Raw genomic sequence first — 115,343 nt, forward strand, 5'->3', positions numbered from 1 at the left:
ACCACGGTCAGTCCGGAGTTTGGCACCCCGCTGGAAGTTGAGCTGTCGGGCGTATCGGCCAGCGACGCCGAGCCGCCGTGCCTGGGTTTTGTCATTCGCCAGCTGCGCAGCGCCAGCCGCGGCGAAACGGAAGAGAAGTTTGTCAAACAGCCGCTCGGCAAGTCGCTAGAGCAGATGACCGAACTGGTGGGTCGGGTCCCGCTGAAAGATCTTGTACGGGAAACCACAGACCTGATCGAGCGCCTGTGTATCCAGGCAGCGCTCGAGCTGACTACCAACAATCGGGCCTCCGCGGCCGACATGCTGGGGCTGTCCCGGCAAAGCCTCTACGTGAAGCTGCGCCGCTACGGCATCGCTGACGGCAACGGCTCCGACAAGTAACGAGCCGATGTGCCGGCCTGACTGTCAATACTCCGTGACTGTCACGTTTCGTTGACACTTACCCCTAGTCGCGCTACCGTCTCCTTTACTATGCAGGCCACCGCAGTCCAAACCGCCGCTCCCGGGCTGAAGCCCCTGGCCCTGCTTGAACTCCTAAAACCGATCACCTGGTTCCCACCCATGTGGGCCTTCGGCTGCGGCCTGGTTTCGTCACGCGCGACGTTTGAAGGCCGCTGGTGGTTTGTGGTCGGTGGGATTGCACTCGCTGGCCCGCTGCTGTGCGGCACCAGCCAGGTGGTCAACGACTGGTTCGACCGCCACGTTGATGCGGTCAACGAGCCGAACCGACCGATTCCGTCCGGACGGGTGCCCGGGCGCATCGGGCTGTGGTTTGCCATCCTCTGGTCGGCGGTGTCCATCGCCGTTGCCGCCGCTCTGGGCGTGTGGGTGCTGGCCGCCAGCTCCTTGGGTCTGCTCCTTGCCTGGGCCTACAGCGCGCCGCCGGCCCGCCTCAAGCTCAACGGCTGGTGGGGCAATGGGGCGGCAGGTCTTTGTTATGAAGGTCTGCCGTGGTTTACCGCGGCTGCGGCGCTGAGTGGGACGTTGCCGGGCTGGGAGATCATCTCGCTCGCGCTGCTTTACTCGGTTGGCGCGCACGGAATCATGACGCTCAACGACTTTAAGGCCCTGAAAGGGGATCACCTGCTGGGCGTTCGATCGCTGCCGGTGCAGCTGGGCCCGGAGCGCGCGGCAAGGGTCGCGTGCTGGGTGATGACGCTGCCGCAGCTGGCGGTAATCGGGCTGCTGGTTTACTGGCAGGCCGTTCCTTTTGCGGCGGCGGTTGGTCTTGGCGTGCTGCTGCAGCTCCTGGCCATGAAAAAAATGCTGCGGGACCCGGAAGGGCTCGCTCCCTGGTACAACGGCACGGGAGTGACGCTATACGTGCTCGGCATGCTCGTCAGCGCCTTTGCGCTTCGTCTGGAGGTGCTGGCATGAGCGCCGGCGGCCTGGGCTGGGTGGGCATCTTCCGGCTGGGGCTGGTGCAGGCTTCGCTGGGCGCCATTGTTGTGCTGACCACCTCAACCCTGAACCGGGTCATGGTGGTCGAGCTGGCGCTGCCAGCCATCCTTCCGGGCCTGCTGGTTGCGATGCATTACGGCATCCAGATTCTGCGGCCTCGCTTCGGCCACGGCTCGGACCGGGGCGGGCGACGCACCCCGTGGATCATCGGCGGCATCGCCGTGCTGGGCCTCGGTGGGGTCCTGGCTGCCGCCGCCACCGCATTGATGACCGTTTCAACCGTGGCCGGCGTGGCCCTCTCAGCCGCTGCCTTCCTGCTGATCGGCGGCGGGGTTGGCGCCGCCGGCACATCGCTGCTGGTACTGCTGTCGGCTACCGTCAGCCCGGCGCGGCGAGCCGCGGCGGCCACCATCACCTGGGTCACGATGATCGCGGGCTTCATTATTACCACCGCGATTGTCGGGCAGCTCCTCGACCCGTTCAGCTACGCGCGCCTGGTCGCGCTCACCGGCGCGGTCAGCGCGGTGGCCCTGCTGACGACCGCGCTGGCGGTCTGGGGCATCGAAGCCCGCTATGCCCGCCGGGTGGTTGAGCCGGAGGCCTCACCGGACAAAGCTGAGTTCATCACCGCCATGCGGGAGGTGTGGTCCGAGCCACGCACCCGGCGCTTTTCGGTGTTTGTTTTCATGTCCATGCTGGCCTACAGCGCGCAGGATCTGCTGCTGGAGCCCTTCGCAGGCGCGGTGTTCGGGCTGACGCCCGGCGAGTCCACGCAGCTCGGCAGCGTGCAGCATGGCGGCGTCATGCTCGGCATGCTGCTGGTGGCGCTGGTGGGCAGCGGTCTGGCCAAGGGACGCCACGACGTTCTGCGGCGCTGCACCGTCGCCGGCTGCGCCGGCTCCGCGCTGATGCTGGCGCTGGTCTGCGTGGCGGCGCTGAGCGGCCCACCCTGGCCGCTGCACGGGCTCGTGTTTTCCCTCGGGCTGGCCAACGGAGTGTTCGCCGTGGCCGCGATTGGGAGCATGATGACGTTGGTCAGCGAAGGCCATCGGCAGCGCGACGGCGTGCGGATGGGCCTGTGGGGCGCCGCCCAGGCCGTCGCCTTTGGGCTCGGCGGCATCATCGGTACCGCCGTGGTTGACCTGTCGCACTGGCAGGGTGTTTCCACCGCCAGCGCCTACGGCCTGGCGTTTGCCGTGCAGTCGGCCTTGTTTGTGATCGCCACAGCGCTGGCGGTCAGCCTCGGACGCCGTTCAGCGGCCGAGCGGTCAAAACCTTCTTTGGAGATCAGCGATGCAGCAGTATGACGTAGTTGTAGTGGGCGGCGGCCCAACCGGCGCCACCGCGGCCAATGACCTCGCTGCCATGGGTCATAAGGTCATGCTGCTGGACAAAGATGGTCGCATCAAACCCTGCGGCGGCGCTGTCCCTCCCAAGCTCGTGGAGGAGTTCGATATCCCCCACAGCCAGCTGGAGGCCAAGGTGACAACCGCGCGCATGATCGCTCCGAGCCATACTGCGGTAGACATGGACATCGGCGGTTGGGTCGGCATGGTCAACCGCGGCACGTTCGATGAATGGCTGCGCAATCGTGCGGAAAAGACCGGCGCCACGCGCTGCACCGGCGACTACAAGGAGCTGCTGCGCGACGATCAGCCCGGCCCCATCGTTCGCTTCGTCGACAAAGCGGGCGAGGAACACCGGGTCCGCGCGAAGCTCGTGATCGGCGCTGATGGCGCCGCATCCCGGGTTGCCAAGGAACACATCCCCAACGCCAAAGAGCTGGCGAAGGTGTTTGCCTACCACGAGATCGTCAAATCGCCGAGTGAACCGCGCGAGGGTTTTGATCCTGAGCGTTGCGACGTTTACTACCAGGGTCGGGTGTCTCCGGATTTTTACGGCTGGGTGTTTCCCCACGGCGAGGAAACCAGCATAGGAATGGGGACGGCGGTCAAAGGCCACTCGCTCCGAGGCTCGGTTAAGATTCTGCGTGAAGGCTCAGGCCTCGAGGACGCCCCCACGGTCCGCACCGAAGGCGCGCCGATTCCTCTCAAGGCGCTGAAGCGCTGGGACAACGGTCGGGACGTGCTGGTGTCCGGCGACGCCGCCGGCGCCGTCGCGCCGGCATCGGGCGAGGGCATTTACTACGCCATGCTCAGCGGCCGCCTGGCCGCTGACGCCTGTGCCCAGGTTCTGCGTACCGGCAAGGTTGCGGCGCTAAAGACCGCACGCAAACGCTTTATGCGGCTTCACGGCCGGATTTTCTGGGTGCTCGGGATCATGCAGAAGTTCTGGTACAACAGCGAGAAGCGTCGTGAGCGTTTTGTCAGCATTTGTCGCGACCCGGACGTACAGCGTCTGACCTGGGAAGCCTATATGAACAAGCGTTTGGTCCGCGCCAAGCCGGTTGCCCACGTGCGTATCTTCTTCAAAGATCTGGCGCACCTCTTGGGAATCGCGCGCACCGATCCGCACTGATTTTCCCGCGGGCAGCATGACCGGTCTCATTCCGTCCCGCCGACTATGAGGGTAATTCCCTCGCGCCGCTGGCCGGCCATCATCGTAGCCGTTGCCTGTGCGGTGAGCGTATCGGCGCTCGGCGGCTCGCTGACCGATCTCGGGCCCTGGTACCAGAACCTCACGCAACCCGACATCAAACCCCCGGACTGGGTCTTCGGTCCGGTCTGGACCACCATCTTTACCCTGACAGCCACCGCCGGCGTGCTGGCCTGGTGGGCGAGCGAGCAGCGTCGCGGTGTGTTGATCGGCGCGCTGGCCTTTAACGCGGGCATGAACGTGCTGTGGTCGCTGCTGTTTTTTCACCTCAAGCGGCCGGACTGGGCCCTGCTGCAGGTTCCCATGCTGTGGGCGTCGATTTTGGTGCTTGCGGTGGTGTGCGGCCGCCGTCGCAGGGTGGCCGGCTGGCTGCTGCTCCCCTACCTCGCCTGGGTATCGTTAGCGGCGATCGTCAACTACGGCGTCGTCAGGCTGAACGGTCCTTTCAGCTGAGGTTCGCCTCTTCGGCGATCGATCCCCTGGCTTCCAAACCGGCGTAAAACGCCAGGATATGTTCAGCGCAGATCTGTGGATGTTCCATATGAAGATGATGGCCGCCTGGCGCCGTGATCACCGTCTCCTGCGGGCAGATGCCCTCCCGCTTTTTCAGGAGCTGGACCATCTGGGGGTAGCGATGCTGCTCCGCCAGCAGGACCAGCACCGGGCACTCGATCGCCGCCAGGATTTCCCGGACCTGCGCCTCCGTGTAGCGCTGCAGTGAGGACCACTTAAGGCGCCGGTCCCCCAGCCAAGTGTAGCCTCGGTCGGTCTCGACGATGCCTCGTTCTCCAAGGACGCGGCAAAGCGCGAGTGGAAAGTGTTCATTTTCCCGGGCGGCCAGCGCTTCATCATAGGTGGCGAAGTAGCGCTGCTTCAGCCCTCCGCTACGGTCGAGGACCCCCTTGCGCAGCTGCTGCACCACGTGGTTTTCCGGTCCGCTGATCGGGCCGAGCATGTCGATGCTCACAAACGAGGCGAAACGCTCGGGGAATGTTGCCGCCAGCAGGGCGCCGAGACCTCCACCCATGGAGTGCCCAATCAGGTGGCAGCGGTCCCAGCCAAGAACCGTCAGCGTCTGGAACACGAGCGGCACATTGTCGATGTAGTGGAACCAGTGACCTTTGTCGCCCATCTCCGTCAGCCCATGGCCAGGAAGATCCAACGCGACGACCCGACAGCCAGCCAGGTGCGGCGCCAGCGGCGCAAAGCTGTCGGCGTGATCCATCCAGCCGTGGAGCGCAAGCACGGGCGACCCCTCGGGCGGCCCGTACTCTCGAGCCGTCAGGTCGAAACCGCCTACCTGAAGGCTCAGGTTGCGGGGCGTTGCCTCACTGGGCTCTGTCATAACCGGTCATCTCCAGATAGCCGTTGGCGCTGAGCTCCTCTGTGCCCCAGCGGCCGTTGGCGCGCACTGCACCCTCCCAATACCGGAAGGTCTGATTCAATTCCTGATCGTCGAGCATCGCTTCCACCGTCAGCGCGAGCTGCTGGCCCGGTAGCTCCAGCCGCCAGCGGAGCGGATAACGGGCGTCGCTGTGGGGGCTGCGCCAGTAGCCGCCCGGGCTGAGCACAAAATCTTTAGCGGTCAGCTGCAGACGCTGGTCTCCATCAACCAGCGAGCCGGCCGCATACCCATCTGCCCGGCCCTCGGCGTCGCGGAGCTGAAACAGCATCAGGTAACGTCCGGCTCCCAGCTGGAGACTGAACCAGTCCCAGCCAGTCTGATTCTTGGACAGCACGCTCGTGCTCCACTCCCGGTCGAGCCAGCTGCTGCCGCGCACCGGCAGCCGCTCACCCGCCAGCGTCAGCGTGCCGCTGCTCGCCAGCTCAGGAATCGAGTAATAGTAGCTGGCGTTGCCAGGCCCCGCACCCTTGATGCTCAGGCCGTTGTCCCCGTGCGGGATCACCGGACTGACCGGCGTCAGGTTCAGCTCCAGAGCCACCTCCTCACCGGTCGCCCGAAGCACAATTCCGTCATCGCGCCAGTGCGCGGACCAGTCATCCAGGTCGACGGAGAGCCGACCGGTCGCCGCCGCGGCCAGCCCCGCGGCACCCCGGCTCAGACGCTGGTCGTGGAAAAAGCGGCCGCCGTCGAGGTCGCTCACCGCGAAGTGAGCCAGGTACAGCTGTCCCGTCGACCATCCGACAGGGTTTGACGCCGGGCTGTCGGGCTTGAGCGCCTGCCGGAAAAACGTGAGCTGATAGCCGAAGCGTCTCGGCGGCGCGCTGGCGGCCGCGTCCCCGGCCAGCGCCAAATGACCGGTGAAATACCACCACTCGGTTTGGTACTCGGGATGGGCACCGTGATCTGCAGGAAATTCAAAGGCACGCGGAGCCACCGCCCGACGGAAACCCGGGTCAGCCTCGCCGCCGAGCGTCTGCTGCAGATCGGTGACCGGTGGTGGCTCAGCACCACAGCCCAGCAGCAGTACCACCGCCAGGCCAAGCAAGCCGCGCATCGTCACGACCGCGGCACCGCTGGGCGGTTAAAGCTCAGGGCAGGCGGCAGCGCCGCCAGCACCGCGGCAACCAGCGCCAGCCCACCGCCCAGCGCAAACGTGGTCCATTGCCAGTCGACATAGAGCGTCCAGCCAAAGGCTCGAGTATTGACGACGCCGGTCAGCAGCCAGGCCAGCGCAGCGCCGAGCGGCGCGGCCAGCAGCGCGGCCGTGAGTCCGAGCCCAGCCGATTCCAGCAGCAGCAGGGTGCCGATCTGCCGCCGCGTGAGTCCCAGGCAATGCAGCAGGCTCGACTCGCGGCGACGCTCCAGCTGCAGCGCAAGGATGGCGCTCAGGACGCCGACAAAGGCAACGATCGCGGCGAGCCATTTCAGCCCTCGGGTCAGCTGAAACGTCTGGTCAAAGACTTCCAGCGAGCGCCGCCGGATTTCCCCCGTTTCCCCCAGCTCAAGATCAGCAAACGCCGGACTATCTGACTGCGCCAGAGTTTCCCGCAGCCGAACAAACCCGGCCTCAGCCTGACCTGGTTCGAAGTACACCGCCGCCGAGGTGACGTCGAGGTCCGACCAGATCTGCTGATATTGATCCAGATGAATAATCGCCCGGCCTCCGTCGGCCCGGTAATCCTTGAACACCGCGCCAACCTTAAGCCGTACTGGCCCCGTGGGCCCCGGCACGCTGATCCGATCGGCCGGTTGCAGCGACAGCCGTCGGGCGAGCGTCTCGCTGATGAGCGCCACAGGCTCGCGATGCCACCGACGCCAATCATTGCCGGACCAGGGTGTCATGAATTCGTACGAATCCCGCCCCTCGGCGGTCAGGTCCTGAGCCGACAGCCGGCTGACGCCCGCCTCCTCGGGCCAGCTGCGGCTGACGTAGCGCGCGACCTCCCGCACACCGTCACTCGAACGCACCCGGCGGAGAACCTCAGGGCTGATCGACGCGTTTTCAGCGCCGTTGCGGAGGTACGCATCCGCGCTCAGGCTCACGTTAAGCCAGCCCACCACGCTGCCGCGAAAACTCGAGATCATGTGGTCGACACCAATGACGGTGGCCACCGCCAGGATCAGCGCCGCCAGCGCGGCACCGGTCCGGCTTAACGTCTGGGGCAGGCGGGCTCGGGCAAAGCCGGCGAGAGGTCGGCCGGCCACCCCAACGGGCAGGGAACCCAGCAGCCTGACCGCCAGCGGGATAGCGATGGCGATCCAGCCGACGGCGACCAGAAAAACCGCGGCCAGAGCGCTGATCAGGCTCGCGTTGAGCTGGAGCAGAACCGCCAGGGCCAAGGCGAACGTACCGAGGGTGACCAGCTGCCAGGTGAGCCTTGAGGACGCGGCGGTCCGCTCGGTGCTCCGCGCCTGGGCCAGCGGGCTTTGTCGTGCCGCGGTCAGTGCCGGCCACAGCGCCGCCGCCAGTGAACCCAGCAATCCCAGCACCGCGGCCTGCGCCCAGAGCAGCGGCGAAATGCGGGCGCTGCGGCTCACCACCTCGTAATACAGCTGACTGACCGTACCCGCCATCTGCGCCATGACCGCGTCAGCGAGCCACAGTCCCAGCAGCATCCCGAGACCGGTACCCAGCACCCCCAGCAGGCAGGCCTCAAGCAGGATCCACCGCGTGATGTCGCGACGGGTCAGCCCGAGCAGCCGGCAAAACGCGTAGACCTGTTGGCGCTGCAGGACAAAAAATCGCAGCGTGTTGAACACGATAAAGGCGCCAACGAGCAGCGCCAGAAGGCTGAGCGCCAGCAGGTTGAGCTCCAGGGCCCGGCTCATACCCGCATTGCTGGAGTTCCCGACGGCTCGCAGCGTCAGCTTCGCCGGCAGCGCGGCTCTTAGTTCAACCAGCTGCGCTTCGAGTGCCGTTTCGTCCGCATCATCAAGCGCCAGGTCGATACGACTGAGCGGCAGCGGCGGCGGGGGCTCAGCGACCGAACCGCGCGTCATCGCCAGCAGCGAGGCCGCCTGGCTGAGGTCAACAATCAACAGCTCCTCGGCGCCGCTGACCAGCGATGGGTCCAGCCTCGCCGCCACCGTCAGCGCGGCGGTGTCCGTGGGCGTGGCCAGTCGGACCTCACTCCCTACCGGCTCACCGGCCAGGACGAGCGGCTCTCCGCCCAGCCAGTCCGCCAGCGGAAAACCGGCTTCACCCGCGTAGCTGCCGGTGAAGTCCCGCAGCCGGGCCTCGCGCAGCAGATCGATGCCGAGGACGGTCCGCCGGCGGTTGTTGGCATCCTTGACCTCAAAGCTGAGTACAGGCGCCATCACCAGCCCGGCAAAGCGTCGCTGGAGTGCCACAAAAGCGCCGCCGTCAAAAAAGTCTTCTGCGCCGGTGATCTGGTGGCTGGCAGAGCCGGACAGCTGGTCAGAAAACCGGCTGAAGCTCTCGCTGATCGTCGCTCGCGCGGCGCCCACCGAAACCACCGCGGCAACCCCGAGGGCGAGCCCCAGGAGTGCCAGCGCAAGCTGCCCAGGATGCCGCGCAAAATAGCGCCAGGACGCTTTCAGCTGCAGGGAATACAGGTGCATAAGCGTGTTTAAGGCACGTTCTCAGGCGGAAAGGACGCGCGCTGAGTTATTCGTGGGTTCGCTGGGAAGCAGCCGACCTTCGCTGATTGACAGCGTGCGGTCCATTCGGGCGGATAGCTCAGAGCTGTGGGTGATCAGCAGCAGGCCGGCGCCGCGTTCGCGGCATTGATTCACCAGTAGCTCGATCACCTGGTGAGCATTGTCCAGATCCAGGTTGCCGGTCGGCTCGTCCGCCAGAACCAGCTGTGGCTGGTGAATGAGCGCCCGAGCCACCGCCACACGCTGCTGCTCACCGCCCGACAAATCCTCGGGCAATTTGTCCCGCAGCGCCGCGATGCCAAGGGCGTCGAGCAATTCGCTGCTTCGCCCGTCGTCCGGCAGGCCACTCAGGGCCAGCGGAAACGCGAGATTTTCCCGGACGGTTAGGGTGGGCAGCAGGTTGAACGATTGGAACACGATGCCGAGCTGCTGCCGCCGAAATTGCGCGAGGGCGTTCTCGTCCAGGGTGGCCAGCTGGTGGCCGGCGACGCGAACGTGACCGGCGTCGGGTTTCAGCAGGCCGGCGATCAGGTTGAGCAGCGTGGTCTTGCCCGAGCCGCTGCGCCCGACGAGCGCCAAACTTTCACCGGCGGACAGGCTGAGATCGAGCTGGTCCAGGACGGGCCTCGGGTCAGGTGGGTAGATCTTGCTGACGGCGCTCAGCTCAACCAGCCGCTCGCCCGGGCCGACCCCCTGAGCCGACGCCGCAGTCTGCTCAGTCACGAACCGTCAGCCGCTGGCGCCGAGCGCCCGGGCCCGTTCCACCCGGGCAGCCAGGTCGGATGGCGTCTCCTGCAGCTGCTGCCAGCCGGGCCAGCCGCCGACATGCTGCTCGACCAGCTTGGCCACCATGGCCGCGTGATCGGACTGTTCGTTGAGGGCGGGGATGTAGCTGTACCGCTTGCCGCCCGCTTCCTCAAACAGTTCACGGTTTTCCATCGCGATCTCTTCGAGCGTTTCCAGGCAGTCAGCGGCAAAGCCCGGGCAGATGACCTGCACGTCCTGGACCCCTTCACCCGGCAGCTCCTCCAGACGCTGATCCAGGTAGGGCTGCAGCCAGGTCTCGCGGCCGAAGCGTGACTGGAAGGCGAGCTCCCACTGGTCATCCTGAAGCCCGAGCGCCTCGGCCAGCAGTCGCGCGGTCATCTGGCAAAGGCAGTGGTAGGGGTCGCCGGTCATAAAGTAGCGCTGCGGAATCCCATGGAACGACATCAGCAGCTTCTGCGGCTGGCCGTGATCAGCCTGGTGCGCACGCACGCTCTCGGCCAGCGCCTGAATGTAGGCCGGGTGGTCGTGGTAGGTGTTCACGAAGCGCAGCTCCGGTATCCAGCGGCGCCGGGCTAGCGAGGCGGCAACGCCGTCGAAGGCTGCCGCCGTTGTGCTGGACGAATACTGGGGAAACAGCGGTAGCACCAGGAGCCGTCGAACGTTTTGGGCCTCCAGGGCGTCGAGCGCCGCCGGGATCGACGGGTTACCGTAGGTCATCGCCAGCTCGACGGCCGGGCCGCCGGACTGATCGTCCGCATCGCGCGGCCCGCTGCCGAGCTTGGCGGCGACCGCCTCGGTGAGCCGCTGGCTGTAAACCAGCAGCGGCGACCCGTCTTCGTGCCAGATGCTCGCATATTTGCGGGCCACGGGGCCTGGCCGGACGCGCAGTATCACCAGGTTAAGAATGATCTTCCAGAGCCAGCGTGGTGCATCCACCACCCGCCGATCTGACAGGAATTGGGCAAGGTAGCGCCGCACAGCGCTGGCGTTTGGCGCGTCCGGGGTGCCAAGGTTGAGCAGCAAGACGCCGTCCCGCGCCGCGGAACCATGATCGTAGGCAGAGTTTCGCCCACGATCTTGTGTCTGGGTTTCCGTGTTCACACTATATATCGTGTCCTTGCCGGCAATTTTTCGCTGCGTCTTCGATGACAACACGGCCCCGGCCAGCACGCCGAGGAAACCGCTAACGCTATGATCTGCCGAAAAAATCTGCTAAGTTGACCGTTGTCGCTGAGTGACGACAGCGGCTAATGGATACCTTAAAACAACTGGTGTGAAGTTAGTAGCAATGCCCTTGACCCGGTCCATTGCCACGATCGCGGGCCTTTTGGTGGCCGGCGTCGTGCTGCCCGCTGCGGCTATCGCGCAGAGCTTTGGGTTCGCCGTAAACTCCGACGACGAGTTTGACGCCGACCAGCTCCTGCGCGTCAATCTGTTCAGCGGCGCCACCGAATTTATTGGGCCGCTACCCACCAGCCTCGAAGACGTAGAAGGCCTCGCTTTCGGCCCCGACGGTACGCTCTACGCGGTCGACAACGCAACCAAAGCCGTGTTTGTCGTCAACCCGGAAACCGTCAACGCGCTGCCGGTGGGCAACCGGCGCCCCAATCTGGGCTTTTCGACCGCATCCAACCTCGATTTTGGGATGACTTTCACCTGTGACAACCGGCTGCTGCTGGTGGCGGAAGAGACTCAGTCGCTGTACGAGATCGACGTCACGACGGGACAAGCCAGCGTGATCGGCGCCAGCGGTGGCCTCGGCAACCCGATGACCGCCATCGCCAGCTACGGCGACCGCACCGTGGCCTTGGCGTCGGGCGGTACCTTGCACGACATTGACGTAGAGGCAGGCACCTCCTCGCTGATCGGTCAGATCCAGGGGTTTGAGATCAACGATGCTGGTCTCGCCTTTGACGCTGACGGAACGCTGTGGGCGGTGCTGGACGGTACCCGCCCGGAAACGTTTGAGTTTCTGCCAGGGCGCATCCTGCAGATTGATCTGGCGACCGCCGAAGCCCAGGAATTTGCGCAGACCCGTCCCGGTATCGAGTCGCTGGCGGTGGCGCCGCCCAACGGCTGCACCACGGGCACGCCATCACCCGGCGAGCCGGTTCCGACGCTTTCCCAATGGGCACTGATCCTGCTGGTGCTGCTGCTGGGAGCGGCACCCCTGGCTTCACGCCGCTCGGCTCAGCGGTTCACCGACGCCAATCGCGGGCGCCGCTAAGCCACACCCAAGCGGTATGGTTCCCCTACACAACCCCGTTGTGGCGTGCCTCAGCTGTGACTCACGTTCATTTCCTTGTCACCGGTGATCATGCACAATGGTGGGCTGTTAAGTCGCCAGTGGCGACATCGATAACGAGGTAAGTCATGTTAGGTGGAATCAGTATTTGGCAGCTGTTGATCATTTTGGTGATCGTCATGATGCTGTTCGGCACCAAGAAGCTCCGCAATATGGGCAGCGACCTTGGTAGCGCCATCAAAGGTTTCCGCAAGGGTATGAGCGAAGACGAGCCAGAGAAGCTCGAAGCTGATCCGCCGGAGCCGATGAACAGCGAAGCCGAGGGCGCCAAAGAAAAAAGTGGTACCTCCTGATTTTCTGATCAGCGACTCAAGTCATGTTTGACATCGGTTTTTGGGAGCTCTCCGTCATCGGCGTGATCGGGCTGCTGGTGCTGGGACCCGAACGCCTGCCAAAAGTCGCCCGAGTCGTGGGCGGCTACCTGCGCAAGGCCCGCAGCACCTGGGCCAACGTGCGGGCCGAGATCTCCGCGGAGCTCAACGCCGAAGAGTTCAAAGAAGCGATGAAGCAGCCCGCTGAAGAGCTCAAGTCGGCGATGGCTGAACCGATGAAAGACCTCGAGTCGCTGAAAAAATCCGCTGGTGAGACCATGTCTTTTGATCAGCCCGAGTCGTCCGAAGCAAACCAAACTGACGCAGCTTCGGACGAGAGTGATGCGGCCAAAATGGCAGAGGGTGCCAGCGACGTGACGGCCGAAGCCGATGAGCAAGCGGGCGCATCTGATAGCGTCCCGGACAAGACCGCATGAGTTCGCCCGCCGATTCCGACAGCAACGACTTCGCCGACGGCGTACCCGGCGATACCGAACAGAGCTTTCTGTCCCACCTGGTCGAGCTTCGGCAGCGCGTTATGTGGGCCGTGCTGGCGGTGCTGATCGTGACCCTCTGCCTGCTGCCGTTTTCCCGGGACATCTACAATTTCCTTGCTGCACCGCTGCTCGACGAACTGCCTGAGGGTGTCACCATGGTGGCCGTTGAGGTGGCATCACCCTTTCTGACCCCCTTCAAGATGACCCTGCTGACCGGCGTGTTCCTGGCCATGCCGGTGATTATTTTTCAGATCTGGTCTTTCGTCGCGCCAGGACTCTACAGCCACGAAAAGCGCATTGCGGTACCTATTTTGGTTTCCAGCTGCGCGCTGTTTTACTTAGGCTGCGCGTTCGCCTACTTCGTGGTGTTTCCGCTGGTGTTTGCGTTTTTCAACGCGGTTACGCCCGAGGGTGTGACCTTCATGCCGGACATCGCGCATTACCTGAATTTTCTACTGCTGATCTTCTTTGCGTTTGGGCTCGCCTTCGAGGTGCCGATTGTGGTGTTTATCTTGCTGGCCCTCGGTGTGACCACCGCGGAGTCACTGCACGAAAAGCGTCCGTACATCATCGTCGGAGCGTTTGTCGTCGGCATGCTGCTGACGCCACCCGACATCATCTCGCAAACCCTTTTGGCCCTGCCCATGTGGGTGCTCTACGAGCTGGGGATCATCTTCTCGAAGATCCTGCTGAACCGCATGCCGGCCCGCGACGACGAGGCTGAGGGCGAAGCCTGACGGAAACTCGTTGGCAGGTGCCTTCGTTCCCCGGCCTAGTCGTTAGCGGCCAAACCGGGGACGCCGTGAATCCTTCCCTGGAGGCTTGGCCTCGCCATCCATGGCTCGGACACCCCGGTTTGGCCGCTAACGACTAGGCCCTCCCATTGCTGCACGCTCCTCGCGCTGAGTATCGGCAAGCGAAGTCATTTGCGCCTGCGATTTACTCGTAGACCTAGAGGTGGAACGATCGGAACGGAGCCAGGCGGAGTTCCTATGTGCTGTCCGCGTCCCGGAATGACCTGATCAGGTAATCAACGAAGGCGCGGGCTGACGCTTTAGCCTGCCGACCGCCGGCAAGAATTGCGTTGGCTTCCACGGCCCCGATATGCCAGTCCGGCAGGAGCTGAACCAGCATGCCGTTCTCAATTTCCGAGCGGCATCCCATGAGTGCGGTCGATACCACTCCCATACCCGCCAAGGCCGCCGCCGTGGTTCCTTCGTTGACGGTGATCATGAGTCGGCTCTCGACTCGAACCGACGTGGTCTTCCCGCCTTTGCTGAAGGTCCATCCCGCCGAGCCGGAACTCGACGGCCCCAGAATGATTTGATGTGCGGCCAGGTCTGCCGGAACCTTCGGCGTTCCGGCCCTAGCCAGGTATTCCGGCGCTGCCGCCAGAAGGCGCGGGGAGTCAGCGAGCTTCCGCGCAGTCATGCTGGAATCGCGTAGCGTTCCAAAGCGCAGCGCCACATCGATCGCCTCCTCGATCAGACTCTGGTGTGAGTCGGTGAGCACCAGATCGATTCTCAGCTCAGGGTGCTGCGCCACAAACGCCGGCAGGCGCGGGATGATTTCTCTTACCGCGAAGCTCGTCGAGGCGCCGACCCGCAGATTGCCGCGCAATTCTCCGGTGCCCCTCACCAGATGGTTCGCTTCTTCCAGCGACGCAAGAATAGGGTCCAGCCGCGCCAGGTACTCCGCTCCCGCCTCGGTGAGCTTCACGGCATGGGTGCTTCTTACCAGCAGCGCTGACCCCAACTCCTGCTCCAGCTTGGAGACGATCCTCGAGACCGAGGGCTGCGATAACCCGACTTCTTTGCCCGCCGCCGTAAAGCTGCCGGTCCTGGCGACCCGGCTAAACAGGCGCAGCGAAGAGATTCGATCTTTCATTTGTTTTTCAAATAATCAATAGCCATTTCTTGATGCTACCAATCATTTTTCATATGAGCAAAATGATCTCCATCGGCGGCTGAGCTCAGCTAAAGACAGCTCGGCAGCCCAAATCACCGACACGCAAAAGGAATGAAATCATGACGCTTCAAGAAAAACTCGACGCATTCAAGGCAGACTTTGAAACGCATCAGGCGCCGCCCGCGGCGGTGGAAGCCTTTCATCGTTCAACCCAGGAACTGATTGACGCCGGCTACGCAGAGCGCGCCCTGAAGGCCGGGGACCAGGCGCCGGAGTTCACGCTGTCCGATTCCGAGGGCAACGAGGTCTCGTCTCGAGACCTACTCACCGAAGGGCCGCTGGTCCTGACCTTTTACCGGGGCGTTTGGTGCCCCTATTGCAACCTTGAGCTGCAGGCGCTGGAAGCGGCAGTCGAGGATATCCAGGCTCGCGGGGCGACGCTCCTGGCGATTTCTCAGCAGAGCCCGAAGAACAGCCGCGCCGCTAAGCGGCAGAATAGGCTGAGCTTTCCAATCCTGACGGACCAGCAAGGCAAGCTGGCACAGCAGTTCGGTTTGCGCTGGGAACTTCAGAGTTACCTCATCGACGTCTTCAAGATGTTTGACGTCAACCTTCCGGCAATCCACGAGGACGACCAATGGACCTTGCCGATGCCCGCGCGCTACGTGATCGATCAGCAAGGCACCATCGTCTACGCAGAGATCAATCCGGACTATACCCAGCGGCCCGAGCCCAGCGATCTGTTGCCCGTTCTTGATCAGGTGATCCGGAAAGCAGCGTAACGACCCAGTCCCGGCGTCCGCCGGCGCGGCGCCGGGGCGTCCAGCTAAGCATATATAGGAATACCACCATGAAAATTTCCAACAGCACGATCCTGATCACCGGCGCGAATCGCGGCATCGGCCTTGCCCTGGTTGAGCAGGCCCTGGCAAAGGGCGCCGATCAGATTTACGCAACCTATCGTTCGCTCGAGAATCGAGCGCGGCTGGAGCAGTTTGGGCAGCGGGTGAAACCGCTGCACCTCGATCTCAGTGATCGGGACACAATCGCCCAGCTAGCACACGCAGTGCCGACACTGGATATCCTGATCAACAACGCGGGGCTGTTCAGCGCCGCCGATCTGCTGGAAGACACCGAAGCCCAGCTGCGCAGCGATTTTGAGACGAACTTTTTTGGCGCGCTTGCGGTTACCAAAACTGTGCTGCCCGCCCTGAAAAGCGGGACGCCGGCGGCTGTTGCCAATGTCTCCAGCATCTCGGGCCTGGCGTCGATGCCAAGCTTCGGCGGCTACTCAGCATCGAAAGCTGCCGTGCACTCGATGACACAGGCACTCCGGGCCAAGCTAAAAGCCGATTCCATCACGGTCCATGGCGTTTATCCCGGCCCTGTAGCCACTCGCATGACGGAAGGCTTTGAGATGGAAACAACGCCACCCGATGTGGTTGCCAAAGCCATGCTCGACGGCATCGAAAACGGCGTAGAAGAGATATTTCCGGACGCCATGTCGCAGCAGGTTGGCCCCGTTTATCTGGCGGCGCCCAAAAAGCTGGAACAGGCTTTTTCCGAATTTTGAGCTCGGGATCATCAAGGGAGACCACGCATGCAAAACTATACGACACATACGATTGAGAACGCTCCGCCAGCAGCGCGACCCGTCTTGGAGGCAGTCAAGGCGAAGATGGGTTTTGTCCCAAACCTGATGGCCACCATGGCCGAGTCGCCGGTGCTGGTGGAGAGCTACCTGACGATGATGACGCTGTTTGACAAGACGGCGCTTACCGAAACGGAGCGCCAGATCATTTTGATGACCAATAACCGTCTGAACGGCTGCACCTACTGCATGGCAGCGCACACCGCGGTTTCCCAACGGGCCGGGGTCGATGACGCCATCATCGAGGCGCTGCGCGTTTTTGCGATCATCGTCCATCGGTCACGCGGGCGACCAACGCCGGAGCAGATCGATGCCTTTCTTGCGGCGGGTTACACCAAGCAAACCGTGCTGGAAGTGATCGTCGGCACAAGCCTCAAGGTGCTTTCCAATTACACCACGCCCATCACTCAACCGAGCTTGGACAAGGCTTTCTCCTCCGTGGCTTGGAGCGAAGACATGGCTTCTTGATTCCGCCGGCGTGGTCGGCGTTGCTCGCGATACTTCACGCCCCGTTTCCTGCCATGCAATGTATGGCTGTGAACTACGCTTCGCCCGCACCGCGACTAGGCGCGACATCGCTGGTTTCCGGAACGCTGGCAGGGCCGCTGGCTTCGATACTTGGGGGTATCACGCGGAGGCACTCGGCAACCGTTGTGAGGCCCGCCGCTACCTTTCGCGCGGCGGCAACACGCAAGGGGCGCATGCCTCGGCGCTGCGCCAGGCGGGTGATGGCGAGCTGGTTGAGCTCCGGCTGGATGACCGCGGATACCGCGTCGTCCACCGTGAGCATCTCGTAGATCGCGGTGCGGCCCCGAAAGCCCGTATTGCGGCATTCGGTACAGCCCACCGGCTCGTTGACCGTCGCCGGCCGCTCCATCTTCCAAGGGCCGGTCAGGCTGCGCCACGCCGCTTCGCTGATCTCGGCGGGTTGGCGGCAATGCGGGCATAACGTCCTGACCAGCCGCTGAGCCACAATGCCGCTCAGCGTGCCGCGCAGCAGGTAGTGCGGCACGCCCAGATCCATCAGGCGAATGATGGCTGACGGCGCGTCGTTGGTATGCAGGGTAGAGATCACCAGGTGGCCGGTCAGCGAGGCCTGGATTGCCATCTGCGCGGTTTCCAGGTCGCGGATCTCGCCCACCATAATAATGTCAGGGTCCTGGCGCAGCAGCGTGCGCACGCCTTCGGCAAATCCCACGTCGATCGACGCCTGCACCTGCATCTGGTTAAACTCCGGACACACCATCTCGATGGGGTCCTCGACCGTGCAGACGTTGATGTCCGGCCGGGCCAGGTGGCGCAACGTGGCGTAAAGGGTGGTGGTTTTGCCCGATCCCGTCGGGCCGGTGACCAGCACAATCCCGTGGGGGCGCTCGACCATGCGCCGCCAGATCATCGCCTCATGCTCCGTAAAGCCCAGCTCGTCGAAACTGCGCGTGGCCACCTCCGGATCGAAGATCCGCATGACACATTTTTCGCCGAAAGCCGTCGGCATGGTGGACAGCCGCAGCTCGATCTCCTGGCCTGACGGGCTGCGCGTCTTGATCCGACCATCCTGAGGCCGACGCTTTTCCGCCAGATCCATACGCCCGAGGATCTTGATTCGGGAGGTTACGGCGGCCATCACCGGCGTCGGCATCTGGTAAACCTTGTGCAGATGCCCATCGATGCGGAAGCGTACGTTGCTGCGCTCGCGGCGTGGCTCCAAATGAATGTCGGACGCGCGCTGCTCGAAGGCGTACTGGAGCAGCCAATCGACGATGTGCACCACGTGCTGGTCGTCGGCCGACAGCTGGCCAGCCTGACCCAGCTCCAGCAGCTGCTCGAAGTTGAGCACCTTTTCGGTATCGCTGCGCAGGCGTGAATCCTCAGCGCCCTGCACCGAGCGTGAGACGCTGTAGAACTCCAGCACAAAGCGATTGATATCAAGGGGGCTGGCAACCACCGGACGGATCGTCTGACGCACGATCTGTTTCAGATCGTCACGCCAGGAGAGGTCAAACGGCTCGGAGGTGGCGATAACCAGCTCGTCCTCACCGACCTCAACGGGGAGGATGCGATAACGCTGGGCATACGACTGCGAAACGATGGACGTGACCGAGTCGACGTCCACCTCCATCGGATCGATGTGGTAGTGGTCCATGCCGGCCCGTTCCGCCAGCCAGCCGGTAAGGGTTTCGAGCGTCAGCGTGCGATCGGCGTAAGCCGCGTGCTGAAGCTTCTGGTTCGCCACCACGACCAGCGGATGCAGATGCACCCGCGCGCCGTCTCGACCGGCCTCACCCTTTAACAGGTTGGCGTCTTCCTGGAGCAGCCAGCCGTCGCTGACCAGCGCCGCCAGCACCTGCTCCAGGCTCAGGGGTTTTCCGCGCGCTAACTCATTCATCGCCTTATCTGTCCGCGTCGACGACCCGGGCTGTTCTCCCGTATCCGTAGGGTGGACCCATACGCCTTGTTGCTCGCTTCCCTGGGACGGTGGGTCCGGTTTGTCGAGTATAGCGGTTATACTGCGCGGCTAATTTTTGATGGTTTAGGGACATGCCGCAGGCTTCCACTTTTCAGTCGTTTATCACCCAGCTCAACCAGTTTTGGGCAGACCAGGGGTGTGTGTTGATTCAGCCGCTCGATACGGAAGTGGGCGCCGGTACGTTTCACCCGGCAACCTTCCTGCGCTCGATTGGTCCCGAGCCCTGGTCAGCCGCCTACGTGCAGCCCTGCCGCCGCCCGACCGACGGCCGCTACGGGGATAATCCGAACCGGCTCCAGCACTACTATCAGTATCAGGTTGTGATCAAGCCGTCACCGCTCGATATTCAGGAGCTATACCTGGAGTCGCTCAAGGCGGTGGGCATCGATCCGCTGGTTCACGACATCCGCTTTGTGGAAGACAATTGGGAGTCACCGACGCTCGGCGCCTGGGGCCTCGGCTGGGAGGTCTGGCTGAACGGAATGGAGGTCACGCAGTTCACCTACTTCCAGCAGACCGGCGGCCTCGACTGCAAACCGGTGACCGGTGAGATCACCTACGGCCTGGAGCGCCTGGCCATGTACCTGCAGGACATCGACAACGTCTATGACCTGGTGTGGACCCGCAGCGGTGATCGAACGGTGACGTATGGCGAGGCGTTCCACCAAAACGAGGTGGAGATGTCCACCTACAACTTTGAGAAGGCTGATGTACCGGTGCTGTTTCAGGCGTTCGACGAGTGTGAAAAAGCCTGCCGCGAACTCCTCGAGTCTGGGTTGTCGCTGCCGGCCTATGAGCAGGTGCTGAAAGCCTCGCACACCTTCAACCTGCTCGACGCGCGCAACGCGATTTCGGTCACCGAACGCCAGCGCTTTATTCTTCGGGTGCGGGATATGGCCAAGGGGGTCGCGCAGGCTTACTACGACAGCCGAGAAGCGCTGGGCTTTCCGGCGCTCGGCGAGGCCGAAGCACCGGTCGCCGAGGCGGTCGCCTCATGAGCACCGCCGCTGAAACCTTGCTCGTCGAGTTGGGTTGCGAGGAGCTGCCGCCCAAGTCGCTGGACCGGCTCGCCGACGCGTTCGCCGCCGGCGTCGCCGAGGAGCTGGCGGCGGCCGGCCTGACCGATGCGCAAACCGGCCAGGCCGAGGTGTTCTGCAGCCCTCGCCGGCTGACGGTCCGGCTGGCTGGCGTGCTGGCGCAGCAGCCGGATCGAGACGAAGAGCGGCTGGGGCCGGCGGTGGCCGCAGCGTTCGACGAGGCCGGCGAACCCAAGCCGGCGGCGCTGGGTTTCGCCCGCTCCTGCGGCGTTGAGCTGGCGGAGCTTGAGCAGCTGGAAACCGATAAAGGGGTCCGCCTGGCGCTGCGCCGCAGCGTGCCGGGGCAGCCGCTGCAGGAACTGATTGTCGGCATGCTGGAGCGCGCGCTAACCAAACTGCCCGTTCCCAAGCCGATGCGCTGGGGGGCCAGTCAGGCGCTGTTTGTCAGGCCGGTGCACTGGATTGTGGCGATGTATGGCAGCGAGGGCTTGGCTGGCGAGCTGTTTGATCAGCCGTTCAGCACCACCTCCCGCGGACATCGTTTTCTGGCTCCCGGCCCCGTGCCCATCAGCCATCCCGACGCCTATCCCGAAGCGCTTAAGGCGGCCGGCGTGCTCGTGGACCGACACGAACGGCGCGAGGAGATCCGCCGGCAGGTTGCGGCGCAGGTTGAATCACCCGACCAGGTGCAGCTCGACCCGGAGCTGCTGGATGAGGTCAACAACCTGGTCGAATGGCCAGCCGCCCTGGCCGGCGCCTTCGATTCAGCGTTTCTGGCGGTGCCCGCTGAAGCGCTGGTTTCGAGCATGCAGTCACACCTGCGCTTTTTTCCGGTGCGCGACAGCAGCGGCGAGCTGACGCCTCGTTTTGTCGGCGTGGCCAACATCGAGAGTCGAGACCCGGCCCAGGTCAGCCGAGGCTACGAGCGGGTGATTACGCCCCGTCTGGCCGACGCGCGATTTTTCTGGGAAACCGATCTCAAAACGCCGCTCACCGAACACCAGCAGACGCTCGCCGGCATGGTGTATCAGAAGGCTCTCGGCAGCCAGTGGGATAAGGTGCAGCGGGTGAGTCGCCTGGCCGCGTCCCTGAGCGACACGCTGGGCGTCAATCCGGCCTCCGCCGTGGCGGCAGCTGAGCTCGCAAAAACCGACCTGCTCACCCAGATGGTGGGAGAGTTCCCCGATCTGCAGGGCACTATGGGCCGCTACTACGCTTCGGCGCAGGGCCACCCGCAGGACGTCTGCGACGCGATCGAACAGCACTACCTGCCGCGTTTTGCCGGTGATCATCTGCCTCCGCCGGGGCCCGGCCAGGTGCTGGCGCTGGCGGAACGCATCGACACGCTCTGCGGTATCTTCGCCGCGGGGCTAAAGCCGAGCGGCAACCGAGACCCGTTTGCCCTGCGCCGCACCGCCCTGGGGCTGATTCGGATCATGATCGAAGGGCAGCTCGATCTGGAGCTTAAGCCCCTGATCGACCTGGGCCTAGCCGGCCTGACCGACCGGATCAGCGATGCGCCCGAGTCGGCCGACGAGGTGGAGCGATTTGTGATGGAACGGCTGCGGGCCTACTACGCGGACCAGGGCATCAGCACCGACGTCTTCGAGGCGGTGTGGGCGAGAAAGCCCAGCCGGCCGCTCGACTTCCACCAGCGGGTCACAGCGCTTCATCAGTTTGTGGACGACGACGCGGCGGCGGCGCTGGCGGCGGCCAACAAGCGGATCGCGAACCTGCTGCGCAAAGCGGAGCTCGAGTCGGTGCCTGCCGTCGACCCAGCGCGCTTTGAGGAAGCGGCGGAGACCGCGCTGTTTGAAGCCCTCGAGGGCGTGTCGGTCAGCGCGCGTCACGCGGCCGAGGAGCGGCACTATGACCAGGCGCTCACTCAGCTAGCCACGCTGCGACCGGCGGTTGACGCCTACTTTGACGCGGTAATGGTCATGGCCGAGGACCCAGCGCTGCGCGAGAACCGGCTGGCGACCCTGGCGCGCATCAAGGCGGGCTTTGACGATATCGCCGACATTTCCCTGCTGCGACCCGCGCCATGAAGCTGGTCGTCCTCGGTCGTGACGGTGTGATCAACCTGATCAACGAGGACGAACCGGTACGCCGGGATAGCTGGAAGCCCGTGCCCGGCAGCATCGCCGCCATTACCCGACTCAACCAGGCAGGCTATCGAGTGGTTGTCGCGACCAACCAGCAGGCGCTGTCTTTGGGTCAGCTCGGCGTGGAGGAGCTGCACGACGTGCACGAAATGATGCTGCGCGAGGTGCAGGAGAGTGGGGGTTCCATCGAAGGCATCTTTTTTGCCGCCAAAGGTAACCCCGACGGTCACGGCAAGCGTCAGCCGAAGGTCAACCTGCTGCGCCAGATCGAACAGCGTTACCACGTTCCCAGCACCGCCATCACCGTGGTTGGCGATTCCCGCGAAGATCTGGAGGCCGCCAAAGCGGTTGGCGCCCGCGCGCTGCTGGTGCAGACCGGCGACGGCGCCCACGCCTTGAGCGACCTCAACCACTTTGACGGTGTGACCATCTTCCGCGATCTGGCGGCTGCAGCCGAGCAGCTTTGCCGAGAGGCTGCCAATACGCCTCATGGCTAAGCTTCGGGCCGCGCTGTTTCTGCTGAACCTCGCGCTGTCGCTGGTGGTGTTTGTGCCGGTGCTGCTGCTCACCGTCGTGCTGCCGGTGGACTATCGGTTTTACTTTGCCCGGCGGTGGATCCGCTACACGCTCGCTAGCCTGAGCCTGATCGGGGGCATCAGCGTGGAGCTGCGCGGGCTGGAACATATCTCCCGCAGGCCGGTGATCTACTTCGTCAAGCATCAGTCTACGCTCGAGACCATCGTGCTGCAGGGGTTGCTGCCGCCCTTTTCCTGGGTGCTCAAAAAGCAGGTGTTCTACATCCCGCTGTTCGGCTGGGGTCTGGCCATCCTGAAACCCATCGCCATCGATCGGACCGCCGGCGCCAGCGCCGTGACCCAGGTCAAGGAGCAGGGTCTCGCCCGGCTGGCGGAAGGTCGATCGATCAGCATTTTTCCCGAGGGGACCCGGAAGGTGCCCGGCTCACCGCCAAACTACAAAATCGGTGGGGGCGTGCTCGCGGAAGCGGCTGACGTGCCGATTGTGCCGGTCGCCGTGAATACGGGGCTCTTCTGGCCGCCGAAAAGCCTGCTGATCGGAAGGCGTGGAAAAGCGGTGATCGAATTTGGGCCGCCGATGGATGTGAGCAGCCTCGGCGCGGCTGAGATTACCGCGAAGGCTCAAGCGTGGATCGAGCCGAATACCGACCGGTTGCTAAGCGAGGGCAGGGCCCAGTTGAGCCGCTAGGCTGAGCCTGCTTCGGGTGCAGCCTTGGGCTTGCGTCGACGCCGCCTGCGGCGACGTGGCTTGGGGGAATCGCCGCCACCGTCGTCACTCTTCGCGGCAGTCTCACCACCCTCGCCACCACCGGAGCCTCCCTCGGCGCTGGCGCGCGGGCCGCGCCCACCTGAACCCCCTCGCCGACCGCCGCCGGAGCTTCCGCCGCGAGGCCGGCCGCCACCGCGGCTGGGGCGACCCCCACGGCCATCTCGCGGGCGACGGGGCCTGGGCGCGGGCGGGTTGAGCTGCACCAGCAGCTCGGGATCAACACTCTCTACCGGAATGGACGCTTCGATATACGCTTCGATATCAGGCAGCGAGAAGGCGAAATCCTCACAGGCAAAGCTGATCGCGTCACCCTTGGAACCCAGCCTGGCGGTTCGCCCGATGCGATGCACGTAGTCCTCAGCGTCATGAGGCAGGTCAAAATTGAACACGTGGCTGACTTCGGGGATGTGCAGACCCCGGGCGGCGACGTCCGTAGCCACCAGAATGCCGATCTCACCTTCGTGGAACTTGGCCAGGAGCGTTTGCCGCTTGTTCTGCCGGACGTCGCCCGACAGCACTTCGGAAACAAAACCGTTGGTTTTCAGAAACGCGTTGACCTTTTCTGTCGCGGCTTTGGTGTTGCAGAACACCATGGTTCGATAAGGCTCGATTTGCTTCAGCAGGCCCACCAGCAGCGGTATCTTTTCGCTGTTCGCGGGGAAATACACCGTCTGAGTCACGCGGTCAGCGGTGATCTGCTCGGCTTCCACGTCCACCCGCTCCGGGCTGTTCATGTGTTCGTAGGCCAGCTCGGTGACGCGGTAGGAGAGGGTGGCCGAAAACAGCATGTTCAGCCGATCTTCCGGTGCCGGCATCCGACGCAGCAGGTAGCGGATGTCCTTAATGAAGCCCAGGTCGAACATGCGGTCCGCCTCATCGAGCACCAGAACCTCAATATGACGGAGGTTGAACACCTTCTGCTTGAAGTAATCGATGATGCGTCCCGGCGTACCGATCAGGACGTCAACGCCGTCTAAAAGAGTTGCGCGCTGCTTTTCGTAGTCGATACCGCCGTAGGCGAGCGCTAGCTTAAGCCCGGTGTGCGCGCCGAGGACCTCCGCGTCCTTGTGGATCTGGATCGCCAGCTCCCGCGTCGGCGCTAAGATAATCGCGCGGGGGTTGTTGGCCCGGCGCTCGGGGTCTTTCGGCTGGGTGGTCAGGAGGCGCTGAAACGCGGCCACCAGAAACGCACCCGTCTTGCCGGTTCCGGTTTGACCCTGGCCGGCCACGTCTTTTCCCTCCAGCGCGAGCGGCAGGCTCTGCGCCTGGATCGGCGTACACATCTCGAAACCCGCATCGCGCAAGCCGGCGCTGATCTCGGGGACGAGATCAAATTGATCGTAGCGAACGTCAGAAAAAGTCGGTTTTGACATGGGGCGGGAAGACCAGCGTTGATGGCTTGATTTGCTTTTCTGCTTCGGCTCCAATGCCTGAAGGCCAGCAAAACGACAGAGCCGGGAGGGCGGCAGACGCCGCGAAGCCCTGCAGTTTAGCGGATATGGTTGAATCCGCAAGCAAAAACCCCAACCTACTGACAGCGGCAAAAGCGCCGGCGAAAGACGAGGAGACAGAAGTGAGCGAGCGAATTATTCACACCAGCGACGAAGAGTTTGAGGCCCAGGTCCTGAAGGCGGACGGCCCGGTGCTGGTCGATTTCTGGGCCGAATGGTGCGGCCCGTGCAAAATGATTGCGCCGGTCCTGGATCAGGTCGCCGAGGAATATGGTGACAAGATTACGGTAGCCAAGATGGACGTCGATACCAACAAGCAGACGGCCATGAAGTTCAACGTCCGGAGCATCCCCACCCTGATGATCTTTAAGGACGGCGAGCTCCACGACACGAAGCTCGGCGCCATGAGCAAAGGCCAGCTGACCGAATTTATCGACGGCGCGATCGCCTGATCCATCGCCGCGATTCGGCGACAAACAATTGGCCTCGACCGCTGGGACTCCGGCGGTCGGCGGCTTAGCCAACCGACCTTTTTTACCAAACGACCCCATCGCCGAACGGGCCGAAGGCCGCGTCAGCACTGGATTCTTGTCGGCTTCCGGCACGCTTTACCCCCGCCGGGGTTCATGCTACTTTAAGCGCTGACGCAGCAGGCACCCCCTGCCGCTGCGCTTCCAACCCAGATTGATACTCAATTAATACTTAACATCTTCGGGCCACACCCGACGTAATCCTTAACGATATTTGCCCGTGGCCGGGCATCAGCATCAACGCGCGGGACCTTAAGTCCCCAAAAAGGCTATCCGCCCTATGAATCTCACCGAATTAAAAACAAAATCTGCCACCGAGCTGGTTGGCATTGCCAAGGACATGGGGACGGAAAACCTGACCCGCGCGCGCAAACAGGATTTGATCTTTTCGATTCTGAAAGCGCACGCCAAAAGCGGCGAGTCGATCTACGGTGACGGGGTGCTGGAAATTCTCCAGGATGGCTTCGGCTTTCTGCGGTCGGCGGACTGCTCTTACCTGGCGGGCCCCGACGATATCTACGTCTCGCCGAGCCAGATCCGACGCTTCGGCCTGCGCACCGGCGACAACGTGGCGGGCAAGATTCGCCCCCCCAAAGACGGCGAACGCTACTTTGCGCTGCTCAAGGTACAGGAAATCAACTTTGAGCCGCCGGAGGCCGCTCGCGGCAAGGTGCTGTTTGAAAACCTGACGCCGCTGTTTCCGCGCGAACCGCTCGCGCTGGAGCGAGGCAACGGCAGCACGGAGGATCTGACGGCTCGCATCATCGACATGGTGTCGCCCATTGGCAAAGGCCAGCGCGGTCTTGTGGTTTCTCCTCCCAAGGCCGGCAAAACGATGATGCTGCTGAACATCGCGCAGTCGATTGTCGCCAACGCGCCGGATTCCAAGCTGATTATTCTGCTGATCGACGAGCGGCCCGAGGAGGTGACCGAGATGGCCCGCGCGGTGGATGCGGAGGTGCTGTCCTCCACCTTTGACGAGCCCGCGTCACGCCACGTGCAGGTCGCCGAGATGGTGATCGAGCGGGCCAAGCGTCTGGTCGAACACAAACAGGACGTGATCATCCTCCTGGATTCCATCACCCGCCTGGCGCGCGCTTACAACACCGTTGTGCCGTCGTCAGGCAAGGTGCTGACCGGTGGTGTGGACGCCAACGCGCTGCAGAAGCCCAAGCGTTTTTTTGGCGCAGCCCGCAACATCGAAGAGGGTGGTTCGCTGACCATCCTGGCGACGGCCCTGGTCGATACCGGCTCCAAGATGGATGAGGTGATCTACGAGGAGTTCAAAGGCACCGGCAACATGGAGGTGCACCTCGATCGGCGCATCGCGGAGAAGCGTATCTACCCGGCGATCAACATCAATCGCTCTGGAACCCGGAAAGAAGAGCTGCTGGTCGAAGCGGACGTGCTGCAGAAAACCTGGATCCTGCGCAAGCTGATCCATCCGATGGACGAGCTGGCGGCCATCGAGTTTATGCTCGATAAGCTCAAGGCGACCAAAACCAACAACCAGTTCTTCGATTCGATGAAGCGCTGAGGGGCGTCCGTCCGTCAGCCCGCCGTCGCGCGGGCGGCTATTTGATCCGCGCTAAGATCCCGTCCAGCTCGTCGAGCGAGTTGTAGCTCACCACCAGCTGTCCTTTGCCGCTGGCGCTGTGCTTGAGCTGCACCTTTGCGGCCAGCCGATCGCCGAGGTCAGTCTCGAGCTGCTGGATGTTTGGGTCCTTGGCGGCCGCCGGCTTGCTCGCACTTGAATCCCCCTGCAGCCAGCGCTTCACCAGCGCTTCAGTCTCGCGCACCGACAATCCCTTCAGCGCCACCTGCCGTGCCGCCTGAGCCTGCTCGGCGCCGGTCAGACCCAGCAAGGCCCGCGCGTGGCCCATCTCCAGGGAACCGGACTCAACCAGCTTTTTGACCGCCGCCTCCAGCTCCTGGAGCCGCAGCAGATTGGACACGGCCGCGCGGGAACGGCCCACCGCGCGGGCTGCCGCTTCGTGGGTAAGCTCAAACTCGTCGATCAGACGCTTCAGCGCCGCCGACTCTTCGAGTGGATTCAGGTCCTCGCGCTGGATGTTTTCGATCAGCGCCATGGCCACCGTCGCCTGGTCGGACACCTCGCGCACGAGAACCGGTACCTCAGCGAGGCCGGCCAGCTGCGCAGCGCGCCAGCGCCGCTCGCCGGCGATGATTTCGTATTTGCCGGCGCCGATCGTGCGAACCACAATCGGCTGGACCATGCCCTGTGCGGCAATGGAGTCGGCGAGCTCCGTCAGCTTCGCCTCGTCCATGCCGGTGCGCGGCTGATATTTCCCGGGCTGCAGCAGTTCGACGGCCAGCTCGCGATAGGTGCCCTCCGGCTCTGATGTCGGCGCGCCTGCGCTGCCGGCTGACTCACCCAGCAGCGCGTTGAGGCCCTTGCCGAGCCCGCGTCGCTTGGCGTTCATGGTGCCACCCGTCGGTCGCTGCCGAGCGCTTCCCGGCGCACCAGTTCTCCGGCCAGCCTGAGGTAAGCCTGGGCACCCCGGCTGCCCGGGTCATAGGTGATCACCGGCTGACCAAAGCTGGGGGACTCGGCGATTCGCACGTTGCGAGGGATAACCGTCATATAAACTTTGGCTCCAAAATGCTGCACCAGCTGGTTGGATACTTCGGTAGATAGGTTGTTGCGCACATCAAACATGGTGCGCAGCAGGCCTTCGATTCTTAGGCCCGGATTCACCGCCTCGCGGATTTGTTCGATGGTGTCGAGGAGCGACTTCAGTCCCTCCAGCGCAAAATACTCACACTGGATGGGTATCAGGACCCCATCAGCTGCGGTCAGCGCATTGACCGTCAGCATGCTGAGGCTCGGGGGACAGTCGACCAGCACCTCGTCGTACTGATCCTGGATGGGCTCCAGCGCTCGCTTCAGCTGCGCCTCACGCGCCAGCTTGTCCATCAGCCGAACCTCAGCGGCGGTGAGCGCGGTGTTGCCTGGCAGCAGATCGAACTTGAAATCCGGCAGGCTGTGGCGGGCCTCCACAATTGAGGTTTCGCCGAGCAGCACCTCGCCCGTAGTCAGGCTCTGAGCGCGGGCGTCGACGCCGCAACCCATTGTGGCGTTGCCCTGCGGATCCAGGTCCACCAGCAACACCCGGCGACCCCGATCGGCGAGCGCATAGGCGAGATTGACGCAGGTGGTGGTCTTGCCCACCCCGCCCTTCTGGTTGGTTACCGCGATCACTCGGGCCACGCAGCGGCCTCCGGCGTTTTCTCAACAATGCTCAGTTTACGCACTCCTTCACTGCCCGGCACGGAAAGGGTCACCGTTTCCCGCAGCCTGAAGCCTTCGATCACCGCCTCTTTGGCTTGATTGGGGCCCTGCATGGCGAGGACCTGACCGCCGCTGCGTAGCAGATGGCCCGTCAGCGCGAGCAGCCGATCCATCGGCGCAAACGCCCGGGCCAGGACGCCATCGTAAGGCGTCGATGGCTGGTGCTGCTCAACCCGCATCTCCAGCACGGTCACGTTCGGCAGTCGCAGCGTTCGCGCCGCGTGACGCATGAAGCGCGCTTTCTTGCCGGCGCTGTCAAGCAGCCAAAACTGCCGCTCCGGCTGCACCACGGCCAAAGGTATCCCAGGCAGGCCCGCGCCGGCGCCGACGTCAATCCAGCGGGACCCGGCAAGATACGGATGAATCGACAGGGCGTCCAGTACGTGCCGCCCCAGCATCGCCTCGCGGGATCGCACCGCCGTTAGGTTATAGGTCTGATTCCAGCGGTTGAGCTCGTCCAGGTAACGCAGCAGCAATTGAACCTGCGGTGGGCCTACGGCCAGATCGAGCGCCGCCAGCCCCGATTCCAGGTCCGTTGTCAGATCAGTGGGTTTCATCCAGGCGGGAAAACGCTTTAGCCCGGCAGTATCTTTGCTCGGTCTCCGGGAATCAAGCGCTGATCAGAACGTACAAACCCCGAAGCCCTCGGGCCAGCGCTTTGTCGAGTCACCCACCCGCCGGGACCTTCCCCTGCTACCATCGCGGCATGAAGCTGACCCGAACTCTCGCGCTTCGATGGCTTGGCGCGCTGCTGACGCTATGGCTGCTCCTGGGGCTGCTCAGTCCCGGCCTGATCGGGCTGTGGCTCGAGCGCCACGCCGGCGGCATGATCGCGGGGATCGATCAACAGTTTGGGCAATACGAGATCCACGCGACAGCGCTGCAGCGGCGCTGGTTTTCCAGCCAAACGACCATCAGCGTTGCGAGCACCGAGGGGCGCGCGTTGTTTGACTATCCACTGACGCTCCAGCACGGCTATCTGACTTTGAAGCCAGCATGGCTGCAGGCGGACGGCGCGCTGGTCGGGGCTGAAGGTGCCGCGCTCGGGAGCCTAAGCTGGCGCCTCAGCCTGCTCGGTACCGCAGAGGCATCTCTCACGCTGCTGCCGGCCAGCGGTATCAACGGGGCGCTGGATCTGAGCTACGAGCTGCGAAACGGCAGCTGGTTGCTCTCGAGTCCCGGCATTTCCGGGCCAGGCTTTGAGCGCGTCGTGGGTCGGCTGGAGATCGCCGCGGACAAGGGTGACGCGGTGCTGAGGGTGCAGGCGGATCGCTTCACCGGTCAGGGCTGGTCGCTGAGCGGCGTGTCGCTGGACGGCGACGCGCGGACGGCAGCCGAAGCCGAAACGCGCGAAACGTTGGTCGGGCTTGAGCTCGCCCTCGCGGGGGCCGGGTATCAGCAGGACGGGCTGTCACCCTTCGGCGCGTGCCGCTGGGAGGTTGCACTGAGTCGGCTGTCGCTCCCGCTGCTGATCAAGGCGCTGGAATTGCGGGACACCCAGTCGGCGCTGGCGCTGCTGCCGCCGCTGCTGGAATGGGAGCCGGGTATTCCACGCGTGAACCTGGCGATGAACCACCCCGAGCTGGGCCAGGCGCGTTTTTCGGGTTCCGCCTCGCTGACCCAACCACCCCCGGCTGGCTTCCTGCTCCGCCCCCAGACGCTGATGCCCGTGCTGGTTGCGGAGGTCGAAGGCGTAATCGCCGAGCCGCTGGCGGTAGGGATGACTCGCGCAAACTTTCTCCGCGCCGGCTACCCGCAGGCGCAGGCTACCGGCTATGCGTCGGAGCAGTGGAACGCGCTGGTGCGCGACGGCTGGCTGGAGCGGCAGGGTGAAGAACTCAAGAGCCGTTTGGAGCTGGGTGATGGCGAGCTGCTCGCCAACGGCCTGATCAAGCGACGCTGGTCGGGCTGAGCAGGGGCAACACTTCCGCCACAGGACCCGCTTTGACAACCTTTCCGGCCTCGAGCAGCACCACGTGCTCAGCCACCTGGCTGAGCCGATCCGTATCGTGCGTGATCATCAGCATCGAGAAGCCCCGCGCGCGCTGTAGACCCCTAAGCAGCTCGAGCAGCGCGGCCCGCACCGGAATATCCAGGGCGCTGAATGCTTCATCGAGCACCAGCAGCGCAGGCTTGACCGCCAGCGAGCGGGCCAGCGCCACGCGCTGGCGCTGACCGCCGGACAGCTGATGTGGATAGCGATCGAGAAACGACGCATCCAGACCGACATCGCTGAGCAGGTTACCGGCCTGGGCGGCGGCTTCACCCACCTGCGCCAGCGATTCCGCCAGGACCTGGCGAACGCGGCGACGCGGGTTCAGGCTGGCGAACGTATCCTGCAGCACCAGCTGCATCGGCAGCCGCTCCGGTCCCCAACGAGGCCCCATCACCTGACCGTTCAGTCGCACCGTGCCCTGCGCTGGCGTCAGCAGGCCCATCACCGTTCGGGCCAGCGTCGACTTGCCGCTGCCGGATTCGCCGACCACGGCGGTCGTTGAACCCGCGGCCAGCTCCAGCGAGACCTCGTCGAGCGCGCGACCTCCCGCGGCGCCGGGAAAAGCCACGGTGAGCCCGTCCAGCGCCAGCCGCGGTGGATCCGCTGAATCAGGCGGTGGCGCGGCCGGCTCGGCCATTGGCTGCGGCGAGTCACCCGATGCCTCGGCATCCGCTGGGTCTGTTCCACTCGGGCGCGTGAGGTGCAACAACCGCAGCCCCAGGTGTTCCATCAGCGGCAGGTCGTGCGTGATCAGCAGCACCGCCATGTTTCGCTGGGTCGCCAGCTTCATCATCAGCGCCATAACCTCGCGGGTCGTTCGACCATCCAGCGCCGCGGTTGGCTCATCGGCCAGCAGCAGCGCCGGTTCCAGCGCCAGCGCCAGCCCCAGGGCAACGCGCTGACACTGCCCGCCGGAGAGCTCGTGAGGATAGGCTCGCAGCCAGCGGCGCTCGTCGCCGAGCTCAAGCTCGCTGAGAATGTGGCGAGCGCGATCAGCGCTCAGGCCAAGCTGACGAAACTGCCGTCCGATCCGCAGCACCGGGTTAAGCGCCACCGCAGGGTCCTGCGACAGACCGGTGATGTGGCGACCCCGCAGCGCCAGCCAGCGTTTTTCGGGCAGGCCCACCAGCTCCTCGCCGTCAAAGCGGCAGCTGCCCTGCACCCGGGCACTCGCCGGCAGCATCCCCAGAAGGGTCCGGCCCAGCGTGGTCTTGCCACAGCCCGACGGACCGCAGATCGCCAGCAGCTGGCCTCGATCCAGCGACAGCGATGCCAGGCTGAGCGCGGGAGGGGTGCCCGCCGGCGCGCCCGGTGACAGATAGTCCACCGAGAGTTGCTCGATTTGAAGCAGGGGATTGGTCATGTTCTGAGCCGACATGATATTCCGAATCGGGATAACGGCGTAGAGCGATTGCTGATATGCTGCCGCCGGCAATAAGGCTGACCCCTATGAACAACAACACCCCGTCAGAACCTGCCACCCGCGAATCGCTGCTCGCCGACCTGGAACGAGGCAGCAAACCCCGCGATCAGTGGCGTATCGGCACCGAACACGAGAAGTTTGGATTTTGCCTCAAAACCCACCAGCCGCTGGCCTATGAAGGTACACCCGGCATAGCCGTCATCCTCGAAGGGCTTTGCCAGGACGGCTGGGATGCGGTGACCGAAAACGACAATATTATTGCGCTCAAGCACCCTGACGGCAGCTCCGTCACCCTCGAGCCGGGCGGACAGCTCGAGCTGTCCGGTGCGCCGCTGGAGAACATCCATCAGACCTGCACCGAGGTCAGCCGGCACCTGAAGGCCGTCAAGTCGGTCGCTGCACCGATGGGTGCGGGCTTCATTGGCCTGGGCTTCCACCCGCTTGCGAAGCGCGAAGACATCCACTGGATGCCCAAAGCGCGGTATGGGGTCATGCGGCGCTATATGCCCAAGGTCGGTAGCCTGGGCCTGGACATGATGACCCGCACCTGCACCGTGCAGGTCAATCTCGATTTTGAAAACGAAGCCGACATGGTCGAGAAATTCCGGGTGTCACTGGCGCTCCAGCCGCTGGCCACCGCGCTGTTTGCCAACTCACCCTTTACCGAAGGTCAGCCCAACGGGTTCCTGAGCTACCGCTCCCAGGTGTGGACCGATACTGATCCGCAGCGTGCCGGAATGCTGCCTTTCGTCTTTGAGTCGGGCATGGGGTTTGAACGCTGGGTCGACTACATGCTCGATGTGCCGATGTACTTTGTGCGCCGCGGCGGCCAGTATATTGATGCAGCCGGGCAGTCATTCCGGGATTTCCTTGCCGGCAAGCTGCCGGCGCTGCCTGGCGAACAGCCCACTCTCACCGATTGGCAGGATCACTTGACCACCGTGTTCCCTGAGGTCCGGCTCAAGACCTTTTTGGAAATGCGCGGCGCTGACGGAGGACCGTGGCACCGACTCTGCGCGCTGCCGGCTTTTTGGGTCGGATTGCTTTACGACGCCGACGCGCAGACGGCCGCCTGGGACCTGGTGAAACACTGGACCGCCGATCAGCGTCAGCAGCTACGCAACGACGTTCCTCGGCTGGGGCTGCAGGCTGAGATCGACGGCCAGCCGCTCGGCGAGATCGCGCGCGAGGTGATGGACATCGCTTCTGCCGGCCTTCGTAGCCGCAACCGGCTCAACGACGTCGGCGACAACGAGAGCGGCTTCCTGGAGCCGCTGCGCGAGATTGTGGAAAGCGGGGTAATTCCGGCGCAGCGCAAGCTGGCCAAGTTCCACGACGAATGGGACGGCGACATCCATCCCATCTTCAAAGAGTTTGCGTATTAGTTCATTAATAGTGGGGTCAGAGTAAAGGGTCAGAGTAAAGCGCGGCTTTACTCTGACCCCTGTTCATCGTCAAGCTCAGTCCTCCAGCTTGACCATCCCAGCTTCAACCTCTTCGATTTTCCAGACCACCAGCTCCCAGTCTTCCCGCCGCGGGCTGTCCGCCTTCAGGCCGAGAAAATAGCGGTTTCCTGACTGGAAGTTGACCGTGATCTCCTGCGGTCCACCGCGGGACAGATCCCGCGCGATACCCGGCACCAGATCGCGATTCACGATGCCGCGGGCTCGGATGGTATGCACACCCGGTTCAATCCGGCGCTGGCCGCGGGGATCGCGGATCTCCCGGTCGTCGATACGATAGATCTCCACCGGAAAGATGCGTTCGGCACGTCGACTGACGTCGGTGAGGATCAGCGCGTAGCGCTCGCCCGCCATCGGTCCAGTGTCGGGGCCTGTGGCGCAGGCGGTTAGCAGCCCAAAGCTCAGGAGCAGGAGAGTCAGCGACAACGATTTCATTGGCGGCACCGGTCAGCGTGCGGTGAGCTTGAGCTCGATGCGCCGATTGCGGGCGTAAGCCAGCTCGTTTTCCCGCGGATCCAGCGGGTGATACTGACCAAACCCGGTGGCCGCCAGCCGCCGAGGGTCAATACCGCTGCGCTGCAGGTAGCGGACTATCGCCAGCGCCCGGGCCGTGGAGAGCTCCCAGTTTGACGGGTAGGCCGGGGTGGTGATCGGCCGGATATCGGTGTGTCCGTCGACGCGAAGCACCCAGTCGATGTCGGCAGGAATCTGCGTTTCTATTTCCTTAAGGACAGCGGCAAGGCTGCGGACCTGGGCTTTGCCCTGGTCTTCTAGCTCAGCGGAGCCGCTCGCAAAAAGCAGCTCCGACTGGAACACAAAACGATCACCCTCCACACGCAGATCGGGGTTCTCACCCAGCGCCGCCTTCAGCCGACCAAAAAAATCAGAGCGGTAGTCTTTGAGCTCCTGTACCTGGTTGGCCAAAGCCAGGTTCAGACGCTGACCCAGGTCGGCAATTTCGGAAGCCTGCGTCGTATTTTCCTGTTCGGCAAGCTCGAGCGCGCTGGATACCTCGGTCAGCTGCTGGCGCAGGGCCTGAAGCTGACGGTTGAGCAGCACCACCTGGGCCCGCGCCTCATCGGTCAACTCCGCCTGGACGGTGGCCTCTCGCCGGGTCGTGTCCAGCGCCCCGGCCAGCTCCGCGACCTCGGCCTGCAGTGCATTCCGCAACTCGGTCAACGCGGCGAGATCTGAGTTGAGCGCGGCAACGGTCTCGGTGCTGGCGGCCAGGCTGGCTTCGCTCTGCGCCAGCTCGTCGGTGAGGGTGCTGCGAGCCGCCTGCGAGGCGGCCAAGGACTCGCTGAGGGTTGCCAGGCGCTGCGTGAGCGTAGCGCTGGTGGACTGCTCCAGAGCCAGCATGTCGGTAAGCTCGGCGACCTGGCCCTCCAGCGCGCTCAGCGCACGCTGTTTCCCGCTGAGTTCGTCGGTTAGGAAATACTGCCCCAGGGTGAACAGCAGCAGCACAAAGATGACCACCATGAGGAGAGCCGCCAGGGCGTCGACAAAACCCGGCCAGATATCCAGCGGCCGCCGGCGGGCGAGGCGGGCGGACATCAGCGCGGCAATTCCTCGTGACCGACAGCCTGTCGCATCAACGTTCCTCCAGCTCGGTCCGCTGGCTGAGCGCTGCCGCCAGCGTGCGGTTGAGCAATCGCAGCTCCGAGCGCAGATCCTCCGAAAGCTGATCGTTATTGACGCTCTGTCCGAGGTCGGCGATCCGGCGATTCAGGGTGGCCAGCTGGTGGTGCAGCTCGCTGCGGTGGGTCGACTGGTCGCCGAGCGCACGCTGCATACGTTCCAGCCCGTCAGCGGTTTGTTCGAGCAACGCCTGCACGTAGGCGGGTACGCCGGCTTCCCCGTCACCCGGCAGGGCGCCGCTGGACAGGCGGGTCACGCTGGACAGCCACTCCTCGAGGTCGTTAAAAAACCGGTTCTGCGCATGGCCTGCCTGAAGGTCAAAAAATCCCAGGATCAACGAACCGGCCAAGCCAAAAAGGGATGACGAAAAGGCCACCGCCATGCCCGCGAGGGGCCCTTCGAGACCGGCCTTCAGCCGCTCAAAAACCGCCGGGCCCGCGCCGTCAGCGGGATCCAGCCCGCCGATGATTTGACCGACATCGCCGATCGTGAGCAGCAAACCCCAGAATGTCCCCAACAGCCCCAGAAAAATCAGCAGCCCAACCAGATACCGGGTCACGTCGCGGGACTCATCCAGCCGGCTGCGGATACTGTCGAGCAGCGAGCGCAGGGATCCTGCAGAAAGGGTGAACTGCCCGTCATCATGGCGAGCCAGCATCCGCGCCATCGGCGCCAGCAGGTGGGTTTCCTCCCGGCTCTTGCGGGCCGGATTCTTGCGCCGGAATTCGTCGATCCACCGGGCTTCCTGATACAGCGCGAGGACCTGGCGCAACGTGACCAGTAGACCGATGACGAGCACGGCGACAATCACCCCATTGAAGGCGGCGTTCGCCATGAACGCGTTCTTGAGCGGCTCCAGCAAAACCACCAGCAGGGCCGCGAGGGAAGCGGAGAAGACGGCCATCCAAAACAGTGCGCGGTGAGGGCGGGTGATCTTCAAAGCCATTGGGACGTTTACCTCTCGCCAGATCGGCCAGCCTGCGGGCTAAAGCTGGCAAAAAGGTGGCCGGCTGCAGGCCACGATGTGTTACGTCTGTTAGGACACCGCCGAGCCCAGAAGTTCGCCAGGCGACAACGCGCCTTGGCCCGACGATGCGCCACATCCATTAGACGCACCGCGGGCCAGCTCGGTTACAGAAAGCGCCGGGGGAGAGGTAGCCCCGGCGCACACCAGAGATTGTCAGGGCTCGCGCGTGGCCCCGAAACTGGCTTTGGCTCGCAGCTTTGCCTCCAGCGCGCGCAGGGTTGGAGTCGCAGCCGCCAATCGCTCGGCCCGGCTTCGCGGCGCCGCGACCTTTCCGTCTTTTTGCGCCAGGAGGGCCAGCTGCGCGGCGTTGCGAGCGCTTCGGGATAGCCGCGGCTGCATAGCCGAGGCGGCGGCCGTTTTCGCTGACGGGTTCAGCGTTTCGCTGAAGGTTAGATCGGAGATGCGTCGACCAAACGTCGGGAAACCCTCACCGGTCAGGTTGGCGCCCGGCACAAACCGTTCGGCAATACCGTTCATCTGGTCGGTGCCGAAGTCTTCGCCGAACACCAAGTAGGCCACAAACTCGTTGACGGTTTCCGCCACCACCACAAAAAAGATGTTCTCCACCGCGTCATACGATCCCGCGACTTCCAGGTCGGTGCCTGAGCGAAGGCCTTCGGTGGTCGTGTCATCGCCGGTGCCGGTGACCAGGTCGAGCGTGAGCAGGTCCGCCTCAAACGGCTGAACGTTTACGTCGCTGGGAAAGCAGTTGTTGTCGATTGGGGCGGTGCAGTCGGTCACAAAAATCCACTGACCCTGCATGGCCAGATACGGATCATCAATCGAGGGGGAATACCAGAATCGCTGAATCGGGATCAGCTCACCGTCGATCAACAGCTGACCGGTGGTCAGCGTTTCGAACGTGAGAGAAATTGGGCGTCCGGTAAAAGTACTGACCGGATCGCGAAAGGCGCAGCCCAGGCACTGTCCGTCCTCGGAAAACACCAGCTCGTCATCAAACCGATAGGACACCGGACCGGTGACGGTTGGTGTGAGCGTGCCCAGTGCGCTAAACCAGAGCGGTTCACGAAGGGTGGCGTTGGCTTCGTCGGTATAGGTGTAGATCGTCAGAAAGACCTGCCGATCCTGAACCTCGATGGCATAACCCCGACCCGGCTGCTCGGGATTCCAGTAAAAGCCGCTTTCCGGCACAAACGCCTGGGTAAACACCTGTGCTGCGGCGCCGAAAACGCTGAGCAGTAAGGCCAGGCCAAGCAGTGGCGCGGATTTAGAGAAGGCCATAGGCACACGTCCTGATTCAAACAGCTGACATTATGGCAGCTGCACCTGAATCGCCAATGAACGGTTAGCCTAGGAGAGCTACAGCAACAGCTCTAAAAAAGGCAGGGATTGGGAACGGCCGGAAGATCAAGCGGCGTGCATGGCGGCGAGCGGGCGCCGCGGCTACAGCCGGGGCCGGTTTTTTTCCACGGCCCCAGCTAGATTTTATTGGCTCAGGTAGGCGCCTGGTCGTCCCACATGATGACCGACACACCCATTTCGTTGTCTTTGGGCAGCGCCGGATCGTAGAACCCTTTTTCGCGAGCACTTTCGCGGGCCTTGGCCAGCGCCACCGACAGCTCCTCGCGCCAAAACTCGCGCAGCTCTTCACGCCGCTCGGGTTTGATCTGAAAACCGTAGATGGTCCGCTCGAGCAGCGGGTCGGTCGGATGGTTCACGTTATGGGAAATCGTTTTAATGTGGTGCGAGAGCACCCAGCCAACGTAGTCGTAAGTCACGCCGGAGCGACCGTTATTCGCGTAGTTTTCGCTCACCAGCGAGACACGATCACCGCGGATCGCGATATTGCCGGAGGCCAGGAGCGTGCGTTTCAGGAAATTCGGCGTGAGCTCGCCGCCATGGCGGGAGCAGACGCTCTGCCAGTCGGGGAAGTTTTCACCGCTTAAGGAAAGCTCTTTGGGCATCTCGCTGTCGGCCGCCCAGCCGGACAGGAAACGCACCACCAGGATGTCACCTTTTTTATCGTGGTACTCATCCCGCAGATACTTTTTTACGGTTTTTGCCGCGGCGCCAGAGTGAGAAATAATTTCTTGCATGCTCAGGCCTTTTTTCTTAAGCGCCTGAACCGCACCCGCAAAAACCAGGTCAGAAAATCGTTTGACGGAAACCTGTTCAGCCACCAGCAGATCCGTAAAGGCATCCGCAACCTGGATGATCATTTTTTCCAGAGAAGTGAGGCGTTCGCTCGCCATGAATGTCAGTCCTCCGGCCACGACGCAATGAGGGGCTGTGGCCTAATATAGTTGTGGTTCTTGGCCTAAACCCCGGGACTGACAAACGATAGAGGTTTAGGTTGATCTTATCGGCGCTTGACGCCTGCCTTCTTAACGAGGCGGCGCCAGTCTATGCCATCAGCGTCAAGGATTCCAGTGTTTTCGGGAGGTCTCGCGGTGTAGATAATGCGCAAATGGAGCTGATCGACATCGGGGCAAACCTCACCCACGAATCCTTTTCCCATGATTTGGCGGAGGTGCTGGAACGGGCCCGCCAGGCTGACGTAATCCAGATGATGGTGACCGGCGCCAGCCATCAGGGTAGCGAAGCGGCCCTCGAGCTGGCGCGCGGGTATCCGGGATTATTGTTTGCCACCTGCGGCAATCACCCGCACTACGCAGACGAATTCAGCGACGCCATGGCCGCGGATTTTGCGCGCTGGTCGGAGGCTGACGAGGTGAAGGCAATGGGTGAGACCGGTCTGGACTATTTCCGGGATTTATCGCCGAGGCCCAAACAGCAGCAGTCGTTCGAAGCGCAGCTGGAGCTGGCCGTGGCCAGCGGCAAACCGGTGTTTCTGCATCAGCGCGACGCCCACGAGGATTTTCTTGCGATCGTGACCCGCTACCGCGATCAACTGTCGCGGGCGGTGGTGCACTGCTTCACCGACAGCGAGCAGGCGCTCAATGACTACCTCGATCTGGATCTGTACATCGGGATCACCGGCTGGATTTGTGACGAGCGCCGCGGTCGCCACCTCAAAGATCTCGTCAGCCGCATCCCCGAAGATCGGCTGATGGTGGAAACCGATTCGCCCTACCTGCTGCCGCGGGACCTTAAGCCGAAACCCGCCAGCCGCCGCAACGAACCCTGCCACCTGCCGCACATCGTTCGGGAGATTGCCGCCTGTCGCGGGGAAACACCCGAGGTCACGGCGGCCAACAGCCTAAGGACAGCACGGGAATTTTTTGCGCTAGAGCCCAATCAGCACTCTAGCGAATAGGCCGCAGACGGCGGATGGCGTTACGCTTAAGTTCGCAAGCCCACGCCGCGCTTGAGGAGTACCAGGCACAAGCAGCCCAGCACCAGCACAAACACCGCAGACACGCTGTAGGCCACCGTCAGACTGACATCGCTGACGCCGAGGATGCCGTACCGAAACGCGTTGACCATATACAGAATCGGATTGGCCAAAGACACGGTCTGCCAAAACTCGGGGAGCAGCGAGATCGAATAGAACACGCCGCCCAGATAGGTCAACGGCGTCAGCACAAAGGTGGGGATGATCGAGATGTCGTCAAACTTATTGGCGAAGATCGCGTTCACCATGCCGGCCAACGCGAAGATCACTGCCGTGATCAGAACCACCGAGATGGTCACCAGCGGGTGAGCCACCTGAAGATCGGTAAAAAACAGCGACACCCCGAGCACCACAATACCCACCAGAACGCCGCGGAACACCGCACCCGTAACGTAGCCGGCCAGAATTATCACCACCGGCAGCGGACTGATCAGCATCTCCTCAACGTGTTTGCCGAACTTGGCGCCAAAGAACGAGCTCACCGTGTTGCCGTAAGAGTTGGTGATGACACTCATCATGATCAGGCCCGGCACAATAAAGTCCATATAGTTGAACCCATCCATGGTGCCGATCCGTTGGCCGATGAGATTGCCGAAGATGACGAAATAGAGCGTCATCGTGATCGCCGGCGGCACCAGGGTTTGGACCCAGATCCTGACAATCCGCGTGACCTCTTTGCGCACGATCGTTGCGTACCCCACCCACGCGGTGTGGGCAGTCGGTCTGACGAGGGACCCAGTGGTTGGGGCGGCTTCGACGCCGGTCAGCGCGTCACTCATTGGGTTTCTCCACCAGTCGCATAAACAGTTCTTCCAGCCGGTTGGTTTTGTTGCGCATCGACAGAACGCGGATCCCCCGCTTGTCGAGGTGTTCGAACACGCGATTGAGGGCGCGGCTTTTAGGCACCTCCACCTCAAAACAATTTGGGTCACGAAGCCGAGAAACGTAACCGTCGATCTGCGGTGGCTCCTCGAGGTCTTTGTCGACATCCATCACAAACGTTTCGATGTCCAGCCGGGTGAGCAGCTCGCGAACCGAGGTGTTCTCCACAATCTCGCCGTGATCGATGATCGCAATGTTGCGACACAGCTCCTCCGCTTCCTCGAGGTAGTGAGTGGTCAGGATGACCGTGGTGCCCTGCTCGTTGATCTCGCGGATGAATTCCCACATGGCTCGGCGGATTTCGATATCTACGCCGGCCGTCGGCTCATCGAGAATGAGGAGTCGAGGCTGATGAATCATCGCGCGGGCGATCATCAGGCGCCGCTTCATACCGCCCGACAGCGTTCGAGAGATGACGCTGCGCTTGTCCCAGAGCTGCAGCTTACCCAGCAGCTCCTCCGCTCGATCGTAGGCTTTGGCGCGCGGGATACCGTAGTAGCCCGCCTGATTCACCACAATATCGAGCGGCCGCTCAAACCAATTAAAGTTCATCTCCTGCGGCACGAGACCCAGCTGGCACATCGCCAGCGCCCGCTGACGCTCCACGCTAATACCAAAAACTTCGGCGTCGCCACCGGTGGGATTGACCAGCGAGCTGATGATGCCGATCAGCGTCGACTTCCCGGCACCGTTGGGGCCGAGCAGGGCAAAAAAGTCGCCTTCTTCCACGGTCAGGCTGACGCCGTTCAATGCGCGAGTCCCGTTTTCGTAGGTCTTTTCGAGGTTTTTTACGTTGAGCGCGAGCATGTCTTCCCTTGCCGGAGTGACCCTGAATTACGTGAGGTATGCGAATCAGGTGCGGACTGGCGAAACGATCGCCGAGCGTTAATTTTGCGCCCCGCGGGCGCGTTTGTGAAGCGCCGGCATTGGCGCGGCCAGCTCCACACTACGTAATTGACACAATTGGCGGGTGGCCTGGATTGAACTGCAATACCAAGCCCTGACACAAGGCCCATTACTCATGGCAAAAATTTCCAAGATTCTGGCCATCGCAAACCCCCTGGTCGCGCTCTCGGAGGACCATCCAAGTGTTGGGCAGCCGGCCTGTGACCGGGGCGCACAAATCGCCAAGATGCTCGGTGCCTCGCTCCGCCTGCACGCGGTGGTTTACGAACCGTCCGCCAATTTCGATCTCTTCCATATCGCCGACGAAGACCATGTGCGTCATCAGTTCCGCGAAGACGCCCAGGCTTTGCTGGACCAACTGGCGGCTCGCTACGCCAAGCAAGGATTGGCGGACGTCGACACAAGCACGCAATGGGCCCATCCCTTCGACCGCGGTGTGATCGGCGCGGTGGAGCTGGACTGGCCCGATGTGGTGATGATCACCGCGAGAAATGCTCAGCGCCTGTCTCCCGCCGAGTGGCGTTTGCTGCACGGCTGCGAAATCCCCGTCTGGCTGGTCAGGGATGAGCCGTGGCCCAACCCGGCCCGGATCGCCGCGTTTGTCGACCCCGCACACCGATCAGCACACCGCAGCCAGGCTGATCGCGAGGTGCTGAACTGGACGCTGGCACTCCACAACCAGGTTGGTGATGCGCGGCTCATGCACGCGATTCAGCAGATCCCCGGCGAGGGGCTGGACGATGACATGCACGACTACCTGGCGGAGGTCAAAGCGCAGCGCCAGGAGGAAATCACTCGCCTGCTTCCCGGCGACGGGGGCGTCAAACTGCCGATCGAGCTCGCCCCGGGTGAACCGGAGATTCTCATGCGCGATTTTGCCCAGGGAGATGACGCGGCGCTGGTGGTGATGGGCGTGTTTTCCCGCTCACGGCTGGCGGACCTGCTGATTGGGAGCACAGCGCGTGAGGTGTTGCCAGACCTGCCGTGTGACGTGCTGGCGGTGCCGGCAGACCGGTAACTCAAAAACCTACTTGCCGATACAGAAGCTGGAAAAGATCTCCCCCAGCAGATCATCCGGTACAAACTCTCCGGTGATGTCAGCGAGCGCCTGCTGAGCCAGCCGGAGCTCCTCGGCCAGCAGCTCGGGCTGTGGATCGTCCTGGACCAGGGCCTGCGCCTGGGCTAGATGATCTCGAACAGTCTCGAGCGCGCGCAGATGCCGGCCGCGCGCGCTGAACTGTCCCTCCTGCTCAGAGCTGGCCCCCGCGAGACTGCGCAGGTGCGCCCGAAGGTCGTCCAGTCCAGCGCCGGTTCGCAGGGAAATGTAGAGACCCTCAGCACCTTTGCCGGGGTTTGCGCCCGAACGGTCGATCTTGTTGTAGAGCACCGTTTGCGCGGGCGCCGCGGGCGGCAGCTTCGGGCGCCTGGAGTCTGAGTCCGCGTCGTCCACCATGACCAGCACATGGTCAGCAGACTCCACGGCCTGCACTGCTCGTCTCATGCCCTCCAGCTCAACCCGATCCTCACTCTCCCGGAGTCCGGCGGTATCCACCAGGTGGAGCGGCACCCCGTCGAGCTGGATCTGCTCTCGCAGCACGTCGCGGGTGGTGCCGGGAATCTCAGTCACGATTGCGCTGTCGCGCCCGCTCAGCGCGTTGAGCAGGCTCGACTTGCCGGCGTTTGGCGGCCCGACAATGGCCAGGGTCAACCCGTTCCGCAGCGCAGCGCCGTGACGTGCCCCACGCAACAGCTCGTCCAGTAGCGAAACCAGCCGCGCGACCTTTTCGCCGAGCGCCGCTTCGCCCAGGAAGTCGATTTCGTCGGTTGGAAAATCGATGGCGCCTTCCACAAAAACCCGCAGCGCCGTCAGCTCACTCAGCAGACTCTGAACGCGCTGCGAAAACGCCCCTTCCAGCGAGCGACTGGCGGCGCGAGCCGCGCGCTCCGTGGATGCGTTGATCAGATCCGACACCGCCTCGGCCTGGGCCAGGTCGAGCTTGTTATTGATAAACGCGCGCTCGGTAAATTCGCCGGGTCGGGCCATGCGGGCACCCAGCGCCAGGACGCGGTCGAGCAGGAGCTGCATCACCACCGGGCCGCCGTGGCCCTGAAGCTCCAGCACGTCCTCGCCAGTATACGAATGCGGCGCGGCAAAAAAGAGCACAACCGCCTGATCGAGGGGCTCGCCGGCCTCGTCCAGCACGGGTAGATAGCGGGCCCGGTTCGGTTCCAGGGTTCGCCCCACCAGGGGTATTTGTAAGGTAAGTGCTGCCGGGCCGGACAGCCTGACGATGCCAATGCCCGCCGCTCCGGGAGCAGTGGCGATGGCCGCGATGCTGTCAGCCGACGGCGAGGTCAGCCGCTGGCCTCCACCCGCTTGGTGATCACCCACTGCTGGGCGAGCGAGAGCACCGCGTTGACGGTCCAGTAGAGCACCAGGCCGGCCTGAAAGAACGCAAACATGACCGAGAACACGATCGGCATGGCCAGAAAAATGCGCTGTTGAATCGGGTCGGCCGCCGGGTTCGGGGAAAGTTTGGTGGTCAGGAACATCGCCGCGCCGTTGATCACGGGGAGAATAAAGAGCGGATCGGGCGAGCTCAGGTCGTTAATCCAGAGCATAAAATCCGCCTGCCGGAGCTCGACGCTCTCCAGCAGCACCCAATAGAGCGCAAAAAATACCGGGATCTGAACCAGGATCGGGAGACAGCCGCCGAGCGGGTTCACCTTTTCCTTTTTATAGATCTCCATCATGGCGACGTTGAACTTCTGCTTGTCGTCGCCGTGCCGCTCCTTTAGCTGCTGGATTCGTGGCTGCAGCTTACGCAGCTTGGCGGTACTGCGGTACTGGGCTTCGGAGAGCTTGTAGAACACGGCCTTGACCAGCACGGTCAGCAGAACAATCGCCCAGCCCCAGTTCCCGGTGAGCGTGTGGATCTTGTCCAGCAACCAGAACAGAATCTTGGAAAACGGGGTGAAGATGCCGTAGTCAACGGTGAGGATCAGGCCTTCGGCCAGGGGTTCGATCTGGTCGTGTAGTTTGGGCCCGACAAACAGCGTGCTGGGGAAGTAGCCCATCGCGCCGGGGGCCACTCGCTGCGAGGGACTGAGCGTTCGGATCCGGTAACGCTGGCCCCGGTCCACGGCCACCGCCTCCAGCTGCGCCTGTTGCTCCGCTGGCGGTACCCACGCGGTGACAAAGTAGTGCTGCACCATCGCAGCCCAGGCGGCGGCGCCGCTGCGGGCGATCGCTTTGTCGTCCAAATCTTCGAAATCAAATTTCTCGTATTTGCCTTCAGCGGTGTAAAGCCCGGTACCGATGAAGCTGTAACGTTCCGGGTTGCTGAACGCGCTGCCGCTGACCTCGGGTGGCGGTCGTCGCACCAGCTGCTGGTAATCGCTACCGATCCATTCCTGATCGGAGTTGTTCCTTAGCGCCTGCTCCAGGCCCACCACGTATGAGCCGCGCGCAAAGCGATAGGTTTTGGTGAGCGTGGTCCCGCCAGCGCTCCACGTCATCGGCACCACCAGCTCCTCAGCGCCGTCGCCCAGCACAAAGCGGCTCTGCTCAACGGTAAAGGTTTGCGTGTGGTCTGCACTCGGGTGGGTGTTGCTGACGATGCCCGACTGCGCCAGGAACAGCGTGGCTGGATCGCTGCTGAGCAGCTGCACCTTGGTATCCGGAGTTTTCAGCTTCACCGGGTAGTCGCGAAGCGTTGCCTCCACGATTGCGCCGCCTCGCGTGCTGATTTTGAGGTCGAGCACGTCCGTCTGAACCGTAATGAGGTCACCACTTTCAGAATAGATGGCAGCTTCAGGCTGAGCCGCCGGCGTTTGGGCGACGCCGGGTGTGGGTATGTCCGCGGGTGGGTCGGAGCTGTCTTGCGCCGCTTCGGGAATGGCGTCAGCCGGCGGGACATTGTCGACCAGTTCTTGAACCGGTGCTGGTGCCGGGGCCGCTGGCGCGTAGTCGATCTGCCACTGCTGATAGATCAGAAACGCGCAGGCCATGAGGGCGATCAGCAGGAATAAGCGGGAATTGGGCATGGTGGATTTGGTTGCCTTTGGGCGCTTTTAGTGGCGGGCTAGCTCAGGTGCTCTGGGCTTGTGAGCGAGACCAGCTCATGAGCTGATCCCAGTGGCTCTCCAGCGCCGACAACAGGTCTTGGGCCGACATGCTGGCCGCCGGGGCCCGGGCGATGACCACTAGATCCACCGGCTGCTGCCGGATGGCGTTTCGCCGAAAGCTTTCGCGAGCCAGCCGCTTGATCTGATTGCGTTTTACGGCGCGCTTGTCGACTTTTTTGGAAACCGCCAAACCGAGCCTTGCGTGATTGGTGGCGCCTCGGCATGCCAGGACGGTGAACGCCCGGCTGGCGGTACGACGCGGCCTGGCAAAAACTCGACCGTAGTCCTTTTTGGTCAGGACGCGAAACGATCGGCCAAACCGTTCATCCACAGCGGCTCACCCAGAGCTGCCGGAAGCCGTTAGCCAGCTAGACGCTTACGACCTTTAGCGCGGCGCGCATTAATAATGGCGCGGCCGCTGCGCGTGGCCATGCGAGAGCGAAAGCCATGGGTGCGGGCCCGCTTAAGGCGGCTAGGTTGAAATGTGCGTTTCATGGGAGCTTACCTGCTTATCCGTTGTCGTCGCGCATACAAAAACACGGCCGTTCTCCTCCGCCAGGGGCGAGGCGCCGGGCCGTGTCAAAAGGAGCGAAAGAATACCGGCGCAGGTACAGTGGTGTCAACCGGTTCAGCGCTGGGAAGCAGCGTGTCCCGCTGGCGCCGATCGAGCGCTTTTTGCGGCAGCTTTAGACCGCCCGCAACCGAATCTTGGAAGTGATGGCTGGGCGGCGTTAGACTGCTCGGTCCGACAAATTCTTTGTCGGATTTAATGGCGGGACTGCACCGAATGAAACACTTGTGAGCGGCGACGAGCTCTGGGCCCGATGTTTGAGCCGGCTGGAAGGCGAGCTCAGCGGGCAGGAAATGAACATGTACATCCGGCCGCTGCAGGCACATTCTGCGGATGGCGTGACATCACTGATGGCACCCAATGAATTTGTGCTGAACGCCGTCCGCGATAATCACCTCCTGCTGATTGAGCAGACGCTCAGCCACCTGGCCGGATCAGCCGTTGATGTTGAGCTCTTTATCGGCTCGGTCGGCGGTGAAGAGGGTGCGCCTGCAGCCCCGGCAGGCGCCGCATCGGATCCCCGGATCGCCACAAATCTCGATCCGGCATTTCGCTTCGACAATTTTGTGCGGGGCAAATCCAACGAGATGGCGCAGGCGGCAGCGCTTCAGGTGGCCGACAACCCGGGACACAACAGCTACAACCCGCTGCTGCTCTATGGCAGCACGGGCTTAGGCAAAACACACCTCCTTCATGCGGTGGGCAACCATTTGGTCAGCACCGGCAAGGCTCGGGTGATGTACCTGCACTCAGAGCAGTTTGTTTCCCGGATGGTCCAGGCGCTTCGCCACAACAGTATCGACGAATTTAAGAGGCGCTATCGGACCGCTGACGCGCTGCTGATCGACGACATCCAGTTTTTCGCCAACAAAGAGCGGTCACAAGAAGAGTTTTTTCATACCTTCAATACGCTGATCGACGGCAAACAGCAGGTGATCCTGACCTGTGACCGCTATCCTCGGGATGTCGACGGTCTTGAATCCCGACTGCAGTCTCGTTTCGGCTCGGGCCTGAGCGTTTCGATCGAGCCACCGGATTTTGAGACACGGGCCGCAATCCTGATCGCGAAAGCGGCCGAAAAAGACTTGTGTCTCAACGAGGAGGTGGCGCTGCTGATCGCCCGCCATGTTCAGTCCAACGTTCGCGAACTGGAGGGAGCGCTCAATACGCTTTGGCTGAAAGCGCATATCACCAAGCAGGAGGTCACCGCGGGCTTTGCCAAAGAGGCGTTGCGTGAGCTGCTCTCCGCGCATCAGCGCCAGTGCACCATCCCTAATATCCAGCAGACGGTGTCCGACTACTACCACATCAGCGTGGCCGAGATGGTCTCCAAGCGTCGCTCTCGAAACATTGCGCGGCCGCGGCAGATGGCCATGTGCCTGGCCAAGGAGCTGACCGAACATAGCTTGCCGGAAATCGGCCGGGCGTTTGGCGGTCGGGACCACACCACCGTCCTGCACGCATATCGCAAAATCCACGAGCTTTGCAGCTCCGACGGGCGCTTGCATGACGACCACGACAAACTGGTTCGAGCCTTGACCCAGTAGCCGTCGACAGCGGAGACGGTGCTTTTTCCTGGTGGGCGGTATTAAGTGGTGGATAAATTGTGGATAATTTGTCGATAGCAGGGAGCCGGTGACTTATCCCCAGCTTACACACCGCCAGGGGCTGAAGTTATCCACCGCAAGAAATGACACAAGTCATTGATTTTATTAATTAATTGGGGGTTGTTCCAGTTATCTCGCGGAACAATAACAATAACTATCTAACTATTAAATAATCATAAGTGGAAGCCTATTTATGAAATTCAGCATTCAGCGAGAAGCTCTGTTGCGGCCATTGACCCAGGTAGCTGGGGTCGTGGAACGGCGACAGACGCTGCCGGTTCTTTCCAATCTGCTGGTACGGGCTGCGGAGAATCGACTGATGCTGACGGGCACGGACCTCGAGGTGGAACTCACGGCATCGGTGGGTGTGGAGGTTGAGCGAGACGGAGAGATCACCATCCCCGCACGTAAGCTTCTCGATATTTGTAAAGCGCTACAGGACGGAACGCGCCTCGACCTGGAGTTCGCTGCGGACAAAGCTACCATTCGCGCCGGAAGCGGTCGGTTTACGCTGGCTACGCTCCCCGCCAACGAATTTCCGGTCATCGAAGATGTTGAGGTCGGAGAATCCGTCCAGATCAAGCAAAGCGACCTCAAGCGCATTATTGAGGGCACCGCTTTTGCTATGGCCAACCAAGATGTCCGTTACTACCTGAATGGGCTGCTGCTGGAGCTTCGGGAGGGCATGCTGCGGTGTGTCGCAACCGACGGTCACCGGCTGGCCATCACCGACGTTGACGCCGATCTGGCGGTCGACGACGTGCGGCAGATGATCATTCCGCGCAAGGGTGTTCTCGAACTGCAGCGTTTGCTCGACAACGACGACGAGCCGATCACCGTCCAATTCGGTCGCTCGCATGTGCGGGTGGCGCTGGACGATGGGACGTTTACCTCAAAGTTGATCGACGGCAAATTTCCGGACTACGAGGCGGTGGTTCCCATGGGCGCTGATCTGGTCGTCGAAGGCGAACGTGACGACATTCGCGACGCGCTACATCGAGCCGCGATTCTGTCGAACGAAAAATACCGGGGCGTTCGCCTCGAGTTGGCACCGAATCAGATGCGGATTGTGGCGCACAACCCGGAACAGGAAGAGGCGGTGGAAGAGGTAGAGGTCACCTGTGAGATTGACCAGCTGGCGGTTGGTTTTAACGTCAACTACGTGCTTGACGCCCTCAACGCTCTGGAAACGGACCAGATTCAGCTTTGCTTCAAGGATGCGAACAGTAGCTGTCTTTGTAAATCACCGGAGTCCGAACACGCCCGTCACGTGGTGATGCCGCTACGCCTGTAGGCGAGATAGTGGCGCCGGCGCGCAGCGTACCGCTTCTTTTGCAATGATTCGCGTCAGTCGTCTCCAGATAGACGGCGTTCGAAATCTCAGTGCGGTAGACCTGAAGCCCGGTCCGGGCATCAATCTTTTTCTCGGCGGAAACGGCGCGGGCAAAACCAGCCTGCTCGAAGCGTTGCACTGCCTGAGCCGTGGACGCTCATTTTTGGGCAGCGGCCGACACGAATTCCTCAATCGAGAGCAGCGCAAAGCCATCATCGTTGCCCACCTGACGCAAAACGAAGAGTCCGCAGAGGTGCTGGGTATTCAGCGAGAGCCTTCGACCTGGTCGGCGAGAGCGGGGGGCGCCGACATTAAGTCGTTAGCAACGCTGGCGGAAAAGTTACCCTTTAGCGTCTTCCACCCGGGTCTTCATCGGTTGGTCGAAGGGCAGCCCGAAGACCGTCGAAGGTTTCTGGATTTTGGTGTGTTTCACGTGGAACATCATTTTTTAGACCAGTGGCGTCGTTATCGGACGACGCTCCGGCAGCGGAATGCAGCGATTCGCAGCGGCGCTTCGCTCGGAGAAATCACAATTTGGGATCGCGCACTGACGGACCACGGAGAAGCAGTTACGCAATTTCGACTAGATCACCTGGAGCGCATCAAGGAATTTGCCGGCAAACACTTGCAGGTTTTTTCGCCGTCGTTGGGAAAGATCTCGCTGTCGCTCGCTAAGGGTTGGCCGGAGGATCAAACGCTGGATGAGGCGTTGGATGAGAGTCTCAGCCAGGATCGTGATCTCGGATTTACGGGTCGGGGACCTCACCGAGGTGATGTTCGTTTGGTGCTCAGCGGTCAGCGAGTTGCCGGTCGTCTATCGCGCGGACAGCAGAAAATGGTCGCGCTGGCCCTGTTGCTGGCCCAGGCTGAGGCTATGTCGGAAGCCGGGGAGGTGCCGGTGATCGGGTTTGATGATTTACCGTCCGAACTGGACGCGGAGCATCAGCGTTTGGCCGTCGACGTGGTTCGGGAACTCGGCGCGCAAACGTGGATTACGGGCAACGCTTCACCCCCGGGGGTGGACCAGGGCGGCGTCGATAAGGTGTTCCACGTGGAACAAGGGCGGGTCTCAGAACTGGTATAATCGGAGGGTTGCGGCGGCTGTGGTTAGAGCCCCCAGCCCCAAAGAAATCCGCCCGGCGCCCAACGTTTGCGCGTACCCGCCGGGCCTCTGAGAGAAGATATGACTGACAAATACGATTCCTCGAATATTAAGGTCCTTAAAGGCCTGGATGCGGTACGCAAGCGTCCGGGCATGTACATCGGTGACACCGATGACGGGACCGGACTACACCACATGGTTTTTGAGGTGGTGGACAACTCGATTGACGAAGCCCTCGCGGGTCACTGTGACAACATCAAGGTGATCATCAGAGCCGACAACTCGATCACCGTGAAAGATAACGGTCGTGGTATTCCGACCGATATTCACGAAGAGGAAGATAAGTCAGCCGCGGAAGTCATCATGACCGTGCTGCACGCTGGCGGAAAATTTGACGACAATTCCTACAAGGTCTCGGGGGGGCTTCACGGCGTCGGCGTCTCGGTAGTCAATGCGCTGTCCGAAAAGCTGGAAATGCGAATCCATCGGGAAGGGCAGGTTCACGAGCAGGAGTACCACCTCGGGGTACCGAAAGCACCGCTAACCGTCACGGGCGACACGACTCGGACGGGTACAACCATCTCGTTCTGGCCGAGTGCCGAGATCTTTTCCGATACCGAGTTTCATTATGAGGTGCTGGCAAAGCGCCTTCGCGAGCTGTCGTTTTTGAATTCCGGGGTGCGCATCGAGCTCATCGATCAGCGCAGCGGAAAACAGGACGTCTTTGAGTATGAGGGCGGTATCCGTTCATTCGTTGAACACTTAAGCGGGAAAAAAGCGGCGCTGCATCCCACGGTCGTCAGCTTTTCCACGGAAGCCCCCGAGGCGTCGGTCGAAGCCGCGCTGCAGTGGACCGACGCCTACCAGGAGAGCGTTTTCTGTTTCACCAACAATATTCCGCAGAAAGACGGCGGGACACACCTGGCGGGTTTCCGCGCAGCGCTTACTCGAACGATCAACCAGTACACCGAATCGGCCGCGAAGAATGCCAAGGTTCAGCTTTCTGGTGATGACTGTCGGGAAGGGTTGATTGCGGTTCTGTCGGTCAAAGTGCCCGACCCCAAGTTCTCGTCGCAGACCAAAGACAAGCTGGTGAGCTCGGAGGTCAAAGGGGTTGTTGAATCGGCCGTGAGCAAAAAGCTCTCGGAGTTTCTGCTGGAGCATCCGCAGGAAGCTAAAGCGATCACCGCCAAGGCGGTGGATGCAGCGCGTGCTCGCGAAGCCGCCCGTAAAGCGCGTGAGATGACCCGGCGCAAAGGCGCCATGGACATTGCCGGCCTTCCGGGCAAGCTGGCTGACTGCGAGGAAAAGGATCCGGCGCTTTGCGAACTGTTCCTGGTGGAGGGTGACTCCGCCGGCGGTTCAGCGAAGCAGGGACGTAACCGCAAATATCAGGCGGTGCTGCCGCTCAAAGGCAAGATCCTCAACGTAGAAAAAGCCCGTTTTGACAAGATGCTGGGCTCGCAGGAGGTGGGTACGCTGATCACGGCGCTGGGCTGTGGCATCGGCAGGGAGGAGTTTGATCCCGAAAAGCTGCGTTACCACCGCATCATTATCATGACCGACGCCGACGTGGACGGCTCTCACATCCGCACGCTGCTGCTGACCTTTTTCTACCGCCAGATGCGGGAACTCATTGAAAGAGAACACATTTATATCGGTCAGCCGCCGCTGTACAAGATTAAACACGGTAAGCAGGAGCAGTATCTGAAAGATGACGCGGAGCTGAGTCAATATCTGCTGGCGCGGGCGCTGGATAAGGCGCAGCTGGTCTATGATCCCGATGTCCCGCCGCTGACCGGTACGGGCCTCGAAAGTCTGATGAAGCGCTATCAGGCGGTCCAGCGGAGTGTTCGCCGGCTGTCTAACCACTACAGCGAAACGGTGCTGCAGGCGTTGATGGGTGTGAGCAAGCTCGACGCAACCGCCTTCGATAATCCCGGTTCAACCGCCGACTGGGCCAAGGAGCTGGAGTCACTACTCAACGCTGATACCGGGCCGAGCGATCGTTATGAGGTGGAGGCCACCAACGAAGGTCTGGTGGTGCACGAATATACCCATGGCGTCAGCACACCTCGGGTTCTGCCGCCCGAGTTTTTCGACGGCGCCGATTACCGAGCCATGATGGAGCTGGGTGAGCAAATCTCGGGGTTGATTCAGCCCGGTGCGGTGGTGTCGCAGGGAGATCGCAACAGCGAGGTGTCCAGCTTCGGCGAGGTTGAGGCTTGGCTGATGGAACAGGCCAAGCGCGGCCAGACCATTCAGCGGTTTAAGGGCCTGGGTGAAATGAACCCAGAGCAGCTCTGGGACACCACCGTCAATCCCGAAACCCGCAGGCTGCTGAAAGTGACCATCGAAGACGCGGTTGCGGCGGACGATCTTTTCAGCACCCTGATGGGTGATGTGGTGGAGCCTCGCCGAGACTTTATCGAGAAAAATGCTTTAAATGTCAATAACTTAGATATTTAAGGCGCCAACCATTCGAAAGCCGGCGGGATTCCCGCCGGCACCGCTTTGCGCTACCATCGCGCACATGTTTTCTCAAGTTGCCGAGCGTGATCCCGCGCAGACTGCAGCACTGCTGACTGGCTGGGTTGTGCTTCTGGCGGCGGTGGTGGGTTGCATCTGGCTGACAGCGTCGATCGTCTGGAAGCTGGTGGATCTGAATCCGGCGCCGGCACCCTCGCTTGGTGGCGACGCTGAACCCCTTGCCACGGCGGCGGCCCAATCGGTGGATCTGCCCGGCCTGCATCTGTTCGGGCAGTCGGGTATGGCGATACCGCTGGGTGGCGGCACGTTCGATGCACCCGAAACGAGTTTGGATTTGCTGCTGCGCGGGACGCTGGCCTCCGACGATCCTGAGGAAGGTATGGCGATTGTGGTGGACAGCGAGGGTGATGGATTCTATAGCGTCGGCGACGAGCTGCCCGGCGCCGCGCGGCTGCACGAGGTTTATACCGATCGCGTGGTGCTGGTGCACCAGGGCCGATTCGAGACGCTTCGCCTTCGTGATGAATCCAATCCGCCGCCGCGGCGGCGACTGGCTCGCAACGGCAATCGGAGCGGCAGCCGGGGCGCCGGACGCAGCGGGTCGCAGTCGATGCCCGGAATCCGCACCAGCGCGGTGCCGGGCGGAAACGGCCAGCAGGTGGACTGGCGCAACGTCCAGACCACGCTCCGCATCGACCCCGCGGAGCTGGCCCGCCAGGTCCGCGTATTACCCCACATGGAAAACGGGAAACCCGTTGGCGTACGCCTCCAGGCCGGCCGCGATAGCGCGGTGTTTTCCAAGCTTGGTCTCCGCAACACCGACATCATCACGGAAGTCAACGGCGTGCCTCTCGATAACCCGGCACGTTCATTTGAGCTGATCAACCAACTCAAGTCTCAGTCGAACTTTGCGGTCCGGCTCAAGCGTGACGGCCGGGAAATGACCCTGAACATCGACGCCAACCAGCTGGGAAATTAATTGACTAACCACCCAAACCTGCTGTCATTCACCGCCGCCGTGGGACTGGCGCTGCTGCTGGCTGTGGTCGAACCAAGCCGGGCGCAAAGCGGCAAGCTCAACCTGGAAGACGCCAGCCTTCAGTCGCTGGTCGCTACCGTCGCGGAGGTCACCGGCAAGAACTTTGTCCTCGACCCGCGCGTTCAGGAAGTGACGGTCAACGTCATCTCCAACCGGGACATGAACCCGGACGAAATGTACGAGCTGTTTTTATCCGTACTGAGGGTTCATGAGTTCTCCGCTGTCCCGGCCGGAGATGTCATTAAGATTGTGCCGGATGCAAAGGGGCTGCGGGACGCTATCCCGCTGGTTAACAACAACCCTCGCGGTGACCAGCTGGTCACTCAGGTCATTGAGGTCAAGCACGTCCCGGCAGCCCAGCTGGTGCCGCTGCTGCGTCAGCTGATCCCCCAGAACGGCTCGGTGGCGGCCCACGAAGGTTCCAACGTGCTGGTGATTTCTGACCGCGCCGCTAACGTATCGCGGTTGGCACAGATCATTCGTCGCATCGATACCGTAAGCGAAGATGACGTGGAGGTGATGGCGCTGCAGCACGCCAACGCCATCGAGGTGGTGCGAGCACTCAACACGGCCACCGCAGGTTCCGGGGCCAACGGAGCTGGCGGCCCTAAAGCCCTGGCAGATCAGCGTACCAACAGCGTGCTGTTGTTCGGCGATCCCGCCGTCCGGCTGCGCTACAAAACAATTGTCTCCCACCTGGACACGCCCATCGAAAGTGGTGGTAGTACCCAGGTAATCTATCTCCGTTACGCCAGCGCGGAGTCGCTGGTACCGATCCTCGACAGCGTGGTGCGTGGGCCAGAAGGTGACGCCACGGACGGCCCCGCTACCATCCAGGCTCACGCCGAGACCAACTCCCTTGTGATTACCGCGCCCCCAGCTGTGTTTCGGACGGTGCAGTCAGTTGTGCGTCAGCTCGACGTGCGCCGTGTCCAGGTGCAGGTGGAGGCGATTATCGCGGAGGTTGCCACAGATTTTGCGCGTGAGCTGGGCGTTCAGTGGCAGGCTGCTTCGCTCGACTCTCTAGGCGATTCGGGACCGATCGGGGGTACCGGTTTTCCCACAAACTTTGGCACCGGCCCCGATATCCTCGACCTGACGCCAACCGGTGAAAACGTCTTTCCCAACCTCTCCGCCCTGGGTGCCGGTCTCAATCTCGGCTACCTGTCCGGCGTGATCGAAGTTCAGACCGGGGTGGATGCTGACGGTATCCCGATCATCCAGGAGATCCCGCGGCTCAACGCGCTGGTCACGGCACTGGATTCGGACGCGGACAACAACGTGCTCTCTACCCCTTCCATTGTGACTCTGGATCACCAGGAGGCCGTGATCAATGTCGGCCAGGAGGTTCCGTTTGTTACCGGTCAGTTCACCAATACCGGCGCCAACCAGGCGGCGGTCAGCCCGTTTCAGACCATTACCCGGGAAGACGTCGGCCTGACGCTGACCGTCACGCCGCACGTCAATGAGGGTGATACGGTGATCCTGGCGATCCAGCAGGAGGTGTCGAGCATCTCGGCCCAGTCGGTAGCGGTGGACCTGATCACCAACAAGCGGGAGCTCTCGACCACAGTCATGGTGCCGGACGGTGGCGTGCTGGTCCTCGGCGGCCTCATCGACGATGCCGTGTCCGAGCGCATTCAGAAGGTCCCAGCGCTGGGTGACATTCCGCTGCTTGGCAATCTGTTTAAGTATCGGACCACGCAGCGCACCAAACGAAATCTGATGGTCTTTATCCGGCCACGTATCCTCAAAGATCAGGCTACGATGGATGCGGTTACCGGCGCCAAATACAACTTCATGCGCGATTCGCAGATCGAGGAGCGGCAGAGCTACGAGGGGCTGCTGCGTGCTGAATCGTTGCCCCTGCTGCCGACGCTCGAAGAATATCGCGAAGTGCAGGAGGCGGAGCCCGAAAGCTCGGACCAGTGAACACCAGACCCCATCGACCCTCGTACGGCTTTGCCCGACGCAACGGGGCAACCCTGCTCGAGTGGCGCGGTGACCGGGCCGCGGTTGCTTACCGTCAGGGCGTGCGGCCGGAAGCGCTGCTCGAGCTCAAGCGTTACCTCGGTGCTGAACTGGAGCTGCAGGCCCTGCCCGAAAAAGCCTTTGATGATCTGCTGCAAAAGCTTTACCAGCACGGTGGCGGCGATGCCCGGCAGATGGCCGAGGACATCTCCGACGAGCTTGATCTCAAGCAGATCGCCGAAGAGCTCGCCGAGCCTGAAGACCTGCTGGAGAGTGAGGACGATGCACCGATCATCCGACTGATCAACGCGCTGCTTACCGAAGCGGTCAAAGAAAACGCCTCCGATATTCACATCGAGCCGCTGGAAAACAGCCTGATGGTCCGCTTTCGGGTGGACGGCGTGCTGCGGCAGGTCCTGGCGCCGGAGCGTCGCGTGGCTGGGCTGGTCGTGTCGCGGATCAAGGTGATGGCTCGACTCGATATCGCCGAGAAGCGCCTTCCGCAAGACGGCCGGATTTCGCTGCGCGTCGCCGGTCGCCCGGTGGACGTCCGCGTCTCCACCATCCCGTCGAGCCACGGTGAGCGTCTCGTGCTCCGGCTACTGGACAAACAAGCCGGCCGTCTGGATCTGGAGGAGCTCGGCATGGGTCAGCAGACCCGCGACAGCCTCCAGCAGCTCATCACCCGGCCGCACGGCATCTTGCTGGTCACCGGGCCCACCGGTTCGGGCAAGACCACCACGCTCTATGCGGCGCTTGGACGCCTCAACGATCGAACCCGCAACATCATGACGGTGGAAGATCCCATCGAATACGACATCGAGGGGATCGGCCAGACGCAGGTAAATCCCAAGGTGGAGATGGACTTCGCCCGGGGCCTGCGCGCGATTCTGCGCCAGGATCCGGACGTGGTGATGGTCGGGGAAATCCGCGATCTGGAGACGGCGCAGATTGCGGTGCAGGCGTCGCTGACCGGCCACCTGGTTTTAGCCACCCTGCATACCAACAGCGCTATTGGCGCGGTGACCCGTTTGCGGGATATGGGGGTCGAACCGTTCCTGCTCGCGTCCAGCCTGATTGGCGTTTTGGCGCAGCGCCTGGTTCGGGTGCTGGATCCCTCTCTGCGGCAGCCTTATGCGGCCGGGGGCGCTGAGCTCAGGGCTTTTGGTCAACCGGCAGACAGCCAGGTCACGCTGCACCGACCGCCTGCCGAACCGCCGGGGGCCGGCTATCGCGGCCGTACCGGGATTTACGAGCTGGTCGCGATGGACGAAACGCTCCGGGAGCTCATCCACGACAGCGCAGGCGAAGCGGCCCTGGAGACCCACGCCCGGCGCCACTGGCCCAGTCTGCTGGACGATGGCTGGCGCCTCGTTAGCAGCGGTGTGACCTCGGTGGAAGAGGTGCTGCGCGTCACTCGACAGGAATAAGCGCGGCATATCGTTATGGGCGCTTACGAATACTCTGCACTCGACACCCAAGGGCACACCAAAAAGGGGGTGCTCGCCGGCGATACCGCCAGGCAGGTCCGCCAGCAGCTGCGTGAGCAGGGACTCAGTCCGCTCAGGGTTGACCCGGTTACCGAGGCCAGCGGCGGGTTTGGTGTCCGTCGCTTGTCGACTAGCGAACAGGCCCTGCTGCTCCGGCAGCTCGCCAGCCTCCTCGGCGCCGGCCTGCCGCTGGAAGAATCTCTCGCAACCGTCAGCCAGCAAAGCGACCGGGCGGGCAGCAAAAAAATCATGACCGCCCTGCGGTCCCGCGTCATGGAGGGGCACGCGTTGTCGTCGTCCATGGCCGAATTTCCAGGCGCGTTTCCACCGCTGGTGCGCGCCTCGATCGCCGCCGGCGAACAGTCCGGCCAGCTCGACCGGGTGATGAACCGTCTCGCGGACTACGCCGAAAGTCGCGACGCGCTCGGTCGGAAAGTTCTGCTGGCGATGCTTTACCCGGCCATCGTGGCGGTGGTGGCGGTGGCCACGATGATGGGACTGTTGACCTACGTTGTGCCCCAGGTTGTGACCGTCTTCAACTCGATGGACCAGAGCCTGCCGTGGCTGACCCGGGCGCTGATGGCGCTCAGCGGATGGCTCACGCAGAACATCGGCTGGCTGCTGCTGGCGCTCGTGGCCGCTGCCGTTTTGGTGGGCCTGGCCCTGCGTCAGCCGTCGCTGCGACAGCTCTGGCACCGTACGCTGCTGCGCCTCCCGATCCTCGGTCGGCTGAGCCGCGCCGCCAATACCGCCAGGCTCTGCCGAACGTTAAGCATCCTGACCGGCAGCGCCGTCCCGCTGCTGGACGCACTGAAAATTTCGGCTGATGTTCTCAGCAATTTGACGATGGCCAAAGCGACACGCGAGGTGACGCGCCAGGTCCGCGAGGGCGGCTCGCTGAGCCGGAGCATGCAGGCCAGCGCCGTTTTCCCGCCGCTGGTGGTGCGGCTGATCGCCAGCGGTGAAAAAAGTGGGGAGCTGGACCAGATGCTGGAGCGAGCCGCTGAACACCAGGACCGGCAGGTGGAATCCACCGTGGCGGTGTTTACCGGTGTGCTTGAGCCCGTGATGATCCTGCTCATCGGCGGCATGGTGCTGACGATCGTGCTGGCCATCCTGCTGCCGATTTTCCAGCTCAACCAGCTGACCGGCGGCTGATCTCGTGCCGCAGCACTTGACGCTTGCGGGCGGACGGCACCGAGCCGACGCTCAGCAGCACGATGGCGCAATGAGCGTGGTTAACCCATGATCCGTTTCGACGCGGTGGCCAAGCGATATGCCGGCGGCAACCAGGCCCTGGAAGACTTGAGTTTTGAGATCGGCGCTAGCGAAATGGTTTTTGTTTCCGGCCATTCGGGCGCCGGAAAAAGCACCCTGCTGAAGCTGATAGCGCTCATGGAGCGACCCACGCAGGGTGTCGTGCTGATGGACGGCAGCAACGTCGGCCGGATCCGCCGCCGAGGGATTCCCGCTCACCGCCGCCGGGTGGGCATGATCTTTCAGGATCATCGGCTGCTGCCCGAGGCCACCGTCTTTGACAACGTTGCGCTGCCGTTGGTGATTGCCGGGGTGAAGCGTAGCGAGCGACAGCGCCGCGCGAGGGCCGCCCTCGATGCGGTTGGCCTCCGGGAGCGTGAACGAGCGTTGCCGGCACAGCTTTCGACCGGGCAGCAGCAGCGCGTGGGCATCGCGAGGGCCATCGTTAATCGCCCGCCGGTGGTTCTCGCGGACGAGCCGACCGGCAATCTCGACCCTGAGCTCTCCGCCGAGATCATGAACCTGTTTGCTGAGCTCAGCCGCAGCGGTATCTGTTTTCTGGTGGCCAGTCATGATCTGTTTCTCGTCAGGCGCATGAAGTGTCGGGTCCTGGTGCTGGAAAACGGTCGATTGATCGATGATTTCCGGCCACAGAAACCGTGAAGCGAACCAAAAACGTCAAATCGTCCAACGCCTCAGGCTCGCGGTCGAGTCAGGGTTCGCTCTCCTCCTTTTTTGAACACCACCTGGACTCGGCGATTGGCAGCATCCGGCGTTTGCTCGCCCGACCGCTCGGGAGCGCTATGACCGCCGCGGTGCTGGCCGTAGCGCTCGGCTTGCCGGCGGCTTTTTATTGGCTCATTGGAAACCTTCAGACCGTGGGTGACCAATATCCCGATGCTCGCCAGATCTCGGTTTTCCTACCGGCTGACGGCGATCGCGCGGCTGCTGAAGCGCTGGCGGCGAAGCTGCGGTCCCGCGAGGATGTGCAGGCGGTGGACCTGCTGGATCCGGAGGAGGAGCTGATGCTTTTGCAGCAGCGATTTGCCGACCCAGCGCTGATCGAGGCGCTGCCGGCCAATCCGCTGCCCTGGACGGTGCTGGTCACGCCGGCAGCTCAGTTCAAGGACACGGCATCGGTCAGCGCGCTGGCCCAGAAGCTGGAGGTTTTGCCAGGCGCTGAGTCAACGTTGCTCGACATGGCCTGGCTGGATCGGCTGAACGCCCTGCTCGCGCTCGCGGGCCGCGCCGCGCTGGTGCTTGCTGTCCTGCTGTCAATGGCGGCCCTGCTGATCGTCGGTAATACGATCGGCCTGGAGCTCAAGACCCGCAGCGTCGAGATTGAAATCACCCGACTGCTGGGGGCCACCGACAGCTTTGTGCGTCGCCCGTTTCTCTACCTTGGCCTGAGCTACGGCCTGCTGGGTGGCACGCTGGCAGCGCTGGTGATTGTGCTTGGCGTCGGGCTGCTGGCCGGACCCGTCAGCGAGCTGGCGGCAAGCTATAGCAGTGACCTCACCCTGCGCTGGCCCGGCGTCCTGTTTGTCGCCGCGCTGGTTGCCGGGGGCGGCGTCATCGGTTGGGGCGGCGCCTGGCTGGCGGCTGGCCGTCAGCTCGGTGCTCTGGATCCCGACTAGCCTTCCGTCTTGCCCATGGAGCGGGCAGGCGCAACAATGCATGAGCCGAACGCAGTGCTCGGCCCAAAGCCCGGTCGAAGCCCCGAACCGGGCTCTGACTACTGGTCTCAAGGAAACGTAGGTGGAACAAGGCGGCCGAATTCTCATCGTCGACAGCTCGAAAGTGACGCGACGGTTGATAGAAAAAACCGTGGCGCAGGCGCTGCCGGATGCGCAGATTGTGGCCTGCGACAGCGCCGCCACAGCGCTCGAAGAGTTTGCCGGCGGCAGCGTCGACCTGGTGAGCACGGCCATTTCCCTGCCGGACATGAACGGTATGGATCTCGCCGCTGAGCTTCGCGGCCGCAGCGATCAGCGCTTTATGCCTATCATCCTGGTCTCCGGCGACGTCAATGACCGGCTACAGAACCGCGATATCACCGAACACGTGACGGACTACTTCGACAAGTCTGATGGGTTTAAGGCCCTCGGGGCTTTCATCCAGGGTTACGTCAAGCCCGATACCTCGGTTACCGGCCATATCCTCTACGTCGAAGATAGCCGGGTTGTGGCGGTTGCTACCCGCCGCATCATGGAAGCGGCGGGTTTCAGCGTTCAGCATCTGGTGACTGTCGAGGAAGCCCTCGAGATCCTGGAGGGTAATCTCGCTTCGCTCGGCGGTCCGGCGATCGATGTGGTGCTCACCGATGTCTACCTGAAAGGCGGACTGACCGGCATGGATCTGGTGCAAAAGATTCGCGGTCCGCTCGACCTTGGTCGAAGCCGGCTGCCGATCATTGTCATGACCGGAGATGACAACAAGGACAAGCAGGCCGCCCTGCTGCGCGGCGGCGCCAACGATCTGGTGGCCAAACCCATCGACGAAGATTTGCTGGTCAACAAGCTGCGGTTCCAGCTGCAGCTTGCGCAGGGTTGAGGGCGATACCGCTCGCGTGACAGAAGCCGACCAAAAAGCTGACACCACCATTATCAGCGACGCGTGGGACCCGATCCTCGCCAGCGAGTTTGACGCGCCTTACATGAAGGAACTCCGGGCGTTTCTGAAAGCGGAAAAGTTGGCCCGCAAAGTTCTCTACCCGCCGTCAGCCAAGGTCTTTGACGCGCTGCGCCTGACGGGTTTCGACGACGTTCGCGTGGTGATTTTAGGGCAGGATCCCTACCACGGCCCCGGCCAGGCCCACGGCCTGTCATTTTCTGTGCCGGCCGGCGTGCCGATCCCGCCATCACTCAAAAACATCCTGCAGGAGATCCATGACGATCTCGGCATCCCAGCGCCCGCTCACGGCAATCTGGTGCACTGGGCGATGCAGGGAGTGCTGCTGCTTAACGCGGTGCTGACGGTGGAGCAGGGCAATGCGGGAGCGCACCAGGGAAAAGGCTGGGAGACGTTTACCGATGCGGTGGTCAGCCGGCTGGATCAGTCCCGCAGCGGCCTGGTTTTTCTGCTATGGGGTAGTTACGCGCAGAAAAAGGGGCAGCTGATCAACCGAGACCGGCACCTGGTGCTCGAGTCTGCTCACCCGTCACCGCTGTCGGCTCACCGCGGGTTTCTCGGGTGTCGCCACTTCTCCCGGGCCAACGATTATCTCGCCTCGCAGGCGCTGCCGCCCATCGACTGGTCCCTGCCGCAGCTAGACTAGCCTTAGGGCTTGACCGATGGCTGCTAACGCTGGCTGTAGCTCACCAGCGCCGCGGCCACGTCGTCGACAATCGGGCCCACCTCTTCCTTGGCTTTTTCGTCAGCGTTCAGCGTGGTGAAGTCCACCTTGCGAGTCCAGCCGCGGCCGAGCGGCCGCCGATCCTTCAGCGAAATATTTCGGATCTTGACGTTGACCGAATACAGCGTGCTGAACTGGCCGTAATACTGCAGCTGCGTCTCGCCGATGTAGTCGATTTCCGCCAGCACCAGCACGTCGCCACCGTTGTCCTGGATCAGCCCCGAGAGGCCCGCCAGATCGACGCCCTGCTCGTTGGCGAACACGCCGATATCTGGGAAAAACGCTTCGTCCAGCACGTCGAGTTCCCGGTCCAGCAGCGCGTTTTCGAGCAGCTGCTCGACCGGGCCCGCCAGGGCTCGATCTCCGACGGCCACAACAACCATCCGCGGATCAGCCGCCGGCTGCGACACCGCGGGTGACACCGAAGCCACCTGCAGCGGCTCCGCTTTCGCGGGCGCCGGCTGAGCTGTCACCGGCGTGGTGACCTGCGCGACGGACTGCGGTTGATCCGCGACCTGGGCAGTGGTTGGCGCTGCCTTCTGTGTCTCAGGCTGGGTGGTGACGGCGGCCGTCAACGCAGCCGGTTCAGTGCTGGGGTCCGGGGTCGTCCCCGACACTTCGCCGCCAGTCTGCGTCGTGGCGTCGGCCATAGCAATCTTTTCAGATCCTGCATCGGAGGTAGTGGTTTCTGACTTCACTTCGGTATCGACCGCGTCGCTGTCCGCCGCTTCGCTGGAAGCTGCCAGCAGCGCCTGTTCGAGATCCTCGCCGCTGATGGTTTCGTCCGATTCGCCAGCGTCGTCCGCTACCGGGTCGATAGACTCGCCGTCATCCAGGCTTTGTGCCTTGGCCATCACCGGCTCGTCGTTAGCGCCGTCGGAGAAAAGCTGATCTTGGAACACGAACGCTGCGCCACCGGCGATACCCACCAGCAGCAGCGCCGCAATGGCAGCCGGCAGCCAGCGTGGGCCGGAGCTGGTTGACGTCTCGGCCGGGACGGCCGCGGGCGCCTGAGGCGGCAGCTGGTTGCCAGGCCCGGACACCCGGGTGGCCTCGACCGATCCGGTGCCCAGCTCCGGGATGGATTCGAGCTGGCTCAGGGCCGTGGTTCTCGCCTGGTTAAACGCGTTGTTGGCCGCCCCCGGCCCTTCCACCGGCGGTGGCGCGGCGATGGGGTTACTGCCTTTTAGATCGGCGAGTAGCTCGCGGCAATCCGGATAGCGCTGATCCGGGTCTTTGGCGATCATCCGGGCCAGAATCTGGCAGGTCCGTTCGTCGACCTCGGCATTAACCGAACGCACGTCCGGGATCTCCGCCTTGACCACCTCCAGCATCATGCCGAGCGGGCTGGCTTCGGTGAACGGAATGTCCCCCGTCAGCATCTCGTAGAGCACAATGCCCAGCGCGAAGATATCGGAGCGCTGATCCACCGGCTGCCCGACGCACACCTCCGGCGACAGGTAGCCCGGCGTACCGACAAATTCGCCGGTGTTGGTCAGGCGCTTGGATAGATCCTGCACCATGGCGATACCAAAGTCGGCGAGCTTGACGTTGCCGTTGCTGCCCAGCATGAGATTGCCTGGCTTGATATCGCGATGCACAACCCCGCGGTCGTGGGCCACCGACAGACCTTCAGCCGCCTGCTTGAGAATATCCAGGGCCTCGGCGATGGGCAGCCGCCCATCACGCTTCAAACGTTCGCTGAGCGACTCGCCCTCCACGTACTCCATCACGAAGTAGGGCTGACCCTCGTCCTCGCCGATAAAGTAGATTTGAATAATGCGGGCATCGTTCAGCGCCGCCATCGATTTGGCCTCGCGCTTGAAACGTTCGACGACGCTTTCATCGGTCGCCAGCTGTTCCGACAAAACTTTGATGGCCACATGCCGATTCAGCGCTTCGTCGTGGGCTTTAAAGACCACGCCCATGCCGCCGCGACCGAGCTCCGACTCGACCTTATATTGCCCGAAAGATTCTTTACCCATCACCCGTTTCTCCTGCTGCTGCTGGCCCACCGCTAATGGCGGGCGAGACAACATTCCCGAGCATAGTTTAGCAACGTGGGGCGGGCAAATCGTGCGATCGGCTCCGCAAAACGTGTAAGAAAAGCCCCCGTCGCCCCGCCGAGGTAAAATGACGGGTCAACCAACAAAGGCGACCCAGCTTCATGGAACGACGAACATTTCTGCGCTCGAGCGGCGCTCTGGCGGCCGGCGCTGTGGCGGTCAGCGGTTGCGCTCAGACCGACTGCGGCCCGGGGGAAGCGGTCAGCGAACCTTCCCGCGAATGGAAGATGGTGACCTCCTGGCCACAGAATTTCCCGGGTCTGGGCAGCGGTGCGGCGGACCTGGCAGCGGCGATCACGGCCATGAGCGGCGGCCGGCTCAATGTCAAAGTGTACGGTGCCGGTGACCTCGTACCGGCGTTTGAGGTCTTCGACGCCGTCAGCGCCGGTACGGCGGAGATGGGCCACAGCGGCGCCTACTACTGGAAGGGCAAGTCGCAGGCTCTGCAGTTTTTCTCCGCCATCCCGTTCGGCTTGAACGGTCAGGCCATGAACGGCTGGCTCTACGAAGGCGGTGGCCTGGAGCTTTGGACCGAAATTTACGACGACTTCAACCTGGTCCCGTTTCCCGCCGGCAACTCAGGCGTTCAGATGGGCGGCTGGTTCAACAAGCCGATCGACACGGTCGAGGATCTCCAGGGTCTCAAGATGCGTATCCCGGGCCTGGGTGGCGAGGTCCTTCGGCGCGCCGGCGGCACGCCCGTCACGCTGCCGGGGGCCGAGATTTTCACCGCCCTGGAGGCCGGTACGATCGACGCCACCGAATGGGTGGGTCCGTACAACGATCGGGCGTTCGGCCTGTATCAGGCGGCCCGCTATTACTATTATCCCGGCTGGCACGAGCCCGGTACCACCCTTGAGTGCATGGTCAACAAGCAGGCGTTCAACGAGCTGCCGGCAGATCTGCAGGCGATCGTGCGCCACGCGTGTCGTTCGATCAACGACTCGATGGCGGCCGAGTTTACGGCCCAGAACGCCTACGCCTTGAGCGAAATCCGCAAGGATCCGTCGGTGGAGCTGCGGCCGTTTCCGGAACCGGTGCTGCAATACCTGCGGCAGCTTTCGCTTGACGTGGTTGAGGAGATCGCCGCCGCCGATCCGCAGTTCAAACGGGTGCTCGACTCGTATCTCGAATTCGGCGATCAGGTCAGGGGCTGGAACGAGATCTCCGAGCAGGCCTATGCGGGAGCGGGGCTGTGAGTTCGGTTGACGCCATATGGCATCACTCGGTTCAGGCTGGAGATATCGAGGGGGTCTGTAAGGGGGGCATGCCGGGCAATCTGGAGATCCGAATCGACGAGCTTGCCCCAGGCTTTATGCGCGGCTCGATGCCGGTCAATGAAAAGACACACCAGCCTTACGGCCTGCTTCACGGCGGCGCCTCCTGCGTGCTGGCGGAAACGCTTGGCTCCATCGCCGCCGCGCTGGTGGTCGATCAGGAGCGGTGGATCGTGCTCGGCCAGGAGATCAACGCCAACCACCTGCGAGGCGTCCGCGACGGTCGGGTTCACGGCGTGGCCACACCCGAACACATCGGGAGCCGGTCGCAGGTCTGGTCGATCCGGATCCACGATGATCAGCAACGGCCGGTTTGCGTCTCCCGCCTGACGGTGGCTGTCGTCGAAAAGCGGTGAGCGATGACGCGCCTTATGCTGGTCTGGGCCCGGAGCAGGTGTTGGACGCGGTGGCCAGCGTCAACCTGCCCGTAGACGGCCGTCTGCTGGCACTGAACAGCTTCGAAAACCGCGTCTATCAGGTGGGCGTGGAGGACGCGGATCCGGTGGTGGCCAAGTTCTACCGACCTGGCCGCTGGACCAATGAAGCAATCGAGGAAGAGCACGGCTTCTCAGCCTATCTGGCTGAGCTGGACCTGCCCGTTGTCGCGCCGCTCGGTTTTGATGGCCAAACGCTGCTCACATGGCAGGACTACCGTTTTGCGCTTTTTCGCCGCCAGGGTGGCCGCGAGCCGCTGCTGGAAAGCGAAGAAAACCTCGAATGGATGGGTCGCTTCCTGGGTCGGCTGCACGCCGCCGCTGCGGATCGCCCGTTTCAACACCGTCAGCGGCTGCTCGACCTTGAGCGAACGGAAAGCGCCGTCGCCTTTGTCCAGGCCTGCCCTCAGCTGCCGATGGAGGCTGCGGGCCGCTACCGCGATGCCACCACCGCACTGCTGAGTGCCCTGGCCGAGCGAGTGGGCGCCGGCCGCTGGGCGGAACAGTCGATTCACGGCGACTGTCATCGCGGAAACGTCCTGTGGACCGATCGAGGCCCCCACCTGGTGGATCTCGACGACTGCCAGACCGGCCCGGTGGTACACGATTTCTGGATGCTGCTCGACAGCGACCTTGTGCAGCGCCAGCGCCAGCTGGACAGCCTGCTCGAAGGGTACGAGCAGTTCGCTGAGTTTCCCTGGACGCAGCTTCAGCTGGTTGAGGCGCTTCGGTCCCAGCGCATGGTAGAGTACGCCGCCTGGATTGCCCGGCGCTGGGAAGACCCGGCATTTCCGCGGCTGTTTCCCTGGTTCGCCGAAGGACGCTACTGGGATGAGCATATCCAGGCGCTGAACGAACAGACGATGCTGCTGCAGGCAGGCAGACACCAATGACCAATCCGCAGGAAAACTCCGCCGCTCCTCGCGCCCCCAGCGATCCCTGGGGCATGCTGCGCATGGCCGGCCGCTTGCCGCTGCTGGCGCTGCATGCGCTGGTTAGCCTGCCGGTGACGCTCGCGGTGGTTTCCCAGGGCTACAACAAAGAAGGTGCGCGCCGGCGGTGGGCCGAAGGCTGGATGGCCTGGTGGTCGGGCACCATGCTCCGAATCTTTGGGTTTCGGATCGAGGTCCGCGGCGAGCCCGCCGCGGAGCCGGTGTTCATCCTGGCCAACCACATGTCCTGGGCGGACATCGAGCTCATTCACAGTCAGCTGGCCGCGGGTTTTGTCGCCAAGGCGGAGATCGCTCGCTGGCCGCTCATCGGCTTTATGGCCAAAGTTGGCGGCACCGTGTTTCATCAGCGCGGCCATAGTGGCTCCCAGGCTCAGGTCACCGGGGCGCTGGCCGACCGGCTGCGAAGCGGACGCTCGGTGGCGATCTTCCCAGAGGGCCGGACGGGCCCGGGTCGACCCGTCCTGCCGTTCCACGGCCGCATGCTGCAGGCGGCGGTAGAGACCGACACGCCGATCCAGCCGGTGGCCATCACCTTTTTGCGGGACGGACGTTTTACGCCCGAGATAGCGTTCGGCGCCAATGAAAGCTTCGGCGCGTCGCTGGTTCGGCTGCTGCGGCAGCGAACGACGGTGGCGCGGATTCACTTTCTGGATACCCGGGCGCCCGATCTCGGGCGCAGCGAGCTGGCGCGCTGGGCGCGCTCGAAGGTGGCCCAGGTGGTGGAACATGACGACCCACTTTAAGCCGGCCCCGGGGCTGGCCAATCCCCACCTTCAGTCCATCATGGCAAGCTCGGCGCTGCGGCGGTTTCGCATGAGCCGGCCGATGCGGACGCTACGCGAGATCAGCGAGCCGCACATCCTGACCACGGCCAGCGGCGTTCGCCTGGCTGGCCTTCATACCCCGGCGTCGGTCGACCGGCCGCGCGGGCTGGTGATGTTGTTTCATGGCTGGGAAGGCAGCGCGGAGTCCACCTATCTGGTGGAGACCGCGTTTTCGCTGTGGCGAGCTGGCTACAGCGTGTTCCGCTTGAACTTCCGGGATCATGGCGACACGCACCATCTCAATCCGGGCATCTTTCACTCCTGCCGTATCGACGAGGTGGTCGAGGCGTGTCAGGAGATTCAGCAGCTCAGCCCGGTCAGGCCGCTGCTGCTGGCCGGATATTCGCTGGGCGGCAACTTTGCGTTGCGGGTTGCGCTGCGGGCGCCCGATGCCGGGATCGATCTGTCGCACGTGGTGGCGGTCAGCCCGCTGATCAGCCCGGCCAACGGTCTGCGGGCCATCGAGCAGGCGCCGTGGTTCTACAACCACTACTTCATGCGCAAATGGCGGCGTTCGCTGCGTCGCAAGCAGAGTCTTTTTCCCCACCACGGCATCGACGACGACCTGCTGAGCGGGGATATGTACGAACTTACTGACCGGCTCGTCAGCCGATATACCGATTATGAGGGGGCGCCTCCATACTTCGAAGGCTACTCGATCGCCGGCACCAGGCTGGCGAGGCTCCAGGTACCGGCCACGCTGCTGACGGCCGAGGATGACCCGGTCATTCCGGTAGAAGATTTTGATCACCTCAGCCTGCCTTCCCATACTGATATCATGCGCTACCCCCACGGGGGCCACTGCGGATTTATTCACTCGTGGCGGCTGGAGAGCTGGGCCGTGAAATTTCTCGTACAGCGATTCAATAACGTGATCGGCGACAGCGCGATTGTTGTCCCGGACCACGTCAGGACACACACCGAATCATGATTGAACAAGCCATCGCGCTGCATAAGGCGGGCGATATTGAAGCGGCGGAAAAAGCTTACCGTGAGCTGCTGGCGGCGGAGCCGGAGAACTTTGAGGCCCTGCATTTTCTGGCGCTGATTCGCCAGAACGCGGGTGCCCTGGACGAAGCGCTTGATCTGACCGAGAAGGCCATTGAGCTTCAGCCTGAGGTGGGTACCTATCACGCGACCCTGGGCGGCATCCGATATGCTCAAGGTGACCTGCCGGCGGCCCGAGCCAACTTCGAACACGCGCTGAGCCTCAATCCGAATCTGCCTGAGGGTCACAACACGCTCGGCTTCCTGCAGCTGCAGCTGGGTGAGCCGGAGACGGCGAAAAAAACGCTAAACACGGCCCTGCGACTGGATCCCGATTCGGTCCCGGTGCACGCAAACCTGGCTCAGGTAGCCCTCGCCCTCGGGCGCGTCGACGAGGCGGTAAACCTCTGTCAGCGCGCTCTGTCCATAGATCCGAAAAGCCTGCCGGCCCGGGCGACGCTGGCCGAAGCCCTGCTGGCGCAAGGCGCGTTTGCGATCGCTGAACAAGCCTTTCGAACCTGCCTGACCGAACGCCCCGGCGTGCCGGCCTGGCAAGCTGGGCTGGCGAACACGCTCGTCGCCCAGCAGCGGGCCGAGGAAGCGCGCGCGGTGACCCATGAGGGACTGGCGAATCATCCCCGGAACCCCATTCTTCGGGCAGCTGCCGGCCACGCGGCGCTGGCGCTTTCGCACTGGCACGATGCCGCCGACCATTTTCAGCAGTCCCTGCTGGTCCGCCCGGGACATCACGCCACGATCGAAGGACTTGGCGATGCGCTGTGGGCCCGAGGCGAGCTTGATCAGGCGCGGCAGTGTTTCGAAGCCGTGCCGACGCCGGCGAGTCGGGTCAAAGCCCTGTCGGTCGCCGCTGAACTCGGCGATGCTGAAGCGGCGACGGCTGGCCTGAGCCAGTTGCTGGCAGAAAACCCGGGCGACTCGGGAGTGAGTCTCGCGCTGGCCTCGGTGCAGGCGGCGGGAGACGATTTAAACGCGGCGCTCGCAACAGCGGAAAGCAGCCTCGGCACTGACGGTGCCGACGGCGCCGAGGTGCCGCGCAATGCGGTGGCCCTGCTGGCGGCCGAATTGGCGCTGAAGCTCAAACAACCCGAGCGTGCGGTCGGCGCTCTAAGACACTTTGCCGCCAATCGTTCTAGCGATCGCGACGGAGCGCTGGCCCGGGAGTTTGAGGCGCGCGCTATGGACCAGGCCGGGGACTACGCGGCGGCCGCTACGGCTTTTCAGGGCGTGACGCGGGAAGTCCATATCGCGCCGGTCAGCCTGCCGGCGTCAGAGCTTCCGCCGGCGCCGGAAAGCCCCATCGACGATGGTCGCGAGCCGCCGGTAGTGGTCACCGGTTCACCCGGCAGCGGCGTCAACCTGCTCGCCAGGATGCTGGCCGGCGGGCAGCACTTTGACGTGCTCGAAGACCGATTCATCGAGCCAGGCCAGCGCCGGGATTTTCTGGACTCGAGCGCTGAGCGGCGCCGCGGAAAACGCTCGCCCGAGGAACAGCACCGGTTAGAGCGCCGGGCGTACTGGAACGCGGCTGAGCGTCGTCGCGACCACATCGAAGGACGCGTGCTTGCCCTGGATGTGGTCCCCATGACTCAGGCTCGCATAGGCGCGCTGGCGAGCTATTTCCCCGGCGCAACCGTCATCCTTGCCGTGCGCCATCCCGCAGATCTGCTGCTTCATGCAAGGACGCTGGGGTGGCGTGAGGGCTTGATCAGCGCCGACACGCTTCTGAATTTTTATCGGAGTGTGCTGGACGTCGAGGGCGTGACGCTGCTGCCGGTGAACGTCGGCGATCTGCCGGCGGCTGCGGATGGGATGGCGGACGCGCTGGCCGAGCCGCTGGCACCGCTGACCGCCCGCTATGAGATCACCCTGGCTGGCGTCGGCCGTAGCCTGGACAGCCGCTTCACCGATCATCATCTGCCCAACGGCCAGCATCAGCACTACCGCGAAAACCTTGCCCTGCTGAATCCGTCCCTGAGCCAGCTGGCGGGCGATCTGGGTTTCTGAGGCGGCGGGGCCGCCAAACCATTGAGGTAACGACTATGAATTTTCGACTTAAGCCTCTCGGCGGCGCCGCACTGCTGGCGCTCAGTAGCGTCGGCATCGACGCGGTGGCGCGCGACCTGCCGCTCGACCGCCTGTCCCTGCCTGAGGGGTTTTCCGTAGAACTGTTTGCGGACGACGTGCCCAACGCGCGTGCCATGACTCGCGGCGATCGGGGAACGCTGTTTGTGGGCTCACGCAAGGCGGGCAAAGTCTACGCTGTGGTCGACAAAGATGGTGATCACCGCGCGGATGAGGTCTTTACGATCGCCAGTGGCCTGAAGCTCCCGAGCGGTATCGCGTTTCGCGACGGCGCCCTGTTTGTCGGTGCGGTGAGCACCGTGTATCGGCTGGACGATATCGAGTCGCGGCTGGACAATCCGCCGACGCCGGTGGTGGTCACCGACCAATTTCCTTCCGAAACGCACCACGGCTGGAAATATTTGGGCTTTGGCCCTGATGGCAAACTCTACGTGCCGGTTGGCGCTCCCTGTAACGTCTGCCTCGAAGACGGTTACGCGGAGATCAAGCGCATGGACCCGGACGGCTCTAACGTTGAGACGGTGGCGCAGGGGGTTCGCAATTCGGTCGGATTTGACTGGCACCCGCAAACCGGAGAGCTGTGGTTCACCGACAACGGGCGCGACATGATGGGGGACGACGTGCCGCCCTGTGAGCTCAATCACCTGGCTCAGCCCGGTCAGCATTTTGGCTTTCCGTTCTGCCACGGTGGAAACGTGGCGGATCCGGAGTTTGGTGAGCAGGCAGCCTGCAGCGAGTTTCGTCCGCCGGCTGCGCGGCTTGGCGCCCACGTGGCGCCGCTGGGCATGAAGTTTTATGTCGGCAGCCAGTTTCCCGCGGAGTACCGGGAGCAGATCCTGATTGCGGAGCACGGCTCGTGGAACCGGAGCAAGAAAAGCGGTTATCGCCTGACGTTAGCCCGCCTGGACGGCGACGAGGTGACGAGCTACGAAGTGTTCGCCAGCGGCTGGCTGGGGGACGACGAGAGCGTCTGGGGTCGACCGGCTGATCTGCTGGTCTGGGACGATGGGTCGCTCCTGGTGTCGGACGACAGCGCCGGCGTCATCTACCGCATTTATTACGAGGGTTCACAGACACCGATCGCACCCTAGTAGGGTGTTGAATAAGCCATCCATGGCCCATGGTTACGATGATGGCAACGACGCCAAATGGAAAATGCGATTTTCACTTGGCTCACATTTTCGATAGCTGGCAGTCATCGAAAGTGCCGGCACATCCGTGTGCCGGACGACGGGCGTTGAAAAACACGGTTTTTCAATTGACTGCTAGCATACCGGCCCCCTTTATTAGAGACCGCTAAGACCATGGACGTCTGGCAAATCCTGCTGCTGGCCCTGGTCCAGGGGCTGACCGAGTTTCTGCCCGTTTCCAGCTCGGCCCACCTGATACTGGCCAACCGACTGTTCGGCTGGGCCGATCAGGGGCTGGCCATGGACGTGGCGGTTCACGTCGGCTCGCTGCTGGCGGTCGTGGGCTATTTTCGTCGCGACCTCCTCGCCATGCTGAGCGGTGGCTCCTCGCCGGCATTCCCGGAGTTTCCGGCGCGGTCGCTGGCGATTTGGCTGGTTCTGGTCACCGTGCCGCTGGTGGTTCTCGGTGTGCTGTTCGCTGACGTCATCGGCACCGAGCTTCGGCGGATCGAGGTGATCGGCGCTGCGTCGATCGTGTTTGGTCTGGTCCTTTGGCTTGCTGATCGCTGGGGCCGCCGCAGCGACACCCGGGTTAAGCCCGCGGCGATGATCAGCATGGGTCTGGCGCAAGCGCTGGCCCTTATCCCCGGCACCTCCCGCTCCGGCATCACCATGAGCGCAGGGCTGGCTGCTGGGCTGGATCGCCAGACCGCCAGCCGCTTCGCTTTTCTGATGGCTATTCCAGCCCTGGGGTCCGCCGGGGTTTACAGTGCCTGGGACCTGCTGTCTTCCGGCCAGGATCCCCACCTGGGAGAATTTGCCCTGGCGGTGGCGGCCTCGGCCGTCGGCGCGTGGGTTTGCATCGACGCGTTTCTACGCCTGGTTGGGCGGCTCGGCATGCTGCCGTTTGTCATCTATCGCGTTGCGCTGGGCGTGTTCCTGCTGGTGCTGGCCGCCACCTGACACCGAGGCTACCCGGAGTGTTCAGCGGTTCGAACCTCCATCATCTGTCGTCACTTGTCCTGCCGAATTGGTGCGTTCTATGCATTTCGCACCAATATAATGCACAATATTGGTGCAATCTGAGGTTCTATCGAGCCACAGCGGTGCGTTTACGGGCCTTTTGCCGTGGCACGCGCCTTGCTTCATCTCATCGGATACTTCCACAGCACGCCCCCCATCGGGGCCGCCCGATTTCCAAACACGAGGAGAACTTTATGGTCATGGCTGGCGAAGACGTCATTAAAAAAATCAAAGATGAAGAGATTGCGTTCGTAGATCTGCGCTTTTGCGACAGCAAAGGTAAAGAGCAGCACGTGACCGTTCCCGCCGGCGTGGTGGACGAAGACCTTTTTGAGGAAGGCAAGATGTTCGACGGTTCGTCGATCGCCGGCTGGAAGGGCATCAACGAGTCCGACATGATTCTTATGCCCGAGGCCGACACGGCGGTACTGGACCCGTTTGCTGATGAGCTCACCCTGAATCTCCGCTGCGACGTCCTCGAGCCCGCTACGATGCAGGGCTACACCCGTTGCCCTCGATCCACCGCCAAGCGGGCCGAAGCTTTTCTGAAGTCGTCCGGTATCGCGGACACGGCCTACTTCGGTCCGGAGCCCGAGTTTTTCGTCTTCGACGACGTGAAATGGAGCAACGAAATGCACGGGTGTTCCTACCTCATCGACTCTGAGGAAGGTGCCTGGGCGACCAACAAGGACTACCCCGACGGCAACATGGGCCATCGGCCGGGCGTCAAGGGCGGCTATTTTCCGGTCCCGCCCGTGGATTCGCTCCACGATATGCGTAGCGCTATGTGCCTGACGCTGGAAGCGATGGGTGTGCCGGTTGAGGTCCACCACCACGAGGTCGCCACCGGCGGCCAGTGTGAGATTGGCACGGCGTTCAACACGCTGACCACCCGCGCGGATCAGAATATGATTCTCAAGTACGTGGTCCACAACGTGGCGCACGGCTTCGGCAAAACCGCCACCTTCATGCCCAAGCCGCTGGTCGACGACAACGGCAGCGGCATGCACGTGCACCAGTCCATCGCCAAAGACGGTCAGAACCTGATGTCGGGTGAAGGGTACGGCGGCCTGTCTGATACCGCGATTCACTACATCGGCGGAATTTTCAAGCATGCGCGGGCGATCAACGCCTTTGCGAACGCCTCCACCAACAGCTACAAGCGTCTGGTGCCTGGCTTTGAAGCGCCCGTGCTGCTGGCCTACTCGGCCCGCAACCGCTCCGCTTCGATTCGGATCCCGTACGTGTCCAGCCCGAAGGCCCGCCGCATTGAGGTCCGATTCGGCGACTCCTGCGGCAATCCGTACTACACCTTTGCCGCCATGCTGATGGCCGGCCTCGACGGCATTCGCAATCAGATCCATCCGGGTGAGCCGATGGATAAGGACCTGTACGACCTGCCGCCGGAAGAGGAAGAGTCTATCGCGACGGTCTGCCATTCGCTGGATCAGGCGCTGGCCTCGCTGGACGCCGACCGCGACTTCCTGAAGGCTGGGGACGTCTTCAGTGACGACCTGATCGACGGCTACATCGACCTCAAGATGGAAGAGGTCACGACGCTGCGTAAGAGCACGCATCCGGTCGAAATGGCGCTGTACTACTCGCTTTAAGGTCCTGGCGGGCGGATCGGACCTTAACGTTCGATCCGCCCTGCGGGCGTTACAATAAAGGGTATCCGATGTGGAGAAGTTGTCCCATGAGAACCTTGATTATGTGTATCGCTGGCACAGTCCTGCTTTTCGCCCTGAACGCCGCAATGGCTCAGGCCATCTACAAGACGGTGGACGCCGACGGCAACGTGACCTATACCGACCAGCCGCCCAATCCGGAGGCCCAGCCGATGGATCTTCCGCCGATTACGGTTGCTGATCCTTATGAAGCGCGAGCCAACCGCTCGGCCAAGAACGATGAGCCTGTGGAGGAGCTGGTCCCCTACGCCGACTTTCGTCTGCTCAGTCCAACCCAGGAAGAGCACTTCTGGGGCACCGGCGGTACGTTTACCGCTCAGGTCGCCTCGAGCCAGCCTCTGGCGCGTGGCCACCTCGTCCAGTTTTATCTCGACGGCAGCCTGGCCGGCACCGGTACCGGCAACTTTCTGGAGTTCACCAACATCGACCGCGGCGAACATCGCATCCGCGCTGAGATCACCACGCCCAGCGGCGAGATCCTGGCCCGCACCGAAGACGTGGTGTTTTTTATGCGCCAGCAGACCGTCATCAACCGGTCCCGCAACTAGGTTCATATTCTTGGGGAGCTGGTGCTGACAGTCCGATCCGCATTGAAGGAGCAGACCGCCTCGGGCCCTGCCGATCCGCCCCCGTCGCTGGATGAACTGTCGCTCGCGGTCCTGCTCATCGATCAGGACTTGCGGCTGCGCTACCTCAACGAGGCGGCGATTGGCTGTGCCGGCCAGAACCCTGCCCTGGGCACTCCGCTGGAGAGTATCGGGCCGCTCGGCGAGCTGCTCTTGCCTTCCGCGCGCCGCGCCATGGCCCAACGCGAAATCATCATCCAGGGTTTCAGCCCTGAATCATCCAGCCACATGAATCAGGCTTACGACGTGGCCTTCACCCCGACCACGTCGCCTGGTCGCGGGTCCGAGCCCGGCGAGGATCGGCTGCGCATCGAAATGATGCCTCTGGCGGGGCGCGCGGAATACGACCAGAGCCTCAAGGAGCGCTGGCGCCAGGAGGCTCTGGGTCGTTTCACCCGCTCGCTGGCCCACGAAATCAAGAACCCGCTGGGCGGGATGCGCGGTGCGGCCCAGCTACTGGAATCTCAGGTCGACCCCGGCCTGCATGAGTACACCAAAATTATCGTGGCTGAGGTGGATAGGCTGGCCCGGCTGGTCGACAACCTGCAGTCGCGCCGCGGCGGCGGTCAGCACCAGCGGCTGAACATCTACCGACCGCTGGAGCGGGTTTGTCAGCTTCTTCGCGCCCAGTATCCCGACCTCGACCTGGTGCGCGACTACGACCCCTCAGTCCCGCGCCTGACCGGCGACATGGATATGCTGGTCCAGGGCTTCCTGAATATCGCCATCAACGCCGTGCAGGCGGGCGCGAGCTGTATCACCCTTCGCACCCGAGTCAAGCGGGGCGTGGCGTTACCCGACGGGCGCAGCCGCTCGGCCCTGGCGGTTGAGGTGCAGGACAACGGCCCCGGCGTGCCAGAGGATCTGCAGGCGATGCTTTTTGTCCCGCTGGTTTCCGGCTCTGACGGCTCGGGCATGGGGCTGACCATCGCGCAGCGCGTGGCCCACCAGCATGGCGGGATCGTGCGGCTGGCCGGCGCCGGCAACCCAACAACCATGCAGTGGCTGTTCCCGCTCCCGTGATGGCCCCGTCGCATATCTGGGTCGTCGACGACGACGAGTCTATTCGATGGGTTCTGGAGCGTGCGCTCAAACGCGACGACTGGGAAGTACGCAGCTTCGGCGCCGCGGACGAGATGCTCAAAGCCGCTAGCAGCGGCTGGCCAGACCTGCTGATCACCGACGTCAGAATGCCGGGCATGAACGGCCTGGATCTGGTTTCCCGGATTACTGTGGACGCGCCCGACCTTCCGGTCATCGTCATGACCGCCTATTCGGACCTCGATACGACGGTCAGCGCGTTCGACCGCGGCGCCCACGAATACCTGGCCAAGCCTTTCGACGTCGACGAAGTGGTCGATACGGTCACGCGCGCGCTGGAAGACGCCGCCGCGACGCCAGCCGCCGGCAGTACCACCCAGCCAGACATGATCGGCGACTCGCCGGCCATGCAGCGGGTCTTTCGTCAGATCGGCCGGCTCTCCCGTTCGCACCTCTCGGTGCTCGTCACTGGCGAAACCGGCACCGGCAAGGAGCTGATCGCGCAGGCGCTCCATCGCCTCGGTCCTCGCAGCGACGGCCCGTTTGTTGCCATGAACACCGCAGCGGTGCCGCACGAGTTGCTCGAATCTGAGCTGTTTGGCCACGAGCGGGGTTCTTTCACCGGGGCGACACAGCGCCACTTTGGCCGCTTTGAGCAGGCCAACGGCGGTACGCTGTTTCTCGATGAGATCGGAGACATGCCCCCTTCCCTGCAGACGCGGCTTCTGCGCGTGCTGGCGGAGGGGCAGTTCTTTCGGGTTGGTGGGCGGCAGCTGATCGGTGTGGATGTGCGGGTAATCGCCGCCACCCATCAGGACCTGGCGACCCAGGTCGCTGGCGGGTCCTTTCGCGAAGACCTCTATCACCGCCTGAACGTCGTGCAGATCGGGGTTCCTCCATTGCGGGATCGCAACGGTGATATTCAGCTGCTGGCGGAACACTTCCTGCGCCGCGCAGCCACGGAATCCGGCCTTGAGACCAAGCAGCTGACGGCCGACGCGCTCGACCTGCTGCACCGCTACCAGTGGCCCGGCAACGTTCGGGAGCTCGAAAACTTGTGCCGCAGCCTGACGGTTATGGAGCCCGGGCGTCTGCTGCGCGCTGAGCAGCTTCGAGGACGGCTCAAGAGCGATACGCCGAGCCTGCCTCCGGCGAGCCGCAGCTGGGAGCAGCTGTTCTTAAACTGGTTTGAAGAAAGGCTCAGCGACGGCACCGAAATGCCGATGAGCGCCGCCAGCGATCAGCTCCAGCGGCTCATGATCCGAGCCGCGCTGGCGCGAACCCGTGGTCGCAAGGAGGCGGCCGCCCGACTGCTTGGCTGCGGCCGAAACACCCTCACCCGGCGGATGGCAGCCCTCCAGCTCGATCCCTGACCGACGACGCACACGCCATCTTCCGGTCGGCTGTCAGACTTATCTGACGTCCCCCCGGCTATACTTTTTTACCTACGCGGTTCTATACTTAGGCGGGAAGAACAATAACAGGCAGCGGGGAACTGCCACCGCTTGCTCACCATGACGTCGAATAGCGCCAGGTGTGACGCTGGCAGCTTACCTGTTCAATTGCAGCTGGGAAGCGATGCCTCATGACTCAGGTCACTTTTCCGCCGGACGCGGTTGAACAGGAGATTGCAGACTTTCGTATCGCTGAGGAGATGCTCAGCGAGAAAGATCCGTCTTTTCTGCGCTACGTTCAGCAGCGCCGCGCCGCTTTTGAAAAAAACTTCGGCAAGGAAGCATTTTCCGATTTTCTGGACAAAGCCCAGCGCGCGCTGATTATTGCATACGCTCGCGTGGCGCTTCGTCACGGCGCCTGGGGTGATGATCTCCACCATTACCACAACGAAGGCCACGCGGTAGAAATTCTCGTCGGGCGAATCAACTATCTTTGCGAACGGGCGGGTGCGCAGCGCCTCAAGCCACTGGACTGGGTCATGCTGACGCTGTTTGCCGCGACACACGATTTGCGGCAGCGGGAAAAGCCTGACATCGAAGCGCTGATCGGTAACAACGAGCGCGCCAGCATCCAGGAGGCCCACCGAATCCTAACGGGCGTTGGCTTTGACTCGGATTCCGACCGAGAGGTGTTCGACGATCTGGAAATGATGATCGCGGGTAGCACCTTCAACGTACAGCCGAAGCAAAACCCCAACATCTCGCCGGCCGAAGCCGCAAGCTCCTGCGGCGCACTGGCGCCCATGCTGGTCAAAGAGCTCGACCAGAACAATCCCGAATGGGCTGAGGATTCAGCCCTGAAGCGCCGGGTGCGCCTGACGCTGATCGCCTCCGATCTGGATACCGCCAACGTGGCGGAGCCGATCATCAAGTACGCGAAGAGCGCCGTCCGGCTGTGCAAAGAGATCGAGTTCCGCTCCGGCAGAGATCTGGACAGCCCGGAATCCGCCGGGCCCGTGCTGGGCTTTTTGACCCGCGGCCAGGAAGCCTATTTCTTCGAGCTGCACGAATTTGACTCAAAGATCGGCAATGAGATTCTCGGTCCGATGAAAGAGGCCAACGCGCCCATGCTGACCGCCCTTTGCGATCACATGCGGAAAGTGTTTCCCGATGCGCCGGGCCCGGATGTGACCGGACGCATGATCCTCGACGAGTTCATGCACAAAGCCTCGGAAATCGGCGGCCGCGTCGCGAAAGCCTAGCCCCACTAGGCTCGGCTGCTAAACCTCCAGCCAGAAAGTGACCGGCCCATCGTTGGTCAGGGTGACCTGCATATCCGCACCGAACCGCCCGGCACCGACCGGTGAGTGGCACCGCTCAGCTTTGGCGAGAACATAGTCGAACAGCTCGCTGCCGAGCGCCGGAGGGGCTGCGGTACTGAAGCCGGGGCGGTTGCCTTGCCGCGTGTCAGCCGCCAGCGTGAACTGTGGCACCAGCAGCAACCCGCCGCTGATGTCGGTGAGCGAGCGGTTCATGCGGCCCTGCTCGTCCGGAAACACGCGGTAAGCCAGCAGCCGCTGCAGCAGCCGGTCTGCCTTGACCTCCGTATCCTCAGGCTGAACGCCCAGCAGCACCGCCAACCCTCGATCGATCTGCCCTACCGTTTGCCGGTCGATATCCACCCGCGCCTGGCTAACCCGCTGCAAGAGTGCAATCAATGTGAGAAAAATCCTACAAACCAAGCGTTATTGATCTTACAGCAGCGCGGGATTGCGAGCGCTGTTGTGAGATCCCGCATTTCGGCACTATAGATTCCGACAGCAGGGGAAGCTGGGAAGTGAAAAGGATTTGCCCGATGGTCGGTTTGGTCAGGATCGATCCTCAAGGGGCGCTGGTGCCAGGGAAGGCACGCTTTTTTCGCTTAAGCGACGCTTAAGAGAAGTCGGAAAGCCGGATGCTTGTTACGGGCCAGGGATTGGCCTACCTTCTTCAGGCGATGAGCGGAGAAGACCTCTCACAATCAGAGATAAGACGCGGCGGATGTCGGCGTCGGTGCAAGGATAGCGCCGGGGCCGGCAAACGCTTTCTGGCGTGCCGGTACCCTTTTGAGCCACCCGAGCTAGCCATGGACCTGTTTTCCAGGATGCGCTCGACCGTCGGTCCCGCCGCCCTGAAGGGTTCTTCGCCTCGCATCATTCTCAAATCTCCTCGTCGTGGCTTATCGCCACTCTCATCAAGACGCGCGCCTGTTGTGCATTTTCGATCACGCCTGGGCGGGTACCGACGGTGACCCAGCGCGGCAGGATTTTCCAGTTTCTCCTGGCCTTGCTCGGAAAACTCCCGATGGGCCTGAATCGCAGCCTCGGACGCGGTCTGGGCCGACTGTTTCGACGCTTGCCCAACCGCACCCGCGACGTGGCTCGCCGCAATATCGAGCAGTGTTTTCCCGACTTATCGAGCAAAAGTCGCGAGGCGCTGGCCCGGGAGACCATGACGCAGATCGGCTATGGCTTTCTCGAGCTGCCGCTGTTTTGGCGCCGAACGCCCGATCAGACGCTGAGCCTGATCAGCAAGATCCACGGCAAACCCGTCTTCGACGCCGCCCTGGCGGAGGGGCACGGCATGTTGCTCGCAGCCCCCCACCTGGGCGCCTGGGAGCTGCTGTGCCAGTATCTGTCGACTCGCGGGGACTGTTCGTTCCTGTATCGGGAAGCCAAAGACGCGGGAATCTCCGAAGTCATCACGGCCGGGCGTGAACGGCTGGGCGCGGAGATGGTGCTCGCGGGAGCCAGCGGCGTTCGACGACTGTTTAAGGCGACCAAAGAAGGCCGGATTGTCGGCATCCTGCCCGATCAGCAGCCCAAGGGTGGCCAGGGCGAGTTTGCGCCGTTTTTTGGGCATCAAACGCTGACCATGGTGCTGTACTCGAAGCTGGCGCAGCGCAGTCCGGCGCCGTTGATCCTGGCTTACGCCGAGCGTCTGGCCGGTGGCCGCACCTTCGATCTACATTTTGTCGCCGGCGATCCCGCCATCCGGGATCGCGATCTGTCCGTGTCGCTGGGGGCATTAAACGCGCAGATTGAGGGGATGGTCCGCGCCTGTCCGGCCCAGTATCAGTGGGGCTATAAGCGATTTTCCATCCGTCCCGAGGGCGAGGCTGCTTTCTACTGAGGTGGGCCCCAGGGGGCCGTGCGGCACGCTAAGAAAAACCGCCCGTCGGCGTCAGGCGTGTTCGCAGCCAGGCGCGGGCGAACCGCCAGTGGCGGCCGACCGTCGCGGTGCCGACACCCAGCACCGCTGCGGTGTCTTCGATGCTCAGACCCGCGAGGTAGCGCAGCTCCACCACCTTGGCGGCCGCCTCGTTGATCTCCTGTAGCCGACCCAGCGCCTCATCGAGCTCCAGCCAGTTGCCAAAGCCGCCGGGTGCCGCCAGCGCCACGTCTTCCAGGTCGAGTCGCTGGGCACGCCCCCCGCGTTTTTCGCTGAGCCGTTTGCGGGTGTGGTCGACGACGATGCGCCGAATGATTCTGGCGGCAATGGCGTAGAAGTGGCTGCGATTGCGCCAGCTGGCGTTGCGCTGGGAGCTGAGCTTAAGCCAGGCCTCGTTCACCAGATCGGTCGATTCGAGGGTCGCATGAGGCGGCTGACCACCCAGCGCCCGGGCGGCAATCTTCTTGAGCTCCGGGTAGAGCCGGGCCATCAGCTGATCGCGCTCCTGCGGGCTGTCGGCCCGCCAGTTCTGCAGCATGCCGGTCAGGCCGCCGACGCCTGTTCCGGTGTTGTTTCCGAAGGTTCCCGTATCGCCTTGGGCTGTGCTCATAGTGTCTCCCGTGTCGGTTTCCGCCCACGCTGACGCTGACCGTAACCCGATCAACTTAAGCCGCTACCCCCGCGTCAGGGTATGTCGATTCTCGGGAGTTTGTCCATGTCGAGCCTGTTTCGCCCGGCGGCGCTGGGCGCCAGACGGCAGCAAAGCTTCGGCGAGGTGCTGGTGACCACACCGGCTTTCGGCCGCTGGTGCGCGGCTGCCGGTGGTGTGTTGCTCTGCGCTTTGGCGGCGCTGGTGCTGCTGGGCAACTATCGAGCTCGCGTGACGGTATCGGGCTACCTGACCAGCGAGCTGGGCATGCTGCGGGTGCAGGCCGCAACGCCGGCACGGGTGAGCGTGATCTTGGTCCGCGAAGGCCAGTGGGTTGAGGCTTCGCAACCGCTTCTCGAGCTGGCGGTGGAGTCGTGGTCGCAGGGCGAGCGCCTCGAGGACGTGCGGCGCCAGAGTGCTGATGCGCAGGTGGCCGAGCTGAGTGCCGCGATCGCTCGCCATCATGAGCGTGAGCGCGTAGACCGCAAACGACGGGCCGCTGCGCTGGCGGCGGGCCGCCGCGAGCTGGCGCTGCTGACGGTCCAGGCGGATGACGCAGAGGCTCGCCGGGTACTGGCCGGCGAGCAGTATGCGCTGGCTCGCCGCGCGTTCGAGCGGAACCTGATCAGCCGCGCGGACTTTCAGCGCGCGTCGCTCGCCCACCTGGAGGCCGGTATGGCCCGCCGCGATATTCAGCTCACGCTCGAACGTCAGGAGCAGGCGGTTTCCGAGCTTGCCCATCAGCTCACGGTTGCGCCGCTGGGCATGGCCCAGGAGCTTGGCGAGCTGTCACAGCGTCTGGCGCACGCCCGAAGTCAGCAGGCGGACGCGCGCTTTGCCGGAGCTTCGGTACTGCGAGCGCCGGCGGCTGGACGCGTTCGAGGCCTGACCGCTCAACCCGGCCAGTGGGTCATGCCGGGTCAGCTTCTAGCCACCGTGCAGCGCCCTGCGCCGCTGGTTGCCAGGATGCTGCTGCCCACGAGGGCGGCCGGCCAGGTGCAGGTGGGGCAGCCCGCACGCATCCGGCTTGCCGCGTTTCCGTATCAGAAGCACGGTTTGATCGAAGCACAGGTATCGCTGCTGTCTCAGGCGCTGGTCGAACCGACGGAGCTGCCGTCGGGGCTGTCGCTCGCGGAGCCCGCCTATTGGGTGACCGCCCGGCTCACCGGCGGACATGCCGGGCTGGCGGTCCGGCCCGGCATGGTGCTCAGCGCGGATCTTCTGCGGGAAGAGCGGCGCATCTGGGAGTGGCTGGCCGAACCGCTGCTGTCGCTGAAGCGTTGAACCCGCCGAGGACGCTGAACCTTCGCCTCTGGCCGCGTCGTCAGCGTGTGCCGCTGCAGCTGCAGGCTGAGGCGGGCGAGTGCGGTTTGGCGTGCCTGGCGATGGTGGCCGGCTTTCACGGACAAGGTATCACGTTGGCAGAGCTGCGCCGCCGCGAGTGCTCGTCGCTCCGCGGGTCCACACTCGGGCAGCTGGCGGGGGCGGCGCGGCGCCTGGGTCTCGCCACCCGGCCGCTCCGGCTGGAGCTGGCTGAGCTCGCCGGCCTGCGACTCCCCTGCGTGCTGCATTGGGACTTCAACCACTTTGTGGTGCTCGAACGGGTAAGCCGCCGGACGCTGCTCCTGGCTGATCCCGCTCGTGGTCGGCGCCGGGTGGGCCTGACTGAGGCGAGCGACCGCTTTACCGGCGTCGCGCTGGAGCTGGTTCCGGCCGCTAACTTTGAACGCCACCGGCCATCGCCGGAGCTGCGGCTGCGTCAGTTTTTTGGGGCCCTGCGCGGTTTGTGGGGCGGCCTGCTGCAGATCCTGACGCTGTCGTTGGTGCTCCAGCTGCTCGCGCTCGCAGGCCCGTACTACTCCCAGCTGGTTGTCGACGAGGTCATCGTCAGCGCTGATGAAGACCTCCTGCTGATCCTTGCCCTGGGCTTTGGCGCCCTGGGCCTGTGGCGAATCGTTCTCGGCACCGCGCGTTCCTGGCTGACCCTTTATCTGGGAACGCGCCTTCGCTTCGGCTGGGTGGTGCGACTGTTTCGCCAGCTTCTCGGGCTACCCCTGGACTATTTTCAGCGCCGCCACGTGGGCGATATTGTGTCGCGGTTCGGGTCGATCAGCGCAGTGCAGGCGCTGGTTACCACCGCGAGTATCGAGGCCGTCGTGGACGGTGTCATGGCGCTAACCACGCTGGTGGTGATGCTTGCCTACAGCCCGTCGCTGACGGTTTTGGTGCTGCTGCTGCTGGCGCTTCAGCTGAGTGTCCAGCTCGCGTTCTATCCCGCCACCCGCCGGGCGCAGGAGGCTTCGCTTGTAAGCCAGGCTGCCGAAGCCAGCCACTTTATGGAGACGCTGCGCGCCATGCCCACCCTCAAGAGTTTTGCCGCTGAAGGGCTCCGCGAAGGCCGGTGGCTCAATCGGCTTAATGCGAGCATCAACGACGAGCTCCGGGTTTCGCGACTGGGGTTGTTCCAGGGTATTGGGCTTCAGCTGTTGACGCTGTTCGACCGCATCGGCGTGCTGTACTTCGCCGCGCTGCTGGTGATCGACGGCGGCATGACCCTGGGAATGCTGATGGCGTATCTCGCGTACAAGAGTCACTTCACCGGGGCGTCGCAGGCCCTGATCGGCTGCTGGATGCAGTTTCGTATGGTGTCGCTGCACCTGGAGCGCCTGGCGGATATTGTCCAGGCTGAACCGGAGCCTGCCGGCCAGCTCCCGGTACCGAGGCTGGCCGGTGCGGTCCAGGTGACGGACCTGAGCTTTTCCTATCACGCGCATGACCGGCCGGTGCTCGATCGACTGAGCCTCAGCATCACCCCCGGCGAATGTGTAGCGATCGCCGGGCCGTCCGGCTGCGGGAAATCTACGCTGCTGATGCTGCTGCAAGGCCTGCTGAGGCCGACGGCGGGGGTGATCCGGGTGGACGGCTTCGAGCTAGCGAGGCTGCGACGCGACGGCTATCGAGCGCAGGTTGCGGCCGTGATGCAGGGTGATCAGCTGCTGGCGGGCTCACTGCGTGACAACATCACCCTGTTCGACCCGCAGCCTGATGAAGACCGCCTGCGCGAAGCGGCGCGCAAGGCGGCCGTGGCCGACACGATCGACGCGATGCCGATGGGGTTTGAAACGCTGCTGGGCGATCTGGGCAGCAGCCTGTCGGGCGGCGAGCGCCAGCGCGTGCTGCTGGCCCGCGCGCTGTACCGACAGCCTTCGCTGCTGCTGCTTGACGAGGCGTCGAGCCATCTGGATGCGGCGACGGAGCGAGCGATCAACACCAGCCTGCGGGCGCTGCCGATGACGCGGATTGTGGTGGCCCACCGGCGCGAAACGCTGGCGATGGCCGATCGAATCATCGAGCTGCCCGGCGCCTGATCGGCTTTGCCGGGCAGACGCGCGTCAATGGTCAGGCGTCACACATGGCTCGCGAAATGTCGGAATACCATCGCGGCCCGAGCGCCATCTCTCGTTACGCAGTCAAACAAGGAGGTCAACCATGGAACGTCTTCATCCCAATACTCTGCACGAAATCAGCGGCGGCACGGGGCAGCAAACCGTACCGGTGGACGGCGATAAGCCGGGACCGGATGTCTATCTGGTTCCCGAACCCACCTATCCCCCGCTGCCCTTTCCCGAGCCGCCTGAGTTCAACGAAAACCCGGACCTTTAGGCGGCCGGTATGCAGGACTACTTCTGGGTGTCGTCGCATGATTACTTTATGGGCTCAACCATCAGCCCGGGTCACTGGGGTCGGGTGCTGTCCAGCTATCTCATCGGCGTGCCGCAGCTGGTGGGCAGGCATGCGGAGCGGCTGCCCAAAGCGCTGCGGGAATACATTTTTGAGACCGTTCGCCTGAGTCTGAAGCCCAAACACCCCAGCCGCCTGGAGGCGCTTTTTCTGTGTCCAGATTTGACGCAGGCCTGCCGCCTGATCCGCGCTTGCCAGCCCCATCGCAACCATGAGTTTGTGTATCGGGTAGAGCTGGTGGACGACCGTCCCGTGGTTCCGGCCAGCATGGATCTGACCCGGATCGACCTGGGCGATACCATTCATACGCTGCGCCAAAAAGCCCACCTCTACTGGTCGGGCATGGAAACCGAAACGATGGAGCTGTTGACCCGCAGCCCGATTCGGATCCGCGAAAAGGTCCCGCTGGAACTGGCCCCGAACGAGCCCACCAAAGAAGCCGCTGCACCGCCGGCACCGCACCTGCAGGCTTCAGCCCGCGCCTGACGGACACTCCCCCTGGCCCCTGCTGCGTCGCTCGCCAGGGGCCCTTTTTTTGGGTGGGGGTGGGCTGCGACGCCGCTACTCGCCCAGCTGGCAGTATTCCCAGCAGAGGTTGCGCCCCCAGCGTTCGGCGGTGATCAGAGCGCTGTCGCCGAGCGTTAGACCGCTGCGTTCGAGCATCTCTTCGATCTGGGGATCGCGTCCGCCGGCCGCGAGGCTGGCGGCGGTGAGGTAGGCGTGGGCGGCGAGCTCGTCCTCTTCGAAAATCACGCCGTCGTTCAGCGCGATGGCAGTCGCAAGAAACGCCCGCGGATGCCCGGTCAGCAGCGCCCGGTCGAGGTATTCAAGCGATTTTGCGCGGTGGAGGTCGAGGTAGTGGGGTTCTCGGAATACCCGAGCCTGGGTCTCCCGCAGCAGTCCCGGCAGCTCCTGGTAAAACCGCACCAGGGCGGGCAGATAGTCCAGATCGGCTGCCAGCATCAGCCAGTCGCTGGCGGTCTTGACCAGGTCTTCGTCAGCAAAATCTTCGCAGCGCAGAAAGTCATCCTGCAGCCGGTCCATCGCACGGTCGAGTCGCTGGGAAGAAACCCGCCGGGGTCGGTTTTCGGCGTACTGGCTGAACTGCTCCAGCCGGAATTCAAACTGCTCGTCGGAGCGGGGCTCGCCGACGCAGCTGCGGGCAAACTCGTAGGCCGCAAAAGCGGTGGCCGCGTCGATGGTGTCCGGGTTGGCGGTGGCGGTCAGATAGTCTTCCATCCGCCACGACTCCGCCAGCTTCGTCTCGTTAAGCGCCAGATCCGACTCGGGAACGATTCGCTCGGCCAGCGTCACAGCCGCCTGTGCTCGATCGGGGGGTTGCTCGACCTCCACGTCGTTGCGTGCCGGCCGACTGAGCCGTGCGCCTACCGCGGGCTTTGGCCGTTCGACCTCAGCCGTCTGATCGACCGCCAGCGGGTCTTCGCCGCCGGGCGATTCAGCAACGGTCGGGCCGGCGGCGTCCTGCGTTTCTGGCTGATTGATGCTGAGAAAAAGCCCCAGCCCCGTCAGGGCCAGCGCCGCCAGCACAATGATGACTAGACGAACTAACACACGTCCCTCAGGCCGGTCCCAGGCGGCAGTAGGTTTGGCAAAGGTCGCGGCCGCTTTCCCTGGCCTCGCGAAGCTGATCGGGGTTCAGCACGGTATCGAGCAGCGCCATGATCTCCTGAGCCTCACTGTTGCCGCCGGTGGCCGCCATGTCCGCAGCCGCCGCGTAGGCGTAGGACGCAACGGGGTCTTCATCGAAGATGATGTTCTCTCGCAGTGCGAGGGAATATTCGTAGAGCGCGTCGTGATGCCCGGATTTCAGGGCCGCCTCAAGGAACGCCGGCGCCAGCTGCTGGTACTCGCGTACCCGCTCCGGGTAGCGATAAACGCCCCACCGATCCTGACTGAGCAGCCAGCGCGCGCTGCGGTGATAGGCAATCTGTGCCTGCGGAAATCCTCGGTTGGCGGCCAGGGTCAGCCAATCGAGCATCAGCGGCAGCAGCGCTTGATCATCCGGCAGCGTCTCACAGCGAATGAGCCGCCGGCGGTAATTGTCCACAATCCCTTCGATCTCTTCCGGCGACATGCGCCGGTTCATTCGCTCGCTGCCTCGGATGCGCTCAACGCGTTGGTCAAGCGAGTCTACCGATCGAGGCTGGCGATGGCAGGCTCGCAGATAGGTGTAGAGCTCGTAGATCTCTCGACCCGACAGCTCGTCTGCCCGCGCGGCTTTGGCCTGGTAGGTTTCGACGGTCCAGTCCTCGCTGCGACGCTGGAACTGACGATAAATCTGGATTTTGGTGAGGTCGAACTCCTCTTCGGTGAACGCGGAGCCGGGCCAAAAGTCTGCGCTGACCGGCGTCTCGTTCGCAGGCGTCGCCGCGTCAGCCTGCAGGCCAACCGCCGGCTGCCGAGGTCGGAGCTTCGGCACGCGGGTCTCGGGGTTGGTGCCGGGCCGGGCCGCTTCCGGCTGGCCTGTCGCCACCGCCGGGTCATCACGCAGCGCTAGCTGCGGTTCGGGCTCAGTCAGGGCGAGCCAGGTCCCCAGGGCTGCGGCGACCAACGCCAATCCCAGCAGACTCATTTGGGTGCTTCGTGACCTCACTTAGCTTAAGACCACGGGTTCGCAAAAAAGCTCCGAGCGCCTGTCGAATGGCAACGCGACACCGATCGCGAATTGCGGGCACCGCTCGGGCTACACTGTCAGCATGGACTCTGGAGGCAGGCGGCGGCTCAGCGGGAGCGCAAACCCGGACCGGAGCCGGAGACCAAACCGGCATCTCTGGCTGGTCCTGCTGCTGGCGGCGAATTTGCCAGCGGTTGCGCAAGATCGATCGTCGCAGGCGGCGCTGTCGTCTGGCGTCGTGGCGCTGAATCCCGTTTCGTCGGCCGACCCGAATTTGCTCTGGCTCGTGCCAGCGGTCGCGCTGCCCGTGAATACCCAGGTCTTGGCGAACGTCGGCCCGCGTCTAAGGCTGATCCGCGGCACCGGAGCATCGCTCACGCTTGCGGCCCCCCTGCGCCCGGCGCTGAAGCTGGCCCCTGGACTCGTCGCAGATCTCGCGGTGCCCGAGCCGCTGTCCGCCGTTACGATGACCGTCATCGCCACCCCGGATCGCAGCCCACAGTCCGTGGCGGCTGAACTCCGCCGCCGCCTGCCGGGTATGCCGGTTTCACTCGATTACACGGTCACGCCCGCAGCGATTGCCGTAGAGGTGCCCGACCGTCATGCGGCGCGCGTCGACGCCATCACGCGTTTGCCGGGAGTACTGTGGGTGGAACGCCGGCAGCCGCCCCAGGTGCAAAACAGCGCCAGCGTTGGGCCGATTCAGGCCAACGCAGATTCCGGCGGACTGCCGCCGACGGCCACTCCCATCTGGGACCAGGATCTGATGGGCAGTGGCCAGGTCATCGCCATCGCCGACTCGGGGCTCGATCGCAACGAGGCCTGGTTTACTCGGCTGAACCAGGGAGTCGGCGTGCGGACCGCCCTGACCAACGCCGAAATGACCCAGCCGCCGACGCCGGGGGCTTTGTTCCCCGCCAACAAAGTGCTGGGCTATTTTGTGATGCCCGGTGCCACCGCCTACGACAACAACGCGCTGTGCGGGATCGGGGGCAACGCGTTCCACGGCACCCACGTTACCGGAACCGCGGCTGGCGACAGCGGTACACCGTCAACCCCGCTCGATCCGAACCACGACGAGGGTGACGGCATGGCGCCCCAGGCGCAGATCCTGTTTCAGGATTTGGGTGACGACATTGGCGGCTGCCTGACCGGGGAAGGTGGTGGTCCGATGTGGGCCCAGGCACGGGCCGCGGGCGCGTTTATCCACTCCAACAGCTATGGCAGTCCGTTTAGCGGCAGCTACAACGTCCAGGATTTTGCGGTTGACGATTTTCTCTGGCGCAACGAGGCCATGCTGCTCCTGTTCGCCGCCGGTAACGCCGGTGGCCAACCCGGTGACCAGCGTATTTTCCACTTTGGGCACGCGAAGCATGGGCTGACGGTCGGCGCTACGCTCAACGGCAACAACCCGCTGGTCTGGTCTCAGTCGAGTCGGGGGCCCGGGTCGGACGGCCGCATCAAGCCCGATATCGTGGCCCCCGGGGTGGTCATCCGCTCGGCCCGCGGCGACACCAACAACACCGGGTTCGAGCCCCCGGAGCTCACCGTTTTCAGCGGCACGTCCATGGCGACACCTGCCGTGGCCGGTGCGGCCGCCCTGGCGCGGCAGTATTTTGTCGACGGCTTTTACCCCGGCGGCTTGCGTAATCCCGAAGACGCCACAGCGCCGAGTGGTGTGCTGCTCAAATCGGTGCTGCTCAACGGTACCCGGAGCAGCACCACCACGCCCGAAGTGGACGCCGGCTGGGGCCGCGTCTGGCTCGACAGCAATCTCTACTTTGCCGGAGACGCGCGCCAGCTGCGGATATTCGATGTGCCGAACGCGGCGGGCGTCAGCGAAGGCCAGACGATGACGTTTCCGCTCACCGTTTCCGCGGGTGAGCCGCTGCGAGCGACGCTGGTCTGGTATGACCCGGCGCCGAGCTTTGTGGCGCCTCAGGCGCTCGTCAACAATCTGGACCTGTCGCTGGAAGCGGCGGGACAAACCTGGCTCGGCAACCAGCTGGCGGGTGGGGAAAGCGTCACCGGCGGCGCTATTGATGTCCTCAATCCTGTCGAGCAGATCCTGCTCCCGTCGCCGGCGGCTGGAGATTACACGGTCCGGGTGACGGCCAACGGCCTCACGGGCAACGGGGAGAGCGCGTCACTGCGGCAGGGTTTTGCGCTGGCGGTTTCCAGTGCCCAGTGTGATACCGGCGTTGTGGATGCACCGGGGATCACCGTGAGCACCGACGCTGGCGGGGTGCAGGTCAGCATCAGTGCGGTGACCGGAGCGGCCGGCTATCAGGTTTACCGTCGCCCGGGTGACTGCGGAGATGACGGTGAGCGGCTGGTGGGTGCGGTTGGTGATCCGGCTTTTGAAGACCTGACGGCGCAGGGTGGACTGAGCTACGCCTACCGGGTTCGCGGGGTGGACGGCTGTGGTGAGGGGCCGGTCAGCGTGTGTCGCTCGGTCGTCTCGCAGGGTCCCTGTACCTTGAGCCCGACGCCGGTCAGCGCTGCGCCGGTGCTCACCGTCAGCGACACTTTCTGCGCGGCTGAGCTGACCTGGGACGTGGCAGGCCCTACCTGTAGTGGCGCAAATATCCGCTACGCCGTCCATCGTTCAACCGACCCGTTCTTTTTACCGTCGGCCGCAACTCTGCTGGCTGCCAACCTCACCGACACGCGGTACAGCGATTTTGGACCGTCGCCGGACGTGACTCACTATTACCGGGTCGTGGCCGAGGATACGCTGGGCAATCAGGCGCCGCCTTCCGCACCCGCGGCCTACGCTGCAGTAGCCAAAGACTTAAGTCAGCCGGGCCCCTACGTGGACGGTGCCGAGCTGCTGTCGCTCGCGCTGCTGGAATCTCCCTGGCAAATCAGCAGCGAAGCGGCTGCGAGCGGCGGGCAGAGTTATGCCAGCGCGGAGCCGGGTCTCGACTATCCCGACAACGTCTGCGCCGCTCTCACAACCCGACCGATGGTGCTCAGCGCGGGCGCAAGCCTCAGCTACGCGGCGCGTTTTGACCTGGAAAACGATTTCGATGGGGTGGTGACGGAAATCTCTGTGGACGGCGGACCGTGGCAGGATCTGCCGCCAGCCGCAGGCTATCCGGGCAGCTTCGCGCTGACCGGGAGCCCGCCGATCAATGCCTGTGGATATCCCAGTACGCAGGGTGCATTCAACGGCAGCAGCGGAGGCATGTTCTTGAGCCGGCAGAGTGATCTCAGTGCGTTTGCGAGCAGTACCGTTCAGCTGCGCTGGCGCCTTTCGAGCGACAGCTTCCAAACCGAGCGCGGCTTTTTTCTGGACGATATTGAGGTGACGGGCGCCACCCGCCCGGCGGCGTGTGTTGCCGAGGTGCTGCTGTTTGCTAGCGGGTTCGAATAGTCGTTGCAGGCACCCCTTCGCGCCCATCCCCCTTACGACTCCGCGCTACGGCTCAGCGGTCGATAAGCTCCCAGCAGGTTCCGTTCCATGCCGTTGCCCCAGCCCTGGCCATGGTCGCTTGTGTTGCTGGCAACGTGCCGATTGCTGATGTGGTGGGGCGGAAAGGTCAGCAGCTGCAGCACCTTGCCCGGGCGAAGATGCCAGCTTGCCCAGCTCAGCGGCGTGTCGCCGTGTGCGTCTTTGAGCGTGACGTCGGCACCGTGTTCCAACAGCAGGGTGATGGTTGCAGCGTCGGCAAAGGCTGCCGCTCGGTGCAGTGGCGTTTCGCCGCGCGTGCGCACGTCGCGCATAAACGCCTCACTCTCAGCGCCCGGCTGAGTGTAGGCGTTGGGGTCGGCCCCACGTTCCAGCAGGAGCCGCACCGTATAGCCATAGTGCGGCCGCCCCGCTTTGCACAGCGCGCTGTGCAAAGCGGTTTCTTGGGTTTTTGGCAGGCAGTAAGTTGGGTCCGCCCCACACTCGATCAGAAAGTCGCAGACTTTCCAGTGGCCGAAAAAAGCGGCGCTGTTCAGCTCGAGGTTGAGGTCCAGGCCGGGCAGCGCGCGGGCGTTGGCTCGCACGGCGCGCAGCGCCGTCGTGTCTCCGTAGTAAACCAGCCAAGACAGTGGGCTGATCGATTCCTGACTCACCTCCTGCTCCCAGCGGTCTCGCTTCAGCAGCTCAAAAACCAGATCGGTTCGGCCATCACTGATATGGCGCAGCAACGTTTCCAGCTCCATAAGGCCTCCGTTTGCGTTTCCCAGGATGCTTCCATTGTGGTCAATCCGTCGGGGTCAAGCAAAAGACGCTGCGGTCGCGAGGCGGTGGACCGAACCTGCTCTTGACCGCCGAACCAGATGGTTTAGCCGGGGTCAGAGCGAAGCCTCGCGGGCGTCAGGCTCAGGGTGACCCGGGTCCCCTGACCTGGCTGACTGACCAGCTCCAGGTTTCCCCCGAGCAAGTCAGCCCGACGTTTGAGGTTTCTGAGTCCTCGACCCGGCTCGACGACGTCGAGATCAAATCCCTGGCCGTCATCTTCGATTCGCAGCATGACGTCCGATCCTTCAGCTGTCAGGGAGAGAGTGAGGTGAGCCGGGTTGCCGTGCTTCACGGCGTTTTGGACACACTCCTGCACCAGACGCAGCACGCTGACGGTGGAAGCGGGCGGCAAAGGAATGGCGTCGAGGGAGGCGTCGACCGACCACGTGAGAGCAATCCCGGTTGGCGCCAGCAGCTTCTCCAGTCGCTCGCGTAGTCTGGCCAGCGCGAGGATCAGGTCATCACCCGCAGGACTGAGAACGTCCAGCACCAGCCTCAGGTCCGCGAAGATACTGGTTAACTCAACATCCATGGTGTCAGCGGACAGCCGGCCCGACCGGTTGGCGGCGAGCAGGCTGACCAGCTGCCCACCGACACCGTCATGCATATCAGCCATGATGCGCTCGCGTTCCCGAGCTAGGGCAAGCCGCTTTTCCTGATTCAGGCGAGCCTCCGCTTCGCGCTCTAGCTCCTCGCTTCTGAGCGCAAGCTCCCGATTCAGCACCTCGTTCAGGTCCCTGCTATCCAGCAACGCGCGGGCCAGCTGGTGCAGCACAACGGCCCCAGCTCCCACGCAGGAAAAGATGATGGCGTAGTGTGAAACGTAGAAGTCCACCACCAGCGGGTGTTGAAGGTCGGACAGAACAAGCACGTCGTAGATTCCGAGCAGCACCCCCATCACGGCGCCGACCGACAGCCAGTGCAGGTAGACATGACCTGTTCTTTTTAGCTGCTGGAGAAATAGCACCGCCAGATACACGATGAGTAGGAGCACCAGCGGCAAGCTCGAGAACAGGGTAAGCCGCATCAGCCCGGCGTAATCGCCGCTGAGTGCCGGATAGAGCCCCGCGGCAAATACGGCGGCGAAAAGCACCACCACCACAAGCTCCAGCCGGCGGCGAGAAAGCTGCAGGAAGCGGTGCGTGAAGGCGACAAACCCGACAATAAAAACCGCTCGTGCGAGGAGGAAAGACCAGGTCCAAAGCGCATAGCTGGCCGGCTCGCGATAGCTGATCAGGCTGTCCAGGTAGTAGGAAAACGCGAGAAAAGCCAGGCCGAGCCAACCGTACTCGGCGAGGCGTCGGCGCTGGGCCCACATGATGAGCATAGCGCTGCCCAGCAGCAGCGTGATCCCTAAAGCAATTCGCGGAAACTCCTGCCGAAATAACACAAAGTGCTGAAAGACGGGTTCGAGCTGACTTCGCGGACCGAGGTAAAGCTGGCTCAGCACCATGACACCGTTGTAGCCGACGAGCATCAGCTCAAGCTGGTTGTCGCTTCCGTCGTGCAGTCGGTCTGGCGGTATGTCGATGAGCAGCGGCCGATAGTCGTTCCGTTCGCGGGTGGTGGCGTTGCTGGATCGGACCACCGAACCGTTGACCGTGACGGAAAGGTCGGAGCTGGAGCGCGGCACCAGGAGCACGAGCGTGTCATCCGGTGCGGCCGCCGCGCTTGCGGTATCGTCGATTCGGGTGCTCAGCCTGACGCTCGTTAGACCCTCGGGAGCCATCCGCAGTAGCCGGCTCAGCGTTGGGCTGCTGTTCCCGCCCGCTATGCCGGGCGCCCCGATCTCCGTCAGGCCCTTGAGTTTCCAGCGTTCAATACCGTGGAACGATACCCCCAGCAACGCCAGGGCGCTGAGGTACGCCAGCGCTAGAACCCAGGGCAGGGCTGTCCACACGCCGCGCGAGCGGTGAGCGAAACGAGATTCGGTTGTGGCCACCAGCTCCGTTGGGTCCAGGGCCGAAGGGGCCGGGGTGGGCGGGGTAGCCACGGAGTGCGCCTACAAGAGCCCCATTTCGCGCGCGAGGAAGACGGCTTCGGACCGGGACCGCGCCGCCAGCTTGCTGTAGATCTCCTGGGCATAAGCTGAGACGGTGTGAAAACTGATTTCCATCTGCTCGGCGATCTCCTGGTAGGTGAGCCCGCGGGCAAGCAGCGAGAGCGTCTGCTGCTGTCTCGGCGGCAGGCTGGGGCCTGTCGCAGGCGTTCCTGGCTCGCGCGACGCTTCCCGGAGGTGCGCCATGATGCACTGAGCCACCGCGGGACTAAGCGGTGGTCGCCCAGCGAGTACGTCGAACAACGCGTCAGCGATTCCGGTACCCACATCCTGTTTCAGCAGATAGCCTTCGGCGCCTAGCCGGATTCCCTGCACGATGGTGGCTTCGTCGTTCAGCGCGGAAAGCACGAGGCACCGGGCGGGTGTCGCTTTCTCACGCGCTTCCGGGATCAGCAGCAGCCCGCTGCCATCCGGCAAATCGATGTCGAGTACCAGGACCTCCGCCTCACCGCGGCTAAGCCATGCTCGGGCCTCGGCCAGGGATGCTGCGGTCGCAACGGACTCAATACGTGCATCTGCTTCCAGCTCTAGTCGCAGGGCTTCCCGGGTTGCCGGGTCATCCTCAACGACCAGCAGCTGGTGTAACCGCTCGCTCACGGCGGCACAGCGTCCGGCTGCCGCCGGCGGTCGAAACGACCGTTCGACGGCCCGCGCTGCGCCTTCAAATGACTGGCAATTAACGTTGGATGGCCCGCCATAGGATGGTGTCCCGGCATTCATCGCTGGGGTTCAGCATAGCACCGGCGATGCGATCCGCCGGGCGGATCGGCCTTGGGTCAGGCCTTCTTGTCGATGGTCCGGCGGGTGATGAAATTCAGGACCTTGCCGTATGGCGGCGTGAGGATGCCGGCGAGTGCTTTCCACCGAGGGAAGACCAGCACGGACCGCTCGTGGCTGAATTCGCGAAATCCGCGCTCGCCGTGGTAAGCGCCGTAGCCGGATTTTCCGACCCCACCAAAAGGCAGATGCTCGACGGCCACGTGGACGATGGTGCCGTTGATCACCGCGCCGCCGGAGGTGGTCCGTTCGAGAACCCGCTCTGCGGCGGCGACGTCCTGACCAAAAACGTAGAGGGCCAGCGGGTGATCCCGGTTGGTGATAAACGTGATTGCCTCGTCGAGCGTGTCATATTCCAAAATGGGCAAGACAGGCCCGAAGATTTCTTCGTGCATGATGGTGCTGTCGGGCGCCGGATTGATCACCACCGTCGGCGCCAGGTAGCGGGGATGGCTCGCCCCGGAAATCCCCACGGATCGGATTTCCGCCCCTTGCTTTTCCGCCTCGGCGACCAGGTTGGTCAGCCGCCTGTGATGGCCTTCAGAGATGACCGTCGTGTAGGACTCAGGCGCGGCAGGGTCGGCGTAGAACGACTGTGCGTGGCGCAAGATGGCGCTGCCGTATGCCGACGCCTGCCCTTTAGGCACCAGCAGGTAGTCTGGCGCAACGCAGGTCTGTCCAGCGTTATAAAGCTTTCCGAACGCCACCAGCTTGCTGTCTTCCTCCGGATTAGCGTCCGCCATCATCAGGCAGGGGCTTTTGCCGCCCAGCTCGAGCGTGACCGGGGTCAGGTTGCTGGCTGCCGCCATGGCCACAAGCCGCCCAACGCGGGTCGAACCGGTATAGAACAGGTGATCGAACGGCAGCGCGGAGAACGCTTCGCCGACCTGGGCGTCTCCGGTCACCACCGCAACCTGGGTTTCCTTGAACACCGAGCCGACGAGCTGGCTGAGAACCTCGTTGGTTGCCGGCGTTAGCTCCGAGGGCTTCAGCATGACGTGGTTGCCGGCGGACAGGGCCGTAATCAGCGGGACCAGCGAGAGCTGAATCGGGTAATTCCAGGGTGAGATGATGCCGACGACCCCTTTCGCCTCGGCCCGGGTGTAGGTTTTGCCCGGAATGTTATTGCCGACGTTGGCGTAGCGTTTTGGCGCGGCCCAGCGCTTTAGATGCTTGATCGAATGATTGGCGGCGGCCACCGATACGGCAATTTCCGCTGACCGGGTCTCCAGAGCGCTACGGCAGCCAAAATCTTGATCGACGGCATCCACCAGGGCCTGCTCATGCTCGCGGATGGCGCCGGCGAGCTTTCGCAGCTGGGCCTGACGTTCGGCCACGGACGGCACGCGCTCAAAAGAGAAGCTGGCCTTCTGATGAACAAAAAGGTTTTGCAGGTGGCTGATAGGTGCTGACATTCGTCGAGAATAACAGACCCGGCCTCAACTTCCACACGGCTAACCGTTTGTGGCCTTCGATAGATCTATAAACTTATGTTCCATAGTTTATTGGAACATAATTTATTGAATCAGACTGAGCGGGCGCATACACTCAGGCGTCGACATCAAGAGTAGCCAGACGCTGCACAAGGTAACCCTCAAAGATCTTTTTCCCCTCGGTATCGCGACGGGTGTTGCTCATTGCAACCGCGAGCTTGAGCGCGAACATCTGCGGAAAAGTCTGCGCAGTGGCCGTCACTGCTGGCTTTGGGCGAGGCGCCGGATGGGCAAAACCAGCTTGATTGAGCAGGTACTCGGTGAGCTCAGTCGCGGCCGGCCGGTGGTGCCGTCCGTCAAGCTGGATCTGAACGTTGTCCACGACGCCGAATCGCTAGAAGAGCGTATCCGCGACGGCGCTGCGCGCCTGGGAGTTGCGCTGATGCCGCAGGGCAGGAAACATCGCGCGGCCCTGGTGTCGGCCTTCCGACAATTTGCGCCGGAGCTCAGCGTCGGTGCGCCCGGACTGTCGCTCCGCCTCCGCGCACCGGAGGCGGTAGCTCCGGGTATCAGCGATGTGCTGCTGGCGCTGGACGAGGTTGCCGGTAGCTATGGTCGGCGCGGGGTGATGGTGCTGGATGAGTTCCAGCAGATCACGAGCCTCACCTACGGCGCTTCAAAGTTCACGTTGGAGGGCGCGATTCGGCATGCTGTGGAGCGGGCCCGGCACATCACCTACGTTTTCTCCGGCAGCGAGCGGCGTCTGCTGCAGGAAATGTTCGAGCAGCCCGATCGCCCGCTCTATCGTCACTGCGAAAAGATGACTCTCAAGCGGATCGATCAGCCTCACTACCAGGCGTTTCTGGATCGAGCCAGCCAGGTGCGCTGGAATCGGTCTTTCCCGGCCGTCTTGACCGAACTGATCATGGCGCTGACCTTCCGCCACCCCTACTACGTCAACGCGCTGTGTTCGCGGCTTTGGGACCTGGCGCGCCAGCCAAGCGAGGACGACGTCCGCACAACCTGGCAGAACATCACGGAGCAGGACGAGGCGCTGGTCTCCTATCTGGTGCGGAACCTGAGCGCCACCCAGCGGGCGATGCTGGTGGGTATCGCCCTTGCCGGCAGCATCGAACACCCGACCGGGCGGAGCTTTCTGGCGTCACTGCGCCTGTCGACCTCCACCGGGAATGTCGCTAAGGACGTGCTCGAAGACCATGATCTGATTCGCTATACCGAGGACGGCCGCTGGGAGCTGGTGGACCCGATCATGCAGGCCTACATCCGCCGGGTGCATGCGCGATAAGAGGACAACCCACCGCATGAGGAATACCCCTTGAACATCTGGGTGGATGCTGACGCCTGCCCGGCGGTGATTAAAGACATCCTTTACAAGGCCGCCAACCGTACCCAAACCCCGACCACGTTTGTGGCAAATCAGGCGCTGCGCGTCCCGCCGTCCCGGTACCTTGCGACGCTGCGGGTCAGCAGTGGCTTTGACGTCGCCGACAACGAAATCGTCAAGCGTGCCGTTGCTGATGATCTTGTCATTACCAGCGATATCCCGCTGGCAGCAGAGGTGATGGAAAAGGGTGCCAACGCCCTCAGCCCTCGCGGGGAGCTGTACCAGCCAGACACCATCCGCCAGCGGCTCAACATGCGCGACTTTATGGATACGCTACGGGCGAGCGGCATCAACACGGGTGGACCGCCCGCGATGGGCCCGCGGGAGCGAAAAGCTTTTGCCGATCATCTCGATCGGCTGCTGGCAGGCTGATGGGAGGGTGTGTGCGCCCGGTTCGAATCAGCCGTCCGAGGCGGAGAGTTGTTCTGTCCCCAGGATGGCTCGCGCGAGCTGAAGCGGGATCGGATATTTGATCTGCGACCGATCGTCGTTGAGGGCCGCCAGGCTCTGGCCGAGCTGGTCTTCGGTGTCCTGCGTTGGATCGATTGCATGCTGCGCCAGGCCCTGCAGGAGGAGTGCAATCCAGACAAATTCGTGGTCCTCGCCGTAAACGCGCTTCAGCACCGGTAGCGCCTGACCCAGCGACGATAGCGCTGCTGAGGGCTGCTGCTGGCTGAGCTGAAACTGCGCAAACAGCAGAAGCCCGCGCGCATACTGCGGGTGTTCGGTACCGGTGGCGGTCGCAAGCTGCTGAAAGCCATCGTCAAAGCTTTGTCGGGCGGCCCGCAGCTCTCCCTGATCACTGAGTAGCGTTCCATAACGCACCAGCGCGACCCCGAGTTTGGGATTTCCCGGCGAGGTCTGCGCCCGCACCAGCGGCATCGCCCGGTCAAGCGTCTGACGGGCTTTTTCCAGCTCGCCAAGGCCGTGATAGCTGTGCCCCAGATTGATGAGCGCCATCACTGTGCGGGGGTCATCGACGCCGATCGAATCTGCGCACGCCTGATGGAATTCCTCGAAGTGCGCCACCGCCTGGGGATAACGGCCGCCCTCCAGCAGCACGCGACCGTACTGGTAATCCCCCCAGAGCAGCTGTGGATGCCGCGGCGGATACTTGCTCCTCAAGATCGTCAGCATCCGGTTCATCGAGTCCTCTGACACGTCCCACTCGCCGAGGAAAAAGCTGGCCGTTGCTCGATAGCCCAGCGCATCAGCGACCCATGGATGATCGGGCCCGAAGGCTTCGGTCAATTGGGTCATCGCCTGCTCGGCCGCGTCGATCGCCTCCCAATAGCGACCCGTGTTTTCGTAGTTTTCCGCAGCGGTGGCGTAGACGCTGCCCGCCACCTGCGCAAACTTCGGCTGCTGTTCGATCTTTGGTAGGTCCGTCAGCAGCCCCCGGATCAGCGCGCTCTGCTCTTCATAACGCCCGGTGTGTGAATGCAGGCGGGCCAGGTCCATCCGAGCCTTCATGTTGTGTTCGATCATCGACGGATCGGCGCTGGCCTCGATAATCTCATTCAGCAGCGCCTCGACCGGTTCGAGCTGCAGACTGTCAACCAGCGCGTTGGCCTGGACCAGGCTCAACCGCACGGCGTCTTTGTCCCGTCCCGCCTCCCGGAAAAGATCCGCCGCTTCTGCGGCAAGCTCAACGGATTGATCGAAGCGCCCCAGCTTTCGCTGAATGTCCGCAAGCGCGGCCAGGACCGAGGCTTTCTGAAGCGGGAATGCGTCCAGGCGGTCGGGCAGATTTTCCTGGGCTTTGTCCAGCAGCTGATTGGCCGTCAGCGGCTCATTCTGATTGGACCAGGGGTCAGCGCCGTCAAACATCTCTAGCAGAAAGTCTTGCACCGCCTGGGCCTGCTCGGCATTGGCGTTGGCCTGAACCAGCGCCTGGCGAGCCCGTTGGGCCTGCCAGAGGGTGCTCGCGATTCCAATGGTGCCGATGGCGGTTGTCAGCAGCACCGCGGTGACGCCAACCTTGTGGCGTCGAACGTACTTGCTCAGACGATACAAGGTGGTATCCGGACTCGCGACGATGGGCCGGTTTTGCTGCCACAGGCGCAGGTCCTGGGCTAGCTCAGCGGCCGACGCATAGCGGCGCGACGGCTCAGGACGGGCGGCCATCGCCACGATGTTCGCCAGATCAGCATCCCGACGGCGCAGTGCCGCCAGCGCGTTAGTCGCCAGCCCACCGTCAGCGTCGAGATGCTGGCTCGGCGCCTGCCCGGTCAGCAGCTGAAACAGAACGACACCCAGCGCGTAAACGTCCGTGGCGGTGGTAATTTGGCGACCGGCCTTTTGCTCCGGGGCGGCAAAGCCCGGAGTGAATGCTCGGGTAGTGGTGGCCTCGGCGTCGTTCTCTTCCACCAGTCTGGCAATGCCGAAGTCGAGCAGCCGCACGCTGCCGCGGGAATCCACCATGATGTTGGATGGCTTGAGGTCCCGATGCACCACCAGATTCTGCTGCGCGAAAGCCACCGCGTCACACACCTGGAGAAACAGTCGCACAATGGCCGTTGGCCCCAGGCTGCGGGTGCTGACGTGCTCGTCGATGCGCTGGCCGTCGACGAACTCCATGGCGATGAAGGGTGTCCCGTCCTCCGCCAGGCCGGCATCCAGCAGCCCCGCAATGTGGGGATGCTGCAGCGCTGCAAGGATCTGCTGTTCGCGATCGAAATGGTCACGAAGCCGGCTGCTGATCAGGCCAACGTTCAGGAGTTTCACCGCCGCGATCTGATCAAAACTGTCGGTGTCGCGGCGCGCGCGATAAACGCTCGCCATTCCCCCGCGACCGATCGGGTCTTCCAGCAACCAGTCACCGATCCGTCGCCCGGTCAGTGCGCTGTTGGCGCCCGAGGTGTTAGGTACCCACTCGGAGACGGTTTGGTCCAAGGGGCTTTGGGTGGTGAGGTGCGCATCGATCAACTGCTTGAGACGCTGCGCCACCGCCGCTTCCAACGCTTGGCCGGCCAGCCAGCCTTCCGGGTTGTCCGGTTGTTCTTGCAGGTACCGACTAAAGGCCTCGTCAGCCTCCCGCCACTGGCGCCGCTGCTCCGGTGACAGGCTCATGGCGGCGCCGCCGACTGCCCGAGCTGCGCATGAAGAAACGCCCGTGCCCGGCTCCAGTCGCGTTTGACCGACCGGGCGGATCGCTCGGTGAGGTCCGCAATCTCGTCCACCGTCAGGCCGCCAAAGAATTTCAGTTCCACCAGATCGTGGAGCTGGGCGTCCAGCTCGCCCAGATCCGCCAGGGCTTCGTTCAAATCCAGCAGCGTGGCGGTGGGCCCCAGCTCACCCGAGATGTTTTCCGTCAGCGTTATTGCCGCCTGGTCGCCACCGCGGCGCTGGGCGTTGGCTTTCCGGGCGTGGTCGATGAGGATCTGACGCATGGCTTTGGAAGCGCACACGAAAAAGTGCCGCCGATCGACGAGATCCAGCCGACGTGCGCCGGAGAGCTTTAGATAGGTTTCATTGACGAGCACCGTCGGCGTAATCGTATGCCCGGCCCGAACGCCGGCAAGCCGCGCAGACGCGAGGCGCTTCAGCTCCGGGTAGATATCCTCAAACACCTGCTTCAAGGCTTCGCCGTCTCCATCGCGGGCGGCGGCCAGCAGCTGGGTGATTTCCGTCATGAGCAATCCTTGCAGCACACATTATCCAGTGTAGACCAAAACCGAGACCGCCTTAATCCGGCGGTGGGAGAGGAGCGGGCTGCCCGAATGACCTGCTTAAGGCCTACCCACAGACCCCCAAAAATTTGGGTAAACGCTGCACAGAGGCTCGCGAATACTAAAGATGAATACCGTTGTTTCGGAGGCCTCCTATGTTTTGTCGATCCTTTTTTGTGGCATTCGCCCTGTTGCTAAGTCTCGCGGCCCAAGCCGCTACCGTCGAGGTTGATCGTATCGACGACGCAGCAGCAGCCACGGGTTGTAGCGCCGCACCCATCGACTGCAGCCTGCGCGGCGCAATCATTTTTGCGGAACTCAATCCCGGTCCAGACACCATCTTGCTCCCCGCCGATACGATCACCCTGACCTCCGAAGGCAGCGGCGCAGCCACGGAGGGAGATTTCGATATCGCGTCCACCATCACTATCGAAGGCGCCGGCATGGGCCGGAGCGTCATTGCGCAGGGGCCCGCGGCCTCATTTCTCCGGGCCTTCGACGTGCACGAGGGCGGCAGCCTTACCTTGCTGGACCTGACCGTGACCGGCTTTGGCACCACCAGCTTCGCTCATGGCGGCGGCGCTATTCGGATGGACGCTGATTCAACAGCGTCGATGACCTTGCGCCGTGTTCATCTGCTGGACAACCGGGCACCCTTCGGCGGCGCCATTTTTGCCGACCCGGATGATGATCCCGCGGTCGAGCCCCAGGTGCAGATCTTCGATTCGGTGATCGAAGCCAACGTTTCCAGCGTCACTACGACCAGCGCCTGTACCGGTGGCGGGCTGTTTCTGCGGGCGCGCACAGTTATCGAATCCACCGACATCATCGATAACAGCGCGTTGCGCGGTGGGGGGATCTGTGTACAGGATACCGACCTTGAGCTGCGGACGGTCACCCTGTCGGGCAACACCTTTAACGTCAGTCAGTCCGGCGGCGCCCTTTACACCGTGGCCGCCGACGTTGTGATCAGCGGCTCACGGATCATCAATAACGGCGCGATCACTGGTGTCGGCGGCGCCGTTAGGGCTTCCGGGGGGATGCTTTCGGTCTCGAACAGCCGGATCAGTGACAACGAATCGCGCGGCGCCGCTCTGTTTCTAGAGGACAGCGTGAACGCGGATTTCTCGGACTGCCGGATCGCGGATAACGCGACCTTCCCGCTGGCTGCGTTCGACGCACAGCTCAACTTTGATCGCACAAGCGTCACGGCGAGCGTCGGGCCCGGCTTCGAACTTTTCGATACCTTCGTTACCGGCGAGGGGCTCACCATGAGCGGCTTCTCTCGCCGCATCGGTGGCGCCATCTTCGGCGACAACAGCGCGCTGAGTCTTGAGGGGTGTGTGTTCCGGAACAATCGGGCCGTGAACGTCGACGGTGAGTTTTCCGGAGCCGGCGGGGCGATCTATCTGGAGGGCGGCGCACTCGATTTTCGAGCGTGCACGCTGGCCGACAATCAGGCGGATGCTGTCGGCGGCGCCATTGTGATGTCCGGCGGGCTCGTGCTGGCGCTGGAGAATTCGACCTTCAGCAATAACGTTGCGGTGGGCCCGAGCGCTATCCAGGCGGCCAACCTGATGACCTTGCTTGACCTGGACCACGTCACCATCACCTCAACCCATTCGGGCGCCAGCGTCCAGGCACTGAACGCGGATTCCCGTTTCAGCAACAGTGCCATCGATGGCGCCTGCGAGCTGTTTTTCGGCGGAGGTTTGCCCATCTCGCTCGGCGGCAACGTGGTCACCGACGCGACCTGCCAGGTGGATCCGCTGACCGATACGCTAGCGCTGGACCTTGAGCTGCAGTCGTTGGGTGACTTCGGCGGGCCAACGCCGGTGATTCTGCCGGCTGCCACCAGCCCGGTGCTCGGTGCGGTGTCGGACTGTGTGCTAACGGTCGATCAGCGTGGAGAACCGCGCGCGAGCCCGTGCGACGCCGGTGCGGTGGAGGTCCAGCCGACCGATGATGCGGTGTTTGCCGATGGCTTTGAGCTATAGCCAGCAACAACGTTGTGTTTGCCAGCTTTGGCCGGGGGTTGTCAGGCCGATTTGGCGGCGGCTTCGGGGCTCGCGTTGGCGCTGGAAACCAGGCCGGAGACGATATCGTCAGCCCATACCATGCTGTTCAAATAGGCGCTACGGATAGCCTCGAAGGGTAAACCTTGCATTTGGGCTTGGCTGACGTCGGTCTGCTCGTACGCCCGGCAGCACCCCAGCGCTTCCCCACAGGGGCCTACGCCGTTCTGGAGGGCGGCACGAAAATCTTCGGTGAGCGGCAGAGACTCCAGTACTTCGTCCATCGGCACCTGCAGCATGACGTCCAGGTGAGAGAACAGGCCAATCGTAAAAAACCGCGCGCCATCCGCATCGCCGATGGCTTCCCCAAGCAGCTCACACATGCGGGCCCGCTGGAGGGCAACCCGCAGCAGCTCAGGTGGATGTGACCGGACGCCAGCCAGCGTGAGGAGCGACGCCCAGCGGCGTACCTCCACCAGGCCCATCATGACGAGTGCCTGGCGGATCGAGCCGATCTTATTCGCGCGGGCAAAAAAGCTGGAGTTGATGTAACGCAGCAAGCGGTAGGACAGGCCCACGTCCTGCTGAATCAGCTTTTCGATTTCGTCGAGCTCCGCGTCAGGCTGACTCAGCTCGTTGAGGAGCTGCAGGCCGGTCGCCAGCCCCGCTGGCACGCTTCGTCCTGCCACCATCTGGGGTCGGGAAAGGAAATAGCCCTGGTAATAGTCAAAGCCCATGGTTTGGCACATTTCGAAGTGGGCCATGGTCTCCACCTTTTCAGCCAGCAGCGCTTTGCCCAGACCTCGTAGGTGGACGACGTGCGCCTCCAGCTGCTCGGCAGACAGGTTCATCACGTCGAGCTTGACGGTTTGGGCGTAGGGCAGCAGTTGCTCGGTGGACAGGCCCAGCTCAAAGTCATCGAGCGCAATGTGGAAGCCCTCGCGAGACAGCCGCTTGACGCCGTCGATGACCGCATCGTCCACCTCAACCGTTTCGAGCACCTCCAGGATTACCTGGTCTTTGTTCAGCGGCAGGGTGTACTCGCCGGTGAGGAAGGGACGGGTCATGTTGATCAGCACCGGTCGGCCGGCGCTGACCGCCTCAAAATCCAGGTCCACCAAAGCGCTCATCATGACCCGGGCGGTGGCCCGGTCTTCCTCAAACTGATCGTCATCGTCCATGGGCCGAAACAAAAGCTCAGAGGCCACCACCAGACGGTTGGTGTCGTAGATGGGCTGACGGGCGACAAAAATATTGCTCACGGGTGGGTCTCGGCTGCCATGTGACTCGTCAGAAATAGATCGGCGGCTTAACGCCAGTCTTTAGCGTTTTTCCGTGATTGTGCGGCATCCATCCGCTCGCGCTGGCCCCGCCTGGCCCGGTTCCACGTACGCCTTTATGAGCCAGGAGGGAATTGGCCATGAAAAGACACACCAGCCTGCCGCCTTGGACGCCCGCGGTAGTCACGCTCTGCGCAGTTGCGATCCCCTTGCTGCCGATCGATCCAGCCGAAGCCCAAGGGCTGATTGACCTCACCGGAGCGAGCGGGGCGAACAGCGTCCAGCTCAGTAATACCAGCACCAGCGCCGACCGCCTGGGGCAGTCGGTCAGCGGCACCGGCGACGTCAATGGCGACGGGTTCGACGACGTGATTTTTGGCGCACCGCAGGCGGACGGTGGGCTGGGCGAGGTTTATGTCATGTTCGGGAGCGCAGCGCCTACTGCCGCGCTCGCCACGGCGGATCTCGACGGCAGCAACGGCTTTCGCATATCCAACGGGACGCTGGAGTTCAGTCTGGAGCTGGGTCTTGCTGTGACCGGTGGCGCTGACCTCACCGGCGACGGTCGCGACGATCTGGCGTTCACCACCGACAACAGCACGAACGGTCGAGTCTACGTTTTGCCGGGGCAGATCGGCGCATTCCCGGCCAGCGTGACGCTCGGGCCGTCGCTGCCGATCGGCATTCGCCAGCTGGTCACGCCCTTTACCGGCGAACGCGTCAGCGCGCTGGCGATTGTCGGCGACGTCAACGACGACACCCCGGGCGACCTGCTGATCGGTAGCCAGGACGCTAGCGGAGGCAACAGCTCAGGCCAGGGCTATGTGGCCTTCGGCCCGGTGGCCAGCTCCGTGAGCCTTGGCTCGTTGAGCGGACTGAACGGCTTTGAGATTCCCGGATTCCGGGTTGGGGACCTTCTCGGCACAACGGTTGCGGCCGCTGGCAACTTCAACAACGACAGTTTCGACGACCTGATCCTCGGTGCACCCGGGGACGCCACGACCTCCGAGGACGCGGCCTATCTGCTGTACGGGTTCAGCGACAGTACGGTGAGCTCCCGCGGCCTCAACTTCTCCTTTGGGGACGAAGGCGGCTTTGCGATGCGGGCGAACGCCGCGGATGAGGCGAACGTGGGTGTTGTCGGCACCGCCGGGGACCTTAACGGCGACGGCTTCGACGATCTTTTTGTGGGCGCGCCGGGCGCCACCACCGCGGGGGTCTACGTCGTGTTTGGCCAGGCGGCGGACTATCCGCCGGCGCTTGACCTCGCCAGCCTGGATGGCAGCAACGGCTTTCGCATTAACGATGTCGCCATCCTCGGGCAGCTGGGTGAAGCGGTCAGCGCGATCGGGGACATCAATGGTGACGGATTCGACGACCTCGCAATTGGTGACCCAAACCGGGGTCCTGGTGACCTGTCGATCCCGGGAGTGGTCTATGTCGTCTTCGGGGCAGCCACTTTCCCAGCGGAGCTCGAACTCTCCGACCTGAGCGGGAGTAACGGTTTTGTGGTCGAAGGGCCGGCGGGAAACCAGCGGCTCGGCGCCGCGCTGGCTGGTGCCGGGGACTTCAATAACGACGGGCTGGATGATCTGGTGATCGGCGCGCCGCAAGACGGCGGCGGTCGGGGGTATGTGCTGCTCGGCAATTCCGCGCCGCGCAGCCTCGAGCCCGCGCTGGCCCTGGCGCCCACGCTCGAGGATTCCACGTCGGACGAGGTCTTGCTGAGTGATCTGCTGGGCCCGGTCTATGTCGACGCAGAGCCGCTGGCCGGCGTTGCGGTGATCGACAATCCGTTTGGTCCGTTCCAGGGCAGCTGGCAATTCAACAACGGCGGCCCGTGGTTTCCGCTGTCGACCGGTCAAACCGAAAGCAGCGCAACCGTTCTCACGGCGGCCACCCGGCTGCGCTACGTGCCCGTGCCCGACTTTGCCGGCGGTCCAATCCGCCTGCAGCTCAGACTCTGGGACGGAAACTGGGGCATGGGCGGGGACAATCGCGATATTCGCGATGCGATCAACGCCCTCGGCGGCTTTGGCGACGTGGTCAGTGTCGAAATCATCGTCACGCCCGTCAACGACCGGCCGACGCTGCTGGTGTCCGACCCACCCCGCGTTCTGGCCGGCGCCGGCCCTCAGCTTCTGCCTGGCTTTGCGTCACTTAATCCGGGCGGCGGGGAGACGGCTCAGACCGGTACCTATCAGTTTGTGTCGTTGACCAATCCACAGCTTTTCCTGGACCTGCCCAGCATCGATAGCAACGGCGACCTCACCTATACCCCCAACGAGGGTAGCGGCGGCACGTCCGAGGTGCAGTTTGTCGTGCAGGATTCCGGCGGCACAACCAACGGCGGTGAGGACACCTCACAACCGGTCACCGTGACGTTCACCATTTTGGACACGTTTCTGTTCGCAGACAGCTTTGAAGACTAATAGCGGCGGCGCCGATGATCGCGCCCGCGCTCATTGGAAGGAAGGAAAGGTCATGACACTACTCAAAGCGCTAGTTTTTATGGGGTGCTTTTCGGCCGGCGTCGTGCAGGCAGCAGAGCTTCGCGACCAGCATTTCAATCCACGACCGATGAGCGACGCACCTTTGGCTGAGGGATACAACGTCGGACAATCTTTTACGGTGGGGCTGAGCGGAGACCTGGTCCAGATCGACGTTGCCATGGACTGCAAACCGGGCGGTGATGTCACCCTGGCGCTCTACTCCGAAAATCCGCCAGGAAGCGTTGATCGGTGGCGGCTGGTCCACTTAGTGACGCGAGCCTCTGGCAGCTTTCCGGAAAATGGTGGCGCCTGGCCGGACTATCAGGGCATTCGCGTGCCGGCAACGCCAGTGGTAGCCGGAGATCACATGATGTGGGTGCTTAAGCACAACGGTGACGGCTGCCGCCACGGTTTTGCGCCGGTGGGTCTCTATCCGGACGGCAAAATGGGGACCTTCGTTGGTGGTGTTCTCCTGGAGTTCGCCGACGAAGGTTACGACATGGCGTTCGCCACCTACGTGGCCGTACCGGACGACAACACGCTCTGTCGCTTCGACCTTTACGGTAGGCCGAGCGGCCGTATCCCCGCATGGGTTCCGGTTTGCGGTTGTCTGAGCGACATCGACGCCAACGCGCTGCAGTGCCGCTTCGATCTGCCTGAGCTGGTGCTGTTTCGCGAGATTCCACTCTTTGAGAACGTCGGCGAAATCGACTTCACCCTCGTGCCGCTGGTTGAGCTGGAGACGGTCAAGATCGATCAGTGGGCCGGCGACGACCTGTTCGAATCGCCCGTCGACGCGCCCACTGAACTGTCGCAGCTTGAGGCCCAGTCCTGGACCACGCCATTTAGCTCGGAGTCAGCAGGTCCAATCAACCTGAGAATCGACACCGGCGAGGCGGTCTATCAGTTCCAGATCCCGTCGAATTTCCCGGAAGAGCCGTAGGAGACTGGACGCTGTTGAATCGCTTCGATCGCGGGAATCTCAGGGCGCCTCAAAGCCGTCGCGGAACACCGGGTCGGGCAGCACCACCTGACAGCTGCTCGCGCTTTCGAACCGAAGCACGCTGGCTGCCTGGAGGAGATAAAGCTCGCCGTCCTCGTCTTCGCCGAAGCCATAGATGCTGCCTGACAAATTGTCGAATTCGCTGGCGCTCCAGTTGCCTGGGCTGTCCTCGGTACCGAAGAACACTCGCGCCGTGCAGAAGTCACCATAGACATAGGTACCCTGCAGACCTTCGATGCAGCCTCGGTAGCGGTAGCCGCCGGTGATCGAGCAGTTGCCCGCGACGTGGGGGTAAGTGAGGATCGGTTCGACAAAGCTTCCGGAACAGCCGCCCGGCCCTGGGATGTCACCCTCGCGGCAGTTCCAGCCGTAGTTGGCTCCGCCGGCGGTGCCCGCCGCCTGGAACGACACCTCTTCGCGGGATCCCGCGCCGACGTCCGCCAGAAACAGGTCACCGGTGTCGCGGTCGAAGCTGAAGCGATAGGGGTTGCGCAGACCGCTGGCCCAGATCTCGTCGGGCTCAGACGTGCCAACGTTCGGATTTCCCGGCGGAATGGTGTACGGCTCGGTGCAGGTGCCGACATCACACGGATCGATCCGCAGCACCTTGCCCTGCAGATCCTGTTCGTCCTGGGACGTCGATGAGGTGGCGCCGCCGTCGCCAAACGCAATATAGAGAAAGCCGTCCGGGCCGAAGTGCAGATCACCGCCGTTGTGGTTACCTGCGGCCTGCGCCTGCGTGAGGATCACCACCCGGCTCGACAGGTCAGCAGCATCCGGGTCGGAGGGTGACACGCTGAACCGCTCGATCACGGACTCAAGGGGATTCGGGCCAGAGCCGTCGCGCGTGTAGTTAATGTAGAAAAAGCCGTTGCTGGCGAAGTCGGGATGGAACGCCAGGCCGAGCAACCCCCCTTCAAAAAAGGTGTCTACGTCGCTGGTGATATTGAGAAACGGAGTAGCAGCGAGACCCGCACCTTCCCGATATATCTGGATGCGTCCTTCACGTTCGACAATAAACAGTCGTCCGGACCCATCACCCGCATGGCGCAGGGCCAAGGGGGTAGAAACGCTGATGTTGAGTGAGTTCAGCGTGAGATCCGCCGGCGGTGCACCCGCGTGCCCGACGGCGTGGGCTACTATCATCAGTAGGCCAGAACACGTCGCCCCAAGGCTCAAAGAAAAGCGCATAAGGTGTCTCCCGCATCACCTCGTGGAACTATAACAATCCGGGTATCCATAAACGTGAACTGGTTCAGCGATCTGCGGCGTTGGCCTCGAGAAGCGCGCGCCGTTAACGGCTCACAGATGAACTCAGCTCAACTGAATGCCATGATTCATACGCCTTGAAGCGGTTGTTTAAGCCCCTGAAAAGCCGCATTTTTTAACTGGGCTAGAAACCGGGCGCTGACGGTGGTAAGCGCAAAAACGCCATGTTATGATTGCGCGCCTTTGAGCGCGGCCGCAAGGGAGACTTGCGGATAGCGCCCGGAGCCAGAGGCTGGATAGCGTGGAAGCTGCGCCATATTTACGGGCTGCATCGAGCGCGTATCGCGCCAGCCTCAGAACACTCGCCCTGCTGATTGTACTAAGCGCCGCGGTTTACGGCTGGATACAGCCTGCCGCTGGCTGGGCGGCCCTCGCGGGCGGATTGATCGCTTGGCTGCCGCACCTGCTGATGATCAGCCGAGTGTATGGGATCACCCGCCGGGGTGTAAAACCGGTGACTTTAGCTGGCCTCATGCGTGCGGAAGGCATGAAGCTGGGACTGACAATGATCTTGTTTGCGCTGGCGTTCTACTGGATGCCAACGGACCTCATCAGCGTCACCGTCCCTTGGCTGTTCGGCGGATTCATCTTAATGCTGGCAGCCAACCTCATCGCCCTGGGCGTGACGCTGGCAAAAATGGATGCAGAAACCGTCGCAGAACTGAAGCGGCGGCAGGAACGCGGCGAGCAGGAAGCAGACCGCAACAGTCGACACCTTATATAAGAGTGTAGCGATGGCAAGCGAAGGCGAAACACAGACAGCCGGTGAATATATTGTTCACCACCTCCAAAATCTGACGTTTGGACGTCACCCTGACGGCACCTGGGGCTTTGCCCACGGCGCGGAAGAGGCGGCGAACATGGGCTTCATGGCGATCCACGTCGACACCATGTTCTGGTCGGTGTTGCTGGGCGTCATCTTTTGCTGGCTCTTCCGGAAGGTCGCCAAGAACATCGAGGCCGGCGTGCCCGGCAAGCTCCAGAACTTCGTCGAGACCATCGTCGAGTTTGTCGACAACAACGTGCGCGATGCCTACCACGGCGACAGCAAGCTGATTGCGCCGCTGGCGCTGACCATTTTCTGCTGGGTCTTCCTGATGAACCTCATGGACCTGGTGCCGGTGGACTGGATCCCCGGCCTGGTGCACCTCGCAGGTGTGGAGTACCAGAAGGTGGTGCCGACCACCGACGTCAACGCAACCATGGGCATGGCGCTCACGGTGTTTGTCCTGATCCTGGGCTACAGCCTGAAGATGAAGGGCATTGGCGGTTTTGTGGGTGAGCTGGCTGGCCAGCCATTTGCGGCCAAGAGCACGGTCGGCAAGATCCTGGCGACCCCCATCAATCTGATCCTGGAAGGTGTGGCGCTCTTGGCGAAGCCGGTCTCGCTGGGTCTTCGTCTGTTCGGCAACCTTTATGCGGGTGAGCTGATCTTTATTTTGATCGCGCTGCTGGGAATCTGGCAGCTGCCGCTGCACTTCGGCTGGGCCGTATTCCACCTGCTGGTGATTACGCTGCAGGCGTTTATTTTCATGATGCTGACGGTGGTCTACCTGTCTCAGGCCAGTGAGCATCACTAGGGAATCAAAAAACTGGGTTGGGCGATAGCGCTCCGCCTTTACGACTTAACTTTGACAACGCAATAGCAATACCTCGAAACGGGAGTTATGAAATGGAAACTGTGATCGGAATGACCGCCATTGCCGTGGCCCTGCTGATTGGCCTGGGTGCACTCGGTGTGGGTATCGGTGTGGGCATCCTGGGTGGTCGCCTGCTGGAAGCCAACGCACGGCAGCCGGAACTCGGCCCCATGCTGCAGGGTAAGTTCTTCCTGTCCATCGGCCTGCTCGACGCGGTTGCGATGATCGGTGTGGGTATCGCCCTGTTCTTCACCTTCGCAAACCCGTTCATCGGTCAGCTGCAAACCGCCCTGGGGGGCTAAGCAGTTTTGCGGTTCCGGGGTGACTAACGCCCTGGAGGTACCCAAGGTGACAGGAGAAATCCGATGAACATGAACCTCACGCTAATCGGTCAGAGCATTGCGATGATCGTGTTCGTGCTGTTCTGCATGAAGTACATCTGGCCGCCGATCGTGAATGCGCTGGAAACCCGGCGTAAGAACATCGCGGACGGGCTGGCGGCAGCCAGCGAGTCGGGGCTCAAGCTGGAGCAGGCGGAAAAAGAAGCCGCTGAAATGGTGGGCAGCGCCCGCCAGCAGGCCAGCGAAATTGTTGAGCAGGCCAACCGTCGCGCCGTCCAGATTGTGGAAGAAGCACGCAACGACGCCATCGGTGAGCGAGAGCGGCAGGTGGCTGCGGCGGCGAGCGACATCGAGCAGGAGGTCAACCGGGCCCGCGAAGAGCTGTCCGGTAAGGTGGCCGCGCTGGCGGTGGCCGGGGCCGAGCAGCTGCTCGGTCGCGAGATCAACGCTGATGCGCATACCGACCTGCTGGACAAGCTGGCGGCGGAGCTTTAAGTCATGGCCGACGCCACCACGCTTGCCCGCCCTTACGCCAAAGCTGTTTTCGAGGTAGCACGCAGCGCGGACGCGCTGGGCGCCTGGGCGGACGCGCTGGCGGTGGCGAGCGCCGGCGCCAGCAGCGAAGCCGTGCTGCAGATGATCGCTGACCCAAACGTGGACAACGACACGCTGCTGCCGATCTTCGCCGCTGCCGGCGACGCGCCGGAAGGTTACGACAACTTTCTGAACCTGCTGAACCACAACGATCGACTGCCGGTGCTGCCCGAGATTGCGCGGCTGTACGAGCAGCTTCGCGCTGAAGCGGAGCGCACGCTGAACGTCATGGTGCGTTCGGCCACCGAGCTGAGCGAAGAGTATCGCCGGCGCCTGAGCGACAGCCTGGCGAAGAAGTACGACAAGAAAATCGCGCTGGAAGCGGTGGTGGACCCGAACATGATCGGTGGTGCCATCATCCAGGCCGGCGACATGGTGATCGACGGCTCACTCCGACGGAAGCTGAATCTGCTTTCTGAGTCGCTGAAGCCATAAGACGTCGCCGACGAGATCAAGCCAGGTCAATAAGCAAGATCAAACGTTATAGCTGCCGGTAGAAGAAAACCCGGCAAAGAGGATTGGACCCATGCAAAGCCAACTGAATCCGTCTGAAATCAGCGAGCTGATCAAGCAGCGCATCGACAAGTTCGAGGTTGCTTCGGAAGCCCGCAACGAAGGCACCGTGGTCAGCCTGACCGACGGCATCGCCCGCATCCACGGCCTGGCCGACTGTATGCAGGGTGAGATGATCGAGTTCCCGGAGAACACCTTCGGCCTGGCGCTGAACCTCGAGCGCGACTCGGTGGGTGTCGTGGTCCTCGGTGACTACGAGCACATCTCGGAAGGCGACAAGGTGCGCACCACTGGCCGGATTCTCGAAGTCCCGGTGGGGCCGGGTCTGCTGGGCCGGGTCGTAAACGCGCTGGGCGCCCCCATCGACGGTGGCGCACCGATCGAGAACGACGGCTTCTCACCGATCGAGCAGATTGCGCCGGGCGTGATTGAGCGTCAGTCGGTCGACCAGCCGGTGCAGACCGGTCTGAAGGCCATCGACGCGATGGTCCCGGTTGGACGTGGCCAGCGTGAGCTGATCATCGGCGACCGCCAGACGGGTAAGACCGCGGTGGCGATCGACACGATCATCAACCAGGCCGCCTCCGGCATTAAGTGTATCTATGTGGCCATCGGCCAGAAACGGTCCTCCGTTGCGGCGGTGGCAGCTAAGCTTGCCGAAGCCGGCGCGCTGGAGCACACGATTATCGTTGCCGCCACGGCGTCCGATTCCGCAGCCATGCAGTACGTCGCCGCCTACTCCGGCTGCGCCATGGGTGAGTACTTCCGCGATCGCGGCGAAGACGCCCTGATCATCTATGACGACCTGACCAAGCAGGCCTGGGCTTATCGCCAGGTGTCGCTGCTGCTCCGTCGTCCGCCGGGTCGTGAGGCATATCCGGGTGACGTGTTCTACCTGCACTCGCGCCTGCTGGAGCGGGCCGCGCGGGTCAACACCGACTATGTCGAGAAGTTCACCGACGGTAAGGTCAAAGGCCGCACCGGCTCCCTGACGGCGCTGCCGATCATCGAGACGCAGGCGGGCGACGTGTCCGCGTTTGTGCCGACCAACGTGATCTCGATTACGGACGGTCAGATCTTCCTCGAGACCGACCTGTTCAACGCCGGTATTCGCCCAGCCATCAACGCGGGTCTCTCGGTATCGCGGGTGGGTGGTTCAGCCCAGACCAAGATCATTAAAAAGCTCGGCGGCGGTGTCCGTCTGGCGCTTGCTCAGTATCGCGAGCTGGCGGCGTTTGCCCAGTTTGCCTCCGACCTCGACGAGGCAACCCGGAAGCAGCTTGAGCGCGGTCAGCGTGTGACCGAGCTGATGAAGCAGAAGCAGTATTCACCGCTGTCGGTGTCTGAGATGGCGATCTCGCTGTACTCAGCCAACGAAGGCTACCTGGATGATCTGGAGCTGAACCAGGTCCTGTCGTTCGAGGCAGGCCTGCACGATCACCTGCGCAGCAACTACGCGGAGCTCGCCAAGAAGATCGACGAGTCCGGCCCCTGGAACGACGAGATCGAGGCGGAGTTCAAGGCGTGTGTGGAAGGCTTCCGCGAAACCGGAAGCTGGTAAGCAGACGAGCGACTGACGTAAGGCAAAGATAGGAACAGCTTATGGCCGGTGCCCGCGAAATTCGGACCAAGATCAAGAGCGTCAACAACACCAAAAAGGTGACGAAGGCGCTGGAGATGGTGTCCGCCTCAAAGATCCGCAAAGCGCAGGATCAGATGGCACGCACGCGCCCGTATACGCAGATGATGAAGCAGGTGGCCGGGCACATCGCCAAGGCGAACCCTGAGTACACCCATCCCTTTATGGTCGAGCGCGACGAGATCAAAAACGTCGGGTTTGTCATCGTCTCCACCGACCGCGGACTCTGCGGCGGCCTGAACACCAACCTTTTTAAGCAGGTGCTGGCTCCCATGCGGGAGTACGAGGTGGAGAAGGGCGCGAAGGTGTCGCTGGTGACTATCGGCCAGAAGGCCAATCAGTTTTTCCAGCGTCTGGGCGGCAACATTGTGGCCCACAAGTCGCACTTAGGTGAGACGCCGCAGCTGGCGGACGTGATCGGCGTGGTCAAAACCATGCTCGACGCCTATCGCGAAGGCACGATGGATCGGGTGTACCTGGTATACAACGATTTTGTGAACACCATGACGCAGACGCCCCAGGTGGAGCAGCTGCTGCCGCTGCCGCCGGATCACGATGAGCAGGTGCAGAGCGGCTGGGACTACATTTATGAGCCGGACGCCAACGTGGTGCTGGACGACGTGCTGGTTCGCTACATTGAGGTACTGGTTTTCCAAGCAACGGTGGAGAACCTGGCCAGCGAACACGCGGCGCGCATGATCGCCATGAAGGCGGCGAGCGACAACGCCAACGAGCTGATCGACGATCTGACGCTCGCCTACAACAAGGCGCGCCAGGCGGCGATCACGCAGGAACTTTCAGAGATTGTGGGCGGTGCCGCGGCGGTTTAAGCCGGCATAGCCTGAACAGACAGAGACACGAAGCAGGAACGCGAACATGAGCGAGCAGAAAGGCCAGATCGTACAGTGCATCGGCGCTGTGGTAGACGTGGAGTTCGAGCGCGGCTCGGTGCCGTCGGTTTACGACGCGCTGATCATCGATGAGAAAGACATCACCATGGAAGTCCAGCAGCAGCTGGGTGACGGAGTGGTGCGGGCCATTGCAATGGGTTCCTCGGACGGCCTGAAGCGCGGCATGACCGTGACCAACACGGGCGCGGCCATCAAGGTGCCGGTCGGTCAGAAGACCCTCGGCCGGATCATGGACGTCCTGGGTAATCCGGTAGACGAAGCGGGCCCCATCGGCGAAGAAGAGCGCTGGGAAATCCACCGCGCGGCGCCGGCCTACGATGAGCAGGCCTCAAGCGCCGAGCTGCTGGAAACCGGCGTCAAGGTGATCGACCTCATCATGCCGATCGCTAAAGGCGGTAAGGTTGGCCTGTTCGGCGGCGCGGGTGTGGGCAAGACCGTGACGCTGATGGAGCTGATCAACAACATCGCCGTACAGCAGGAAGGTCTGTCGGTGTTTGCCGGCGTGGGTGAGCGGACCCGCGAAGGTAACGACTTCTATCACGAGATGTCCGAAGCTGGCGTACTCGACAAGGTAGCGCTGGTTTACGGCCAGATGAACGAGCCGCCGGGCAACCGCCTGCGCGTGGCGCTGACCGGCCTGACCATGGCTGAGTACTTC

General features: G+C 63.0%; 103 protein-coding genes (2 of these 103 only partly in view). 66 read left to right on the plus strand and 37 right to left on the minus strand.

All coding sequences use genetic code 11. The annotated features are described in order from the left end of the window. The 5 genes from ppsR to AAF358_08280 all read left to right on the plus strand — a co-directional run. On the plus strand, positions 1 to 381 hold the end of the coding sequence (gene ppsR / locus AAF358_08260) for a transcriptional regulator PpsR (protein ID MEM7705528.1). Its footprint begins 1,029 nt before the window's first position; only the last 381 of its 1,410 coding nucleotides appear in the window; the start codon falls outside the window, past its left edge; its stop codon occupies positions 379 to 381. A 90-nt stretch (positions 382 to 471) separates the two neighbouring features. Continuing rightward, the gene (gene chlG, locus AAF358_08265) at positions 472 to 1,377 is read left to right on the plus strand and encodes a chlorophyll synthase ChlG (GenBank protein ID MEM7705529.1); all 906 of its coding nucleotides are present in this window, start codon (positions 472 to 474) and stop codon (positions 1,375 to 1,377) included. Further along, positions 1,374 to 2,708, plus strand: a complete 1,335-nt coding sequence (locus tag AAF358_08270) for a BCD family MFS transporter (protein ID MEM7705530.1) — start codon at positions 1,374 to 1,376, stop codon at positions 2,706 to 2,708. The genes chlG and AAF358_08270 overlap by 4 nt, the downstream gene beginning before the upstream one ends. Beyond that, positions 2,695 to 3,879, plus strand: coding sequence for a geranylgeranyl diphosphate reductase (locus AAF358_08275; protein ID MEM7705531.1), 1,185 nt, complete (start codon positions 2,695 to 2,697; stop codon positions 3,877 to 3,879). The genes AAF358_08270 and AAF358_08275 overlap by 14 nt, the downstream gene beginning before the upstream one ends. A gap of 45 nt (positions 3,880 to 3,924) precedes the next feature. Next, the gene (locus AAF358_08280) at positions 3,925 to 4,410 is read left to right on the plus strand and encodes a TspO/MBR family protein (GenBank protein MEM7705532.1); all 486 of its coding nucleotides are present in this window, start codon (positions 3,925 to 3,927) and stop codon (positions 4,408 to 4,410) included. On the opposite strand, the gene AAF358_08285 is transcribed toward AAF358_08280, so the two are convergent. The 5 genes from AAF358_08285 to hemH are packed head-to-tail and all read right to left on the minus strand — an operon-like array spanning position 4,403 to position 10,852. Then, positions 4,403 to 5,302 (minus strand): alpha/beta hydrolase, encoded by a 900-nt coding sequence (locus tag AAF358_08285; protein MEM7705533.1) that lies wholly within the window; start codon positions 5,300 to 5,302, stop codon positions 4,403 to 4,405. The two genes, AAF358_08280 and AAF358_08285, sit on opposite strands and share 8 nt — an antisense overlap. After that, entirely contained in the window at positions 5,286 to 6,416 is a 1,131-nt protein-coding gene (locus tag AAF358_08290; GenBank protein MEM7705534.1) for a lipocalin-like domain-containing protein, read from the minus strand. The genes AAF358_08285 and AAF358_08290 overlap by 17 nt, the downstream gene beginning before the upstream one ends. 2 nt (positions 6,417 to 6,418) lie before the next feature. Next, positions 6,419 to 8,944: an FtsX-like permease family protein gene (locus AAF358_08295; GenBank protein ID MEM7705535.1), complete on the minus strand. Its 2,526-nt coding sequence runs from the start codon at positions 8,942 to 8,944 to the stop codon at positions 6,419 to 6,421. Between the two features lie 21 nt (positions 8,945 to 8,965). After that, positions 8,966 to 9,706 carry an ABC transporter ATP-binding protein gene (locus tag AAF358_08300; GenBank protein ID MEM7705536.1) on the minus strand — a complete coding sequence of 247 codons (741 nt, stop codon included), beginning with the start codon at positions 9,704 to 9,706 and terminating at the stop codon, positions 8,966 to 8,968. A 6-nt stretch (positions 9,707 to 9,712) separates the two neighbouring features. Continuing rightward, complete coding sequence (gene hemH, locus AAF358_08305) at positions 9,713 to 10,852, minus strand: ferrochelatase (GenBank protein MEM7705537.1); 1,140 nt, start codon at positions 10,850 to 10,852, stop codon at positions 9,713 to 9,715. A gap of 193 nt (positions 10,853 to 11,045) precedes the next feature. Here hemH and AAF358_08310 point away from each other — a divergent pair, with 193 nt between their 5' ends. From AAF358_08310 to tatC, 4 genes are all read left to right on the plus strand, one after another. Beyond that, on the plus strand, positions 11,046 to 11,978 hold the full coding sequence (locus tag AAF358_08310; protein MEM7705538.1) for an IPTL-CTERM sorting domain-containing protein: 933 nt from the start codon (positions 11,046 to 11,048) through the stop codon (positions 11,976 to 11,978). Positions 11,979 to 12,124: 146 nt separating this feature from the next. Beyond that, positions 12,125 to 12,349 (plus strand): Sec-independent protein translocase subunit TatA, encoded by a 225-nt coding sequence (tatA, locus tag AAF358_08315; protein MEM7705539.1) that lies wholly within the window; start codon positions 12,125 to 12,127, stop codon positions 12,347 to 12,349. Between the two features lie 23 nt (positions 12,350 to 12,372). After that, the gene (gene tatB, locus AAF358_08320) at positions 12,373 to 12,804 is read left to right on the plus strand and encodes a Sec-independent protein translocase protein TatB (protein MEM7705540.1); all 432 of its coding nucleotides are present in this window, start codon (positions 12,373 to 12,375) and stop codon (positions 12,802 to 12,804) included. Further along, positions 12,801 to 13,601, plus strand: a complete 801-nt coding sequence (tatC, locus tag AAF358_08325; protein MEM7705541.1) for a twin-arginine translocase subunit TatC — start codon at positions 12,801 to 12,803, stop codon at positions 13,599 to 13,601. The genes tatB and tatC overlap by 4 nt, the downstream gene beginning before the upstream one ends. A 253-nt stretch (positions 13,602 to 13,854) precedes the next feature. Here tatC and AAF358_08330 read toward each other — a convergent pair whose 3' ends face one another. Then, positions 13,855 to 14,751, minus strand: a complete 897-nt coding sequence (locus AAF358_08330) for a LysR family transcriptional regulator (protein MEM7705542.1) — start codon at positions 14,749 to 14,751, stop codon at positions 13,855 to 13,857. Between the two features lie 140 nt (positions 14,752 to 14,891). Between AAF358_08330 and AAF358_08335 the strand changes: the two genes are divergently transcribed. The 3 genes from AAF358_08335 (at position 14,892) to AAF358_08345 (ending at position 16,891) form a co-directional block, all read left to right on the plus strand. Next, positions 14,892 to 15,554: a peroxiredoxin-like family protein gene (locus AAF358_08335; GenBank protein ID MEM7705543.1), complete on the plus strand. Its 663-nt coding sequence runs from the start codon at positions 14,892 to 14,894 to the stop codon at positions 15,552 to 15,554. A gap of 68 nt (positions 15,555 to 15,622) precedes the next feature. Next, positions 15,623 to 16,345, plus strand: coding sequence for an SDR family oxidoreductase (locus AAF358_08340; GenBank protein MEM7705544.1), 723 nt, complete (start codon positions 15,623 to 15,625; stop codon positions 16,343 to 16,345). Between the two features lie 27 nt (positions 16,346 to 16,372). Beyond that, the gene (locus tag AAF358_08345) at positions 16,373 to 16,891 is read left to right on the plus strand and encodes a carboxymuconolactone decarboxylase family protein (protein MEM7705545.1); all 519 of its coding nucleotides are present in this window, start codon (positions 16,373 to 16,375) and stop codon (positions 16,889 to 16,891) included. Between the two features lie 73 nt (positions 16,892 to 16,964). Here AAF358_08345 and AAF358_08350 read toward each other — a convergent pair whose 3' ends face one another. After that, positions 16,965 to 18,809, minus strand: a complete 1,845-nt coding sequence (locus tag AAF358_08350) for a GspE/PulE family protein (protein ID MEM7705546.1) — start codon at positions 18,807 to 18,809, stop codon at positions 16,965 to 16,967. A 152-nt stretch (positions 18,810 to 18,961) separates the two neighbouring features. On the opposite strand from AAF358_08350, the gene glyQ reads away from it, so the two are divergent. Genes glyQ through AAF358_08370 form a run of 4 tightly spaced genes read left to right on the plus strand, consistent with a single transcriptional unit; the run spans position 18,962 to position 23,256 of the window. After that, positions 18,962 to 19,888: a glycine--tRNA ligase subunit alpha gene (gene glyQ, locus AAF358_08355; protein MEM7705547.1), complete on the plus strand. Its 927-nt coding sequence runs from the start codon at positions 18,962 to 18,964 to the stop codon at positions 19,886 to 19,888. Then, a complete protein-coding gene (gene glyS / locus AAF358_08360; GenBank protein MEM7705548.1) occupies positions 19,885 to 21,975 on the plus strand; it encodes a glycine--tRNA ligase subunit beta in 2,091 nt (696 codons plus the stop codon). Before glyQ ends, glyS begins: the two co-directional genes overlap by 4 nt. Then, positions 21,972 to 22,529, plus strand: coding sequence for an HAD-IIIA family hydrolase (locus AAF358_08365; GenBank protein MEM7705549.1), 558 nt, complete (start codon positions 21,972 to 21,974; stop codon positions 22,527 to 22,529). The genes glyS and AAF358_08365 overlap by 4 nt, the downstream gene beginning before the upstream one ends. Beyond that, positions 22,522 to 23,256 (plus strand): lysophospholipid acyltransferase family protein, encoded by a 735-nt coding sequence (locus AAF358_08370; GenBank protein ID MEM7705550.1) that lies wholly within the window; start codon positions 22,522 to 22,524, stop codon positions 23,254 to 23,256. The genes AAF358_08365 and AAF358_08370 overlap by 8 nt, the downstream gene beginning before the upstream one ends. Here AAF358_08370 and AAF358_08375 read toward each other — a convergent pair. Further along, positions 23,253 to 24,710 (minus strand): DEAD/DEAH box helicase, encoded by a 1,458-nt coding sequence (locus AAF358_08375; GenBank protein MEM7705551.1) that lies wholly within the window; start codon positions 24,708 to 24,710, stop codon positions 23,253 to 23,255. The two genes, AAF358_08370 and AAF358_08375, sit on opposite strands and share 4 nt — an antisense overlap. Before the next feature lie 125 nt (positions 24,711 to 24,835). Between AAF358_08375 and trxA the strand changes: the two genes are divergently transcribed. After that, complete coding sequence (gene trxA / locus AAF358_08380; protein ID MEM7705552.1) at positions 24,836 to 25,240, plus strand: thioredoxin TrxA; 405 nt, start codon at positions 24,836 to 24,838, stop codon at positions 25,238 to 25,240. A 358-nt stretch (positions 25,241 to 25,598) separates the two neighbouring features. Further along, positions 25,599 to 26,855 (plus strand): transcription termination factor Rho, encoded by a 1,257-nt coding sequence (gene rho / locus AAF358_08385; GenBank protein MEM7705553.1) that lies wholly within the window; start codon positions 25,599 to 25,601, stop codon positions 26,853 to 26,855. A gap of 37 nt (positions 26,856 to 26,892) precedes the next feature. Here rho and AAF358_08390 read toward each other — a convergent pair whose 3' ends face one another. From AAF358_08390 to rsmG, 3 genes are read right to left on the minus strand one after another with little or no spacing between them, the layout of a single operon-like run. After that, the gene (locus AAF358_08390; protein ID MEM7705554.1) at positions 26,893 to 27,762 is read right to left on the minus strand and encodes a ParB/RepB/Spo0J family partition protein; all 870 of its coding nucleotides are present in this window, start codon (positions 27,760 to 27,762) and stop codon (positions 26,893 to 26,895) included. Beyond that, positions 27,759 to 28,550, minus strand: a complete 792-nt coding sequence (locus tag AAF358_08395; GenBank protein MEM7705555.1) for a ParA family protein — start codon at positions 28,548 to 28,550, stop codon at positions 27,759 to 27,761. The genes AAF358_08390 and AAF358_08395 overlap by 4 nt, the downstream gene beginning before the upstream one ends. Further along, the gene (rsmG, locus tag AAF358_08400) at positions 28,538 to 29,188 is read right to left on the minus strand and encodes a 16S rRNA (guanine(527)-N(7))-methyltransferase RsmG (GenBank protein ID MEM7705556.1); all 651 of its coding nucleotides are present in this window, start codon (positions 29,186 to 29,188) and stop codon (positions 28,538 to 28,540) included. The genes AAF358_08395 and rsmG overlap by 13 nt, the downstream gene beginning before the upstream one ends. A 149-nt stretch (positions 29,189 to 29,337) precedes the next feature. Between rsmG and AAF358_08405 the strand changes: the two genes are divergently transcribed. Continuing rightward, positions 29,338 to 30,543 carry a hypothetical protein gene (locus tag AAF358_08405; GenBank protein ID MEM7705557.1) on the plus strand — a complete coding sequence of 402 codons (1,206 nt, stop codon included), beginning with the start codon at positions 29,338 to 29,340 and terminating at the stop codon, positions 30,541 to 30,543. Here the strand turns inward: AAF358_08405 and AAF358_08410 are convergent. Further along, positions 30,521 to 31,990 (minus strand): ATP-binding cassette domain-containing protein, encoded by a 1,470-nt coding sequence (locus AAF358_08410; protein ID MEM7705558.1) that lies wholly within the window; start codon positions 31,988 to 31,990, stop codon positions 30,521 to 30,523. The two genes, AAF358_08405 and AAF358_08410, sit on opposite strands and share 23 nt — an antisense overlap. A gap of 86 nt (positions 31,991 to 32,076) precedes the next feature. Between AAF358_08410 and AAF358_08415 the strand changes: the two genes are divergently transcribed. Further along, complete coding sequence (locus AAF358_08415; GenBank protein MEM7705559.1) at positions 32,077 to 33,435, plus strand: glutamate--cysteine ligase; 1,359 nt, start codon at positions 32,077 to 32,079, stop codon at positions 33,433 to 33,435. A 75-nt stretch (positions 33,436 to 33,510) separates the two neighbouring features. Here AAF358_08415 and AAF358_08420 read toward each other — a convergent pair whose 3' ends face one another. The 5 genes from AAF358_08420 to AAF358_08440 all read right to left on the minus strand — a co-directional run bounded on the left by AAF358_08420 (position 33,511) and on the right by AAF358_08440 (position 38,391). Further along, positions 33,511 to 33,948 carry a hypothetical protein gene (locus AAF358_08420; protein MEM7705560.1) on the minus strand — a complete coding sequence of 146 codons (438 nt, stop codon included), beginning with the start codon at positions 33,946 to 33,948 and terminating at the stop codon, positions 33,511 to 33,513. 12 nt (positions 33,949 to 33,960) lie between these two features. After that, entirely contained in the window at positions 33,961 to 35,067 is a 1,107-nt protein-coding gene (locus tag AAF358_08425) for a peptidoglycan -binding protein (protein MEM7705561.1), read from the minus strand. A 37-nt stretch (positions 35,068 to 35,104) separates the two neighbouring features. Next, positions 35,105 to 36,097: a flagellar motor protein MotA gene (locus AAF358_08430; GenBank protein ID MEM7705562.1), complete on the minus strand. Its 993-nt coding sequence runs from the start codon at positions 36,095 to 36,097 to the stop codon at positions 35,105 to 35,107. A 234-nt stretch (positions 36,098 to 36,331) separates the two neighbouring features. Further along, positions 36,332 to 37,420, minus strand: coding sequence for a hypothetical protein (locus tag AAF358_08435; GenBank protein MEM7705563.1), 1,089 nt, complete (start codon positions 37,418 to 37,420; stop codon positions 36,332 to 36,334). 212 nt (positions 37,421 to 37,632) lie between these two features. Next, complete coding sequence (locus AAF358_08440) at positions 37,633 to 38,391, minus strand: hypothetical protein (protein MEM7705564.1); 759 nt, start codon at positions 38,389 to 38,391, stop codon at positions 37,633 to 37,635. Between the two features lie 215 nt (positions 38,392 to 38,606). Here AAF358_08440 and AAF358_08445 point away from each other — a divergent pair, with 215 nt between their 5' ends. After that, a complete protein-coding gene (locus AAF358_08445) occupies positions 38,607 to 39,416 on the plus strand; it encodes a TatD family hydrolase (protein ID MEM7705565.1) in 810 nt (269 codons plus the stop codon). A 26-nt stretch (positions 39,417 to 39,442) separates the two neighbouring features. Here AAF358_08445 and AAF358_08450 read toward each other — a convergent pair whose 3' ends face one another. Then, positions 39,443 to 40,273, minus strand: a complete 831-nt coding sequence (locus AAF358_08450; GenBank protein MEM7705566.1) for an ABC transporter permease — start codon at positions 40,271 to 40,273, stop codon at positions 39,443 to 39,445. Next, positions 40,266 to 41,183, minus strand: a complete 918-nt coding sequence (locus AAF358_08455) for an ABC transporter ATP-binding protein (GenBank protein ID MEM7705567.1) — start codon at positions 41,181 to 41,183, stop codon at positions 40,266 to 40,268. The genes AAF358_08450 and AAF358_08455 overlap by 8 nt, the downstream gene beginning before the upstream one ends. A 214-nt stretch (positions 41,184 to 41,397) precedes the next feature. Between AAF358_08455 and AAF358_08460 the strand changes: the two genes are divergently transcribed. Beyond that, entirely contained in the window at positions 41,398 to 42,300 is a 903-nt protein-coding gene (locus AAF358_08460; protein ID MEM7705568.1) for a universal stress protein, read from the plus strand. 9 nt (positions 42,301 to 42,309) lie between these two features. Here AAF358_08460 and mnmE read toward each other — a convergent pair whose 3' ends face one another. Genes mnmE through rpmH form a run of 4 tightly spaced genes read right to left on the minus strand, consistent with a single transcriptional unit; the run spans position 42,310 to position 45,905 of the window. After that, positions 42,310 to 43,674, minus strand: a complete 1,365-nt coding sequence (gene mnmE, locus AAF358_08465; GenBank protein ID MEM7705569.1) for a tRNA uridine-5-carboxymethylaminomethyl(34) synthesis GTPase MnmE — start codon at positions 43,672 to 43,674, stop codon at positions 42,310 to 42,312. Then, complete coding sequence (gene yidC / locus AAF358_08470) at positions 43,638 to 45,329, minus strand: membrane protein insertase YidC (protein ID MEM7705570.1); 1,692 nt, start codon at positions 45,327 to 45,329, stop codon at positions 43,638 to 43,640. Before yidC ends, mnmE begins: the two co-directional genes overlap by 37 nt. Positions 45,330 to 45,372: 43 nt before the next feature. Further along, positions 45,373 to 45,741 carry a ribonuclease P protein component gene (gene rnpA / locus AAF358_08475; GenBank protein ID MEM7705571.1) on the minus strand — a complete coding sequence of 123 codons (369 nt, stop codon included), beginning with the start codon at positions 45,739 to 45,741 and terminating at the stop codon, positions 45,373 to 45,375. Positions 45,742 to 45,770: 29 nt separating this feature from the next. After that, positions 45,771 to 45,905 carry a 50S ribosomal protein L34 gene (gene rpmH, locus AAF358_08480; protein MEM7705572.1) on the minus strand — a complete coding sequence of 45 codons (135 nt, stop codon included), beginning with the start codon at positions 45,903 to 45,905 and terminating at the stop codon, positions 45,771 to 45,773. Positions 45,906 to 46,208: 303 nt separating this feature from the next. Here rpmH and dnaA point away from each other — a divergent pair, with 303 nt between their 5' ends. From dnaA to ung, 12 genes are all read left to right on the plus strand, one after another. Then, positions 46,209 to 47,528, plus strand: coding sequence for a chromosomal replication initiator protein DnaA (gene dnaA / locus AAF358_08485; protein MEM7705573.1), 1,320 nt, complete (start codon positions 46,209 to 46,211; stop codon positions 47,526 to 47,528). A 253-nt stretch (positions 47,529 to 47,781) separates the two neighbouring features. After that, positions 47,782 to 48,882: a DNA polymerase III subunit beta gene (gene dnaN, locus AAF358_08490; GenBank protein ID MEM7705574.1), complete on the plus strand. Its 1,101-nt coding sequence runs from the start codon at positions 47,782 to 47,784 to the stop codon at positions 48,880 to 48,882. A 43-nt stretch (positions 48,883 to 48,925) separates the two neighbouring features. Further along, positions 48,926 to 50,005 (plus strand): DNA replication/repair protein RecF, encoded by a 1,080-nt coding sequence (recF, locus tag AAF358_08495; protein MEM7705575.1) that lies wholly within the window; start codon positions 48,926 to 48,928, stop codon positions 50,003 to 50,005. A 99-nt stretch (positions 50,006 to 50,104) separates the two neighbouring features. After that, the gene (gyrB, locus tag AAF358_08500) at positions 50,105 to 52,492 is read left to right on the plus strand and encodes a DNA topoisomerase (ATP-hydrolyzing) subunit B (protein MEM7705576.1); all 2,388 of its coding nucleotides are present in this window, start codon (positions 50,105 to 50,107) and stop codon (positions 52,490 to 52,492) included. Positions 52,493 to 52,556: 64 nt separating this feature from the next. Beyond that, positions 52,557 to 53,492: a type II secretion system protein GspC gene (gene gspC, locus AAF358_08505; GenBank protein ID MEM7705577.1), complete on the plus strand. Its 936-nt coding sequence runs from the start codon at positions 52,557 to 52,559 to the stop codon at positions 53,490 to 53,492. Continuing rightward, positions 53,493 to 55,484, plus strand: coding sequence for a type II secretion system secretin GspD (gene gspD, locus AAF358_08510; protein ID MEM7705578.1), 1,992 nt, complete (start codon positions 53,493 to 53,495; stop codon positions 55,482 to 55,484). It begins immediately after the preceding gene. Next, entirely contained in the window at positions 55,481 to 56,953 is a 1,473-nt protein-coding gene (gene gspE / locus AAF358_08515; protein MEM7705579.1) for a type II secretion system ATPase GspE, read from the plus strand. Before gspD ends, gspE begins: the two co-directional genes overlap by 4 nt. Before the next feature lie 15 nt (positions 56,954 to 56,968). Continuing rightward, on the plus strand, positions 56,969 to 58,171 hold the full coding sequence (gene gspF, locus AAF358_08520; protein ID MEM7705580.1) for a type II secretion system inner membrane protein GspF: 1,203 nt from the start codon (positions 56,969 to 56,971) through the stop codon (positions 58,169 to 58,171). An 87-nt stretch (positions 58,172 to 58,258) separates the two neighbouring features. Continuing rightward, the gene (ftsE, locus tag AAF358_08525) at positions 58,259 to 58,933 is read left to right on the plus strand and encodes a cell division ATP-binding protein FtsE (protein ID MEM7705581.1); all 675 of its coding nucleotides are present in this window, start codon (positions 58,259 to 58,261) and stop codon (positions 58,931 to 58,933) included. After that, positions 58,930 to 59,907: a permease-like cell division protein FtsX gene (ftsX, locus tag AAF358_08530; GenBank protein ID MEM7705582.1), complete on the plus strand. Its 978-nt coding sequence runs from the start codon at positions 58,930 to 58,932 to the stop codon at positions 59,905 to 59,907. Before ftsE ends, ftsX begins: the two co-directional genes overlap by 4 nt. A 121-nt stretch (positions 59,908 to 60,028) precedes the next feature. Continuing rightward, positions 60,029 to 60,823 carry a response regulator gene (locus tag AAF358_08535; GenBank protein ID MEM7705583.1) on the plus strand — a complete coding sequence of 265 codons (795 nt, stop codon included), beginning with the start codon at positions 60,029 to 60,031 and terminating at the stop codon, positions 60,821 to 60,823. 49 nt (positions 60,824 to 60,872) lie between these two features. Continuing rightward, positions 60,873 to 61,547: a uracil-DNA glycosylase gene (ung, locus tag AAF358_08540; protein ID MEM7705584.1), complete on the plus strand. Its 675-nt coding sequence runs from the start codon at positions 60,873 to 60,875 to the stop codon at positions 61,545 to 61,547. Between the two features lie 23 nt (positions 61,548 to 61,570). Here the strand turns inward: ung and AAF358_08545 are convergent, their stop codons facing one another. After that, a complete protein-coding gene (locus tag AAF358_08545) occupies positions 61,571 to 63,610 on the minus strand; it encodes a protein kinase (protein ID MEM7705585.1) in 2,040 nt (679 codons plus the stop codon). A gap of 182 nt (positions 63,611 to 63,792) precedes the next feature. Here AAF358_08545 and dctP point away from each other — a divergent pair, with 182 nt between their 5' ends. The 13 genes from dctP to AAF358_08610 all read left to right on the plus strand — a co-directional run bounded on the left by dctP (position 63,793) and on the right by AAF358_08610 (position 78,433). Then, the gene (dctP, locus tag AAF358_08550) at positions 63,793 to 64,890 is read left to right on the plus strand and encodes a TRAP transporter substrate-binding protein DctP (GenBank protein MEM7705586.1); all 1,098 of its coding nucleotides are present in this window, start codon (positions 63,793 to 63,795) and stop codon (positions 64,888 to 64,890) included. Further along, positions 64,887 to 65,324 carry a hotdog fold thioesterase gene (locus AAF358_08555; protein MEM7705587.1) on the plus strand — a complete coding sequence of 146 codons (438 nt, stop codon included), beginning with the start codon at positions 64,887 to 64,889 and terminating at the stop codon, positions 65,322 to 65,324. Before dctP ends, AAF358_08555 begins: the two co-directional genes overlap by 4 nt. Further along, positions 65,321 to 66,295, plus strand: coding sequence for a serine/threonine protein kinase (locus AAF358_08560; protein MEM7705588.1), 975 nt, complete (start codon positions 65,321 to 65,323; stop codon positions 66,293 to 66,295). Before AAF358_08555 ends, AAF358_08560 begins: the two co-directional genes overlap by 4 nt. Next, positions 66,292 to 67,098 carry a lysophospholipid acyltransferase family protein gene (locus tag AAF358_08565; GenBank protein MEM7705589.1) on the plus strand — a complete coding sequence of 269 codons (807 nt, stop codon included), beginning with the start codon at positions 66,292 to 66,294 and terminating at the stop codon, positions 67,096 to 67,098. Before AAF358_08560 ends, AAF358_08565 begins: the two co-directional genes overlap by 4 nt. Then, positions 67,082 to 68,110 (plus strand): alpha/beta fold hydrolase, encoded by a 1,029-nt coding sequence (locus AAF358_08570; GenBank protein MEM7705590.1) that lies wholly within the window; start codon positions 67,082 to 67,084, stop codon positions 68,108 to 68,110. The genes AAF358_08565 and AAF358_08570 overlap by 17 nt, the downstream gene beginning before the upstream one ends. Then, positions 68,107 to 70,191, plus strand: coding sequence for a tetratricopeptide repeat protein (locus AAF358_08575; GenBank protein ID MEM7705591.1), 2,085 nt, complete (start codon positions 68,107 to 68,109; stop codon positions 70,189 to 70,191). The genes AAF358_08570 and AAF358_08575 overlap by 4 nt, the downstream gene beginning before the upstream one ends. Positions 70,192 to 70,226: 35 nt before the next feature. Continuing rightward, positions 70,227 to 71,360, plus strand: a complete 1,134-nt coding sequence (locus AAF358_08580; GenBank protein MEM7705592.1) for a PQQ-dependent sugar dehydrogenase — start codon at positions 70,227 to 70,229, stop codon at positions 71,358 to 71,360. A gap of 213 nt (positions 71,361 to 71,573) precedes the next feature. After that, positions 71,574 to 72,362, plus strand: coding sequence for an undecaprenyl-diphosphate phosphatase (locus tag AAF358_08585; protein MEM7705593.1), 789 nt, complete (start codon positions 71,574 to 71,576; stop codon positions 72,360 to 72,362). Between the two features lie 260 nt (positions 72,363 to 72,622). Continuing rightward, positions 72,623 to 74,032, plus strand: a complete 1,410-nt coding sequence (gene glnA, locus AAF358_08590; GenBank protein MEM7705594.1) for a type I glutamate--ammonia ligase — start codon at positions 72,623 to 72,625, stop codon at positions 74,030 to 74,032. 86 nt (positions 74,033 to 74,118) lie between these two features. Continuing rightward, positions 74,119 to 74,658 carry a DUF4124 domain-containing protein gene (locus AAF358_08595; protein ID MEM7705595.1) on the plus strand — a complete coding sequence of 180 codons (540 nt, stop codon included), beginning with the start codon at positions 74,119 to 74,121 and terminating at the stop codon, positions 74,656 to 74,658. A 21-nt stretch (positions 74,659 to 74,679) separates the two neighbouring features. Beyond that, a complete protein-coding gene (locus tag AAF358_08600) occupies positions 74,680 to 75,759 on the plus strand; it encodes a histidine kinase dimerization/phospho-acceptor domain-containing protein (protein MEM7705596.1) in 1,080 nt (359 codons plus the stop codon). Then, positions 75,738 to 77,150, plus strand: a complete 1,413-nt coding sequence (ntrC, locus tag AAF358_08605; GenBank protein ID MEM7705597.1) for a nitrogen regulation protein NR(I) — start codon at positions 75,738 to 75,740, stop codon at positions 77,148 to 77,150. Before AAF358_08600 ends, ntrC begins: the two co-directional genes overlap by 22 nt. A 212-nt stretch (positions 77,151 to 77,362) precedes the next feature. After that, a complete protein-coding gene (locus tag AAF358_08610; GenBank protein MEM7705598.1) occupies positions 77,363 to 78,433 on the plus strand; it encodes a hypothetical protein in 1,071 nt (356 codons plus the stop codon). Positions 78,434 to 78,451: 18 nt separating this feature from the next. Here the strand turns inward: AAF358_08610 and dtd are convergent, their stop codons facing one another. Continuing rightward, positions 78,452 to 78,889, minus strand: coding sequence for a D-aminoacyl-tRNA deacylase (gene dtd / locus AAF358_08615; protein MEM7705599.1), 438 nt, complete (start codon positions 78,887 to 78,889; stop codon positions 78,452 to 78,454). Positions 78,890 to 79,457: 568 nt separating this feature from the next. Here dtd and AAF358_08620 point away from each other — a divergent pair. Further along, a complete protein-coding gene (locus AAF358_08620) occupies positions 79,458 to 80,342 on the plus strand; it encodes a lysophospholipid acyltransferase family protein (GenBank protein MEM7705600.1) in 885 nt (294 codons plus the stop codon). Positions 80,343 to 80,370: 28 nt separating this feature from the next. Here the strand turns inward: AAF358_08620 and AAF358_08625 are convergent, their stop codons facing one another. Then, on the minus strand, positions 80,371 to 80,991 hold the full coding sequence (locus tag AAF358_08625) for an ECF-type sigma factor (GenBank protein ID MEM7705601.1): 621 nt from the start codon (positions 80,989 to 80,991) through the stop codon (positions 80,371 to 80,373). Between the two features lie 105 nt (positions 80,992 to 81,096). Here AAF358_08625 and AAF358_08630 point away from each other — a divergent pair, with 105 nt between their 5' ends. The 4 genes from AAF358_08630 (at position 81,097) to AAF358_08645 (ending at position 85,257) form a co-directional block, all read left to right on the plus strand. Then, entirely contained in the window at positions 81,097 to 82,314 is a 1,218-nt protein-coding gene (locus AAF358_08630) for an HlyD family efflux transporter periplasmic adaptor subunit (protein ID MEM7705602.1), read from the plus strand. Next, complete coding sequence (locus AAF358_08635) at positions 82,278 to 84,398, plus strand: peptidase domain-containing ABC transporter (GenBank protein MEM7705603.1); 2,121 nt, start codon at positions 82,278 to 82,280, stop codon at positions 84,396 to 84,398. Before AAF358_08630 ends, AAF358_08635 begins: the two co-directional genes overlap by 37 nt. Positions 84,399 to 84,519: 121 nt before the next feature. Further along, positions 84,520 to 84,693 (plus strand): hypothetical protein, encoded by a 174-nt coding sequence (locus tag AAF358_08640; protein ID MEM7705604.1) that lies wholly within the window; start codon positions 84,520 to 84,522, stop codon positions 84,691 to 84,693. A 9-nt stretch (positions 84,694 to 84,702) separates the two neighbouring features. Continuing rightward, positions 84,703 to 85,257, plus strand: coding sequence for a hypothetical protein (locus AAF358_08645; GenBank protein ID MEM7705605.1), 555 nt, complete (start codon positions 84,703 to 84,705; stop codon positions 85,255 to 85,257). Between the two features lie 75 nt (positions 85,258 to 85,332). On the opposite strand, the gene AAF358_08650 is transcribed toward AAF358_08645, so the two are convergent. Both AAF358_08650 and AAF358_08655 read right to left on the minus strand, forming a co-directional pair. Then, positions 85,333 to 86,343 (minus strand): hypothetical protein, encoded by a 1,011-nt coding sequence (locus AAF358_08650; protein MEM7705606.1) that lies wholly within the window; start codon positions 86,341 to 86,343, stop codon positions 85,333 to 85,335. 7 nt (positions 86,344 to 86,350) lie between these two features. Next, complete coding sequence (locus tag AAF358_08655) at positions 86,351 to 87,364, minus strand: hypothetical protein (protein ID MEM7705607.1); 1,014 nt, start codon at positions 87,362 to 87,364, stop codon at positions 86,351 to 86,353. A 124-nt stretch (positions 87,365 to 87,488) separates the two neighbouring features. Here AAF358_08655 and AAF358_08660 point away from each other — a divergent pair, with 124 nt between their 5' ends. Beyond that, a complete protein-coding gene (locus AAF358_08660; GenBank protein ID MEM7705608.1) occupies positions 87,489 to 90,785 on the plus strand; it encodes a S8 family serine peptidase in 3,297 nt (1,098 codons plus the stop codon). Positions 90,786 to 90,817: 32 nt separating this feature from the next. Here the strand turns inward: AAF358_08660 and AAF358_08665 are convergent, their stop codons facing one another. From AAF358_08665 to AAF358_08685, 5 genes are all read right to left on the minus strand, one after another. Further along, positions 90,818 to 91,564, minus strand: coding sequence for an ankyrin repeat domain-containing protein (locus tag AAF358_08665; protein MEM7705609.1), 747 nt, complete (start codon positions 91,562 to 91,564; stop codon positions 90,818 to 90,820). 122 nt (positions 91,565 to 91,686) lie between these two features. Beyond that, positions 91,687 to 93,636 (minus strand): ATP-binding protein, encoded by a 1,950-nt coding sequence (locus tag AAF358_08670; GenBank protein MEM7705610.1) that lies wholly within the window; start codon positions 93,634 to 93,636, stop codon positions 91,687 to 91,689. Positions 93,637 to 93,645: 9 nt separating this feature from the next. After that, entirely contained in the window at positions 93,646 to 94,299 is a 654-nt protein-coding gene (locus AAF358_08675; protein ID MEM7705611.1) for a response regulator transcription factor, read from the minus strand. A gap of 179 nt (positions 94,300 to 94,478) precedes the next feature. Continuing rightward, positions 94,479 to 95,894, minus strand: coding sequence for a coniferyl aldehyde dehydrogenase (locus tag AAF358_08680; protein MEM7705612.1), 1,416 nt, complete (start codon positions 95,892 to 95,894; stop codon positions 94,479 to 94,481). Between the two features lie 133 nt (positions 95,895 to 96,027). Further along, positions 96,028 to 96,174, minus strand: coding sequence for a hypothetical protein (locus AAF358_08685; protein MEM7705613.1), 147 nt, complete (start codon positions 96,172 to 96,174; stop codon positions 96,028 to 96,030). A gap of 24 nt (positions 96,175 to 96,198) precedes the next feature. On the opposite strand from AAF358_08685, the gene AAF358_08690 reads away from it, so the two are divergent. Then, on the plus strand, positions 96,199 to 97,218 hold the full coding sequence (locus AAF358_08690; GenBank protein ID MEM7705614.1) for a hypothetical protein: 1,020 nt from the start codon (positions 96,199 to 96,201) through the stop codon (positions 97,216 to 97,218). A gap of 30 nt (positions 97,219 to 97,248) precedes the next feature. Next, positions 97,249 to 97,689 carry a YaiI/YqxD family protein gene (locus AAF358_08695; GenBank protein ID MEM7705615.1) on the plus strand — a complete coding sequence of 147 codons (441 nt, stop codon included), beginning with the start codon at positions 97,249 to 97,251 and terminating at the stop codon, positions 97,687 to 97,689. Between the two features lie 27 nt (positions 97,690 to 97,716). Here the strand turns inward: AAF358_08695 and AAF358_08700 are convergent, their stop codons facing one another. After that, positions 97,717 to 100,389 carry a serine/threonine-protein kinase gene (locus AAF358_08700; GenBank protein MEM7705616.1) on the minus strand — a complete coding sequence of 891 codons (2,673 nt, stop codon included), beginning with the start codon at positions 100,387 to 100,389 and terminating at the stop codon, positions 97,717 to 97,719. Beyond that, on the minus strand, positions 100,386 to 100,952 hold the full coding sequence (locus AAF358_08705) for an ECF-type sigma factor (protein MEM7705617.1): 567 nt from the start codon (positions 100,950 to 100,952) through the stop codon (positions 100,386 to 100,388). The genes AAF358_08700 and AAF358_08705 overlap by 4 nt, the downstream gene beginning before the upstream one ends. A 191-nt stretch (positions 100,953 to 101,143) precedes the next feature. Here AAF358_08705 and AAF358_08710 point away from each other — a divergent pair, with 191 nt between their 5' ends. Further along, entirely contained in the window at positions 101,144 to 102,985 is a 1,842-nt protein-coding gene (locus AAF358_08710; protein ID MEM7705618.1) for a right-handed parallel beta-helix repeat-containing protein, read from the plus strand. Between the two features lie 41 nt (positions 102,986 to 103,026). Here the strand turns inward: AAF358_08710 and AAF358_08715 are convergent, their stop codons facing one another. Then, entirely contained in the window at positions 103,027 to 104,265 is a 1,239-nt protein-coding gene (locus tag AAF358_08715) for an HDOD domain-containing protein (protein ID MEM7705619.1), read from the minus strand. A 158-nt stretch (positions 104,266 to 104,423) separates the two neighbouring features. Between AAF358_08715 and AAF358_08720 the strand changes: the two genes are divergently transcribed. Both AAF358_08720 and AAF358_08725 read left to right on the plus strand, forming a co-directional pair. Continuing rightward, positions 104,424 to 106,715, plus strand: coding sequence for an integrin alpha (locus AAF358_08720; protein ID MEM7705620.1), 2,292 nt, complete (start codon positions 104,424 to 104,426; stop codon positions 106,713 to 106,715). 52 nt (positions 106,716 to 106,767) lie between these two features. Further along, positions 106,768 to 107,718: a hypothetical protein gene (locus AAF358_08725; protein ID MEM7705621.1), complete on the plus strand. Its 951-nt coding sequence runs from the start codon at positions 106,768 to 106,770 to the stop codon at positions 107,716 to 107,718. Positions 107,719 to 107,757: 39 nt separating this feature from the next. Here AAF358_08725 and AAF358_08730 read toward each other — a convergent pair whose 3' ends face one another. Next, positions 107,758 to 108,924, minus strand: coding sequence for a PQQ-dependent sugar dehydrogenase (locus tag AAF358_08730; GenBank protein MEM7705622.1), 1,167 nt, complete (start codon positions 108,922 to 108,924; stop codon positions 107,758 to 107,760). A 364-nt stretch (positions 108,925 to 109,288) separates the two neighbouring features. Between AAF358_08730 and AAF358_08735 the strand changes: the two genes are divergently transcribed. From AAF358_08735 to atpD, 8 genes are all read left to right on the plus strand, one after another. Next, positions 109,289 to 109,771, plus strand: a complete 483-nt coding sequence (locus AAF358_08735) for an ATP synthase subunit I (GenBank protein MEM7705623.1) — start codon at positions 109,289 to 109,291, stop codon at positions 109,769 to 109,771. Positions 109,772 to 109,781: 10 nt separating this feature from the next. Further along, entirely contained in the window at positions 109,782 to 110,627 is an 846-nt protein-coding gene (gene atpB, locus AAF358_08740) for a F0F1 ATP synthase subunit A (protein ID MEM7705624.1), read from the plus strand. A gap of 92 nt (positions 110,628 to 110,719) precedes the next feature. Beyond that, complete coding sequence (atpE, locus tag AAF358_08745; GenBank protein MEM7705625.1) at positions 110,720 to 110,989, plus strand: F0F1 ATP synthase subunit C; 270 nt, start codon at positions 110,720 to 110,722, stop codon at positions 110,987 to 110,989. 63 nt (positions 110,990 to 111,052) lie between these two features. Next, positions 111,053 to 111,523: a F0F1 ATP synthase subunit B gene (locus tag AAF358_08750; protein ID MEM7705626.1), complete on the plus strand. Its 471-nt coding sequence runs from the start codon at positions 111,053 to 111,055 to the stop codon at positions 111,521 to 111,523. A 3-nt stretch (positions 111,524 to 111,526) separates the two neighbouring features. Then, positions 111,527 to 112,057, plus strand: a complete 531-nt coding sequence (locus AAF358_08755) for a F0F1 ATP synthase subunit delta (protein MEM7705627.1) — start codon at positions 111,527 to 111,529, stop codon at positions 112,055 to 112,057. Positions 112,058 to 112,148: 91 nt separating this feature from the next. Further along, positions 112,149 to 113,696, plus strand: a complete 1,548-nt coding sequence (gene atpA, locus AAF358_08760) for a F0F1 ATP synthase subunit alpha (protein MEM7705628.1) — start codon at positions 112,149 to 112,151, stop codon at positions 113,694 to 113,696. 41 nt (positions 113,697 to 113,737) lie between these two features. Continuing rightward, a complete protein-coding gene (atpG, locus tag AAF358_08765) occupies positions 113,738 to 114,604 on the plus strand; it encodes a F0F1 ATP synthase subunit gamma (GenBank protein ID MEM7705629.1) in 867 nt (288 codons plus the stop codon). 46 nt (positions 114,605 to 114,650) lie between these two features. Further along, positions 114,651 to 115,343: the beginning of a F0F1 ATP synthase subunit beta gene (gene atpD / locus AAF358_08770; GenBank protein ID MEM7705630.1), read on the plus strand. The gene runs 705 nt beyond the window's last position; 693 of the gene's 1,398 nt are visible here — the first part of the coding sequence; its start codon is at positions 114,651 to 114,653; the stop codon falls past the right edge of the window.

The organism is Pseudomonadota bacterium (assembly GCA_039033415.1).
Lineage (GTDB): Bacteria > Pseudomonadota > Gammaproteobacteria > Xanthomonadales > SZUA-38 > JANQOZ01.

What these genes read in the sequence shown, in the direction of transcription:
- AAF358_08545 (MEM7705585.1), bottom strand. Translation starts at nt 63,610, where the DNA reads ATGGGTAAAGAATCTTTCGGGCAATATAAGGTCGAGTCGGAGCTCGGT.
- AAF358_08420 (MEM7705560.1), bottom strand. Translation starts at nt 33,948, where the DNA reads ATGAAATCGTTGTCGCTGACTCTCCTGCTCCTGAGCTTTGGGCTGCTA.
- AAF358_08370 (MEM7705550.1), top strand. Translation starts at nt 22,522, where the DNA reads ATGGCTAAGCTTCGGGCCGCGCTGTTTCTGCTGAACCTCGCGCTGTCG.
- rsmG (MEM7705556.1), bottom strand. Translation starts at nt 29,188, where the DNA reads ATGAAACCCACTGATCTGACAACGGACCTGGAATCGGGGCTGGCGGCG.
- AAF358_08430 (MEM7705562.1), bottom strand. Translation starts at nt 36,097, where the DNA reads ATGGCTTTGAAGATCACCCGCCCTCACCGCGCACTGTTTTGGATGGCC.
- AAF358_08345 (MEM7705545.1), top strand. Translation starts at nt 16,373, where the DNA reads ATGCAAAACTATACGACACATACGATTGAGAACGCTCCGCCAGCAGCG.
- dctP (MEM7705586.1), top strand. Translation starts at nt 63,793, where the DNA reads ATGGAACGACGAACATTTCTGCGCTCGAGCGGCGCTCTGGCGGCCGGC.
- gspC (MEM7705577.1), top strand. Translation starts at nt 52,557, where the DNA reads ATGTTTTCTCAAGTTGCCGAGCGTGATCCCGCGCAGACTGCAGCACTG.
- AAF358_08755 (MEM7705627.1), top strand. Translation starts at nt 111,527, where the DNA reads ATGGCCGACGCCACCACGCTTGCCCGCCCTTACGCCAAAGCTGTTTTC.
- AAF358_08330 (MEM7705542.1), bottom strand. Translation starts at nt 14,751, where the DNA reads ATGAAAGATCGAATCTCTTCGCTGCGCCTGTTTAGCCGGGTCGCCAGG.
- atpB (MEM7705624.1), top strand. Translation starts at nt 109,782, where the DNA reads ATGGCAAGCGAAGGCGAAACACAGACAGCCGGTGAATATATTGTTCAC.
- gspF (MEM7705580.1), top strand. Translation starts at nt 56,969, where the DNA reads ATGGGCGCTTACGAATACTCTGCACTCGACACCCAAGGGCACACCAAA.
- AAF358_08280 (MEM7705532.1), top strand. Translation starts at nt 3,925, where the DNA reads ATGAGGGTAATTCCCTCGCGCCGCTGGCCGGCCATCATCGTAGCCGTT.
- gyrB (MEM7705576.1), top strand. Translation starts at nt 50,105, where the DNA reads ATGACTGACAAATACGATTCCTCGAATATTAAGGTCCTTAAAGGCCTG.
- rho (MEM7705553.1), top strand. Translation starts at nt 25,599, where the DNA reads ATGAATCTCACCGAATTAAAAACAAAATCTGCCACCGAGCTGGTTGGC.
- AAF358_08565 (MEM7705589.1), top strand. Translation starts at nt 66,292, where the DNA reads ATGACCAATCCGCAGGAAAACTCCGCCGCTCCTCGCGCCCCCAGCGAT.
- AAF358_08570 (MEM7705590.1), top strand. Translation starts at nt 67,082, where the DNA reads ATGACGACCCACTTTAAGCCGGCCCCGGGGCTGGCCAATCCCCACCTT.
- AAF358_08710 (MEM7705618.1), top strand. Translation starts at nt 101,144, where the DNA reads ATGTTTTGTCGATCCTTTTTTGTGGCATTCGCCCTGTTGCTAAGTCTC.
- AAF358_08645 (MEM7705605.1), top strand. Translation starts at nt 84,703, where the DNA reads ATGCAGGACTACTTCTGGGTGTCGTCGCATGATTACTTTATGGGCTCA.
- glyS (MEM7705548.1), top strand. Translation starts at nt 19,885, where the DNA reads ATGAGCACCGCCGCTGAAACCTTGCTCGTCGAGTTGGGTTGCGAGGAG.
- atpA (MEM7705628.1), top strand. Translation starts at nt 112,149, where the DNA reads ATGCAAAGCCAACTGAATCCGTCTGAAATCAGCGAGCTGATCAAGCAG.
- chlG (MEM7705529.1), top strand. Translation starts at nt 472, where the DNA reads ATGCAGGCCACCGCAGTCCAAACCGCCGCTCCCGGGCTGAAGCCCCTG.
- AAF358_08375 (MEM7705551.1), bottom strand. Translation starts at nt 24,710, where the DNA reads ATGTCAAAACCGACTTTTTCTGACGTTCGCTACGATCAATTTGATCTC.
- ftsE (MEM7705581.1), top strand. Translation starts at nt 58,259, where the DNA reads ATGATCCGTTTCGACGCGGTGGCCAAGCGATATGCCGGCGGCAACCAG.
- AAF358_08415 (MEM7705559.1), top strand. Translation starts at nt 32,077, where the DNA reads ATGAACAACAACACCCCGTCAGAACCTGCCACCCGCGAATCGCTGCTC.
- AAF358_08640 (MEM7705604.1), top strand. Translation starts at nt 84,520, where the DNA reads ATGGAACGTCTTCATCCCAATACTCTGCACGAAATCAGCGGCGGCACG.
- AAF358_08275 (MEM7705531.1), top strand. Translation starts at nt 2,695, where the DNA reads ATGCAGCAGTATGACGTAGTTGTAGTGGGCGGCGGCCCAACCGGCGCC.
- AAF358_08460 (MEM7705568.1), top strand. Translation starts at nt 41,398, where the DNA reads ATGGCAAAAATTTCCAAGATTCTGGCCATCGCAAACCCCCTGGTCGCG.
- tatA (MEM7705539.1), top strand. Translation starts at nt 12,125, where the DNA reads ATGTTAGGTGGAATCAGTATTTGGCAGCTGTTGATCATTTTGGTGATC.
- AAF358_08340 (MEM7705544.1), top strand. Translation starts at nt 15,623, where the DNA reads ATGAAAATTTCCAACAGCACGATCCTGATCACCGGCGCGAATCGCGGC.
- AAF358_08690 (MEM7705614.1), top strand. Translation starts at nt 96,199, where the DNA reads ATGGGCAAAACCAGCTTGATTGAGCAGGTACTCGGTGAGCTCAGTCGC.
- AAF358_08610 (MEM7705598.1), top strand. Translation starts at nt 77,363, where the DNA reads ATGACTCAGGTCACTTTTCCGCCGGACGCGGTTGAACAGGAGATTGCA.
- AAF358_08450 (MEM7705566.1), bottom strand. Translation starts at nt 40,273, where the DNA reads ATGAGTGACGCGCTGACCGGCGTCGAAGCCGCCCCAACCACTGGGTCC.
- AAF358_08455 (MEM7705567.1), bottom strand. Translation starts at nt 41,183, where the DNA reads ATGCTCGCGCTCAACGTAAAAAACCTCGAAAAGACCTACGAAAACGGG.
- AAF358_08720 (MEM7705620.1), top strand. Translation starts at nt 104,424, where the DNA reads ATGAAAAGACACACCAGCCTGCCGCCTTGGACGCCCGCGGTAGTCACG.
- recF (MEM7705575.1), top strand. Translation starts at nt 48,926, where the DNA reads ATGATTCGCGTCAGTCGTCTCCAGATAGACGGCGTTCGAAATCTCAGT.
- AAF358_08295 (MEM7705535.1), bottom strand. Translation starts at nt 8,944, where the DNA reads ATGCACCTGTATTCCCTGCAGCTGAAAGCGTCCTGGCGCTATTTTGCG.
- atpG (MEM7705629.1), top strand. Translation starts at nt 113,738, where the DNA reads ATGGCCGGTGCCCGCGAAATTCGGACCAAGATCAAGAGCGTCAACAAC.
- AAF358_08725 (MEM7705621.1), top strand. Translation starts at nt 106,768, where the DNA reads ATGACACTACTCAAAGCGCTAGTTTTTATGGGGTGCTTTTCGGCCGGC.
- AAF358_08730 (MEM7705622.1), bottom strand. Translation starts at nt 108,924, where the DNA reads ATGATAGTAGCCCACGCCGTCGGGCACGCGGGTGCACCGCCGGCGGAT.
- AAF358_08350 (MEM7705546.1), bottom strand. Translation starts at nt 18,809, where the DNA reads ATGAATGAGTTAGCGCGCGGAAAACCCCTGAGCCTGGAGCAGGTGCTG.
- AAF358_08575 (MEM7705591.1), top strand. Translation starts at nt 68,107, where the DNA reads ATGATTGAACAAGCCATCGCGCTGCATAAGGCGGGCGATATTGAAGCG.
- tatC (MEM7705541.1), top strand. Translation starts at nt 12,801, where the DNA reads ATGAGTTCGCCCGCCGATTCCGACAGCAACGACTTCGCCGACGGCGTA.
- AAF358_08445 (MEM7705565.1), top strand. Translation starts at nt 38,607, where the DNA reads ATGGAGCTGATCGACATCGGGGCAAACCTCACCCACGAATCCTTTTCC.
- AAF358_08335 (MEM7705543.1), top strand. Translation starts at nt 14,892, where the DNA reads ATGACGCTTCAAGAAAAACTCGACGCATTCAAGGCAGACTTTGAAACG.
- AAF358_08390 (MEM7705554.1), bottom strand. Translation starts at nt 27,762, where the DNA reads ATGAACGCCAAGCGACGCGGGCTCGGCAAGGGCCTCAACGCGCTGCTG.
- glyQ (MEM7705547.1), top strand. Translation starts at nt 18,962, where the DNA reads ATGCCGCAGGCTTCCACTTTTCAGTCGTTTATCACCCAGCTCAACCAG.
- AAF358_08410 (MEM7705558.1), bottom strand. Translation starts at nt 31,990, where the DNA reads ATGACCAATCCCCTGCTTCAAATCGAGCAACTCTCGGTGGACTATCTG.
- AAF358_08290 (MEM7705534.1), bottom strand. Translation starts at nt 6,416, where the DNA reads ATGCGCGGCTTGCTTGGCCTGGCGGTGGTACTGCTGCTGGGCTGTGGT.
- AAF358_08435 (MEM7705563.1), bottom strand. Translation starts at nt 37,420, where the DNA reads ATGGCCTTCTCTAAATCCGCGCCACTGCTTGGCCTGGCCTTACTGCTC.
- AAF358_08655 (MEM7705607.1), bottom strand. Translation starts at nt 87,364, where the DNA reads ATGAGTCTGCTGGGATTGGCGTTGGTCGCCGCAGCCCTGGGGACCTGG.
- AAF358_08365 (MEM7705549.1), top strand. Translation starts at nt 21,972, where the DNA reads ATGAAGCTGGTCGTCCTCGGTCGTGACGGTGTGATCAACCTGATCAAC.
- AAF358_08270 (MEM7705530.1), top strand. Translation starts at nt 1,374, where the DNA reads ATGAGCGCCGGCGGCCTGGGCTGGGTGGGCATCTTCCGGCTGGGGCTG.
- AAF358_08700 (MEM7705616.1), bottom strand. Translation starts at nt 100,389, where the DNA reads ATGAGCCTGTCACCGGAGCAGCGGCGCCAGTGGCGGGAGGCTGACGAG.
- AAF358_08750 (MEM7705626.1), top strand. Translation starts at nt 111,053, where the DNA reads ATGAACATGAACCTCACGCTAATCGGTCAGAGCATTGCGATGATCGTG.
- AAF358_08705 (MEM7705617.1), bottom strand. Translation starts at nt 100,952, where the DNA reads ATGACGGAAATCACCCAGCTGCTGGCCGCCGCCCGCGATGGAGACGGC.
- AAF358_08440 (MEM7705564.1), bottom strand. Translation starts at nt 38,391, where the DNA reads ATGGCGAGCGAACGCCTCACTTCTCTGGAAAAAATGATCATCCAGGTT.
- AAF358_08625 (MEM7705601.1), bottom strand. Translation starts at nt 80,991, where the DNA reads ATGAGCACAGCCCAAGGCGATACGGGAACCTTCGGAAACAACACCGGA.
- atpE (MEM7705625.1), top strand. Translation starts at nt 110,720, where the DNA reads ATGGAAACTGTGATCGGAATGACCGCCATTGCCGTGGCCCTGCTGATT.
- rpmH (MEM7705572.1), bottom strand. Translation starts at nt 45,905, where the DNA reads ATGAAACGCACATTTCAACCTAGCCGCCTTAAGCGGGCCCGCACCCAT.
- AAF358_08580 (MEM7705592.1), top strand. Translation starts at nt 70,227, where the DNA reads ATGAATTTTCGACTTAAGCCTCTCGGCGGCGCCGCACTGCTGGCGCTC.
- AAF358_08680 (MEM7705612.1), bottom strand. Translation starts at nt 95,894, where the DNA reads ATGTCAGCACCTATCAGCCACCTGCAAAACCTTTTTGTTCATCAGAAG.
- AAF358_08665 (MEM7705609.1), bottom strand. Translation starts at nt 91,564, where the DNA reads ATGGAGCTGGAAACGTTGCTGCGCCATATCAGTGATGGCCGAACCGAT.
- trxA (MEM7705552.1), top strand. Translation starts at nt 24,836, where the DNA reads ATGGTTGAATCCGCAAGCAAAAACCCCAACCTACTGACAGCGGCAAAA.
- AAF358_08285 (MEM7705533.1), bottom strand. Translation starts at nt 5,302, where the DNA reads ATGACAGAGCCCAGTGAGGCAACGCCCCGCAACCTGAGCCTTCAGGTA.
- AAF358_08630 (MEM7705602.1), top strand. Translation starts at nt 81,097, where the DNA reads ATGTCGAGCCTGTTTCGCCCGGCGGCGCTGGGCGCCAGACGGCAGCAA.
- AAF358_08405 (MEM7705557.1), top strand. Translation starts at nt 29,338, where the DNA reads ATGAAGCTGACCCGAACTCTCGCGCTTCGATGGCTTGGCGCGCTGCTG.
- AAF358_08425 (MEM7705561.1), bottom strand. Translation starts at nt 35,067, where the DNA reads ATGTCCGCCCGCCTCGCCCGCCGGCGGCCGCTGGATATCTGGCCGGGT.
- AAF358_08585 (MEM7705593.1), top strand. Translation starts at nt 71,574, where the DNA reads ATGGACGTCTGGCAAATCCTGCTGCTGGCCCTGGTCCAGGGGCTGACC.
- glnA (MEM7705594.1), top strand. Translation starts at nt 72,623, where the DNA reads ATGGCTGGCGAAGACGTCATTAAAAAAATCAAAGATGAAGAGATTGCG.
- dnaN (MEM7705574.1), top strand. Translation starts at nt 47,782, where the DNA reads ATGAAATTCAGCATTCAGCGAGAAGCTCTGTTGCGGCCATTGACCCAG.
- yidC (MEM7705570.1), bottom strand. Translation starts at nt 45,329, where the DNA reads ATGCCCAATTCCCGCTTATTCCTGCTGATCGCCCTCATGGCCTGCGCG.
- tatB (MEM7705540.1), top strand. Translation starts at nt 12,373, where the DNA reads ATGTTTGACATCGGTTTTTGGGAGCTCTCCGTCATCGGCGTGATCGGG.
- AAF358_08595 (MEM7705595.1), top strand. Translation starts at nt 74,119, where the DNA reads ATGAGAACCTTGATTATGTGTATCGCTGGCACAGTCCTGCTTTTCGCC.
- AAF358_08660 (MEM7705608.1), top strand. Translation starts at nt 87,489, where the DNA reads ATGGACTCTGGAGGCAGGCGGCGGCTCAGCGGGAGCGCAAACCCGGAC.